Source organism: Streptomyces sp. NBC_01431, from assembly GCF_036231355.1.
Taxonomy (GTDB): Bacteria; Actinomycetota; Actinomycetes; order Streptomycetales; family Streptomycetaceae; genus Streptomyces.
Window position 1 is genome coordinate 1 of the sequence record NZ_CP109497.1, and the last position, 111803, is coordinate 111803.

Consider the following 111803-nt stretch of genomic DNA (forward strand, 5'->3'; position numbering starts at 1 on the left):
CCTCAGCGCTGCGCGCTGAGCAGAGAACCGCCCCCGCGCCGCGGGGGCGGGCACCAGCTCGCTGCGCTCCCTGGTGAACTGCATTGCTGCGCAATGCAGTTGCCTCGCTTTGCTCGGCTGCTCCCTTCGGGAGCTGAAGTCCTGCGCTTCGCTTAGGACTTGGCCTCGCGTTGCTTGGCCTGGCGGACTCGCTGCGCTCCCCCGCCGGCTCTCCGGCTCCGCCTCCAAGCCCCTGGCCCGCTCCGCGGGCCCTGCTGGCTACAAGGGCGGGGGCTTGGTCTTGACTGCGTTTCATATGCTCAAACACATGACCGATGAGCCGCCCACCGGAACAGCAACTCTTCGAACCCGCAGCAAAACCATCCTGGCTGCCGTCCTGGCCATCGGTATCGCCGGACTCATCTGGGTGGCCGCCTGGCACTTCGGATGGCACTACTGGGGCATCGCCTGGCTCGCTTCAAAAGCCGCAGTCAAGGCAGTCATCCTCGGCCCGCCCCTGGTGGCAGGGGCCATTATCTGGCTCCGCCAAAGATACAAGAAACCAACCCCCTACCATCCCGCGGACGAGCAACCAACCTCGAACCACCTCCAGCCAGAACCCGGCAGCTCCGACTGAAACGAAGAGCCGCAACTCCCATCCCCTGAGACACGGCTACCCTCGGCTGCTCCCTTCGGGAGTTGAAGTCCTGTGCTTCGCTTGGGACTTGGCCTCGCGTTGCTTGGCCTGGCGGGCTCGCTGCGCGGGCCAATCCGGCTACAGGGAGGCGGGCTGTGAGGTGCGGAGGGGCTCGGGGTCAGGCTTGTTCTCGTTTGCCTGGCGGGGTCCACGGCTCCACCAGGGGCGGCGGGCCTTCCAGGGCTCCGGAACTTCTCTTTCAGGCTCTTCTTCGGCGCTTCCTTCTCCGCCCGCGCATGCACGAGCCGGGCCGTGCTCACTCGGAAGTGGCACTCACGGTGACGCTGCCTCACCAGCACCACCCAGCTACCATCCTGAGCCAGGAACGCATCCCGCGCCGGCTCATCCCCCGGCCGCGCCCTCCGAGCCAGCCCACGCGGCATGTAGCGCAATGCCGCATCCTCGGCCGCAGCGACCGCCTCCGCCTGATCCCCGCCAATGCGGTGAGTACCCACCAGCATCCACCGGTGCAACCTCAAGGCCACGCCATCGGCACGTTCGTTTATCCAGGTGTCCTCCTCAATGAGGACATACCACCCATGAGTCACAGCCAGCGCCTACCCGTCATTTCTCGTCCCACCGAGTGCTGAAGGCACAATCTCCTTCTCCCGCCTGGCCTTTCCGGCTCCGCCTCCAAGCCCCAAATGCCCCTCCGACCGCGAGCCTGGCTGGCTACAGCAGCGCATTTGCGTCTACGGCTCGGCTGATACCTCGCCACCCATCCCCTGTAAATTCTCGGAGCCATCAACAAGACCACGGGAGGAATCATGGCAGTAATCCCTGTCACACCAAGACCGGTCAACAGCGCAGAGCGCGCAGTCCTGGAAAAAATCCTCGCCACAAACTTCCCAGGCTCTGCCAAACTCAGGAAACAGATCGACACCTGCGAAGTCGTCTCCCAGGGGGCGGAAAACTCCGTCAGCGTCGACATCGAGCCAACGACGGCCACCGTTCCCGCACCTGACGCCCCGATCGGCCCCGTGCCCGTCACCGCCACCGTCCAGGCCCTCCCTGGCGAGTCCCTCCCCCTCGAAGGAGAAATCCTGATCTGGGTCGGCCGCGGATTCATCTCAGGCATCGAGTACGCCTGGTACGGAGAAACGATGCCGACCCGACTCCCGTCACCAGAACGAATCCACATCGAAGCCGACGATACGCCATGAGCCGAAGACGGTACGTGGCCAGAGGAGTTCCCGGCGGATACCGCATCTGGGACAACAAAGGACACCGATGGTGGGGCGACCACTACCAGCTCTGCCCCGACGACCTCCTCACAGAACTGAACAGCGGAGCCGACTATACGAGGATCACGGCACTGCTCAAAAAGTACCGAGCACAGAAACGCTGAACCTCACACCCTTGATGAAGCCCGACGCCCGCATCAACAAATGATGCAGCATGTAGTTTCTCTCGAGTCTCGATAGACCCCTCTGCGGAAGCCTCCCCGCACCTCAGCCTCACCGAGCTGTCACCAGCCACGGCATCAGAATGACACGGGTCTGCCGCACGAATGGGTGACATCTCATCTGGCTTGCCCTGTGGGGCGGGTGGGAAGGATGTCGCTGTGCCCAAGCCTTATCCGGAAGAGTTCCGCCAGGATGTCGTGCGGGTCGCGAGGAACCGCGGCCCGGGTGTGACGGTCGAGCAGGTGGCCGCCGACTTCGGTGTTCACGCGATGACGCTGTGGAAATGGATGCGCCGGGCAGACATCGACGACGGGACCAGGCCCGGAACGACCAGCCAGGAGAGCGCGGAACTGCGGGATGCGCGTCGGCGGATCAAGCTGCTGGAGCAGGAGAACGAGGTCCTGCGCCGGGCCGCGGCCTACCTGTCGCAGGCACATCTGCCGGGAAAAGGATCTACCCGCTCGTGAAAGAGCTGGCCACGGGCGGGATTCCCGTCACGGTCACGTGCCGGGTCCTCAAGCTCGCCCGCCAGCCCTACTACCGCTGGCTCGAACGGCCGGTGGCCGATGCCGAGTTCGAGCAGGCCACTCGCGCGAACGCGTTGTTCGACGCCCACCGCGAGGACCCGGAGTTCGGCTACCGCTTCCTGGCCGACGAAGCCCGCAGCATGGGAGCCGGCATGGCCGACCGGACCGCCTGGCGGATCTGCCGGGACAACCGCTGGTGGAGCGTGTTCGGCAAGAAGCGCGGCAGGGGCAAGAACGCCGGCCCGCCGGTGCACGACGACCTCGTCCGCCGGGACTTCAGCGCCGACGGACCGAACCGGCTGTGGCTCACCGACATCACCGAACACGCCACGGGAGAAGGGAAGTTGTATCTCTGCGCGGTCAAGGACGTCTTCAGTAACCGGATCGTGGGCTATTCCATCGATGCGCGGATGAAGTCCCGTCTGGCTGTCGCAGCCCTGAACAATGCTGTTGCCCGACGCGAGAACGTCGCCGGTTGTGTTCTGCACAGCGATCGCGGGTCGCAGTTTCGGTCGGGGAAGTTCGTCCGGGCGCTCGGCCAGCACCGGATCCTCGGCTCGATAGGGAGGGTCGGGGCGGCAGGCGACAACGCAGCCATGGAGTCCTTCTTCAGCCTGCTGCAGAAGAATGTCCTCGACCGACGGAAGTGGGCCACCCGCCAGGAACTGCGGATCGCGATCGTGACCTGGATCGAGCGGACCTACCACCGACGCCGCAGACAAGCCTCACTCGGCCGGCTGACCCCCATCGAATTCGAGACCGTCATGACCACGCCGGCCCTCCAGGCCGCCTGACCGAACCTGTCACCCAAACCTGCATCAGACCCATGACCCGTGGCTCTGTGGGCGGATCGTGCTGCAGCGCAGACCAGATCATGCTTGGAGCGGCATGTGACCACCAGGCAGAATCCCTGGCAGAAAGACCGGCAGTTTTCTCTGTGTCGAGCGGCACCCTGTGGTGTACTCGTCCCGCCATTGAGGGTCGGGGGGATGTGCAATGGATGGGGCAGGGCTCGGTGCTGCGCTGCGCGCGCAGAGGGTTGCAGCAGGGCTGACGCAAGAGCAGTTAGCCGGGCTGTCTGGGCTGAGCGTGCGGGCGATCGGCGACCTGGAACGCGGCAGAGTCTCCAAGCCGCGCCGCGAGTCGATCCAACTGCTCACCGAAGCGCTACGGCTAGACAGCAACGGCTACGAAGAACTGATGTGCCTGGCCGGTCACGTGTTATTCGAGTCCGCCCTGGAGCCTGCTCGGTGCCCGCGCACATGCATCAAACGCACGGCTGAAGAGCCAACCCCCCTTGTTCCTGGTGGGCCAGACGTTGAGCGCAACCCGCCAGATCTCTCCTCGCCAGAGGAAGAAGCTCAAGTACAAGGCCAACTCGGTCCCCCACCAGTCGCCTCCGCCCACACGGCCCGAGCTGCGGCCGTCTTCGTGGCGACGAGGACGGCCGTCTTTCTGACAGCGTTCGCCACGACTCTTTGGCCCGGCCCCGGCGGCCGCACCGGGCCCCAGCCCTCCGCGGAATCGGGCTATGTCGCCCGTGTCGCCGCCGATGCCCAGATCATCTCCTCCACGGGCACCACCCTGCGAGTCAACAGGCCCGTTCAGTCAGGCGATGCGGTGGTGATGGCGCTGATGCTCACCAGCACCACCGCGGGCACGGTCGCCGTCACCGACTCCCAAGCCAACCACTATGCGATGGTCGCCGATGTCACCGACTCCTACCACCACCGCACCCTGGTCTTCGCCTCATTTGGAAGCAAAGCCGTCCGCCCGGGCGACAGCTTCCACCTCACGTGGCCCCACTCGAGCAAGTACCACGTGGCCGTCGAGGAGTTCCACGGCGTCGCCGCGGCCCGAGGCCAGGCCGCAGGGTTCGGTCCGTACGACCACAGCAGCCGCCCCATCGCCGTGGGCATGAGCAACGGATGCGCGCCTGGAGACCTTGTCTTCGCCGCGGTGGGAAGCAACAGCGGCCCCGCGCCCCACCTGGCCTCCGGGTGGCAGCGGCTGCCCGGGCTCCAACTGTCGTCCTACCGGCTGACCGTCGCGTTCCGCCGCGCCACCCACTACGCCGATTGCAGCCTCACCGGCACGAGCAACGCCCAATGGGAAACAGCACTGGTCAGTCTCCGATAGCCCCCGAGGCCCGGCTCAATACGCTGCGACCTGGCCAGGGGGGAGCGGTCATGCCGGGCCTGGAGGCTGGGAGCCCCATTGCGGGGCCACAGAAAAGGTAATGAGGGGACGGCTGCGGTGCTGCATGCCGGAGTTGGGCAGGGAAACCCTGCCGGTGATCAGGATATGGATGGGTCGGCGGACGGGTCAGGCCGAAGCCGGGGCTCCAGGAAGGTAGCGGGCGGAGCGCCGGCCGAAGGGCGGGGCTCGGCCGGACGCGGACGTGCCGACTCGGGAGAACTGAAGGACGGGGCATCGCTGTCCAGGAGACTGCGTGGGTCTGTGGTCACCCACCCAGTCTCCCCCACTCCCGGCCCCCAGCCAGCAGGCCGGATGGGCGCGCACCCCGGAGCGTCTGGCCCGGTTGTGTGGAGGCGGCTGCTGCCACGGCGCTCGTGATGACCGCGGACGCGTCGCCGGTCGGGGTGCTGACGGTGCCACCGTGGCGCCCGGGTATCGCGGTGGCGGTGCTGGTGCGCACGCGCCTGGAGTGCGGTTACCGGCGGCTGCTGGCGACGCTGTTCGGCACGGTCATCGTGCGCGGTGCGCGTGGCGGCCGCTCAGCGTCACCAACCTCCACCCCGCCGACGTGCCGGACACCCGGGCGCAGTTGTCCGACGAGCAGCACAAGCGACTGACCAAGCTCGGCATCACACCCGACGAGCAGCCCACCCCGGCCCCGGCGGCCACGGGTGATGGGAAGACGGCCGGGAAGGCGTCAACGGCCTTCCAGCGGGGCATAGCAGCCCTCGCCCAGTACATCGCCCGCGAAGGCCACCACCGCGCCCCCGCGGCCACTCAGAACACATCGCGATGGAAGGCGAGAACGCGCCGGTAGTCGTCAAGCTCGGCGTGTGGATCTCCAACACCAAGAGCCGTCGCGACAAACTCACCCCCGAACAGCGCGCCGCGCTCGCCGAGCTCGGCGTGGACTGGGCGTGACACCGTCTGGGCACTCGTCTGCGAGGACCAGGGCCTGAGCGCCGTTCGAGCCGACATCCAGCAGTCCGGCCCAGTCCTCAACAGCGCAGGCTCGGTCATAGTCCTCCACAGAGCCTGGTTCCTCGCCCCAGTTCTCCGAACAGCCGCCCCACTCCGCCAGCACGGACACGGGTACGACGATCAACGGGCCGGCCAGGGACTCCACCCAGCCCGCAGACCTTCGGCTCGAATGAGACACAGCACGCGAAGAGAGATCCATCCGGGCAGTGTGCCTTCAGCCACTGACATTGATAGGTACGTGGGTTCCGGCGGTCGTGGCTCTGCCACTGACTGACGTCCTGCTGGGCTGTCTTCGCGTTGGTCTGTCCGGCCGCCGGAGCCCGTTCTCATGGCACCGGCCGGGCGGAACATGACCTGATAGAAGCACTGCGGGCCCATGCCGACCGACACTCTGGACGCTACGGCTGCAGACCGAGCGTCTGAGGTCAATTCAACAAGTCAGGAGCTTGGTCAGAAGCCCCTTCAATCCCGGGACCAGTGCCGCCCACGCCAACGGCGGTCCCGGCACGGGCTGCGCCGCGCCCGGCGGCGTAGGGGTTGCGCCTGGCGGTGTGCGGGTTACCAACGCGACCGTCATCGAATACGCTTTGGCCGTCAATGAGTTCAACGGCCCGTGACATCACTGGCATGTCACGGGGTCGGCCCTCGGAACGCATGCTCCCGCGAGCGCCGTCCGCCCGTCCGGTGAACTTCCCACCGAGCGCCGACGTACGGGTCACCGTTCGAGGACCGTTGCTGAAGGACGGTTCAGCCAGCTGCCATTACATCGGCCAGGCTCAAGGCGGGGCAGCCGAGCATCCCCGTCAGTACGCGGCGCTGGCGCTCGGTAAGGGTTGACAGGAAGAGCGCCGCGTCGGCGTTGGTCTGCTCGCAGAGCGCGGCTACTTCACGGACCTTTCCGTAGCTCAGGAGAGTCCGCGAGGAATAGGGGAGGGCTATCTTCTTGGCCCCGCCGTCCGAGACACCACGGCGTTGAACGATACGGCCCACGACGCGCGCACCGTGATTCGTCGCCTGCTGGGCCGCCGTTTCCATCAACTCGGCCAAGTCCTTCTGCTTGCTGGAGAAGTAGCCGACGAGCACAACATCAGTTCCCTCGGCCATGGCCGGAGCCTGATGCCGGACTACCATCGGCCGCGCGTGGCGGACTGGTCGTCGATCACGCCTTCGATCCTGATGCATGGCTTGCAGGCTAGAGGCGCTGCTGCCTGCGTCGATAAAGGTTTTCCCCGACCGGCACAACCAACGTGATCACTCCGCCGAGAGGCAACCGAGGATAAATGCCAAGCTGAGCTTGTGCTTTATGGTCTGGCCTGGTTGCGTTCAGTGATCGTCCCGGGTCGTTGGACGGTCTTGCCCACGTCGTAGCGGGTGGCGGGGTGTCGGTTCTTGGAGCCGAGGGGTCTGCCGGAACCTGGCCGGTTCGGTTTGGGTGCGCGGGCTGGGCATGGCATGTGGGGGCGGAGGTTCCTGAACCCGCGGCGGACGCGGGCGGGGGTGAGCCGACCGAGCTCCGCGCGACGTTCCGAGGGGCGGCGGAGGTCCTCGGCGAGGGGCCGGGCGAGGCGCAGTTGAGTGTGGGCGGCGATGATCAGCCAGGTCCATCGGTCCGCTGCCGCGGGCGTGCGGAGTTTCGGACGGGTCCAGCCGAGCGTCTGCTTGATCATTCTGAAGGTGTGCTCCAGGTCGAACCGGCGGAGGAACACCTGCCAGCGCAGATCGACGTCTTCGCCGCTCAGGCCAGTGGCGGACGACCAGAGCCAGAGTGGCAGCGGATCCCCGCCGGCGGGCAAGCGGTCGACTTCCAGGCGGATTTGGGTGCCTTCGATGACCGGCAGGGGGCCGGTGTGGTCGATCCACGCGGACCGAGTGGTCAGCCTGGGGTGGATGCGGTCCCAGGCCAGCGCGCGGACAGTCCCGTAGCGGTCCGTGACCTGCACCGTCGCGGCATCCGGATCACCCCATGTCTCCGGGCGAGCAAAGCGAAACTCCTTGCCGTGCTTCGGCGGCCGTCCACCTTCCGGTAGCGAGATCCAGGGAACCGGGACCGGCTTGCGCATCACGCGGTCCGTGCGCATTCGCCCGAGGACTTCCACCGGCAACCCTTTCAGCAGGTGAGCCATGCGTGGAGCGTCGTACCCGGCATCGAAGACGATCAGGATGTCGGAGTCTCCGACGTGCCATCAGCCCATGTCGATGAGGTCCTCGACCACGCGAACGACCTGGGCGGCGGTGGCCTCGGCGACGTCGTCGGCCGGCCCCAACCGCAGGGCGTCCAGGATCTGGCACCACGAGGTCCGGCCCGATTCCAGGGCGGCGACGAACGAGTAGGGCCAGCCCGGCACGAACTGGTGCGAGGACCGGCCACCGCGACCGTAGACGTGGCAGAACGAGCGGTCCGCACTGGTCGGCGCATCCGGCCGGAGCCAATGGGTGATGTCCACCGCCAGGACCAAGCGCCCGTCGGCGGCATGGGCAATCCGGCTAGCACTTGTCGCAGTCGCGGCACGTCGACGTTCCCGTTGTTCAACGCGTCGTACATCGCGCCGTGTCCGCGCCGATGTTCGGCCACCAACGTCAGGTCCACGGGCGCAGTCACCGGCTCGTCCGCGCACAGCAGCGCGTCGGACAGCTCGAACAGTTCGTCCCCGCGGGTGGTCAGGCAGTCGAAGAAGTCGTCTCGGCGTGACGCTTCGGCGAACGCTTCCCCCGGGACATCGAGGTGCGGCAGGCTCATCCTCACGGCCTTCGTTCTGGTTCGGTGCATTCCTTGGTCGGAGCACAGAATCGGACGGAGGCCGCCCACACGTCTGGTGAACTTCCGCGTGAGGGAGCCAGTTCGACGGACAATTCGACACAACGGAGCTCGGGAGCCCAGGCAACCCGCCTGAATTTGTAGCTGAAGGGAGCGGTAGTGAACGGGACGTGGTGGCTCACACAGGGCGACACCCGGATCGGCGAGCTACGGCAGTACGCAACTGATCAGCCAACGTTCCTCTGCCACTTCATCCCGGGACCCGGATGGGAAGGGGTCCGTGCACTGTTCGAACGCTGGGCGGCCCTGCACGGCCCGGACCCCGACGGCTCTCGAACAGCGCAGGCCATCAAGCCCATCATGGACCTCGGACTAACGCTGGTTGCCGAAGACGAAGGCCGGCCCATGGCGCTCTTCAAAGAGTGCATCGTCCGTATCGACGGCGACACCGCCCGCGTGCGCTGCTGACCTCAACGAAGCCGCCGACCATAAAGCACAAGGTGAGAGCCTGTGTCTGAACCCGGATGATCTCAATGGGCTGTCGCAAGACCGCCGACCTTTGCGGATCCCGACCCACACGTATCTGGGCGTGGCAGGCCGAGGGCATCTGAGAAAGTTCGCGTACGGTCTGTAGATTTCGCGTCGCCCGTCCGACGTAGAGGCGTACCGACCAGACACACAGCCAAGGAGACCCGTCATGGCCCAGTACGCGATCCTCATCTTCGACACCCCTGCGGCCGGCGACTACACCCCGGAGCAGCAGGCGGCGAGTAAGCGGCACGCCGACGACCTCATCGACTCCGGCGCCATGATCACGGCGTATGCGCTGCACTCCGCCGACACCGCCACCTCGCTGCGCGGCGACGTGGTCACCGACGGACCCTTCATCGACTCCAAGGAAGTCATCGCCGGCGTCTGCATCATCGAGGCCCCCGACCTGGACGCCGCCCTGGAGCTGGCGCGTCGTAACCCCGCCGTGCAGTGGGGCCGTGGCGGTGTCGAGGTGCGGCCCGTCGCGGGCGGCATCGTGCCCATCGTCCGATGACGGCTGCGACGGACGCGAGGCAGGCGGTCGCCGATGCGCACCGACGCGAGTGGGCCTTCGTGCTCGCCGCGACGGTGCGCGTCGCCCGCGACCTGGACCTGGCCGAGGAGTGCGTACAGGAGGCGTACGCCGCGGCGGTGTCGGCCTGGGAACGCGATGGGGTCCCGGGCAACCCTGCGGCGTGGCTCACCACCGCGGCCAAGCGCCGGGCGATGGACGCGGTGCGCCGCGAGCGGACGTTCCGCTCGAAGCTGCCGCTGCTGGTGGAGCCCGAGGAGGCCGTCGACGAGCTCGCCCTGGACGAGCTAGAGGATCAGGAGCAGGCCGTGGACCCGGAAGATGTCGTACCCGACGAACGACTGCGGCTCATCTTCACCTGCTGCCATCCCGCGCTCGCACAGGAGGCGCAACTCGCGCTCACGCTGCGGCTGGTGTGCGGACTGCCGACACCGGACGTCGCCCGGGCGCTGCTGGTATCGGAACAGACGATGGCAGCCCGGATCACCCGGGCGAAGAAGAAGATCTCTGCCGCCCGCATCCCCTACCGCCTGCCGCGCCCGGCGGAGCTGCCGGACCGGCTGGCGGCCGTGCTCGGCGTGCTCCACCTGCTGTTCACCGCCGGGCATACGGCTCCCTCGGGCCCCACGCTCATGCGCACCGACCTGGCCGACCGCGCGCTGCACCTGGCCCGTACGCTGCGCGACCTCATGCCCGACGAGCCGGAGGTGCGCGGGCTGCTGGCGCTGTTCCTCGTCACCGACGCCCGGCGCGCCGCCCGAACCGGCGCCGACGGCCGGCTGCTGCGACTCGAGGAGCAGGACCGCTCCTTGTGGGACCGCAACGCGCTGGCCGAGGCACACGAACTGATCGTGGCCGGGCTGCGTGGCGGCCGTGCGGGACGCTATCTGCTGCAGGCAGCGATCGCCTCGCTGTATGCCGAGGCGCCAACGTACGAGGAGACGGACTGGCCGCAGATCGTGGCACTCTACGACAGGTTGCTGTCGCTGTGGCCCTCACCGGTTGTCGCGCTGAACCGGACCGTGCCCGTGTCGATGGCCCACGGACCAGCCATCGCACTGGCGCAGGTCGAGGCGCTGGAGCAGGACGGCCGGCTCGCCCGTTACCAGTACCTGCCAGCGATCAAGGCGGATCTCCTGCAACGGCTCGGCCGTACGGGCGAGGCGGCGGCCGCCTATAGGCAGGCGGTGGAGCTGACCGGCAACGAAGCTGAGCGGACCTTCCTCATCGGACGTCTCGCCGATCAAGAGACCCGCGCCGCATAAGGGAGCCCGGCTCCCGCTATGGTGGCCGCCAGTAATTCGGACAGGGCGACGGCGACGAGCCGAAGCAGTGACCGGTCAGGCGGCTTGCGGCAGCACGTAGCCGTGGGCGATGTCACGGCGTTCGGCGGGCCGGTTCCCCACAGGTGGCGTCACCGGCTCCCTTGTGCTCTCTCCGCGGTGGCCGGCTGCTTGTCTCTGCACTCCGGGGAGGCCTCATGCAGCGCGGTCTGCTCCAGCAGGTCGCCCATATCGGCACGCGGCCTCGCAGCCTTTTCCCGCAGTGCCCGGCAGCCAGGACAGTTCTTCTTCATGAGCCTCATCCTGTGGGATTCGAGCGACCGGCAAACGCTCCTTGCGGGGTGGGAGCAAACGGGGCCCTGGCGGCCGACCTCAACGACGGTCCCGGGCTCCGCTGCCCTTTCTGCGCAGCCACCGTGTGACGAGGCGCTGCGCGGGCTCTAAATAGGGCGTCAGGTCCCCACGCTCTGAGTACCGGCCCGAGGTGGCGGGGGTGGTCACCAAGCTGCCTGCCTCGGTGTGGTCAGGCGGTTGATCAGGAAGTTCAGTGCGGCCATGAACGCCACGCAGATCAGGGCGGCCACAAGCGCTGGCCACCACCTGCCCGCCAGCTGGATCGGCAGGTGTACGGTGTCGCAGAAGCCGACGGCCAAGCGAAGCGCCACCGAGAACGAGGCCAGTTGGAGCAGGAACAGCAGCAGCCCCAGGAGCTGGAGCGGGACCGCGTGCCAGGGGGGTCTGTAGAGCGAGCGGTGTAACTGGGTTTGGTGTGGCTAGAGTTGGCCTGCGGTGAGGCGGCCATCAAAGGCCAGGTCGAAGGCGTTCATGGCGCCCTTCCAGCGCATGGTCCAACGCTTCCGGCCGGCGCCGGTCGGGTCGAGGCTCATGACGGCCAAGTAGACGCACGTGAGGGCGGCCTGCTCCGTCGGGAAGTGTCCGCGGGCACGGACGGCCTTGCGGATACGTGCGTTGACGCTCTCGATGCTGTTGGTCGTGCACACAATCCGGCGTATTTCCGCATCGAACTGGAGGAACGGCGTGAACTCCGCCCAGCTCGACTCCCAGAGGCGGACGATCGCCGGGTACCTCTTGCCCCAGGTCTCGGCGAACTCCAGGAACCTGGTCGTGGCCGCATCCTCCATCGGCGCGGTGCAGACGGGCTTGAGCGCCTTCGCGATCTTGTCCCAGTCCTGGCGAGCCGCATAACGGAACGAGGCCCGCAGGAGGCGAACTACACATGTTTGCACCACAGTTCACAGCCAGACCTCACCCGCGTCGGCCAGGCCCCTCAGCCCGTCGCAGACCAGCATCAGGACATCATCGACGCCCCTGTTCCTGAGCTCGGACAGCACCCGCATCCAGTGCTTCGCGCCCTCGCCGCCCTCGCCGCCGTCGCCGCCGTCGCCGGCCCACAGTCCGACGATGCCGCGGTGCCCCTCGGCGGTGACCGCCAGAGCCACGCAGATGGGCCTGTTCGCTACTTGGCCATCGCGAATCCTGACGCTGACCGCGTCGATGAAGACGACCGGACAGACGCGATCCAACGGCCGGTTGGCCCATTCGGCCAAGCCGCCCATCACCTTGCCGGTGATCGTGCCGATGGCCGTCTTGGACACGTTCGCGCCGTAGACCTCGGCCAGGCGCGAGGAGATCCCGCCGTGCGTGAGACCCTTCGCGGACAGCGACAGGACCATCTCGTCGACGCCGGCCAGACGGCGCTGCCGCTACTTGACGATGGCCGGCTCGAAACACGACCACCGGGTCAACTCCCCTCTGGGGCTGGCCGCTTAGAAGATCTCCACAGTTCGAGGGGATTGACACCTGTCGTCCTATCAGTTGCCGACCGTAGCCACTACCCGCGGATCCGGGTCAGACGTCGCGTCTGCTGCCGCCGACGAGGAACGTCACCAGCGCCCCGGCCAGCGCCCAGCCGAGGTAGACCCACCACTCGCCGTCCGTCTGGGCCGGGAAGGGGATGTGCGGGTTGACCGGCGCTCCGATGAGGTCGTGCAGGCCCTGCCAGGCGCGGAACGGCGTCGCGTGGAACAGGCAGGCGGACCAGTAGTGGTTCTCGCTCAGGAAATTGGGGATCAGCAGCAGCACGCTCATGGTCGCGACGATCGTCGCCGCGCTGTGCCGGATCAGCGAGGCGAGGCCGAGACCGACCAGCCCGCAGACCGGCGGCAGCAGCACACTCGCCAGCAGGGCCCGCCAGATGCCCGGTTCGGCGAGTGAGATCCCGGCGTGCTTGCTCGACAGCACGGCCTGCGTCACCCAGAAGGAGACCGCAGTGGCCACGAGTCCGAAGCCGGTCAGCACCGTCGTGAGCACGAGCATCTTCGCCGCGAGCAGCGCCCGCCGGGCCGGGACGGCCGCGAAGCTCGTCCGGATCAGGCCGGTGGAGTACTCGCTCACCAGCGAGACCGCGCCCAGGCTGCCCGCGATGAGTAGGGTGGCGATGCAGGCGTTGTTCGTGAAGGATTTGGCCAGCGACCCGCCCGGCACGTAGTGGGCCCGCATGTCCGCGGGGAAATGCGCCCAGTCGTTCACGTCGGCGATCGCCGCATTGAAGTTGAGAACCATCAGGGCGACCAGGCCGAGGACGAACCCCCAGCGCATCGAGCGCAGCGACCAGAGCTTGAACCACTCCCCGAGCAGCAGGTCGCGGAAGCGGGCGCGTGGTTCGTCGACCGGGAGCGCCACGGGTGGAGCCGCGGAGGCGAGTGTGCTCATCGGGCATCTCCTGCGAGGTATTCGACGCTGTCGGCGGTGAGTTCCATGAACGCGGTCTCCAGGGACGCGGCGCTGGTCGCCAGTTCGCGCAGCCGCAGGCGGTGCTCGTGAGCGAGGTCGCCGATCGCGTCCGCGTGCAGGCCGGTCACCACGAGGCGGTCATCGCCGTCGGGCCGCACCTGCGCGCCGGCCCCGGTCAGCACGGCGGCCAGCGCGTTCGCGTCCGGCGTGCGGACGGTGACGCTGCTGCCGCGGCCGCGTGCGGCGAAGGCGGCGAGCGGTTCGTCGGCGATCAGCTCACCGCGGCCGATGACGACCAGGCGGTCGGCGGTGTGCTCCATCTCGCTCATCAGGTGGCTGGAGACGAAGACCGTGCGGCCCTCGGCGGCCAGCCGCCGGAACAGCGCCCGGACCCAGCGCACGCCCTCCGGGTCGAGCCCGTTGAGCGGCTCGTCGAAGAGCAGCACCGGCGGGTCGCCCAGCAGCGCGGCGGCGATGCCGAGGCGCTGCTTCATGCCGAGCGAGAAGCCGCCGATCCGACGTCGGCCCGCGTCGGTGAGACCGACCTCCGCCAGCACCTCGCCCACCCGGCGCAGCGGGATCGCGTTGGTGCGGGCCAGCACGCCGAGGTGCGCGGCGGCGCTGCGGCCGCCGTGGACGTCGGACGCGTCCAGCAGCGCCCCAACGTGGCGCAGGCCGCGGGGGTGGTCGCGGAAGCGGTGGCCCTGGACGGTGACGCTGCCGCTGGTGGGGTCGTTCAGCCCGATGATCATGCGGAGCGTGGTGCTCTTGCCGGCACCGTTGGGGCCGAGGAAGCCGGTGACGCAACCGGGGCGGACCGTGAAGGTCAGGCCGTTGACGGCAGTCTTGCTGCCGTAGCGCTTGGTGAGCTCGTTGACTTCGATCACGAGAACCACGGTTCCGCGCCGGGCCGTCGTCCCGCATTGGCCTGCGGCGGACACTCGCCTCCCCGGATGTCTTCCCCGGTCGTACACCCTGGGTCCGACGCCCGGCGATCATCCGCTGGCTACGATCGGACCATGCTTGCGAACTCGACCTCCCTGCTCAAGCGCGTGCCGCCCGGCGGCTGGGCCGCGCTGGCGTGGGCGGCCGGCGTCGCGTACTCCTTCGTGGTGCTGGTCCGGCTGCCGGGCGAGTCGCGGGAGGACTACTACAGGGGCGTCTTCATCGCCCCGTCCAACCGGATCTCCTTCGTGCTGTGCGCGGTGTTCGCACTCGCGGGCTCCGCGCTGCTGCGCCGCCGGGCTCTCACCGGTCTCGGGCTGCTGCTCGGCGGCGCGCTGTTCGGGGTGACGGCGATGCACTCGACCACGCTCGACATCCCCCTGGCGCTGCCGGTCGACGTGGCGCTCTGGTACGTGGCCGCCAGCCGTCCGCGCCGCGACGTGCTGATCGCGGCGGCCATGGCGGCCGGACTGATCATCGGATATCCGATCGTCCGTGTGTCGATCGGCTGGGTTACCGGCACCTCCGCCGAGCTGGCCACCGCGCTGTCGGCGGTCGTGGCGCTGCTGCTCGGCAACTCCGCCGGGGAGAGCCGACGCCACGCGACCGCGCTGAGCGAGCACGCCGCCGCCCGCGCGGTCGAGGGCGAGCGGCTGCGGATCGCGCGCGAGCTGCACGACATGGTGGCCCACAGCATCGGCATCGTGGCCCTCCAGGCGGGCGCGGCGCGGCGCGTGTTCACCACCCAGCCGGAGCTCGCCCGTGAGGCGCTGGGGCAGGTCGAGACCGCGAGCCGCGAGACGCTCTCCGGCCTGCGCCGGATGCTGGTCGCGCTGCGCGCCGCCGAGGACTCCCCGGACGCCGCAGCGCCGCTCGCTCCGGCCGCAGGTCTGGCGGACCTCGACCGGCTGGCCGCGGCCACGACCGCCGCCGGGGTCCACGTGGAGCTGCGACGCAGCGGCGGGAGCCGCCCGCTCCCGACCGAGGTGGGTCTGGCCGCCTATCGGATCGTTCAGGAGGCGCTGACCAACGTGGTCCGCCACGCCGGCGCGCGCTCCTGTCAGGTGACCGTCGACCAGGGGGAGAACCACGTGTCCATCGAGATCCTCGACGGCGGCGGACTGCGCGGGACGCAGCTGGGCGGGGCCGGGTTCGGCCTTCTCGGCATGGAGGAGCGGGTGGCGCTGCTGCACGGCGAGTTCGCGGCCGGTCCACGCCCGGGCGGCGGCTTCCGCGTCGCCGCCACGCTGCCCGTCGACCTGGCGGTGGGCGCCCGATGACGACGACGCCGAGCGGGCGGATTGTGCGCATCCTCCTCGTCGACGACCAGCCGCTGGTGCGCGCGGCATTGTCGATGGTGGTCACGGACGCGCCAGACCTGGAGGTCGTCGGCGAGGCGCGCTCCGGCGAGGAAGCGGTCCGGCTGGTCGCCGAACTGGCACCGGACGTCGTGGTGATGGACATCCGCATGCCCGGGATGGACGGCATCGAGGCCACCCGCCGGATCACCTCCGGCGGCGGTTCGGCCCACGTGGTGGTGCTGACCACCTTCGACGACGACGAATACGTCTACGGGGCGCTGCGGGCGGGCGCGAGCGGCTTCCTGGTCAAGGACATGGCCCTGGAGGCGATCCTCTCCGCCGTCCGCGTCGTAGCCTCCGGCGACGCGCTGATCGCCCCGAGCGTCACCCGTCGCCTGATCGCCCAGCTCACGGCCGGGCCGGCCGCCGACGGCCGGACGCCCGTCCCGGCCCCGCAGCTGACCGCCGTCACCGAGCGCGAGCAGGAGGTACTGACGCTGATCGGACGCGGCCTGTCCAACACCGAGATCGCCGAGGAGCTCTTCCTCAGCGTCACCACGGTCAAGACCTACGTCAGCCGCCTACTCTCAAAACTGGACGCCCGCGACCGGGTCCACCTCGTCATCCTCGCCTACGAGGCCGGACTGGTGACGACCTCCCGCTGACGGCACGTCGGAGCTCCGGCTCCGGTGAAGTCGTAGCGGCCCAGGTTCTCCTTGTCTGGACGCCTTCGAGTGACGCTCGCGCCGGTGCCGTGGCGGCGGAGGCGGTGGCGTCATTGAGCCATCCGGGTGCGTGCAGGCCGTGGAACGGGTGGTCAAGGAACGTGATGGCGGAATTGTGCGGCGGGTCCCCGGGTGCCGGTCTCCACGAGGGTCATCAGCATCACGGTCGGGTAGCCGGCCCAGGCGAGCCGGTAGCGGATCTTTCCGAGCCAGCCGCGGGCGCGTGCGCTGTCGGGTGCCTTGATCGAGTAACAGCCGTCGAAGGCCACGGTGCGCCAGTGCCGGTAGGACACCCCGGGCGTCGTGGGTGGGGCCAGCGGCACGGCAAGGGTCTCGAACAGGGCCTTGAAGGGCGCAGGGGTGAGGCGTCGGCGCAGGTGTCGAAGCGCGGTGGGGGAGACCTTCGGCGTCAACGGGCCTATCGACGCGGTCAGTTGCCGCCATGCCGCGATGCAGGAGAGCTCGGGGAACAGGCCCAGGGCCAGGACGTAGTGGACCCCGACGCGGGAGGGCAGCAGTCGCAGCCGTCGCTCGCCTCGTCCGGTCTCGTCGAGGATCGCGTCGACCAGTTCGAAGGGATGAGCTGTGTCAACCCGCCCAGGTGGCCCGGGGCGAAGACCCCGGCGGCCACCGTGACGGTGCGCGTGATGCTGGTGATGGCAGACTGGAGACGCAACGAGACCCCGGATCAGTGGACATTTCTTCGCAGAAACCATGATCCAGCAGGGGTCTCGTTGCGCGTTCACCAACCTCGACGCCCCATTTGATCAGCTAACTTCTCGGCCTTGCCGCAACACCCACCAGCACACCAGGCGCCAGGCAAAGCGCCCTGCCCAGACGATCACCACTCACCAGGCAGAGAGCACCATACTGATGGCATCGCGTATTGGGTTGTCGCGAGTTGGTGGGACAGATGTCGGGCCAGATGCTGGACCAGTTGTGCGCGGTACTGCCGCGCTGTCTCGCCGAGTGCACGGTTTTGAGCTCTCGGCGCTCTGAGTCGCTCCCCAGCCCCTGGCGGGCAGGGCCCGCAGACCGCGCGGGCACCCCGTGACCGCGCGAGTCCCGCTCACCCACGGCTCCGCCCGCCGCATCCGCTCACCCAAGCCCCCACCCTCTTTGGGCGGGTTGCTTTCGTGTGGGTGCGCCCGCAGCCCGGGAAGCCGCCATGACAACGGGCAGCGGGGCACCAGCCCCCACCTACCCACGCCCAGGCGCTCATCTACGGTCCTGTCCGGGCGCGCAGTGCCCCCGCACCGGCGAATGCTGCGTCGAACTCCGCCACACACCCGCCCCCGACAACACCGCCACCAACTGACCCCCGCACCGCCAGGCACAACCACCCTCACGGCCACGCCCCCAACCTGATGTTCCCCGACCCGGCGCCCACGCGGCTGGGCCACGAGCGCCTCGCGTCCGCCGGCCAGCCACTTCGCCCACCAGTTGTCCACGGCCTTGAGCGAGACCTGGAACACCGCCGCGACATCCTCGCGAGTCCGGCCCGCCACCAACGCGGCCACCGCCCGCAGCCGAAGGGCCTCCTGCGCCGACGGCGACAACTGCCGTGCGTCCCCCACCAGTTCACTCACGCAGGGATCAACGACCCAGAACACCAACCGTTTCGGATCAATAGGTCAGTACGCGGACACGCGCCGCCGACGCCTCCCCCTGCCGTCCACTGACTGGTGGACGGCAGGTTCAACCGGCCGGGCGTGTCGGGTTCTGCCCTTGGCAGACCAGGATCTCGGGTATGAGTCAACTCCCTGTCAAGATAGCCCGATGGAGCGCCCGGCACGCATGGCGTGCGATCGCCGGCTGGTTCGCGTTCGTCATTCTGTGCCTCGGCATCGGCATCGCGCTCGGCTCCCACGAGGCCACTACCGAGGACTACCGAGTCGGTGAGGCGGGGCGGGCCGAGGCGATCGCCAGCACGGCTGGCATGCAGCAGCAGCCCACCGAGCAGATCATCATCCACACCAAGTCCGGACCGCTGGACACTGCCGCCGCCGCTTCGGCGGCGCAGGACCTCACCGAGCGGATGCGCAAGCTTCCCGAGGTGCAGGGCGTGGCAGCTCCAGTCCGCTCCAGGGACGGCCAGGTCGTCAGGGTTCCGGTGGTCCTCAACGGCCCCGAGCTGGACGGCAAGAAGAACGTCGGCCCGCTCCTCGCGCAGACGGCGAAGGTCCAGGACGGCCACCCGAACCTCGTCGTGGAGGAGACCGGCTCCCCGTCCATCAGCAAGGGCGTCAACGACCAGCGCGGGAAGGACCTCGCGCTCTCCGAGCGCATCACCCTGCCGGTCACGCTCACCACGCTGCTGATCGTCTTCGGGTCGGTGGTCATGGCCGGCGTGCCGCTGCTGCTCGCGCTCTCCTCGATCACCGCCGCCCTGGGACTGTCGATGGTCGCGTCCCATCTGCTTCCCGACCCTGGGGTCGGGACCAACATGATCCTCCTCATCGGCCTGGCGGTGGGCGTCGACTACACGCTCTTCTACCTCAAGCGCGAACGCGAGGAACGGTCTCGCGCCGGCGGGCGGCTCAGCTCCGAGGTCCTGGTGGAACTGGCGGCGGCGACCGCGGGCCGGGCCATCGTGGTCTCCGGTCTCGCCGTGATCGTCTCCACTGCGACCCTGTACCTGGCCACGGACGTCATCTTCTCCTCCCTGGCGACGGGCACGATCCTGGTCGTGGCGGTCGCCGTGGCCAGCTCCCTGACCGCGCTTCCCGCGCTCCTGGTGAAGATCGGCCACCGCACCGAGCTGCGTGCGGCCCGCGGCAAGCCGGTCCGCACCAAGCGTGCCGAGGCCGAGACGGGCCGGGTGTTCGACGCCCTACTGACGCCCGCGCGACGGCGCCCCGCCCTCACGCTGGGCGTATCAACGCTGGTCATGCTCGTCCTGGCGGCACCCGCGCTCGGCCTCAAGCTCGTCGACCCGGGCAAGGACACCTTCTCCCGCGACATCCCCGCCATGCAGGTCTACGACCGGCTGAACACGGCCTTCCCGGAACTCCTGGTGAAACACGTGGTCGTCGCCCGCTCCACACCGGACCGAGCGGCCGAGGTGCAGCACGCCCTGACGGATCTCGGCCGACGGGCGCAGGCCGATCCACTGTTCGCCAGGGCCGCCGGGCCGACGGTGCGCACCTCGCCCGACGGCCGGGTCAGCGTGCTGGAGTTGGCCGTCCCGTTCCCAGCCCCCTCCCCCGAGGCGATCGCGTCACTCAACCACATCCGCAAGGACTATCTGCCCGCCACGGCCGGCAGGCTGCCCGGCGTGGAGACGGCGGTGACAGGTGACGTGGCCCGAGGCCGCGACTACGTGGACCACGAAAACGGCAAACTGCCGCTGGTCATCGGGTTCCTGCTACTGGCGACGCTGGTGATGACCGTGTGGGTATTCCGCTCCGTCGTCATCGGCCTGATCGGCGTCGCCCTCAACCTGCTGTCCGTCGGGGCCTCGCTCGGCCTGCTGGTCGTGTTCTTCCAGGGCACGTGGGCCCAGAACCTCCTGGCCTTCCACTCCCTCGGTGCCATCGCGTCCCGAGTACCGCTGTTCCTCTTCGTGATCCTCTTCGGCCTGTCGATGGACTACCAGATGTTTGTGGTCAGCCGGATCCAGGAGGCCAGGCGGAACGGGATGTCGGCCCGCGAAGCGGTACTGGACGGCATCAGCCGGTCGGCCAAGGTGGTGACCAGCGCGGCCATCGTGATGGTGACGGTGTTCGGTGCCTTCGTCGCCCTGCACCTCACCGAGATGAAGCAGATGGGCTTCTGCCTGGCGGTGGCCGTGCTGCTGGACGCCGTCGTCATCCGGCTCATGGTCCTGCCCTCACTCCTGCTGCTGCTCGGCGAGCGGGCGTGGTGGCCGCTGCGCCCGGTCCGTCCGGCGCGACGGGCGCACGCCGCCGTCCCTCGTCCCGGAGTACCGCAGGACGTAGGCTGACGATCATGATTCAACGGCCGCAGCCGGGCGACCGGTTCCGCATACGGATCCTCCGCCGTTGGTACGCAGTCTCCTGGGTGCTCTTGGGCGTGTGTCCCCCGGTGATCTCCGAGCTGAACCACGGCGGGGCGCCGAGGTACTGGTCGCTGGCGCTGCTGGCACTGGTCGCCCTCGGCTACGCGACCGTGGCGGCCTTCCCCCGCAATCCCGTGCTGCGGCCCCACGCCTTCCTGGGCGTACTCGCCCTCGCTCTGGGCGCGCTGTCCCTCCTGCGTGGCGACGGCGCCGCACTGTACATCGTGTCGCTCCCCCAGTTCTGGCTCTTCGCCAGGAGCCCGCGGCACTCGATCGCCTACAGCGGCGCCGCAGCAGCGGCCACCGTCGCCGGCATCGTCCGGCACCAGAGCTGGCACGTGGAGGACTTCTCCACCGGCAACATCGTCTTCACCCTGATCGGCTACACAGCGGGAGCGCTGCTCGGACTGGGGGTGGTCCGGATCGTCGAGCAGAGCGACGAGCGCGCCCGCCACCTCGCCGGCGAACTGGCGAGCACCCAACAGCGCCTGGCCGAGGCCCACCGGCTCCAAGGCGCCACGGAGGAGCGTGAGCGGATCGCGCGGGAGATCCACGACACCCTCGCCCAGGGCTTCGCCTCCATCATCGTGCTGGCGGAGGCGGCCCGCGCCAGCCTCGGCACCGACCCCGGCAGGAGCGCCCGGCAACTGCTCTCGATCGAGAACACCGCACGTGAGAACTTCGCTGAGGCGCGAGTGCTCGTCGGTTCCGCCCCGCAGAGCGGTCCCGCGCTCGGCTCAATCGCCGGGACCCTGCGCCGGACCCTGGAGCGGTTCGCCGAGGACACCGGGCTCGCCGTCACCGCGGACCTGCCGGACGTCGAGTGCGACCAGCCGACCCGGATCGCGCTGCTGCGCTGCACCCAGGAGTCCCTGGCCAACGTCCGCAAGCACGCGGCCGCCTCCACGGTGGAGATCGTGCTCACGCCGTCCCCGTACGGCGTCGAACTGGAGATAACCGACGACGGCAGGGGCTTCGTGGTGGAGCACGCCCACGGCTTCGGGCTCAACGCCATGCGCAACCGCCTCGCCGAACTCGGCGGCGAACTCACCGTCACCAGCTCCCTCGGCGACGGCACCCGCATCCTCGCCGCGATACCTACCGACAGTCAGGTGTGACGACATGACAGCCCGAACAGAGCCGGCCGAACTCCGCATCATCGTGGTCGACGACCACACGGTCATGCGCGCCGGAGTCGTCGCCCTGCTGGCCTCGGAACCCACCATCGACATCGTCGGCGAGGGCGGCGACGGCCGTGCGGCCGTCGAACTCGTCGAACTCCTGAAGCCGGACGTGGCACTGATCGATCTGCGGATGCCGGTCCTCGACGGCGCGAGTGCCACCGCTGAGATCGTCAGGCGCCACCCTGGTAGCCGCGTGCTGATCCTGACCACGTATGACACCGACGCCGAGATCGAGCGGGCAGTCGAGGCTGGCGCGATCGGCTACCTACTCAAGGACACCACGCGCGACCAGCTCGTCGAAGCCATCCGATCCGCCTCTCGCGGCGAGACCGTCCTAGCCCCGAGGGTCGCGGAGCGGTTGGTTGCCCGCATGCGGCAGCCCGCTCCGGTGGCTCTGACCGCGCGGGAGGTAGACGTACTGAGCGCGGTCGCCGACGGGCTGTCCAACGTCGAGATCGGCCGGCGGCTGGTCATCGCAGAGGCCACGGTGAAGACCCATCTGCTGCGGGTCTTCGCCAAGCTCGATGTCAGAGACCGCACCCATGCGGTGGTCGTAGCTCTCGAGCGCGGGCTGCTGAACAACGTTAGCCGGCCCCCGAGCGGCACGTCATCGTCGGCGGGCTACTCGGGGACTGAAGGCCGGTGAGAAGTGAGTGGCTGATGTCCCTTGCGCGCGGACCTCAAGCAGGCTCATGAGTACCGGCGTCACCTGGCGGCCGAAACCCTCGACTTGGGCAGGCAGGCCGCTGCGGTGAGCTGACCCGCGCTGCAGAGAGGGTGGTCGGAGCCACTGGAGCTGGCTCCGACCACCCTCGATGACTTCAGCGGGGGTGGTCAGCAGCGCCCGGCCTGGTGCACCAGATCGGCTGGCTGCGACCGCGTGTTCAGCCTCGTCATCAGCTCTCGGTTGGCCGCGCGTGCGGCTTTCGAGGTCCTGGCTACGCTCGTCGAGCTGGGCGGTGAGACCTACCACCTGCTGCTCCAGGATCGTGATGCGGCGGTGCAGTTGCTCGACGTCTGCGGGTGTGCCGAAGCACCAGGATCACCTCCATCGAGATCACCGTGCACCCCACCAACCGTGCCAAGCGCACAGGACTCGAGCCCGACCCTCTCCGGACGCTGGGCCAGGTCTGTCGGATCCTGGCCGCGAACTCCAACCACGCCATGAGGCCATGCACGCCCGGGAGATCGCCCGCCATCTTGGACTCCCCGCCGCGGGGCACCCCCTGAGCAGCCTCACCGCACAGATCTGCTACTGAGCCCGCAACGGCCGACTCATCCGCACCGCGCCGAGCACCTACAAGCTCCCCCTCCCCGACACCTTGACGCCGCCACCGAATCCTTAACTTCGTGGCATTGGTCCAGCATCGCGCGGTGGCAGTATGCCTCCGGCTGCCCACCCCGCCCGCGCGGCCAACCCGGCACCGGCAGCAGCGGCCTCACCACCGCCCACTCCGCATCGGACATGTCCGTCGGGTAGCGGCGCGCACGGCCCCCGTGGGACGACACTCAGAGCGGGCTGGAGAACCAGACCGGCGAGTACTGGGCGGAGAAGGTGCATAAAACCGGCGTGTGTCTCACCGCCTACTGGGCGCCCGCCGACTCCAACATCGGCCAAACATACCTGGAATCGTGCAGCGACCCCATCAACTACTACGAGCAGTGGAAGGAAGTGTCGGTCGGCAACGGCTTCCAGCTGGTGAACCGTGAAACGGGCTGGTGCCTGGACGGCAACGGCAACGGCGCCATGTACACCACGCCTTGCGACCCCAACCACAACAACAAGTACCAGATCCGGTACTGACAGACCTATCGACGACGTCCTGCGACAGCGGGTCGCGCCGTGCACGGCCTGCCGGCCCGACACAGCCTTCGGCCTCCTGGAAGAGATGGCTTCCCCGCCCCAGCAGCGCGCCGATCACCAGGAGCAGGGTGGGGCCCGGTTCCTGGCGGCGGGCAGCACGTTCTCGTCCGTGATCCGCTGCCGGTCCCGCCGCAGAGCATCCGCTCGCCCCTCGGAGGTGACGACTTGGCCGAGGGTGATCGCCTCGGTGCCGGCCACCGGGGCCAGGGAGTACCGCTGGGGCGACTTGCTGGCCCGCGTGGGCAGGTGCAGGCGGGCCACACCGGCCGGGAGCTCGGAGCGCAGCGCTCCGTGCCAGCGGATCCACAACGCTGGTCGCCCGCGAAGTACTTCGTCGCGGAGCTTGTCCACGGCAGGGCGGACGGCCGAGCAGACAGCGCGACGTGGGCTGACCATCCTCCACACGGGACGCATCACGCACCGGATAGCAGTCACCGGCCGACTGGCTCCGGCACCGCTTCCCCGCCGAGGCCCGAGTCACCCGATGGCGGATGGTCTCTCCAGAACCGTCAGAACCGTCACGTATGCCTGCGAGACCGCTGCCTCAGGGTGGCTCGAGCTCGACCGTCCCGACTTCGGCCGGGCGGGACGTCCCAAGTCGCAGGTCAGGGGTTGGGACGAGGTCGGGACGATGTGCGGGAGGGTCTGGCTGACGCTCGTCGGGCACTCACCTGCATACGGTTTGTGCGGAGCGCTGGCCGACCACCAGCGGTCCACCCCTCGCCCCTGGCCGCCTGTTGAGCAGCGGCGTGCGTACGGCCGAGTGGAAACACACGAGACAAAACGGGAGTTGTCATGTCACGTCTGCGTTTCGCAGGAACCGCGACCGCCGCGCTGGCCATGGTGGCGGGAGCGATGCTCTTTGCCGCGCCGTCGGCCAGTGCGGCGTCCAACTGCCACGCCTGGACCGACAACAACGGAAACGGCATCGGCTGGTGCGACAGCGGCAACGGCCGCTGGAAGGTCCACGGCAGCTGTGCCAACGTCGATGGCGTTCACACGGGCCTGGAGGGATCGGAGGGCGGCCGTTCCATGGGCCAGGAGTGGGCCTCGGTCCTGAACTGCTCGGCCGGCGGTGGCGGAGCCCTCGACATGTGGGTCGAGGCCTACGGCTGACACATCTGGATCATCTGATGTGCGGGCCTCCGGGCGTCAGGGGGCGCAGACATGGGCTGCGCCCCCCCGTTACCGATTTCGTGGCTCCGCAATGGGGCCTCCGGCCTTCGGGGTCCGGGTCTGTACGCTCACCGGCCCTGTCTCACATCCGGTGGTAACGGACTGTGATGGCTGCGGAGGGTAGTTCCGTTGGCCCTGGAGCCGCAGGTCCGGAGGCTGAAGTGCTCCTTCCGTGGGAACGGCCGCCGCGCTGGAGGGAGCCGCACAATCGCCGAACGCGGGAGTTCAACTCCAAGGTCATTGGAAACGAATCCCCAGGTCAGGAAGCTGACTTCACTCTCCGCGCTTACGGATACAGTCCGTTACCACCGGATGTGCGCCAGAGCCGCTCGCTTTACAGACCCCCGCAGTCGTGCGAGCCGCAGGGCACCGTAATCAGATGACGGACCCCGAACCTCAGGCCACAGCGGCACAGGCCATCGCCCAGGCAATGGACGCCGCACTCGTGGTTCTCGCCGTCGGCGCACCGCACTGCGTCATCCAGCAGATCCGCCGCGACCACGAACAACGGCGTGTGCGCGCCGACGAACAGCGCCATCTCGCCTCAGAAGACTGATCGTGGCACCCGGCCGACTCCAACAGGCCGTTGGCCCAGGCTGTTTCAGGAGGCTGCGGACGTCTTGTTCGCCACCACCGAGTTGGCCCGGAGTTGTCAGCGGCCGGGGGTACCGTCAGTCAGTTACTGAGGTTTTCAGGGTGGGGTCGGTGGGTTGATGGTAATGCCTGTGGTGGTGAGGCAGCCGTCGATCAGGTGGGGCCGGTGCTGGATCCTGCGTAACTCACGGCGGAGTTTGCGGTCGAGGCCGTCTGATCCCAGCAGATCGCGGTAGTCCTTCCAGGAGAAGCTCTTGCGTGCGCCCTTGAGGAGGAGATGGGCGCGCGGGGCCCGAGCATGAGACGGCTCTTCTCGCCGGGTTTGTAGCAGCACAGTGCTGCGACGGAAGTCCGGCGGCGGGAGCGGGGCGCGGTGCGGCTGCACATCCTGCACCACGCGGCCCAGGAGGAGATCCACGCGCGTGGATGACCGAGGAACTGGCGCCACGGCTACCAGATCAGCCCCGGCACCCTGTACCCGACACCGCACCGGCTGGAGACCGACGGGCTGCTGGTCTCCGAGCAGCGGGTGGTCGACGGCCGCACCCGTCGCGTCTATACGGCGACGAAGGCCGGGCAGCAGGCCCTGGCCGAGGACCGCAGGGCCCTTAAGGAGCTGGCCCGCGAAGTCCTCGGCGGCGACGCCCCGTAGCGGCAGCCGCGCGGGTTACGCCCTGCGCGCGGTCACGGCGCGGCGGCGCCGAAGGCGGCGGCGCCGAAGGCCAGCACTGCGGCCCCCGAGACCACCGAGGACACGGGCAGGGCGAAGGCCAGCACCAGGCATCCGGCCAGCCCCACGGCCGGGATCAGCCGGTTGGGCCGTCCCTCGTCTTCGGTGAGCGTCCAGGCGGAGGCGTTGGCGACGGCGTAGTACGCCAGGACACCGAAGGAGGAGAACCCGATCGCCCCGCGCACGTCCGCCGTCGCGGCGAGCACCGCGACCACGGCGCCCACCAGCAGCTCGGCGCGGTGCGGCACCTTGAACCGGGGGTGGACGGCAGCCAGGGCGTGCGGCAGGTGCCGGTCTCGGGCCATGGCCAGGGTAGTGCGGGAGACCCCGAGAATCAGCGCGAGCAGCGAGCCGAGCGCGGCCACGGCGGCGCCCGCCCGCACGACGGGGGCCAGCCGGCCCACGCCCGCCGCCCGGACGGCATCCGACAGCGGGGCCGCAGCCTGCGCCAGCCCATGCGGGCCGAGAACCGTCAGCACCGCGACGGCGACGACGGCGTAGACGACCAGCGTGATGCCCAGCGCGAGCGGGATGGCCCGGGGGATGGTGCGCGCGGGGTCGCGGACCTCCTCGCCGAGGGTGGCGATCCGCGCATACCCGGCGAACGCGAAGAACAGCAGGCCCGCCGCCTGGAGCACCCCGCCGGCCGTGGCGTCCGCGCCGACGTCGAGGCGAGCCGCGTCCGCCGTGGCGGAGGTGAGGGAGGCGACCACCACCGCGGCGAGTACCGCCAGGACCACGGCCACGATCACCCGGGTCAGGAGCGCGGACTTCCGCACCCCGGCGTAGTTCACCACGGTCAGCGCCACCACCGCGGCCACCGCGACCACGTGCGCCTGGCCCGGCCAGACGTACGAGCCGACCGTGAGCGCCATCGCCGCGCAGGAGGCGGTCTTGCCGACCACGAAGGACCACCCGGCCAGATAGCCCCAGAAGTCGCCGAGGCGTTCGCGGCCGTAGACGTAAGTGCCGCCGGAGGCCGGGTAGCGGGCCGCGAGCCGGGCCGACGAGGTGGCGTTGCAGAAGGCGACCACGGCGGCCAGCGCCAGGCCGATCAGCAGCCCGGACCCGGCGGCGTGCGCGGCCGGAGCCAGAGCGGCGAAGATGCCCGCGCCGATCATCGACCCCAGGCCGATCACCACGGCGTCGGACACCCCTAGCCGCCGCTGAAGCTCGTCCGGCAGCCCGGCGGCGGTCGGTGGCTTGCTCATGGCCCACTCCCTCGGCGGCACAGCCGCAGACATTACGAACTCCGTAGGAGACGCTATGTGAGCCTGCCCGACCGCCGGCCGCACCCCGGGCCGCGGATGCACGCCTGGTGCGGTCGGCGGGTTCAGCCCGGCGGCCGGGAAGGAAGGAGCCGTTCGGCCCTCGGAGGTGGGCCAGGCTGCTCCTGCGCGCCGAGGCACTCCGGCGCACGATGGAAACCAGGAGGGGCTTACACCCGAGAGGTGATCGTCATGATGTGGTACGACGGCGGCTGGGGCTGGGGCGGCTGGTTCATCATTGCCATGTTCATGGTGCTGTTCTGGGCGCTGGTGATCGCCGGAATTGTTGCGCTCGTCCGCTACCTCAGCGGCGCCCACCACGACCGCCAGTCCGCACGGCCCCTCTCCTCCGATGAGCAGGGATGGGGAAGCACGCGGGCCGAGGATCTGCTCGCCGAGCGGTTCGCCCGCGGGGAAATCGAGGAAGCCGAGTACAAACGACGGCTCGCGCTACTGCGGGAGCACCGGTGAACGCGGACCGTCGGCGCGGCCCCTGGCTGATCATCGCGGGGGCGGTCGCCGCGCTAGTGCTGGGCATCGCGACCACCATGCTGCTGGCAGGCACCGGCGCCTTTCGCCATGTGGCTCCCGCGGTATGGCGGGCCGAGGGCGTGCGCTGCAGCGCACCCGCACTGCCGGGCAAGGTGGTGGACGTGACCGTGGGCGACATGGGGCCGGGCATGATGGGCGGCACTCCCGGCAGGCACGGCATGCGCATGATGCGCCTTGTCACCCGCCCGGCCACTGTCTCGGCCGGTGTGGTGTCGCTGCGGGTGGTGAACACCGGTACCACGGTGCACGAGGTGGTCGTGCTCCCGCTGCCCTCGGGCCAGGGAATCGGGGAGCGCCTCACCGGTCCCGACGGAAAGGTCAGCGAGGCGGGCAGCCTCGGTGAGGCGTCCCGCATCTGCGGGCCGGGCGAGGGACACGGCATCGCCCCCGGCGCCATGGGATGGACCACGCTGACGCTGCGTCCCGGGCGCTACGAACTGGTCTGCAACCTTCCCGGCCACTACCTCGCCGGGATGCACACCGAACTCGACGTAAGCGGGTAACAGGGTCCGGCAGCACGGGCGGCAGTTCTCAGAAATGAGTAGTTCCGAGAGACCTGAGACCCCGCCGGACCATGTCCGGTTTGTCCCTGATCTTCGTTCTCGCAACCTCTCGCAAACCGGATCTTCCGGAGCACGCGCCAGGTCTTCAAGGTGGCCATGGCCTGCTCTCCGACGCATCGGATCTTGGCGTGGGTGGTGTTGTAGCGCCGCTGCCACCGCCTGAGCTTTCGGCCGCGGACCGGGACCCGGACGTGCCGCCCCGCGCCTTGGTAGGCGCGGTCTGCGTAGCAGGTGGTGGCGAGGGCATCGATGATGCCGTGGATGCGGGCGGCGGTCAGGTCGTGTGTCGCCCCGGGCAGAGCGGTCGAGGCCCACAGCAAACGGCCGTGCGGGTCGGTGAGGACCTGGATGTTCATGCCGTGCCGTCTGGCTTTTCCGGAGTAGTACGCGCGGTCGGCTGTCGATGCGATCGATGGGGAGCAGGGTGCCGTCGAGGATGACCAGTGCCTTGCGCCGGACGATGTCCGTCCCCCGGCGAAGGGAGGGCGCGAAGCTGGCCAGGACATCGATCGCCTGGCGGATGTAGCGGTAGGCGGTGGCGGTCCCGCTGCCGAACCCGGCGGCGAGTTGGGCGTAGGAGTCTCCACATCGCAGGTGGGCCAGGGCGAACAGAGTCTGACAGCCCACCGAAAGGCGCCGCCACCGCCTTCCGATCTCCCGTTGCCGGGCGGTGAGTTGTCTGCTCAGGTACCGCAGGGTGTGGTTGGACAGATCTATCGACGACGGTGGACAAGCACGCGAAGCCCCTGGCGGACACGGGTGATCTTGATCGAGAACCCATCTACCAGGAGCTTCGTCGTTGTGCAGAGGAGTCCAACTCGCGGTCAACGACATCAGGTTGAAAGGGCTCATACGTGCGTACTTCCCACAGGGTGATGGTTCCGGGCGCTTCTCCGTCGGTCTCGGCCGCAACGCACTCGCTGGCCACCGCAGTTGTATGCAACCTCCGCCCGTCCACGAACAGAAGGTCGTCGTCGACAAGGAACGCCGGCCAGTCGGGAGGCGACCAGTGGGCCGCTGCAGTGGTCGAGAGCTGGGAACGTCTCATCCTTGAGGCCTGCCTCGGCGTCGATGGCAGACTCGGGCGCGGATTGCGCCGTTGCGCACGCTCGACTCGGCGTGGACCCTCATACACGTCGCGCCGCTCTCGCACACAAGCCGATCCGCTGCGCGTGGGAACGGTGATGCGTACGATCGGTCGGAGGTGAGCGTCACGTTGGCGCGCACGGGGGAGGTCTGTCGTGTCGGATTCCTTGTCCTCGCTCGCCCTGACCGGAGCAAGCACGATCGTGACGGCCATGGCGACCACCGCGTGGGAGTCTGCGCGCGATCGTGTCGTGGCGGTCTTCCGTCGGCACAGTGGGGGTGCCGGGGCTCAGGAGGATCCGGAACGGAGCCAGGTCTACCTCGAGTTGGAGGCGAGCGCCGCCCAACTGCGCGACGCCGCCGACCCGGAGGGCGCCCGTCAGGAGTTGCAGCGAAGGTGGCAGTGGCTGTTGGAGAGCCTGCTGCATGCCAGCCCTGATGCCGTCGATGAGCTGCGTGCCCTGAGCGAGGAAGTCGGCCGACAGCTCCGGGATGCTCAACCCCGCTGGAATCAGAGTGTGGTGGCCAGGGACGGCGGTTCGGCGTATGGAGCTCTGGGGCCGGGTGCCAGCGTGCACGTACACCACCACGGCGTGCCGAACCCGCCTGCGTCGGGTCGCCGTGCAGAGCGAGATGAGTCGGACTCGTGAACCAGTCCGTACATGCCGAGAACGGTTTCGCCTACGGGGTCGTCGGTGCGGACATCCATGTGTTCGGGGACGGCGTCCCCGTGTATCTCCTTCAGCGTTGGCAGCCCATCGTGACTCCGGAGGACGCGTTCTTGCGGGAAGTGCCCAGCCGCATGCTCAACGCCCGCTTCCGAGTGGTGGAGTTCACCGGGCGTGCCACCGAACTGTCCTCGCTACAGGCGTGGCGGGACGAGGAGGGCGCGCTCGCCGTGCGATGGCTCCATGGGCCGGGCGGACAGGGCAAGACCCGGCTGGCCGAGCGCTTCGCGCAGGCGTCCGTGCGGGACGGCTGGCAGGTCGTGACGGCGACCCACGGCCCGGGGAGCGTGTTGCCCCCGCCCGGCAGCCAGGATCTCGCCGACGCAGGAGAGGCGGGCGTGCTGCTGATCGTCGACTACGCCGACCGATGGCCCCTGTCGCACCTGCTGTGGCTCTTCAGCAACGCCCTGTTGCACAGCGACCGGGGGCGCAGCGCCAGGGTGTTGCTGCTGGCCCGGGGTGACGATCTGTGGCCCGGAGTGCGTGCCGCCCTGGTCAACCAGGGTGCGCGCACATCGGCCCAGCGCCTGGCTCCGCTGTCCGACGACGAGGGCGCCGCCGGCTCCCCGCGCGCCCAGATGTTCACCGTGGCCCGAGACAGCTTCGCCGCCCGCTACGGTGCCGCCGCAGCCGGGATCACCGCTCCGGCCCAGCTCGGCGAGGCCGAGTTCGGCCTGACGCTGGCCGTGCACATGGCCGCTCTCGTCGCCGTCGACGCGGCCGTCCACGGCGTACGGCCACCCGATGACCTCGCCGGTCTGTCCACGTACCTCCTGGACCGTGAGCACCTGCACTGGGCACGTCTGCACGGGGATCCCGACCACGTGATCTCCCCGCATGCAACCGCCTTCCGTACCCCTCCCGACGTCATGAACCGCACGGTCTTCACCGCGGCGCTCACCGGAGCGGTGACCCCCGAGGTGGGCCGTGCGGCCATCGATCCGCTCACCGTCCACGTTCCGGCCGGGCAGCTGCTCACCGACCACGCCGTGTGCTACCCCGCCGCGGAACCCGACCGCGGGACTGTACTGGAACCCTTGTACCCGGACCGGCTCTGTGAGGACTTCCTCGCCCTGACCCTCGCCGGACATCAGGCCGACTACCCGGGACAGCAGTGGGCCGGCGAGACCGTCAACGCACTGCTCCGTGAGGCCGACGTCGTCGGCAGCCCCATCGAGGGGGACTGGATGGCCCGTGCGGTGGTCTTCCTGGCCGCCGCAGCAGTGCGCTGGCCCCACGTGGGCCCCCTCCACCTCTTCCCGCTGCTCGCCGGTGTTCCGCAACTCGCCGTGATCGGAGGCAGCGCCACACTGGCCGCTCTGGCGGAACTCGAAGACATCGACGCGGACCTTCTCGAAGCCATCGCGATGTTCTTCCCGTCGCACCAACAGCCGACCCCCGACCTGGACCCCGGTATCGCCGCGGTGAGCACCCGGCTGCTCCCGCACCGGCTGGCGCGTGCCCGCAACCTCAACGACCGGGCCGTGACCCGGCACGAGCACGGGGTGCGCCTGACACACGCCGGCCGGTTCGAGGAAGCCCTGGCCGAGGCGGCGACCAGCGTCAGCGAGCTGAGGGAAGCGGCCACGAGCATGCGTCGCACCCCTGAACGCCGGATTGTCGAGGCCAATCTCGCCATGGGGCTGAACACCTACGCCAAGCGGCTGGACATCACCGGCCGACGAGCAGAGGCGCGAGCCGCGACTGAGGAAGCGGTGGCGCTGAAGCGCGAACTGGCCGGCGAGGACCGCATGTTCATACCGGACTTGGCCAGTGGTCTGCTGGGTCACGGGCGGGATCTGTTTCAGGCCGGACACGCGGCGGACGCGGCGGTGGTGCTGGAGGAATGCGTGGGCGTCTACCGGGACCTCGCGGTCTCCGACGCCCACGCTCATGACTCGGACTTCGCGGCGTCGCTGGCAGCGCTCGGCGTGTGCTACCAGCACACCGGGCGTCCCCGAGAGTCGCTCGCGCTGGCCCGCGAGAGCGTGGCGGTGCGCCGTCGGCTCGCGGCCAAGAACCCGTCCGGCAACGCGCAGCAGCTCGCCGTCGAGTTGCAGCAGCTCGCACGATCCCTCGAAGCCGTCGGGAGCCCGGAGGCGGTGCCCACCGCGCAGGAGGCCGTCGACCTGTACCGGGACCTCGCCCGAGCCAACCCCGCGGCCTACGAACGTTCATTGGCGGACGGGTTGATCGGACTCGCCGGGCGCCTGGTCATGCAGCAACGCCCGGAAGAGAGCCTGACGGCGGTTCACGAGGGCGTGGCGATCCTTCGCCGCGTCAACGCACGACAGCCGGGCGTCGAGTTGTACACGCTGGGCGAGGCGTTGAGCATGAAGGTCGCCACCTTGCTCGGTCTGGCCATAGCGTCGAACAACGAAGGCAGACCTGAAGAAGCGGCGGAGAGGCACGCGGAGGCGGTCGCCGCCACCCATGAAACCGTCGAGCTCTACGAGAAGTTGACGAACACCGACCCGGCAGCCTTCGCCTACCACATCTCCGCCCTGTTCCTCGCCGTCTACGTCCGGGCCATGGACAGTGACCTCCTCGAAGAGGCCGTCGAGCTCTTCGACCGGTCCACGGACCTCATGCGGCGCGGGCACGCACCACTGGACAGAGGGATGACGTACCACGACGTCGGCACCTCTCTTGCGGAGCAACTGTCCGCCGAAGACCGACCCGGTGAGGCCGCTCGAATCCGGCGCCTCCTCCTGCACCAGCCCTAGAACCTGCTGTCAGCATCGGGCCCCAGCGTCTGGTGTGGCGCATCGGCGCCTAGAGGGTGTGGAAGTGGCCGACGGCCCAAGTAACCTCGGACTGATGTGCAATGTGGGAGCGACCGCGCTGCTGGGCGGGGCAAGGGGGCGCAGGTTCACCTCCGTGTCCGGTTCATGACTGGTGGCTCCTCGTCGATCGGAGGCTGTTCGGGTAAGGGCTTCCGCTCTGCCTACTGCTAGTGGGCGCTCCCAGTGGGAGCGGCAACCTATGATCCCTTTCGACCTCTAGTCGCTGACCGCGAGTTGGACACCTCGGCACAACGACGAAGCTCCTGGCAGATGGGTTCTCAACCAAGATCACCCGTGTCCGCCGGGAGCTTCGCGTGCTTGCCTACCCGTCGTCGATAGATACGCGGACCGCGCCTACCAAGGCGCGGGGCGGCACGTCCGGGTCCCGGTCCCCGGCCGAAAGCTCAAGCGGTGGCAGCGGCGCTACAACACCACCCCCGCCAAGATCCGACGCGTCGGAGAGCAGGCCATGGCCACCTTGAAGACCTGGCGCGTGCTCCGGAAGATCCGGTGCAGCACCAACCGGATCACCGACCTCGTCAAAGCGACGACTCACTGCGCTGCTGGCAGCAGGTCAACCTCTGCCGCTTCATTGCCGAGGATCCTCACCCTGCATCTGGCCACGTCAGCGGCAAGATGAAATCAGTTCACCACCATCGCCCCGGAGCCGTCATGACTCACTCCCTGCCCGCCCCCGAGACGGCCGCTGCTTCCCCCCTGGCCCGGCTGGGCACTGACGGCCTCGAACCCAAAAACTGGATCACCGCCATCACCCTGCTCACGGGCTGGCACGCCGACCGCCTCGCCGGAGTGGGATGGGGGTTCGTCGCCGCCCTGTTCTGCGGCATCATCCCGATCCTGTTCATCAAGTGGGGCGAACGCCGCGGCCACTGGGGCGACCGCCATATCCGGCGCCGCCAAGACCGCCTGCTGGTCATCCCCGGCATCATGGTCTCGGTCGCGGTCTGCATCACCCTTCTGCTCGTCTGCAACGCCCCGAACGAAGTGACCGCGCTCGTTGCGGCCATGCTCGCCTCCCTCGTCGCAGTCCTGGCTATCACCACCGCGTGGAAGGTCTCCGTGCACACAGCGGTCTCCTCCGGCGCTGTCGTGGTGGCCACCCTCATGTACGGGCCCTGGGCGCTCGCCGCGTACCCGCTCGTCGCCCTGGTGGGGTGGTCCCGCGTCAGACTGCGCGACCACACCCTGGCCCAGGTCCTGGTCGGTACCGCACTGGGTGCCGTCACCGCCGGCTGCGTCTTCGGCCTCATGCGCTGACCTGAGCTTCCCGTCGGCCCGGCGAACCGCTCTGGAACCAATTCGTGGCACTGCTTTCCGAGCGGCCTGAGTTCCACCCGGACCTCCACTTGGCTGCCACCGCCGACGCATCAGCGACCGGATCATCTTCGACAAGCTCCTGCAACTGCTGCGCTTCGGCTGTTCTTACGAGGCGATCGCCGACACGGCCTGCTTGGCCACGACGATCCGCAGCCGCCGCGACGAGTGGATCCGACTAGGCGTCTTCGCCCGGCTCAAGCGGATCGCGCTGGACTCCTACGACCGGCTCGTCGGCCTCATCCTCGACCAGATCGCCGTGGATGGCTCCATCACCAGGGCTCCCGGAGGTGGCGAGGTTGCCCGGTCGCTCACCGGTCGACCGCGGCAAGCAGGGCCTGAAACGCTTGAGCATGACGGACGGGTACGGCATTCCACTGGGCCGTGTCCCGGCCGGTGCCAACCGCCACGCTTCCCCGTTGCTCACCCCCGACCTCGGACCGCCTGGATGACCTGGAGCCGTTGCCCGACGACATCACCGTGCACCTGGACGCCGGCTACGACTCGTACAAAACCCGCACGCTGCTCAGAGAACGCGACCTATGCGGATGTTTTGCACATGAAGGTGAGAAAACAACCATCCAGGCCAGTTGACGTTGGCACGTCGAGCGTACCCACGCCTGGCAGAACGCCTTCTACCGCCTCGCCCGCTGCTACGAGCGGCGCACCACCGTCATCGACTCATCCTTCGACGTCTCCGACACGATCATCGCCGTGCGTACTCTGATCCGGCAGGCATGGACGACCCACCGCTGGGGCGAACGCCCGAAGCGTCGACCATGACCGCACCTCTATCCGCACGACCTCCTACAGAGGCCGCGAGTCCGTTGTCAGTGGACGGTGTTACTTTCTGTGACATGACCGATCACGCGCTACGGCTGCTGCGGCAGGACCGCCGCCTGGCGGAACTGGCCGCCTTCCCCTTCGACTTCGACCTGGACCGCGCTGCCCACGGCCATGTCGAGGAGGTCCACCTCGCCACGGGCGGGCCGCTGGAGACGGTAGCCGGGGACGATACCGGAGGTACGTACTTCGTGTGCGCGGACGGCTCGGTGCTCTACGCCGACTCGGAGGGCGCCGCAGGGATCATCGGCTCCAGTGTCGACGAGACCCTGGAGCTCGTGATCGGCCTGCCCGGCTGGCGCGACTACACACACCTGTCGCCAGACGACGGCGAGGAGAAGGTCCTGGCGTGCGTCGCGGAGACCGAGGACGAGATCCGTGAGTACTACGGAATCGACGAGGAGCGAGCCGAGCTCCGAGCGGCGCTGGGCTTCCCGAAACGCTCCCCGGTCGAGCTGGTGCGCAGGCTGCGTGCCGCGCTGTTGCGCACCGAGCCGGACTTCCTACTCCTCAACGCGGATGAGGGGTGTGCGTACGACCGGATAGGCCCGGCCGGTCCCCCGCTGTGGGAGCCAGTGCTCGCGGCGGGCCGCGCCGATCTCGCCCGGCTGCGGGAAGGCGACCGCAGGGCATGGCGAGAAGTCGCCGAGGACCCGGTGCGGCGCCGGATCACCCTGCGGGCCGCGCAGTTCGACCGCGCCAAGGGCGATCTGGAGCTGCTGCGGCATCTGCTGTGGCACGAGACACGGTCATCGATGACGGACGAACTGCGGCTCGCGGCCGTTCTGGTGGGGCTGCGCGGGGACATTGGAGATCTGCCGCTGCTGCTTGAGGTCCGGGAGACGGACTTCGACACGGCGTGCGGCCTGGACGGTATGCCGGAACCGGGTGCAAGCGCGGACGAGTTGCGACAGTGGGCACGGGCTCTCGACGAGTCGATGTTCGGGACGGACCCGTCGGACGAGCCGGTCTCCACATGGACCGATCTGGCGCGGGATCAGGGTATGAGGGATCTCGCGCGGGCGGCGCTGATCCGCGAACTGGACAACATCTTCATGGACGAGAGCAGGCTCCGCCGCCCCGAGGCGCCCCGTAATCTGGCCACGGCTCCGCTGAGCGGGCTCGCCCGGGACTTCGAGGAACTCGGCGACCTTCCCCAGGCGCTGCGCGCCCAGCGTCTGTACGCCGCCCTTCAGGAGACGGCATGGGACCGGGCCTCGGCCCGGCACACCCTGGCCCGCCTGCAGCGGAAGGCGGGTCGGCTGCCGCAGGCGGCGGACAGCCTGGCCGCCATACGCGTCGCTCTGGTCACCCCGGGCGACGACTCACTGCGCTGCTGGCAGCAGGTCAACCTCGGCCGCTTCATTGCCGAGGAGCACTACCAGCTCACCCTCGCCCTGGCCGACGCGGGCCACCCCGAGGAGGCCCGTGCCCTCCTCATGGCCGCCGACGCCATACTCGGCGAGCTCTCGGAGAACGCCGCGAACGGCATCCGCGAGCTCGCCGAGCGGACCGCTGCGAGAGTGCGGGAGGTCAACTGAGGACGAGCACGGCGGGCGGGCGATACGCCAGGAAGCAATGGGCGCCTCGGGCCAGGTGGTTGGCTTGTCTGGCAGCAGCTGGGGCCGTCATCGACGCATTCTTCGACCGACCTCGCAGACACACTCATCACCGTGCGTAGTCTGATCTGGCAGACATGGACGACTCACCACTGGGACGAACGCCCGAACCACCGACCATGACGGCACCCCTGTCCCCGCGGCCTCTAAATGACGCGGACTTCTCGTCTCGGCAGGCGGCCGCCAGAAAGGACGGAGTTCTTTGGTTGGCCAGCTCCCCGCAACGGTGCTGGCCCCGCGACTCGTCCGGAAGAAGGGCGCGCCGGGTGCTCGGGCGGCGCCCAGCCTTTCGAGAGAGCGGTTTGAATGGCGGCGGCGATGGCGGACGGCACAACGGGGAGGGTCGGCCGGCTCACCCAGTTGCCGAGACGGGGGCGATCGGTACGGACCGGGAGAGTGGTACCCGGAGCATTCGCGTGGTTGGGACGGGCGGTGTTGCCGAGTGGTGATCGTCAGGCGGGCACGGCACAGAGCTCGGAGACGATCGCGAACAAGGTGGTCACCATCGGCACCGCCATGGCCGACGGCACCCCGTGCATGATCTGGCCGTGCGCCATGCCGTTGCGGATCCGTCGGCCGTAGCCAAGGCACTCCGCCTGCCGGCCCGTCAGGATCCCATCAGCGACGCCTTCGTGATCAGCCCGTGCAGTGGCTCCTTGCCCGCGTCCGGGATGCGGTCGCACAGCGCGATCTCCACTGCGAGCAAGGAGTGCATCACCGCCACGGTGGAGAACTTGCAGCAGTAGCAGGACAGGCGCAGCAGCTCCGCCGCCTGTGCAAGACGCCCGCGCCGACCAGTGCGTCCGGTAGCGCGGATGCATGCCACTCATCCATAGAGTCCCACCATGGACCCGTACTCAAATCAGCGCCCGGACGCCCACGGCGGAGTGCTCCGCCGCAGCCTGCAGCAGCCCTGGCATGACCGCCGGCGCTGGCCTCGGGGAGGCCCGCGCCGGGGCACTCCAGGGCTCAGCGCGTACGGGGCGAAGCCATGCGGGCAACGAGCAGGGTGCTGCGGGTGAGTTCGGTTCCGTGCTCGTGTTCCTCGTTGAACAGCGCGGTCAGGCCGTGGGGCGCCTTCCAGTGTTCGCGCAGGCTGACGGTGGCTCCGAGGTCGTCCAGGAGCGTGTCGATGACCGTGGCGACCTCGGTGGGCCGGTCGCCTCGGCCGTCGCCCCACCACAGGTGTTCGGCCGGTGTGCAGGGCGCGGGATGGACCTGGCCGTCGCTGGTGGTGATCCACACTGTGTGCTCCAGGACGATGGTGGCGAGTTCCGCGCCGCTGGCTGGCAGGGCCGGTGGGGCGTAGAACCGCCACACTGGGCTGCCGCCATCACCGGCGGTGCGCAGGGCGGGCATGTCGGTGAGCGGGTCGGTGAAGAAGGCGTTTACCGGGTCTCCGTGGGCGAGCACGGCATGCGCGGCGCTCGGGTCGCATGGTGCGAGCCGTCGGGCCCACTGTTCGGTGATTGTGCCGGGTTGTACGGGTACTTCGGTGACCGCCCCGAACTCCAGCAGTTCCGGGTCGTGGCCGACGGCTACTTCCAGCGCGGCGACGGCGTCCGGATGGTTGCTGCGGGCGAGCTCGTACCAGCCAGCCTTCAAGGCCTGGCGGTCGCCTTCGCACGGCAGGGGGTGGCCGGCCGTGTCGGGTTTCGCAGCGATGACCACGGGATGGGGCTGCGCGCCGAACCTCCGCGTGCCGAAGACCTTGTTCTCCTGCTCTGCTCGGTTGATCCGGTTGTTGCGGATGTGGTTGGCCATGTCCGTCACGGCCGCGCGGGCGACAGTGTCGAAGACTTCGTTGTGTGCTGCTTGGCGCAGGATCTTCTCGTTGTCGTTGGGCGGCACGTCGGCGATGGCTGCCGGGGTGCCGGGCTGCCATGTACGGATCAGCCGTGGGAGGCGCAGCAGGTTGGGCCACCAGGGCAGGGCCTGACCGGCAAGGGCGGCGACGTCGCCCCACTCGGCTTCGTATTCGATGGCTGGGTGCGCAGTGTCCGAGGCGATCAGGGCCGGGCCGGTGAAGCCGATGTCCCCGTACAGCGCGCAGACGGTGACCACTTGGTCCGGCTTCCCCGTCGCGGCCACGGCGGAGGCGACTTCGGTGGCGGCCTTGCGGTCATCCGCGTACACGATGCGGACCGTTCCGAGCACGGTGTGCCAGTCCAGAGCAGGTCCCCGCACCGTGTCTGTGTACCCGGCCCAGCTGCCGCAGTCCAGGTGCTCGGGACGTGGACGCAGGAGCACGGCGCCGCGATGGGCGAACTCCGGTGTATCGGCGGCCCATCGATAGACCTCCGTGCCGTCCCAGACCTCCTCGGTGTTACGGAAGGAGCCGTGCGGTACCGTCGGCTGTGGAAAGTCGTCGTACTTCCGCTCCAGGCGCCACAGCCCGAACGCGTTGATGCCCAACATCTGTTGGACGTCCGCCCGGGACAGATAACTGCTGCTCACACCCATACCAACGCTCCTCATCGCCCCGGATCAATAGTGGCCCAGACCAGATCACGAGACCGACCGGGAGGCGTGACACGTCGCCCTCTTGCCCGGATCACCACGCGTGTTGACCGAGAAGGGACGGTTACCAGGGACGATGGCCTTCGGCGTCGAGTGCCTGCGCCACAGTGGCCGACGGAGCGCGCGGGGCCACAGCATTCCCTGACGCGGGCCGCTCACGCTCGTCCGCGGTTGGCCACTGCGGTGCCTTGGGGCAGGGCAGGAAAGGCACTCAATTGATCCCACGAGAAGGATGGTCAGTTGAGCCAGGTCCCTCGGCAGGCGACCGCCGAGAACCCCGGGCCGAACGCCAACACGAGTGATCCGTCTTCGGAGGCTGGAGGGTCGTCGTGGGTCCGGCGGAGGACGTCAAGTACGGCTACGCCGCCCAGATTTCCGTTCTCTGCCAGGCTGTTCCGCGAGTGCTTGGCTGCTTGCGGGCCCAGACCGAGGCTCGCGGATACGTCGTTGATGATTCCTGGGGCGCCCGGGTGGATGACGGGCGCGGTGGGGCGCCAGGGGCCGAGCCAGTCGAGGAGAGGGCCCATGACTTCTGCCGCGGCCTTGGGGGCTTCCTTTGTGCTGTCGAAGTGCAGCCCGGTGGCATCCATACGGCCGGTGTAGCGGTCGATGCTGTTCGGCAGGACGAACTGCCAGGTGTCCTCGATGCGCAGGCCCGGCCCCAGCGGGGTGTCCGAGACGATGCAGGCGCCGGCGGAATCACCGAACAGTGCCTTGTAGACCATGGATTCGATGCTGTCGTCAGCATGGTTGTAGACGCTGCTGATGACCTCCGAGACGACGACAAGGACTTTGGCGCCACGGGGTAGAGACGCCGTGGCCTCTGCGGCACGGATCAGGGATTGGGTGCCGCCGGCGCAGGCCAGTGTCGTTTGGGACTGGGGGCGTGTTGTCGGTTTCATGCCGAGGACCCGTATGAGTTGGATGTCCAGCTGCGGCACTCCCCATGAGGTGGAGTGGCTGGTGATGACGGCGTCGATGTCGGCGGGTGTCAGCCCATGGGCGTCGAGCGTTTGGCGGGCCGCGCGTTCTGCCATTTCCAAGGCATCGAAGAAGGCCGCTTTCACGCGTGCCTCCAAGGGTGCGGTGCCTGAAATGACGTCCGATTCCAAGGGGCGGGTGAAGCGCCTGCTGGTCACGCTCGTGTTCTCGATGACGCGCCGTATGGCGCGCAGCCGGGGGTGGTTGGGGTGGTGGGCTTCGATGTCGCTGATGATCTCATCGGTGCTGATCTTGTGCTCAGGGAGGAAAATGGTGGGGCGCGATACGTAGCTGGGCTGCATGCTGCTCCTCGGCCTGTGGTCCTCTTTGCCCGGTCAACCTAACGGCAATTCAGCCCTATGTGTCAGGTCCGGGCGGTCAGCGGCGGCAGGGCGCTGCCCAGCCGCGGTTCGGCCGAGAGGCGCAAGATGATCAGTCGCGCCCCGGGACTACCCAGGGGCTTGGCGGCGCAGACGGTGACCCAGCAGGGGCTGCGGCGGGGTGGAGCAGAGGCCGTTCGTCGCCCGTCGAGGGGCACGAACAGGTCCGGGACAGCCGTATACAAGGGGCCGGCCTTGGGATCTGCCAGCACTTCCTTCTCGATGCCACGCAGGAACGGGGCATGGGGGCGAGTGGCCAGCGCCGCCCTCATCTCGGGGATGACCAGGGGCCCAGGCGTTCTCCCAGTCGGTGAGGATTTCTCGGGCGTCCGGGTGCAGGAGCATCCACCGCATGGTGTTCTGCGGTTGCCTCTGATCGGGGAAGAGTCTGCTGAAGAGGTCGTTGCCGCCCAGGACTTCCCAGCTTTCGTTGGTTATATACGCCATGTCGCTGAAGTGCGGCAGCGCGTTGATCCACACGTCGGACACCTTCCGACCTGAGGCCGGATGCAGCGGATGGGGGGGCTTCCGTGCCGGGCGTACCGCCACAGGGCATCCCATTCATGCTTGTTCATGCCGAATAGCCGAGCCACGTCCTGCAGCAGGTCGGCGGGCGGATTGGGGTAACGGCCGGGCTCCAGCCGCTGGTAGACCCCGTCGGGCCGATTGAGCAGTCGCTCGATCTGACTTTGCGTCAAGCCTGGGGCGCGGCGGCCCTGTGGCGCGATGGGGGCTCGACAGCGAAACCAACGAGGGCCCCGTGACGGGGCCTATCTGCCGCAGCCGCCACCTCGCCCACACCCCCCGACGGTGACTCCCGTCTCATGCGGCACGCTGGATATATGGTCCCGCCGGGGGACGAGGACCGTCGCAGCCGCTGCTGCTCGGGGCACGCTCCCTCCCAGCTGGGCATCATCACCATGTGTACCACTCAGCCGCTCGGCAGCCCCGGCGCCCGCTTCTTCCTCCTTCCGTTCGCCGCTCAGGCCTGATCCGCGGCGGCAGTTGGCCTGGTACGGGATTTCCAATGGGTCGGCCACGCCCGCACAATTCACTTCCATGGCACCGATATCTCAGCTGACCCAGATCGCCTCCGGCGTCTTCGCGTGGCAGCCCAGCCAGGACTCGGCATGGGGACTGGCCAACTGCGGCCTCATCGTCGACCAAGGCGAGGCCCTGCTAGTCGACACGCCCTACACACCGGCCCTCACCGATGTCTTCCTCGATGCCGCCCGGATGGCCGCCGGCGCCGGCACACCCCTGACCCGAATCGCCGTCACCCATGCAAATGGCGACCACACTTGGGGCCTGCAGCAGCTGCCCGGCGCCGAAGTCCTGGCGACGCACGCCGCCCTGGAACACCAATGCCTGGAGCCGACCCCCCAGCAACTCCGAGCGCTGATCCACGACACCGACCCCGCCAAGCCACTGGGCTGGTACTTCCGCCGCCACTTCGGCCAGTTCGACTTCCGCGACATCCAGGTACTTCCGCCCACAGACACCTTCACGGGGCTCCGCGACCTTCAGGTCGGCTCCTTGGCCGTGGAACTGCACGAGGTCGGCCCCGCCCACACCGTCGGCGACCTGATCGTCCATCTGCCCCAGCAGCGCGTGGTGTTCGCCGGGGACATCGTCTTCGCCGGGGACCACCCCTCACACTGGGCCGGTCCCCTGGGACGCGTTTCCGCCGCCTGCCGACGGATTCTCCAGCTCGACCCGGAGCAGATCGTGCCGGGTCACGGACCGCTGATGACTCTCGAGGATCTACGGAAGCACGCCGACTATCTCGACGACCTCGCCGACCAGGCCTCCCTGTTGCACGGTCAGGGACACACCGCCATTGAGGCAGCACGCATCCTGCTCAAGGAAGGCCGCTACGCCGGCCTGGGCCTCCCCGAGCGGCTCGCGATCACCCTCAGCACGGAGTACCGCCACCTCGACAACGACCCCGCCGAGCCCGACCTGCTCGAACTGATGAACCACGCGGCAAGCATCGCGTGGGAGCGCTCACTGGCCGTGACGCCGCCCTCCTGAAACACGTGGACCCACATCTTCGCCCTACCGATCAGTGGAACAAAGGCCGCTCCTCATTCCGGTCACCGGGACAGGAGCGGTCTTCGGGAGTGCCTGCGTTGCTCCCCTCCCGCGTTGCGAGGAAGTTCCTGAGTCGGCGCGCCGGATACGCACGGGGGGGCGCGGCAACGCACCGAAGGCACTCCGACGCTCGCTGACGTGCGCAGTCGTGCAGCAGCGCCGGCGCTGCTCGATTCCGGATGCCGTCGCCGTCCAGGCTCTGACCAGCGTCTCGTGTGACTTGGTGGTGATCCGCTGCTGGTCGGGCAGAGCAGGTCTCCCCGTGGAGGGCTACGTGGGCCAGACCGCGGCCAAGAACGGATCGTCCTCGGCCGCGGCGGGCTGCCCCACCTCCCGACCAGGTCCCACGGGTCCGCGACGCGACCTTGCGAGCCTGCGTCACCGCGACGGAAGGCGGGTGTATGCGCATCAATGTCGGAACACCCCCGCGCGGCCGGTAGGACAGCGAGATAGAGACCGCACGCTTGGGGTCGATCGGAACACCCGGCGTCCGCGCGGTGTTCCGCGCAGATGCGGGCCATGCGAGGCAATGCAACGGTTCCCCCTGCCGACGCGGGGGTGTTCCGCCGGGGGCGCCCGATGAGGAACCCCTGCGTCCTCTCCCCGCCGAGCCGCCGACGCCGCGCTCCGGGCTGCCGTCGACCACGAGGTCGGCTTCGGCGGTGATGTTGACGCCCGGGAACGTGGGCCCGCCGGTGCACTCCTGGGGCCGGGTGCGGGCGCGCAGCGCCTCCAGGGGGCCGGCAGAGGCCAGATAGAGCTGATGAACGACGTCGTCGACCATGTCCTGGTTGGGGAGCTGCAGGAGCCGGTCGAGGGTGAAGCCGCCGGGATCATCGAGTTGGGCCATTGTTGCGGTCGTGGGGCGGGGTGATCTTACGAACGACGAGTGGGCGCAACTTACGCCGCACGGGAATCCTGTAATGGTTGTCATGCCTCGCAGCGTTACATCAACCTGTCGGCATGCACTCTTTGACAGCCAGTGCCCAGGGCACTGACTCTTCCCACCCCAACCGGCGAGTCAGAGCGGCCACCGGCTCTACGGATGTTCCCTTCGGCTCGGGGAGGGCTGGCCGGTGACTGGCTGCCCGGTGGCACCTTCCGGCTCACCCATCCTGGAGATGGCCCGCCGCGCGGCCGAGTATCGCGCGGCAGGCCGTCGCATCATCGACCTCACGCTCGGCGAGCCCGACTTCGCCCCGCCTGCGCACGCGGTTCTTGCCGCCCAGGAGGCCGCCGCCCGCCCGTTGGGCTACGCCCCCGCCAACGGGATACCGGAACTGCGCCAGGCCGCACGGCACGCGCTGGAACGAGACCGCGCCCTGAGTTACACGGATGCCGAGGTGGCCGTGGGATGCGGTGCCAAACAGGTCATCTTCAACGCCCTCTTCGCCACCCTGAGCCCGGGCGACGAGGTGATCATCCCGGCGCCCTACTGGGCAAGTTACCCGGACATGGTTCGCCTGTGCGGCGCCGTGCCCGTGATCGTTGCCTGCTCGGCCGAATCAGGGTTCAGACTCGCTCCCGACACCCTGGAAGCGGCCATGACCGAACGCACACGGTGGGTCGTGCTAAACGCTCCCGGAAACCCCTCGGGCGCCACCTACAGTCATGACAGCCTGACCGGTCTCGCCGAGGTCCTGCGACGGCATCCCTCGGCGATGATTCTTTCGGACGAGATCTACGCCCACATCCGCTACGGCGAGGGCGAGTACATCAGCATCGCGCAGGTCGCGCCTGATCTGCACGATCGGATCCTGCTCGTCGACGGCGTCTCCAAGGCGTACGCGATGACCGGCTGGAGGGTCGGCTGGGGGGTCGGCCCGGCCGAACTTGTCCGTCGTATCACCGCCGTACAGACACAGAACTGCACGCAGACGGCGACCGTGAGCCAGATCGCCGCTGTCGCCGCCCTGGAGGGACCGCAGGAACTTCTGGCGGAACGGTGTGAAACGTACCGCCAACGGCGCGACGCGGCTTTGGCGATTCTGCAGCAGAGCCGGCACCTGGACACGCTGGAACCCGACGGCGCGTTCTACCTCCTTCCGCGCCTTGCGAATGGCGACGACCTCACGGCAGCGAACTCCCTCCTGGAAGCGGGATGTGCGACCGTCCCGGGCAGCGCCTTCGGCGCGCCGGGCCACCTGCGGCTCTCCTTCGCCACCGACATCGCCTCCCTGGAAGAGGGCTGCCGTATCATCGTCGCCACGCTGGACGGGATCCCGGCGTGATCGCACTGACCGTCAAGGCCCTGATCCCGGTCGTCCTGCTGATCGCGCTGGGCTACGCGCTCAAGCGATCGATGATCACGGCCGAGGGCTTCTGGTCCGCAGCCGAGCGCCTCAGCTATCACGTGCTGCTGCCGGCTCTGTTCCTGCACAGTCTGGCGACGGCCGACACCGACGATCTGCCGGTAGCGGCCCTGGCAGGCACTCTGGTCGCCTCCACGGTGACAGTCGCCGTGCTGATCATCGCCTTCAGGCCCATGATGCGACTGAAAGACGACGGCTTCACCTCCGTCTTCCAGGGCAGCGTCAGGTTCAACAACTACATCGGCGTGACCATCGCCGCCGGCCTGTACGGCACCCAGGGCATCGCCACCGCCGCGGTCTGCAACGCGGTGATCGTGCCCACGGTCAACGTCTTGTGCGTGTTGGTCTTCGCGCGGTTCGGGAGCGCACGCCTGCGTCTTGCGGGCATCGTCAAACAGCTCGTGACCAACCCGCTCATCCTCGCCTGCGCGGGAGGTATCCTCCTCCAGGCTCTCGATCTGCCCCTGCCGCCGGGCATCGAGCCCGCGCTCCAGGCACTCGGAGCCGCCTCGATGCCGCTGGGGCTGCTGTGCATCGGCGCCGCGCTGCGCTTCGGTGCGGCACGGTCGTGGGCGGCGCCGATCCTCACGTCGTCGTCCGTCAAGTTCGCCCTCATGCCCGCCGCGACCTTCCTGGCGGCTCAGATGGTAGGCCTGGGATCCCAGGCGCTGATCATCGCCGTGCTCTTCCAGGCCCTGCCCACGGCATCGTCCTCGTACATCATGGCGAGGCAACTCGGCGGCGACGCACCGCTGATGGCCGGGATCACCGCGACGCAGACACTTCTTGGGATCGCCGCCGTCCCGCTCGTCCTGGCGCTGGTCTCGGCATAGCGCTTACAACCGGGCGGAAGGCTAGCGCCGCTTCATCCGGTGGCGGCGGACCGCATCGGTGTTGGCACAGCGCGCGCAGCAGTAGGCGCGGCGACCGCTGCGGCTGGTGTCGACGAAGGCGGTCCGACAGGAGTCCAGCGAGCAGACGCCCAGCCGTTCCCCCTCGGCCTCCATGGTGAAGATGGCCAGAGCTCCCGCGGTCACGGCTTTCACACGGCTTTGGACGTCCTGGCCGTCCGGTGCGAAGTGCAGATGTGGCCGCAACTCATCGTGCGTGGTCAGGTACACGCTTCCAGCGCCGTCCGCGAGCAGAGCGTTGATCATCTCGCACCGTTCGTCCTGCGAGGCAGCCTCGAAAACGGGCCTCAAACGCCGCGACCACACCCTGATCTTCTCACCGGCCGAGCCAGTGACATGCGAACGCCGGATCGCATGCTCCTGCAGTGCCCGTTCCAGTGCCTCAGCCCCCCAGGCGCCACTCGACTCGAGATTTACCAGCGACACGGCCAGGTGAACCCCGACCATGTTGTCATGTTCAAACTTCACTCAACCATTGCAACACAGGCCGAGACCCGCCGGACAGAAGGGTCTGTACGGTTCGATTGACAGACCGCGACGAACGGGTCGCCGTGACCGGCGGTCAGCGTCCGGCGGCGGATGGGGGCCCCGCCCGAGGGGCGGAGCCCACCGGGCCGGACTGCTGCGGTCACAGGCCGTTGACGCGGGCGCTTCTTTCCACGGCCAGCGGTGTGAAGTTCGCTGTGGTGACGCGGTCCGTTCTACGGCCCCGCCGCGCGTGCGGAATCCGAATCTGCGCCATCAGGCGGCGGCTGTGCAAGGTCATCTTCAGTTCGAACCGGGTACGGGGGTCACGTAGCTGCGGTCCGAAGAGTTTCTCCAGTTGCCGCATGCGGTACCGGACGGTCTGGGGATGCACGTTCAGGGCCTTTGCGGCCTCTGGGGCGCCACCGCGTTCGAGCCAGGCGAGCAGGGTCGCCTCCAGCCGCTCGCTCTGGCGTGGGGTCAGGCCTGCCAGGGGCCGCAGCCATTGGGCGGCCAGCGCCTGGGCCAGCGGTTCGTCCTGGAGGAGGATCACAGTGGAGAGGTGGTCGTCGACGAAGACGGGCCGGGGCTCCAGCCCGTGGCGGAGGGCGAGCAGGCGCAGGGCCCAGCGCAGGGAGGACGCGATGTCTTTCAGGGGGACTTGGTGGCCCACGGCTGCGAGGCGTCCGCGCAGAGGAAGTTCCAGCCGCGCGCGGGCGCCCGGGCCCGGGCCGGGGCTCGGGACGAGCAGGCAGGGCCGGCCGGCGAACATGCCAGCGAGGGAGTCGTCCAGCACGGCCGCCAGCTGTCGTGTCTCGCCGGGGGTCGCCAGTACGACGCCCCGTACGGCGGGCGGCAAGGGCCAGCTGGCTGTCTCGGCCAGGTCGGTGAGGGGGCGCTGCGGGGCGGCTCTGGCGTCGGTGAGTGCCGTGAACAGTTCCTGACGTGGCCGGTCGGGCGGTGCGGCGGGTTGCTGCCGGTCGCTGGCACTGGCTTGGCCTGTGGCCTCGTGTCCGCCGTGGTGTGCGGGGCCAGGGCCGGTGTGGCGAGCGGGTATGGGGCTGGTGTGGCGGGCGGGTTCCCGGATGTCTGGCCGGCTTGGCTCGTGGCTGCCGTCATGTGGGGTCGTCGCTCTCGTGGTCGGGGCCGTGATCCCCGCTGCTGGGGTCCTGGTCTTCCGGTTGCTGGCAGCCGAGGGCAGTGATCAGGGCATTTCCCACCGATTGTCTGAGCGATTCGTCGTCGATGGTCTCGTTGTCGTTGACGAGCGCGGAGAATCCCGGGGTGTTCTGCAGGAGTTCCTCGACTATCTCGTCGGCCAGCACGCGGAGTTCCGTTTGCCCGAGGCGGATCCACTCGGCTGGGGTGTGGGACCAGATGCGGTTCAGGTGTTCGCACATCGTTTCCTCGTCGATTCAGGGTGGGGCCCTTGGGTGCGAAGGCGATGGGCCCCCGATTTGTTGAGTGGCCCGGTTCTTGGGGCCGCGGGGCTCGGTGCCTCCGGGGGAAAGTTCGCAGCGCGGGCCTGTGCCGGTTCGGTACGTCTGCCTCCGGTCCGTGCCGGGCCGCACAGGGCCACGTTCTCGGCCGAGCAGAGCGGGAGGGGGACCACACCCGTTCTCCTCTCCCCTGTCCACCTGCGCTGTCGGGGCGCGGTGAGGAAGCCGAGCTTTACGACTCGGTCGCTGCAGTGCGTGCGCGGGCAAGCCCGGCCGTACCGCGGGCTTGGTCCGGGCTCAGCCGCGCGTGACGATCCAGTGGCGCGGGCAGGTCCGGGCGCCGGGGCACGTGGTGCTGGCGGCGACCGCCGGGGCTATTCGGCGGGGTGCTGGTGGACGATGTCGATGCTGATGAGCTCTGCGGACCGCAGGGCAGCGAAGCCGACGTGGATGGCGAGGCTCTTTTATGCCGTCTGAGGCGGGTTGTTGCTCTCGTCGCAGATCACGTGGAAGGAGTCCTCCGGGTTCTTTCCGAGGAGTGCGCCGGTGCGCCACTTGCTCGTGAGAAAGGAGGTGACGTTCGCGCGGACGGCGGCTCGCAGCCTCTCGTCGTTCCGCTCGAAGGCGGCCCAGCGGGTTTCACTACTGATCGACGCCGTGAGGTGGCCGGCGAGGCGCCGGACGTACAGATAGCGCCAGTCACTGTGCTGGGAAAGCGTGCGTGCGCCCCAGATCAGCGTTCCCTGGCCCGGGAAGGCACGCAGGCAGTTCACGCCCATGTGGTTCAGCTCGCCCTGCTCGGCAGCGGTGAGTCTGCGCTGCAGTCGCGTACCCCTGCGGAGAGCAACATGGGCCAGCGCCTTGTCATCACCGCGCTCGGCGTCGGTCCGTGCCCAGGTACCCGCGACGTGCCCGCAAGGCGGTATCAGCCGGGACTCCCCTTGGCTGACTCCGCTCACCGACAGCCAGGGGTAGTAGACCGTGGTGTACTGCGCCGCCTCCTCGTTCAGACCGAGCAGCTTCGGCACCGCGGCGGCGTCCGCGTCCTTGGCGGTGTGCAGGAGGGCCATCCGGTTGGGAGCCGCCGCGCAGTTCCGGGCGAGAACCCTCGCGATCGCCGCACCGTCATCCCCGCCCTCCCACAGGTCCGGGGTGACCACGATGTTCACCTCAGGGTCCAGGGAAGCCAAGGCCGCCTCGTAACCCGCGACCGAGCCGTCCTGTCCCGCGCCCACGATCCAGCAGGCGCCGCCTCCGTTGGCGAACCAGCCGGACACGGCATCGGCCAGGTACGGCGATCGCACCCCACCCGAATCGGCAGCCCGCCCGCCCTCATCCGCCATCGAGGTGTTCTCATTGAACTCCCTCCACGTCGTGATCCTTCGGGGCTCGCCCGCTTCCAAGTGGCCGACAAGCGCAGCGATCGACGTCGAGGAACCGGACAGCGGCCGAACTCCGCACGACGACGACTCGTTGCCGAAGACACCGGGTGCACGGTCATTCATACGGGCTCCTCGCAGGAAGAACAGTGGCTTCGGCCGGACCTGGCCGCGCCACGCCGCGATCACCCCTTCCGCAGCCGGGCTCAGGCGGAGGCCGCCGGCCTCGCAGGGATCGACGCGTGTTCAGGCGGCGGCCGGGAGGACTGCCCAGTAGGTGACGGCATGGGCCAGGATGCGGGTGCCGTGCGCGCTTGCCAGCAGGGCGATGATGCTCACGCCGCGACCGTGCTCTTCCGGCGCGCAGCTGGTGGTCCAGGTGCCCTCGTTGTCGGCGGGGCCGCCGTCGCCGACCTCGATGCGCAGGGCGCCGTCGTTTCCGGGGCGCTGGAGGTGGAGGGCGACGGGGGGCAGGGCGTGTTCGATGGCGTTGGTGACGAGTTCGGAGACGACGAGCAGTGCTTGGTCGATGGTCTCGCCGTCTACGTCCCAGCCATCGAGGACGGTGGTGGTGATGCGGCGTGCTGTGCCGGCGGACGCGGGATGGTGCGGGAGCTTCCAGACGCAAGGGCGCGAGTCGGCCCGGGCGTGGGTGGCGGACTGCGGTGGGACGAACGTCGGGGCGGCTGGGGAGGGAGCCGTTTCGATGTCGGTGCTGGCGTCCATGGCAGGGTCCTGGCGGTGGGGGTGTGAGCGGTGTCGGCGATGCTTCGCCTGTCCGGGCTGCGGTGGTTACCGCAGGAGGTGGTGGAGGATGGCCGAGGCGAGTGCCGCGTCGAGGGCTCCCACACCGGTGAGGTCGGCGACCGTGATCGCCGTTTCGGGGCGGTCGGGGGGCGTTTTGAAAAGCCGGCCGACCGGGATGTCGCTGTCGGGGGCGGCGGCCCCGGCGCGGACGGCGTGGCCGAAGTCTCCGTGGTCGAGGCACTGGGCGTGGTCGTCGGTTGCGATGAGGTGGGCGCGGTGGAAGAGCGCCGGTGGCAGTTCGTTCTTGTGGGGCATGTCCGTGCCGATGCCGGTCACGTGGGTGCCCTCGGGGACGTCTGCGGCGTTCAGGACGGGTTCTGTCGCCGGTGTGGTGGTGATGATCATGTCGGCGCCGGCGGTCTGCAGTGCGGAGGCGGGCCGGGCTGGGAGGCCGTTCTTGTGGAGTTCCTCGGACAGGGCTGCGGCGTTGTGCAGGTTGCGGCCGTGGACGAGTATCTGGCTGATGGGGCGGAGTTTGGCCAGCCAGACGGCCTGGAGGAGGGCCTGTTCTCCGGTGCCGAAGAGGCCCAGGGTGAGGGCCGTGCGCCGGGCCATGGCATGGGTGACCAGTGCGCCCGCGGCGGCGGTGCGCCAGGCGGTGAGCATGCCGCGGTCATTGAGGATGGCCCGTATCTGCCCGGTACGGGCGCTGATGACGCAGACCAGGCCGTGGTGGTGGGACGGCATGCCGGAGCCGGGGCGGCCGTAGAAGCCGGTCGCTATCTTGACGGTGAAGTCGGCGGTGTCGGTGATCCAGCCGGCTTTCACATGGCAGTCCCCGTTGGCCTGGGGGAAGTCCATGTGAAGGGGTGGCGGGACGCTGGTGCGGCCTTCGGCGTGGGCGATGAGAGCGTCACGGACGGTCTCCAGAACCATCTGGGAGGTGGCGGCCGTCTCGATAGGGCCCATGTCGAAGACGGGCAGGGACGTCGTCATCGGCGTGTCCGCATCCACTGTGCGAAGGCTGCCAGGCCTTCTTCGGGGCGGTGGCGGCCGATGCCGATGCGGAACCGGTCGAGTGGGGTGGGGGTGAGTTCGGAGTGGTAGATGCTGGCGGGCAGGAGCAGGACGCCGGCTTCCTCCACCAGGCGGGTGCAGAATTCCTCCACCCCGTCGGGGCCGAGGTAGCGGGGGTAGGCGACGCATCCGCCGTCCGGGGCCTGCCAGTCGAAGTCGTCCGCGAACTCGGAGAAGAACGACTCGAACGCCGGCAGGTTGGCTGCGATGAGCGCACGGTTGCGGCGGAGGATCGGCTCGCGGGCCTTGAGAGCGATGCGGGCCAGGACTTCGCTGGGGGCGGAGTTGCAGATGGTGGTGTAGTGCTTGGCGCGCTCCAGGCGCGAGAGCAGCTCGCGGTCGCGGCAGGTGATCCAGCCGATGCGCAGCCCGGGCAGTCCCAGGGATTTGGACGTCACGTTCAGGGACAGGGCGCGCTCGGACAGGTCGGCGGCTTGCGGCAGGATGCGGGCGGCGTCGTGTTCCAGGCCGCGGTAGACCTCGTCGCTGAAGAGGTGGATGCCGCGCTCGTCGCACAGGCGGGCGAGTTCGGTGAAGTCGTCGGCGTCGATGACTTTGCCGGTGGGGTTGTTGGGGAAGTTCACCGACACGACACGGGTGTTCGGCCGGAGCGCCGCCGCCACTTCGTCGAGGTCCAGGGCCCAGTTGCGGTCTGGGTCGAGGGCCACGCCGGTGACCTCGCACAGCGCCATCGGCACGGTCTCGGCGGCCTGGTAGTTCGGGGTCACCACCACGGCGTGGTCCCCGGCGTCGAGCAGGACGTTCATCGCCAGGTAGAGGGCTTCCTCGGCTCCCGCGAAGCAGATCACGTCGTCCGCGCCGGCGTTCTCGTACGTCTGGGCGATCACCTCGCGCAGGGCCGGGTCGCCGAAGGTCTCGGTGTATCCCAGGGGCAGGTTCTCGAAGGCCTCCCGGTCCTTGTCGTCGGCCAAGGAGAGGAGCTCGCCCAGCGTCATGGTCTGGACATCGGAGGCGGTCAGGTGGTGGCGGGCGGTGAACTCCCAGCGGGAGAAGTACGTTTCCAGACGGAAGTCGGGCAGCCGAGTCATGGTCAGTCCTTCGCGTTTGGTGATCTGAGTTCGGCGAGCAGGCCGTAGACGGTGGAACGGGACACCTGCAGGGCGCCGGCGACGACTGGAGCGGCGCGGCGGACCGCGAACACCCGGGCCTCCTCCAGCCGGCCGAGAACGGCCAGGCGGTCTTGGCGGGTCATGCGTTCGACGGGGCGCCCGGTCTCGCGGACGTAGCTTCCGATGATGTGCTGTATGCGCTCGGACCAGTCCTGCTCGAACAACGGCTCCGGGCGCTGCACCGTGGGGGCGCCGAAGGCGGACAGCACCGCGGCGGCCTGTTCCAGCGGAGTGCGGTCGAGATTGATGCACAGCACCGCCGACGGCCGGCCCTGCGGATCCCGCAGGACCGCACTGACCGATGTCAGTCGGCGGCCGTCGACGAGCAGCTTCTCGTACGGCCCAAACACATCCTGCGCCGACGGTTCGAGATCCTCCAGCTCCCCCAGCAACGAGGGGTCTCCCACGCCGCGGGAGGTCATCGGATTCCAGATCCCGAGGACCCGGTCGGTGTCCGGGTCATGCAGGACGACCTCCGCGTACGGGCCGAGCAGCAGCGCAACAGCCTGGGCCACCGGCGCCCACAGCCGCACACGAGCATCTTGCGGGTCTTCAACATTCCCCATGACTGGACTGTAAGTCCAAACTGGACAGAAAGTCCAGAGTTCTCTTCTGCGGCCAACGCGGGTGGCCAGGGCGACGACCCCGAGCACGGCCGGTGGCCCGAACCCGGGCGCGGCCGGCCGTTTCACGACCGGCCCGTCCCCCCGGTTCGGCCAACGCATCGGCATCTCCGTCCTGGACCCAGCCGGACAGACGGTCCGGCTCCTGCGCGTCGTCCCGGGACCAGCACCGGGCCGTCCACCCGGACGGTGGATGTACGGCGGCCGGAGGCCCAGGGCCACCGTGGCCACGGGCAGGGAGGCGAGGACGCCGATCTCGTCGTGGGCGAGAGCCAGGTCACCGCTACGCGCCGGTCGAACTCCGGGTGCGGCTCGCCGTCGCCCACGGGTCCGGCCCACCTCCGCCAGCAGCACCGTGTCCTCCCCGGCACGGCCGGGAACAGGGCAGCTCGAACCTCGAGTGCGTTGTGGCAAAGGGAGTCCCTGTTCGATGAGCAGGGGCTTCTTCGTGTGCGGGGCATGACCGGGGCGGGGTAGGGGCAGGCAGCGGACGGCTTGTTGTTGATCGAGGAGGGTGCGATGCCGTCGGTGCTGGGGTTGATGGAACAGCGTGAGGCGGCCCCGTCCTCCCGAAGCTACGGCGAAGTGACAAGTAGCTCTTTGTAATCAGAGTGACGCTCGGTCAGGGGTAGCGGGGCGAGGTCCGGGGACTTCGCCGACCTGGAGGGCTGCGAAGTCGACGTGGGCCTGTTCGACGGCTTCGGGGTACGCCTCGCGCTTGGCGTGCTCGGCCAGCGCCCGATAGATGCTTGCCACCGAGGGGTTCTGGCCCTTGCGTTTGCCGGTGGGGATGAGCCGGTGGGGGCCGGGGATCATCGGGTGCCCTCCATCACCTCGATCGCCACGCTCGCGGCAAGGTCGGCGGACGCCCCACCGTCGTGGACGACAAGATCCTGAAGATGGCCCGGGCCCACGGCCTGGACCTGGAGATGCTCGCCGGGCCGTCCGGCCGGTGAGCGAGTACTTCACGAAGTCCGCGGCCGGCACCTTCACCAGCTCGGCGACGTACTCCACCGCCTCCTGCGGAATCTCCTCGACGGACTCCGGGAACCGGCCTTCCAGCTCGAAGTACTTCAGCACCAGGCAGAAGCCCAGCCGCGTCGGGCCGGTCTTGTTCGCCACCAAGTCCCAGTCGCCGTCCACCAGCGTCCAGCACGCCACCACGTCTTCCGGCGCCCACTCCTGCCGCACGCCCCCGCCCTCTCGCCTCAGCCCCACGGAGTCACCCGACCGGCTCAACGAACCGGCCGCCCCGGGGCAACGGGCAACCTGACGAACCGAGGGACAAGCAGCGCGGCTACCTTGCGGCTGGGGTCAGAGGTAGGACTCCGGGGCCGAGAAGCCCGCGAGTTCGCGGAAACTGAAGGTTCTTCGGCACGAACCCGAGGCGGATTGACCTGATTCTGCGGGATGAACCCGTGGGTTCGTGGTCAACTCGCTGGGCCGGTCTCGGCGGCCAGCACCAAGTCGACACCGAGCGGGCTGAAGTCGGCGACGACCGGGGTCCAGTCGTTGGCGTACGCCGCCGGCGACGCAGTCGTGATGAGTGCGTCCGGCGAGGTTAGGTGCGAACAAATGCGGCTGGGTCGGCCAGGTAGCGGTTGAGGTCCGGGTCTTCGTGGAGTGCGTAGAACTCGTCGTGAATCTGCCAGGCCGGGCCGAGTTCGGTGCGAAGGCGATTGAGCGCTTGGCGTACCGCCTCGTTGAAGTCGTGGCACTCCGCTGCACGCCACGGTCCCGGGTCTGGTGGGTAATCCCAGTTCAGCGACGTATCGTAACGAGCTACCAGCCTGCTCAGGCCGTCGCGGAGGTCGTGACTGATCGGCAGTCGGTCCAGATCAACCGGGTACCCCCACACCTCCCGGTCCTCCGGGGCCGCCCACAGGACTGCGCCTGATCCCGCATCGAAGAAGAACCTGGCGGTGGGCATGGCGTCGGCCTCTCGATATGTATATCGGTTCAAGCAGCCACCACGGTACTCAACAAGGCTGCCGCAGCAGCCCCACAGTCTCCGGTTGCGGCTGACGCCTCGCCTTCAACCCGATCGCAGATCGATCGGACAAAGTGAGAACTCTTCGAGAATCCTGAAGCTCCGTCACCGGATCGAAGAACACTCCAAGGAGGCCGAACACCCTGGCCACGGGGACAAGGGTTAAGCAGGGCTCAGGGGAACTAACGGGATGTCGCGCAATCCTTCGGCGTGACGGTTGTTCTCCAGTGACATGGTCACAAACGCCGCGCTGACCCGACAGGCACTCGGCGGTGAGCCCTTGCGCGCGGACAGCTTTCCGGGCGCGGCTTGAGTTGAAGGCGAGTTCGTGGACGGCATTGCGGAGTTCGCGCGTGGCATGCTCGTGTCGCCCGCTCCAGCCCCGTACTGCATCCCCGGCTGTCAGTGCTACATGGCACTGTGCCGCCATGACGACAACGACAGAGCTGACCCTCTTCGCCGACTACTTCCAGATACATATTTCCGATGCGGACTCAGACGGTGATCTGAGCGATGCGTGGACGGACCAGTCCGTTGCCGATCATCTTGCGGTTGCGCGAGACGCACTGGGCATCGGTACGACTGTCAACGTCAACGTGTCCGTCACTGTCGCCGTCTTGACGCAGGAACCGAGTGATGACAGTTCAGAATTCGATCACGTCGTTGAGGGCAGCCTCTGCGTGACGCTCGGTCGCCTGACGGTTCTCGGCTGCACGGATTACGCCCCAGACGCGGCCATCTTCGAGGTCCCACCGGGCTGGAATCGCGTCCGAGTGTCCCGGAGCAACCTGGCGCGAGCAGCGCAGGCCGACGTCGACTCGGACGAGAGTCCCGAAACCACCGAGAGGATCCGTATCCAGGTGTGGCCGGCCGCAGAGTTTCCGGCCAAGGTGGTCAAACGGTGGGCGCAACCCGGCGAGAGACACGACGCATAGTGCGCCAGGCGCTCGGACAGCACGTCCTCGACGTGCCCCTCCCAGTCGGTGACGGGCGACTCGGCAGCGAACCCGTACCGGGCGTCGTCGCCCGGGTGGTTCTGTAAGTGAGAGCGAGCAACGTTTGTCGACGGGGCTGAGCAGCCCTTACCGATCAGATCCCCCAGAATGTCGATGAGATCCGACAACGCTGTCGAGCAGTTCGCGCAGGCCGTTGGCGTTGACCCGGCGGGGGATCTCCGGATTGGCCAGGATGACCTTGGGCTCGGAGCCGAACAGGACGCCGTCGGCCGTCTGGTAGTAGTAAAGCGGCTTGACACCCATCCGGTCGCGCACCAGGAGCTCCTGGCGGCGTACGTCCCAGATGCCGAACGCGAACATGCCGTTGAGCTTGTCGCCGACACCTTCGCCCCACTCCAGATAGCCCCGCAGCACGACCTCGGTGTCGCTCTGGGTGCGGAAGCGATGCCCGCGCGAGATCAGGTCCGAGCGCAGCTCCCGGTAGTTGTAGACCTCGCCGCTGAAGGTGAGGACGGCCAGGAGTCGGCCGTCCTCCTCGGCGGTCATCGGCTGACGGCCGCCTTCGAGGTCGATGACCGACAGGCGGCGGTGGCCGATCGCGGCGTGCGGAGCCATCCACACGCCTTCGTCGTCCGGGCCGCGGCAGGCCATGGTATGGGTCATGGCGTCCACGGTGGCGCGTTCCCGGGTGAGGTCGCGACCGAAATCTATCCAACCCGCAATGCCGCACATGTGTGACGTTCTCCTTAGGTCGACGATGAGGACCGGCTTCCCGGGCGCTCCGAAGACGGATGTGTGTATGCACCGTTCGCAGGGGTCGGCCGCCGCGGCCGAAAGGGGCGGGCCGCGGCGCGCCACGCGGGAGAGAGAGGCTCGGGCCCTACTCAGGCTCAAGCCACGAGATCCTCCTGGCGTGGTGGAACCAGGCCACGAGGACCATGAGGGCGGCGGCGCAGCCGCCGAGCGTCATGACCGTGGAGGGGGAGGTGTGGTCGATGACGAGGCCGCCCGTCAGCGCTCCGATAGAGAAGGTGGCCTGGAACGACGCGGTGAACACGACGGAGGAGGCTTCAGGGGAGGCGGTGTTGGCCTTGGCGAACCAGGTCTGCGAGCAGACGGGCACAGCGCCGTAGGCGATGCCCCAGACGACCAGCAGGGCCACCGCGCCCAAGTCCCACTTGCCGAGCACCGGCAGCAGCAGGGTGACACAGGCGATCATCGCTGCGGCTGCCGCGAAGGTGGCTCGTGGGTAGCGGGTCACGGCCGAGCCACCGAGGAAGTTGCCCGCGATCCCCGCGACTCCGTAGGCGAGCAGGTAGACCGTAATGAGCCCGGGGCTCACCCCGGTCACCTGCTCGAGAAAGGGGGTGACGTAGGCGTAGGTGCCGAAGTGAGCGAGGACGATGAGGAACGTCAGCACCAGGGCGAACCGGGTGTTGATGCTGCGGAACATGCCGCCGAGCACGTTCAGGCGGGTCGCCTGGACGGCAGGGAGGGCAGGGACCACCAGGAGCAGCATGACGAACACCGCCAGGGTGAAGACGCCCATGGCGAGGAATGTGGTCCGCCAGCCCGCGATGTCTCCGATGAACGTACCGAGCGGGACACCGAGCACAGAGCCGAGGGGCACCGCCGAGAAGATCACCGAGGTGGCCCGGCCCACCTGTTCAGCGGGCACGAGCCGACCGGCCAGGCCCGCACCGATGGACCAGAAGCCGCCGATGGTGATGCCCACCATCACCCGCGAGATCAGGATCATCCAGTAGCTCGACGCTGTCGCCGCCAGGAAGTTGGCCAGCGCGAGGAGCAGGATGAACGCGCCAAGCATCACCCGGCGGTCGATGCGGGCGGTGGCCACGGTCACCACGGGCGCGGAGATCGCGGCGAGGAAGCCGGGCATGGTCATCATCAGCCCGGCCATTCCGTCCGAGATGGTGAAGCTTGACCCGATCGAGGTCAGTAGACCGATGGGGAGGATTTCGGTGGTGACGATCGAGAAGATCCCCATCATCACCGAGATCACGGCCAGCCAGGAGACCAGGGGTGAGCGGGGAGCCGCTGAGGCTTCGACGGCGGTGGTGGTTGCTGTGGACATGAATCCCGTCCTGTGTTGGGCATCACATGGGGTGTGATCACTAGTCCAGCAGGGACGGCAGACAGCTTCTGGCACGTTCCCGACACCAACAACAGCCACCCAGGGTGATGTCGCGTTTTCGCGATACGCCCCCCGGAGCTGGGTGGTTGAGCGTCTGCGCAGGTCAGGGCGGTGCGGGCCAGACGAGAAGGAGCGCCCAGGCGGCGCCGGGCCGGGTGCTGCCCACGTCGATTCCCGGGCTACTTCGCCGAGTCGACGAAGCGGGACGAAGCGCTCTACATCCTCACGCACACCGAAGCCCTCATGACTCGGTGGTCTCCGCTCTCCGTCGACCAGGACGTACGCACAACAACAAAGGCCCTTGCGTGGGGCTTGCGTCTGCCAGACGGAACAGAGCCCGGCACCGCCTCGGCACGTCCGGTGAACCTGCCGGCCACGGAAGCGGTAGAACGCGAACTGCGCGCCAGCCGATACTGGAATCTGGCCGAAGCCACGCGCGGCGGCGCCCAACTCCCCACCCTGATCGCCGTGGCGAACGGGCTGAAACCGGCGATGGACCTGTGGGTCCCGCGCGACGGCTGGCCTGCGCTGCGCGCGCTCGCCAAGACGCTCGGTCTCGTCCACCACGTGGACACCTGCTTCGACAGGTTCTCGCCCCAGATCGCCCAGGTGCCCCCCAGGGCTGTTGCAAAGTCCCGGTGGTAGCGGGAAGTTGCAGGTCACGGTGGTGTGACGTGTGCCGTTCGTCCCGTCTCGTATGCAACGAAGCTCCGGTTGGAGTGGGTGACCTCTCAAGTCGCCCTGCCCAACCGGAGCTTCGATGTGCCGTCAGTCTGCCAGTGTCTGTCTGATCAAGTCGCCTTCGCGTCAGCACCGTGTACTGCCGGGGCTGCCTCAGCGGCTGGCCACGCCGGCCGATCCGCGCCGCCGGCGCGGGACGCGTCACCCGTTCGTGAGTGTGCTGCTGATCGCCGGTTCGGCCGTGCTGGCCGGCGCCCGCTCGTTCGCGGCCATCGGCCAGTGGGCGAAGGCTGCCCCGCAGGAGGCCCTGGCCCGGCTCGGCGCTCGCACCACGGCCGCCTTCAATCTCCGTGTCGCGCCGAGCGCGGCGACCATCCGCCGCGTCCTGAACGCCGTCTGCCCCGGCGGGCTCGCGGACCTGCTCGGTGCCGACCCGGCCGGAACGGCCACCCCGGCCGTCGACGGCAAGAGCGCCCGCGGCTCGCGCACCGCCACCGGCCCCGCCGCCCACCTGCTGGCCGCGATGACCGGCACCGGCCTGGCCGTCACCCAGCTGCGGGTGCCGGACAAGACCAACGAGATCGCCTGCTTTGCCGCCCTGCTGGAACCGTTCGACCTGACCGGCGTGACGGTGACCGCCGACGCGCTGCACACCCAACGCGACCACGCCCGCTTCCTGGTGGAGGAGAAGAGAGCCCACTACCTCATGGTGGTCAAGGCCAACCAGCCCGGACTGCTGCGTCAGTTGAGGTCGCTGCCGTGGAAACTCGCCACCGCACGGCGCTACGACCGCGAGACGGGGCACGGCCGCAAGGAGACGAGAGCGACCAGGGCCCTGACCGTCACCGAACTGGGGCTGGACTTTCCGCACGCGGTCCAGGCAGCGAGGATTCTGCGCCACCGCACCCACCTGCGCTCGGGCAAGGTCACACGGCAGACAATCTACGCACTCACCGACCTCACGGCCCGCCAGGCATCCCCACAGCGCCTCGGACGGCTGGCTCGCTCCCAGTGGGTGATCGAGAATCGGCTCCACTTCGTCCGCGACACCGCCTTCGCCGAGGACGCCTCGAAGATCCGCACGGGACACGGGCCACAGAACATGGCCACCTTCCGCAGCTTCGCGATCAACCAGCTACGAGCGGCAGGTCATACCAACATCGTCGCCGGTATCCGCGAGATGTCTTACGAGCCCTTCCACCGCCCGCTGGACCTCCTCGGCCTGGCCTGATCAGCAACGATCCAAGATCGTCAGACTTTGCAACAGCCCTGGGCGCTCATCACGGCTGGCGCCCTGCCGGGAATCGGGCGGACCGTGGCGCGATTTCCTGGAGGCGCGGTTCCCGTGCGCGGATATCGCGCCACGGCCACGTGATGCCCCTAACCGCGATCCGGAAACGTGATGGCCCCAATTCCCAGCGTGATTGGACGGGCCGTCAAAGAGGTGGATGGCCCCACGCCGTAGCGTGGGGCCACCCACCTCTGGACATGCTGCGGTCTGGGCTGGCTACCAGCGATACCAGCGGCCGCTTCCTCCCTTGGGGCGCGCGACGAACCCGACGAGCCAAACCATGAGGACGATGATTGCGACCCACCACAGGGCCTTCGGCGCGAAACCCGCGCCGAAGAGGATCAGAGCCAGAAGAAGAACGAGAAGAAGGGGAACCGTAGTTATCAACCTCCAAGGCATAGAATGCCCCGGCCTCTCCCGCCGACACAGCCCCGGCGTGACTGTTTATAGAAATCTTATCCGGGAATCCGCTTGCCCCTCCTCTGTGTGCGCCGCCTTGGCGAGCCCATGAGCACTAGCTAGAACCCGACAATCGAGTTACACCAGTGGCTGGACACACCCCAGGGGAACAGGGGCAGGGTGTTCGCGAGTAGGGCTGGTCAGGCCGGGGGTTGCGTCCACGGAAGTGGTGTACGGGTTCCCGCTCGTTCCGGAGGTTTGACCCGGTAACCAAGTGGGGGCCACATAGACGAACGGTCACCGGCTGATCTCCCAGTCCTGAAGGAGATCAGCACGATGACCGCTGTCACAGAGGGACCTGACACTCCGCTCCTGTGGCGAGGCTTGTGGTGGCCCGGCAGGGCCACGCTCCGCTCAGCGAGTGTCGGTGCGCTTTTCGAGGCGGGTGCCGTGGCGAAGGGTGATCGACATCAGGTCGCTGGGGGCGTCCAGTTCCAGGCGGTGCCAGCGGCCGCGGGGGACGACCACGGCGGTGCCTGCCTGCAATTGCACCATCTCGTCGGCGCCGCTGGGCCTGGCGGGGCGGAAGCGGAGGCGGACACCGCCGGTCAGGCAGCACACCGCCTCATCGGCCTCTGGGTGCATCTCCCAGTGGTCAGCGTGAACGTCGGCATCGGTCTCCACGTGGAACGTCGCGATCTGCCAGGCGCCGGAGTCGCTGCTCGTCATCCGCCGTTCGGCGACTCGGACATCGCCGTCGGGGTGGATGTGCAGCGCCGAGGCGAACAGGTCGATGGATGAGATGGGTGTCGTCGTCATGATGGCGTTCCTTCCAGTCGGTTCTCTGCGGGGGCGGCGGGTCGCGAGTGAGGTGTTTCGGCTCGGCGGCGGGGCAGCACGCCGATAGCCACGACCGCCGCGAGCGCGAAGAGGGCGGCGGCGACGGCCAGGCCCAGGGCGTAGCCGTCGTTGAGCGCGGCGGGGTCGGTCGCCGTGCTGGTGCGTTGTGCGGCGATGGTGGCCAGGGCGGCCAAGCCGATGCAGCCGCCGAGTTGGCGGGAGCTGTTGAAGAGGCCGGAGGCCATACCGGCCTCGCGCGCGGCGACGCCGGTGGTTGCGGCGGCGGCGACCGGGGCCAGGACAAGTCCGGTGCCGATGCTGGTCATCAGGGATGGGCCGAGCACGTCGGTGAGAAAGCCGCCGTCGGGACTGATGAAGGCGAACCAGGTCAGGCCCGCGGCGGCCAGCAGGGCGCCGGGCACCAGGGACGCACGGGGGGTGCGGGCCGCGGTGACGCGAGTCGCGACGAGGGTGCCCGCGACCAGGCCCGCCGAGAAGGGCAGGAACGCGGCGCCGGTCGCTGCGGCACCCATGCCCAGAACCTGCTGCATGTACAGGGACACGAAGTAGAACGCCGCGAACTGCCCAGCCGCGGCCAGGAACACCAGCACGTTGGCGCCGACGACCCAGCGGCTGCGCAGCAGGCCGAGGCGCAACAGCGGTGCGAGGGTCCTGGATTCGGCGAAGACGAAGGCGGCCAAAAGTGTGGCCGCGGCGACGAGCATCGCCAATGTGGCCGGTGAGCCCCACCCTTGGGCGTCGGTGCGGACGACGCCGAGCACCAGCAACCCGACTCCGCCGGTCGCCAGGGCGGCGCCGAGCACGTCCAGCCTCTCGCGCCGGGCGGGGCGTGCTTCGGCGGGCACGCCTGCGAGAGCCAGCGCGAGAGCCGCCGCCACGATGGGCAGGTTGATCAGCATCACCCAGCGCCAACCCGCGTACTCGGTCAGCAGCCCGCCCGCCAGCACGCCCAGCGCTCCCCCCGCGGCGTTCACGGCGCTCCACACTCCGAGCGCGCGGACACGCTGCGGGCCTTCGGCGAAGGTGGTGGTGAGCATCGCCAGTGCGGCCGGGGCAGCCGCGGCCGCGCCCAAGCCCTGCCCGGCGCGGGCGGTGATCAGTTGCCAGGGTGCCTGGGCCAGCCCGCCTGCCAGCGAGCACAGCCCGAAGACGGCCAGGCCCAGCAGGAACAGCCGACGCCGGCCGTACAGGTCGCAGGCGCGGCCCCCCAGCAGCAGAAAGCCGCCGAACGTGAGCGCGTAGACGTGCACGACCCACGACAGGTCGAGTGGCGCGAATCCCAGCGCGGTGCGGATCGCGGGCAGTGCGACGTTGACCACCGACATGTCCAGGGCGAAGGCGAACTGAGCGACGGCGGCAGCCGCCAGCACTGCGCCGGGACGCCCCCGTAAGTTTTTATACATGTAAGGAAAGTAGCCTCAGAGGATCGCCGCTGTCGAGTCCTGGGGGAAGATGAGGGCATGCCGCAACCGTCCGCACCGCGCAAACCCCTCGGCCGACCTCCACGCATCTCCCGCGAGGAGGTCGTCGAGACGGCACGCCGGATCGTGGCCGCGGAAGGCGTGGACCGGCTGACCATGCGTCGGCTGGCCACAGAGATCGGCAGTACGCCGATGGCGCTCTACCACCACGTCCGCAACAAGGAAGAACTGCTCGTCCTGCTGCTGGACGACTACGCCGCGCGGACGCTGCACCGACCCGAACTGCCCGCCCAGCCTCGCGAGCGGATCGTCGTCGCCGCTGCCACGATCCACGAGGCGCTCGCCGCCTGCCCCTGGATCGTGGAGGTGCTGACCGCCGACGACCTGATGTCCACATCCGCCCTGTGGTTTGTCGAGCAGATCATCGATGGCCTGGTCGAATGCGGCCTGCCCCCCGAGCGGGCCGTACACGGGTACCGCGCAATCTGGTACTACACCGCCGGAGAGATCGTGATCCGGGCGACAGCGGCCCGGCGGCGCACAGACGATGACCGTCCTACCTACCGGGAGCGAGTCTTCGCCGATCTCGACCCGAGCGAGCTACCCCGCTTGGCACAGGTCGCGGACCACTGGGCGCCGCTGACCGCCGAGGACACCTACCTGGATGGGCTCCGGGCCTTGGTGGCTGGCCTCCTCGCCACCCGCTGACGGGTCGCCGCCGACGATGTGCGCCTGGCCGCTGACCGAACACTGCCAACTAATCACGGGCACGACCCTGCCCGCTGGCCCCAAACGTGGGCAGGAAGGACGGAATAGTGCACGGTCGACCGAGCCCTGATCTCCACCGCGAAGGAACAACTCGCCCCCACCGGCACCTGATGCGCTTACTTCACTGGCCTCGCCTGCTGCTCGCGGTCTACGTCGTCCTGTTCGCCACGGGCTGCGTCGCCGTGGCTCCCAAGCCCACTCCGCGCGGCGGCGGGTTCGTCCAGGACGGCGGCCACCTGCCCACCGTGGCGCCCAGCTCCGGGTGGCCCGATCCCGTCCAGGCGCCCGCCCACGAGACCCTGACCCCGATGTCCGACCTCACCCCCACCCCCAGCCCCGCCGCTGTGACCAGCAGCACCAAGCCTGTCGGCCAGGCCGTTCGTGACCACGCGCACCCCCGGACAGACAACCCTGCCCCGCGCCCCCCAGACCGGCACAGGGCTGCCGCTCAGCCCGACTCACCTCCGCCGCGGCATCAGCGGACACGCCCACGCACCGACTACGACGCCAGCACCCTCTGCTCCTGGGCGCAGGGCACCGGACTTGACCCATCAGTCGTACGCGCCTGCCGACAGCAACTCGGCCACTGAACACACCTCCCTGGAAAGCGGCAAAAGGTCCACGATCGCGGTCGGCCTGTCCGTCGTGCGCGACGGGTGGGATGGCGCCCCCGGAGCGGTGCCCATCGGCTCACCCGGTCCAGGGCGCGGCACCGGTCCCGGCAGGTCACCGTGTGACTTTCGCGTCCCCCGCGCGGCTGGATTCACCACCAGCCGTTCAAGAAGTTTCCGCTGTGCCGATATCCTTGAAAGTCCGGGCACTACTAGCCCGCGCTCAGGCGCTTGTCGCTCTCGCCTTTCAGTGACTCCGGCCGCTTCCGACTCCTACGTCGACCAGAGCGCGCCAATGCGCGCCGTCCCGATCCTGGTATCGCGTGTGCGTACGGACTGGTCGTCACCTACTGGCGCCGCCCCGGCTCCCACCAGCGCACGATCAGCTGGGTCTACGCCACGCGCCACCCACCCGCACCAACAACATGGCCCGCGGTACCGGGCGCCTGGCGCACCAGCCCGGGTGGGCGGTAACTGGCGCCAGGGCAAAGACGATTCAGTCCTGGACCGAAATCACGTGAGGCTCCGGCGGCCACATCCGGACCGACCCCGCCCTCTCGGCCAGTCTTCCGCGCGGGCGCCAACTCCCGGCACTCTGCTGGTCGTTCATGCGGCGCCATACGGACCAGGAGTTGGTCGGTGGCCGCGTCGGGCTTCGATGCCTCTAGGCACCGGGCCTGGGAGCCTGGGCAGATCTTCTTCGCCGTGGCCTTCGGTGGGAACGGGCGTCGCGAACCGCTTGCGGACTGGAGGGCGAGCATCGGCCCGAGATCATCGATGATCCGGTCCACCGCCGACTTGGAAACCCCGCAGAGCGGATCCAGTTGGCATGGCCGGCCCCGGCGGACCGCGTCCGCACCCTCGCGCCGCAGCACCGTCACCAGCTTCCCGAACAGGCGGGGGCTCAGCCCGGTGAACGGGGCTGTCCAGGACGGCTCCGACGCCGTGATCACGCCGGCCACGGCGAGATCATCCCAGCCGCTCTATCATCAAATCCGAAGAGCTGAGCGCCGTCGAGAGGCCGATGGGAATGACCGCAGCACGCATGGCAGCAACCGTGCTGACCACGTGGGCCGTGCTGATCGCGCTCCTACTCGCGCCGTCACCCCTGCCAGAGCATTGGCGCTACTACATCTACTCTCCAGCGAGCGTGGGCCTGTGGCTGCTGACCATGCTCGTTGCCCCCATCGTGGTCTGCTTCGTCAGATGGCCATGGATCAAGTCGGGCGTCAGATGAGCCGCGACTCTTATACGGGCCGCGACTTCGTCGGCGCGACCCCATACGTAGCGACGCTGCTCGTGCTCTCGCTCTCCGCGCAGCGCCCGCGGATGCCCAAGGCAGACGGCATGCGCTACGGGAAGTGCCAGGGCAAGCGACGCTGACGCGCGACGGGGAGGCGCTGCGCACGGCCGCGCGCGAGTTAATGCGCGGACTGCCCCTTAGCGCCTCGTCATCAACTGCGGGACGGCCCTTAGGCAGCCCAAGGCGTCGTCCGAGGCCGGTGCCCTGAGCCCTCCTCGTCCTCGCCCTCGCCCTCGTGGGCAGCGTCGGGCCCCGGAAGGGGCGCAGGCCTCGACCCGGGCCGCTGGCCTTGACGCTGAAGTAGCGGCCCAGGAAGTTGATGAGCGGTTCTTGAGGCCGCCGCCGCGCTGGGGGTAACCCCGCAGACCTGGAACACGTACAGGACCTACCCGCAGATCGCCTCGCATGCGGTGGCGGTCAGAGGAGTGGAGCAACTGGCCGCGGATCATTGGCCAGGCCTCCAAGGAGACTCGCGACGCTCCGAAGACGGGTCCGGGGGCCGCCCGAGGAGCAGCGGTGACATGGTCCCGCGGTGAACTCCCGCCCCGTATCGCCGAGATACTCGACGCGGATCCGGCCGTCACCATCGAGCAGGTCACCCACGCCCTCGACATCGCGTACACCACCGCCAAGCAGAACCTGGCGCAGCTGCGCGGCAAGCGGATCGCCGACCGCCCGCAGACCGAACCAGAACTCACCCCGCATCAGGCCACGGCCGCCCTCGGCTACGTACCGGCCGTGCACAAGACCGCTCTTGAGCTCGCTGGCGTTGAACTGCCGGCCTGTCAGGTTCAGCCGTATCTAAGGCGTCGCCGATGCTCTGGCGGGTCTGGGGGTGGCGCCAGAGCAGGTGTGCAGACGATGCGGCGGACCTCGGTGTCCAACCGGAGGAACGGCGTAAACTCCTCCCACGCGTTGTGCGAGGGCGGCGAGGGTCGGGGCGAGCTGTTGTGCTTGTCCATGTCCTCGTTCAACCCGCATCTGCTGAACGTGTTCGCCCCACGGGTCGCCCACGCGCTGCGTGCTGGCTTCCTCTGAACGCGTCTTCGCCCCGCCGGTCGCGGACATGCTCCGTGTCGTCTCCTCGCCGCGTGAGGGAGGGCGGTATCCCGGGGAGCCGACGTCGCATTGCCGTCCTTGGCGCGGGGTTCGTCCGCGGGGACCACTGTGCGCCGAGCAGACGAGGGGACGGTGTCGCGCCATCAAGTGGTGCGAGACTGCATGTCTGCCACTGAAGATCCACTCCCGGCCGCCCGGTTCCGGGTCCCGGGCCGTGTTGTGGCAGGGGCTCGGCGTGGGCCTGGACGATGTCGTCGAGAGCGCTGACTGCGCACCGCTCAAGTGCGGGCGGTGGCAGTGCGGAGGGACAACCAGCAGCCTGTCGGCAGAGGTTGAACCGTGGCTCACGGTGAGAAACAGCCCAAGGTGGTCCGTCTCTCCCCTCCGTTGCCCCGGCGTTGAGCGTTCCCCTGGGCTCAGTGGAGAATCTTCTCCTTGGCCCGCTGGAACTCCTCGTCGGTGATGTCGCCCTTGGAGCGAATCTCCGAGAGTTTCGCCAGTTGCTCCACCTCGCTTCCGGGTCCCGCGCCGGTGCCGGCCGTCTTGCGCACGTAATCGTCGAAGGCCTCCTGTCGGGCTCGCGCATGCCGCACCTCGCGATCGCCCATGTCCTTGCCGCGGGCAATCACATAGACGAACACGCCGAGGAAGGGCAGCAGGATCACGAACAAGAGCCATCCCGTCTTGCCCATTCCGCCGAGCGTGTCGTCCCGGAAGATGTCGCCGATGATCCGGAAGAGCAGAACGATCCACAGGACCCATAGGAAGATCCACATGACCGTCCAGAACGCTCCGAGAACCGGGTAGTCGTAGGCCAGATTCATGTCTCCGCTCCTTTTTCTCGCCTTCGCCGGGCAGCACTGGGCGGCCCGAAGGCTTCGCCGCTGCTGCGCTCGGCGGTCACCGTGCGGGTGCTACCGACCACCGAGATGATGGCCACGTGGGTGTCCTGGATCTTCTCCAGCAGTAGCACCGGTCTCGTCGGCGGCGCCGACAGTGAGCGGGTACCGGGCGGGGAGGTGTCCAGGGCCGCCAGCGCCGCGATGCGGGTGGCAGGTGGGTCTTCGGGGGCAGACCGGGCATCAGTGTCTCCCTTCGGCCGACCGGGTGCGGCCGCCGACAGAGCGGGGTACTGCATCCCCGTGGGATGCCGTGCCCCGGCGCTGCGCGGCGAGGCCGTCGATCCGCGTCACCCGGACGGAGTGATACACGACGCTGCGTGGACCGGAAGACTCCCTGTGATGTCGTCATCAGATGAGAGTGCGAACCCCATGCCGCTGACCATCAGGCCTTCGGGAGGTGCCCCAGTGCAAAGTGGGCAGTTTCCGATCCCGCTGAACGCGGCCCGATCTATTATTTTAGTGGAAATTTCCGTCACAAACATCTCGATCAATCGGATTGCGAAGCACAGCGAGACCGAGGTGACCGCTTTGCAGGCGGGCGCCACACCGGACCATGCGGAGCTGGCCGTCGACGGGTTGGTCGGCGCGGGCATTGCCATCGAGGCAGCTCCGAGCTTGGCAGCGGCCGGGAGAGTACCGATGGGAGTCACATCCGTCGGTCGCCCGCCGACGATGTGGTTCACCGCGCAAGTCCGCGGGAGCAGCGCCGGGGAGGCTCAGCGATGAGTGAAAGTGGCACCGGCCTGAAAGATGGCCTGCGAAATCACGTAGCGAAACGTGCGACAGCGATTACCGCCGTCGTCCGGCTCCTCCTCACCGCGGCAGGTCTACTGACGGGCTATTACCTGCTGCCGCTGACTCAGCAGCCCTCCGGCAGAGTCATCGCCACCCTCATCGTCGGACTTGTCGTCGTGCTCGCACTGTTCGTGTGGCAGATGCACTCCATCACCCGCTCGCCGACTCCCCAACTGCGGGCTGTCCAGGCGCTCGCCACCACCCTCCAGCTGTACCTTCTGCTCTTCGCCTCGGCCTACTACCTGCTCGAACGGAGCGACTCCGGCAGCTTCAACGGACCACTCACCAGGACCGCCTCCCTGTACTTCACCCTCGTCACCTTCAGCTCCGTGGGATACGGCGACATCGTCGCCCGCAGCGACGCCGCCCGCATCGTCAACATGGTGCAGATGACGGGCAATCTGATCCTGCTCGGTGTCGCGACCCGAATCGCCATCACGGCCGTTCAAACCGGCTTGAGAAGAGATGGAACGAAGCACACCGACCGCTGAGGTCTCGGCCGCCGACGCGCTCAAAGAGTGTGCCTACGGGTGAACCGCCCTTGGGCGCCGCTGTCCGGCATGTGGCTGTCGGCGTAGAGCCCTTGGCCGGAGGTCGGTAACCGTCCTTGCCGGTCCGTGAGAGCACGGGAGACGACATGGCAGGACTTCTGGGGAAGCAGGACGTTCGCGCTCGGCGCGCTGCAGGCTCGCTGCTTCTGGCATGTGTGGTGGTCGGCGTGGCCGGATGCCCCAGCAACTCGGGAACTTCTTCGAAGAGCACCAGCAGGGCGGCATCGGCTGCCTCGTCTGCGGTTTCCGCCGCATCTTCCGCGGTGGCCCCCTGGCCTCACAGGGCGCGCCTCCGTGCTGGCCTCGTACGCGGCTGAGGCCAAACGCAGGTTGGGCGAGGTGAAGAACGACCCTCGACGCCAACCAGGAACTGCTGAACTGCTGGACCCGCACCCACGCCACCTGCCACCGCCCACTGCCCGGACTCCGGGCAGACACCTCATCTACACGTACTCAATGAGCAGATCCGACCGGTACTCGTTACGGCAGCGGTCCAGTTGAAGAGATGAGGTCGGTACCGAGGTGGCGGCGCAGGACGGTGGCGATGGCGGCCAGGGACCGTCGTCTCCGTCGGCCATACCCGCGGATAGTTCCAGTAACTGGCGACTCTGACCAGCCCGGCGCTGGTGAGAGTGGTCAGATCAGGCGTTGTGCCGCGCCCAATAGCGCGGCCGGCCGCCGGTTGCTCATGCTTATGAAAGGCGCTCGGGACCGGCGGACTTTACCTCGAAGGAAGTCAGAGGCTGGTCACACCCGCGCTGCGCGACGCTCGAGCGCTGCTCGTAGTGCGTGCACGTCGCTGGCGCCTCGTTTCGGCAGGATGGTGAGGCATGATGCGTTCTTGTCCGAGCCCAGCAGTACGAAGAGCTGCGTCGTCTCGGCATATCGGGGAGCTGCCTGCCAGGTCAGTGTGGTGGCAGCCTTTTGATGCGCGATGGTGATGCCAGCGTCCGAGATGGTCGCTCGATACTCGCCGTTGTTCGCGGTGAGCTTGTGGAACTGGCGCGCCTGGAGATGGGGCATGCCGACCATGAGCACGGCGAAAACGGTGATGCCCACCATCAACGGCACGGGGAGGTCGCCGCCGGCCGCCTGCGCCATGATCCCGCACACCCAAATCACCGAGCCGCACACAAGCATGATGACGCGCTGACGACGGGCAGCGGCCGAGACCCTCGCGCGGGCTCTGAGGGCCTCCTTGAAGTCTCCTGCCAGCAGGCGGTAGGAAAGGCATATCCCCGAGACCACTGGATCTTCACTGTTCACGTACGACGATTCTCTTGGTTGGTTCCCGTTGTCCGACGGGGAATCGTAACCGCAGGCCAGTGAGCCGGCGCACATACTTCCGTGCTCGCCGCCGCGGCTGAGCTGCGAGGCCTGGCCGGGTCGGTATCCCAGCCTCAGTGCCTTCATTCAGGGAGACGGCCCTCACCAGCACGGCAGGGGTTGCCCCTTGGCGACTGCCATGCGTGGCTCACACCACTCGACCACCGGTTGGGCGTCCGACAGGACGTCAAGGGCCGCCGTGGCGACAGGATGCCGACTGTCCACCGAGTGGTACTTTCGGCACACCCCTGCCCGTACGGCAAGCGGCGCATCGCGACCGACACGCGCTCGGTCAGCTCCTGGTCGTCGCGGTCCCCCGCCGCGAACTTCGGCGACGGGCCGCCGCCGTTGGCCCGTTGACCCGGCTGCGTTCGTCTGCACCGCGACGTCACCCTTGTCTGGGCCGACGGCGGCTACACCGGCTCCCTCATCGACTGCCACGAAAGAAAATCGCGCCACCCGGAGACCGTCAAACGCATCGACGACATACGTGTATGCGAGGTGCTGCCGAAGCGGTGGGTGGCAGAGACGTGTCAAGCACACTGCACTCATGAATCCGGTTTGGTAGGAGTGTTATCGAGAGGCGGCGGGTGTACCAGCCGGGCGGACGAGTTCGCCGTTCGTGTAGTTCGGCGAGTTCTTGCTGGTCAGCGTGAGATAAGGCGGTATCACCAGCAGTTCTCCCGACGAACGGTGATCCAGTCTCGTTGGAACCGGGCGTAGAGGTCGGAGGGGCGGAGGGTAGTCATGTCTAGTGCTGCGACCGGCAACGTTCACCGGCCCGCGGCATCCGCCACATCATGTGGGAGGGTTTTGGGGCGTTCCGTTAGGGTGCACCGAATGGACGGCACCACTTCATCGCAGCCCTCAACGGCGCCTCAGAGCCTGCACTTCCATCCCGACTACCTCGATGCAGTACGCGCCGAACAGAAGACGACGACGGTGCGTTTCCGTGACCCGGTGGAGACGGGCCCGGTATGCCTGGTGTTCGAGTTGGACGACGAGGTGGCACTACCGGGTGTCGTCACGCAGGTCACTGTGAAAAGAGTTGCCGAGCTGAGCGAGTCGGACGCCCGCGCGGACGGTTTCCGTGATCTCGCTGAGCTTCACGACAGACTGCGGTTTCACTACCCCCGCATCGGGCCGACCGACACCATCACCATCGTGCACTTCCGGTTGGCGAAGTGAGTGGGTGCCCTCAGCATCGACTGCATTTTCTCCCCCGCGTTAACGCCCCTTCGGAACGTGAGTGGCTGCCCCGGCGCTGCTGGCGCTCACTGCGGATGCGGGCACGTTCACGGCGCTGAGCGGCCGGGGCACTGGGGTGCCGTGTGTTGGCGTTGCGCCGGCGTAGGTGGAGGTGCGGTTCCCTTGTCCGGCCGGTGTGGTTGGGGTGGTGGGAGTTGTCGGGGGTGAACTGCCGCACGGCCCGAAATACGCCTCGATCGGGGTGGCCCAGGGTGCGTTGGTCGGGGTGAAGCACAGCTCGACCTTGTTCTTCCTCGCCCACCGCCGGATGCGCCAGTTCTTCTGGGCGGAGAGGTTGTCCAGGATGACGTAGATCGGGTCTCCGTCGGGACGGGCGGCGTGGATCGTTCTGGGCACGGCCCAGCTGGGGCTGATGCCCTTGCTGCGCCGATTGCCCCCCAGCTGATGCCCTTGCGGCGCTGGTTGACTCCCTACAGGGTTTCGTAGCCAACCGAGTAACAGCCGTGGAAGTAGGTGATGGTGCCGTGGGTTGGGTGGTAGGTCGCCGGACACCGGTCGAGCCAGCCTGCTTCACCCAGCAGGAGCCCACGGTGGGACGGATGCCCAGCGGTCCGAACTCGTTGAAGGTGAAGGCGAAGGTACGATCCGGCTACTGGGTGAGTGCGCCGCCCCAGCCCGGAATGGACACCCACATCGCCGGCCAGGGTACGGACGCCCCGTAATGAAGCGCCTGCCCGGCTGGACGCCATCCAAATCGCGGCCACCGCCGCGTTGTAGCCGATCACGGCTGCCGGGGGATTCTTCGCCCAGAAGAGCGGGGCCTCGATCCCCTCGCTGTACACCGGAGGGCCGGGCACCGGTCCGGCCACTGCGATGTGTCGGTGCCTGGGGTAGGGGGCGTCCTGGTCGGCGTACCGGCAGGTGGAGAGAGACGGTCGTGGTCGTCGGCGCGGACGCGTCGGCGTTTGGGCTGCTCGTCGGAGGCAAACCGTCCGGAAGCGCAGGCTTCGGCCGAGTTCGTGACGATCCATCACCCAGCGGACGTCTTGTGGACGGGCTCGCGGTGCTGGGAGCCCATCACCGTGGACTGTTCGCACAGCGTGTGGGGCAGTGCTGTCAGCAGTCGAGGCGCTGGGCATCGCGCCAGACCGGGATCGGCGTTGAGGACGCGTTCAAAGCCCTCAAGACCCTCGACCTGGACCCCGCGACCCTCGCCAAACTTGAGGAATCCTTCAATGTCTTCGAGGACCTCACCACCTGCAAGGTCAACAGCTTCCCCGGCCGTACCCAGGTATTGATGGCGGACGGATCACACCGGGAGATCGGCTCCCTCAAGGTGGGCGACCTGGTCGTGGCGAGCGATCCGACGACCGGTGAGCGCCGCGCCGAGCCCGTCACTGCGGCGTTTCGACACGACACGGAGCGCCCGTCTGCTCCTGACACAGGCCACCGGCGCCGAGCGTTGATCGTGCGCGCCTGCCACCAGCAAGTCCGCCGCTGAAGGCAGCTACGACCCGGGCAGCAGAGCCGGGAACCGCATCCGCAACGCTGCAGGCGGACAACCCGTCGCTGTCCGAATGTCTTGCCAGTCTTTGGCGAGGTGCGACGGATTCGTTTCCGCGCTCAACGGCCGTCAAGGCCCGCTCGTGGGAGTAGCGGTACGCGGTCGCGATGCCGATGCCGACCCCGCCGACGAGCTGGGCACAAGCGTCGCCGCACCGCAGGCGGGCCACGACAAGCAGGGCCCTGCGGCCGACCGGAAGTCACCTCCGTCGCCCTAACTCCCGCCGCCGGGCCAGCAGTTGATCCGCCACGTATCGCAGGGTGCGGCGGGGCAGATCCGTCGACGACGGGCAGCCAAGCGCCACGAAGCTCCTGGCAGTACGGGCGATTTTGGTCGTGAACCCGTCTCCCAGGAGCTTCTTCATGTTGTCCAGCAGCAGCCCAACTCGCTTGCAGGCCCCTCAGCTTGAAATGGGCTCACTCATTCAAGTACTTCGCCAAGTCAGCAGGGCTTAGGCGTGCGATCCGACTACCGCACGAACTTCCAGTCGACGTAGATTGCTTCCTTGTCCTGGCTGTCGAAATGCGAGAAGAGACCCGGTGACAGATCAAGGCCCGCGTAGGGACAGCCGGGGCACTCGTCCGTGATCGTCGCGGTCGCCGACTTCCCCTTATATGTGATCTTGATCTTCTTTCCGCACTGAGCGCTGGGGTGTCCGCTTCCGAACTGGGCGGAGTTGAGCGCAACAATGAAGTCGCCATCATTGTTGGTGATGCCGCATGCCCCCAGGCCAGTGGAATAGAACGTTGCCCGCGCATTAGAGAATCCCGTCGACGGATTTCCCGTAGGACACCCCGTCGACTCGATGGAAGAGGTGTCTATCACAGTCGCCTGCGGCAGTGGCATGTCCGCTGAACGGCCCGGGTGCTTCGGCGGCGTCGTCGTGGGATCCGGCGAGGGCTGCTTCGGCGGCTTCGTCGTCGGATCCGGCGACGGCTGCTTCGGCGGCTTCGTCGTCGGATCCGGCGACGGCTGCTTCGGCGGCTTCGTCGTCGGATCCGGCGACGGCTGCTTCGGCGGCTTCGTCGTCGGATCCGGCGACGGCTGCTTCGGCGGCTTCGTCGTCGGGTGCGGCGAACATGACGTCGGGAAGGCGATGCCAGTACTTTCCGAGGCCGAAGCGGAAACAGTGATCACGGCAGCGGAAGCGGTTGCCAGCAGTGAGGCAATCGCGGCGGTAAGCATTCGTCGTTTTCTCATCGTTCTCTCTCTGAACGTCGCGTCCGAGCGGTGTACGTTCGGGAGGAGCCACGGCAGAGCGCGATACTCGCCATTTCCTCGCGACCACGCCACGGCAGTGCATGACGGTATGAACCGAAGACCAAAAGCGACCTCAGCATGATGAACCCCGCTAACACCCTGCTAACGATTCGCCAGCACCCCGCCCCGCAGCCTGCCAACGCACCACGCTGGAAAACGCGGCACCAGCACACAGTTCAGGGAGTGCGCCTTTCCGACCTCACCTTGGGGTCTGGTGAAGGACGACGACGGCTTCAGCATGTCGGTGATGCGGTAGGTGCTGCTGCGGAGCTTTCGGAGCAGCCGTCAGCCCAGCCCAGCCCAGCCCTTCAGGGTGGCCATGGCCTGCTCGCCGAGGCAGCGAATCCTGGCGTTGCCGCGGCGGCCTCGGCGACCTCGGCGACCTCGGCCTCGGCGTCGCCCTTGACCCCGTCTGCCGAACCGGGAGACGGCTATCTCCGAGTGACCTGATCCGACCCCCGGCCGCACAGTGAACCGGGCTCCGGAATACCAGCAGGAACCTGACGCACCTGACGTACCGTCAAATTCCTTACGGGCACGTGACGTTCTGGCTACCCTCGTGCCATGTCCGACGAACTCTCCCTGGCCGCATTAACAGCGACCGCCCTGACCGAAGGCGTCAAGTTCTTGTACGACCAGGCGGGCGCGCTGCTCAGGCGGCGACGGGACCGGGCCGCCGAGGACGGCTCACCCACCCCCGCGGCCGTCACCGAACCGCGTGTGCTTCCGGTGGCCGACCCCGCGCAAGTGGAACGGTTCGAGTCGGAGCTGCGGGCCCTGCGGGCCGATCTCCACGAGTACGTCAGTGGGGTTGATCCGGTCACCACCACAGACGAGCAACTGTTGCGCCGCGCCAACGCCCTGCGCCGGGTTCTTGAGGTGATCCACGGCACCCCGCTGCTCTTCGCCGGAGAGCCGAGCGAATCGGGCGTGGTTCGCGGCAGGGTCACCGCCGAGGAAGTGGCCGGATATGTGGCCGCCGTCCGGGCCGAGCGGGCAAGCGGAACCATCGAGGGGGACGTGAGGGTGGGGCGGGTGGAGAGCGGCGGCGAGGCCGTCGGTGTGGACCTCGGAGCCGACCGGCCGAGGCGCTGAGACCACGCCGTGGACCGTATCGACGGCTCCTTCGAGGCTCTCGTCCAAAACCGCACCGGCCCGGACTTCATCGAGCGCCGCTGGCTCCACGAACGGATCGAGCAAGCGCAGGGAAGCCACATCCTGGTGACCGGCGAGCCCGGCGCGGGCAAGACCAGCCTTCTCGCCGGGCTGGCCCGCGCACACCCCGGCTGGCTGCGCTACTTCGGCCGACGAGACAGCCGCAGCGCGCTCGCCGGCGGAGACGTGCAGTCCTTTCTCCTCTCCATCGGCCACCAGCTCGCGCGGCAGCGCCCGGGGCTCTTCGAGCCGCAGCGCCTGGAGGTGGTGGTCCGCCAGCACATCGACGCCACCGCACCCCACAGCAGCGTGGTCGGGATCAGGATCGACGATCTGACGGTCTCGCCGTTCTACCGGACCGCCACCCTGCATCTGGACCAGCAGGTCGCCGAGGTGGCCGGACGGGTCAGCGGAATCGAGATCGGTTCCGCGCAACTGGAACCGCGGCTGCTGGAGCCCGCCAACCTGGCCTACCTTGCCCTGATCGGACCGGCCGAAGCCCTGATCGCGGAGGATCCCGGCGCGAGGATCGTGATCCTGCTCGATGCCCTGGACGAGTTCGCTGACGATCCCGCGGCCGCCAGCCTGCTGCGATGGCTGGCCCAGGTGCAGGAGCTGCCACCCAACGTGACGCTCATCATGGCCTCCCGGCCGCACGCCGCCTTGGCACCGCTGCGCCACCGAGCCACCGAACTACCCATCGACCCCGCCTCCCCGCAGGTCGGCGAGGACCTCCTTGTCTACGCCTCCCACGCCCTGGGCACACCGCCCGTCCTCGCCGCCGTCCGAACCGCCGGCCACCTCCAGGACAGCTTCCTCCGCGCCGCCGTCCGCCGGGCTGCCGGCAACTTCCTCTATCTGTCGACGTACGCCCGCGCCCTGACCGACGCAGTCGAGGGCCGGGACGCCGCGCTCACCGCCCGCCTGCTCGATCCGGTCGAACTTCCCGACGGCCTCAACGGGTTGTACGCCTTCTTCATCAACACCGCGCGCACCGACCTGTACCGCCTCGGCATGCAGGACATCCGTGACCCGACCGGCGCGGCCGACACCCTGACGCCCGCCTGGGAGGGCGTGGGCAGGCCCCTCCTCGGCCTCCTCGCCGTCGCGCGGGCCGCGCTCACCGCCGAACAGCTCGCCACGCTCGCCGGTGTGCGGGTGTGGCCGCGGGCCGTACTGGATGTCGTGGCCCGACTGCGCTGGCTCCTCGACGAGCGGGACGGGCGGATCGCCTTTTACCACGCATCGATAGGCGAGTTCCTCACCGCCGACCAGACCCGCCAGGACCACCCCCACATCTGGATCGACCAGCTCGAATGGCACCACCGGATCGTCCGCAGGTATCAGGGCGACGCACCCGGCTGGGCCGAGGTCCGCTGGAATGCCGTCGACCCCTATGGGCTGGTCCACCTCGCCGACCACGCACTGCGCTGCGGGGGAAAGCTCGCGGACGAAGCGGCCGTCGAACTCGTGTGTCCCGGCCTGCTGCGTGCGATCCGGCACACGTTCGGGGGGCACAGCCATTTCCAGCGGCAGGCCGGTCTCCTCGCGGACCACGCCATCGAGCACTTCACCCGCGACAAGGGCATCCCGGCCGTGCTGTACCTGGGCATCGTGCGCCGTCGGCTGCTGCACACCAGTCGAAGTGTCGTGCCGGCGGCTCTCGGACTTCTCGCCCGCCTCGGGCGCACCGGCGAGGCGCTGGAGCACATGACGGCGGTGGGCCCCTCCTATCAGCAATTCCGTGCCACGCTGGCCATCTTCGAGCAAGCCAGGCCCGACGACGGCGGCCCCACCCGGCGGGAACTGCTGGAGCTGGTGGTCCAGGCCGCCCTCGCGATCCCGCCGAGCAAGGAGGGCTACGCCCGTGGCCAGCGGCTGACCGCGCCGCTACGGAACGCGGCGACCCTGCTCGCCCCGTACGACCTCGACCGGGCGCTGCGGCTGTGGCAGCACGCCTGGGACATCGAATACGCCGATCGGGGCGAGGCCGCGCCGCCGTGGGAACGGCAGCCGGACGAGGTCTACTTCGCCGCTGCCGCCGCGGAGCAGGACACGGCCCGCGCCCGCATGCTCATCGCCTCGATGAGCCCCGTCCCCCAGGGACCCTCCGGCATCATCGCGCGCGGCCACGACCAGCCGAACGCCTACCTCGACCTCGCGGCCCGGTCCGCGAGCACCGACGTCCCCGTGCTGCTGAGGCGGGCCGAGGCAGCGCTGGAGGCCACACGGCCGGCCATCCGACTGCGCTGCCTGGCGCGGCTGGCAGCGGCCTGGGCCGCACACGACGCGGCCGAATCCGACCGTATCCAGGCCGCCGTGCGGGCCGAGGCGGCGCAGGACCCCCAGGCCCTGCGGGACTGGTCGGAGAAGGAGGACTTCTCCAAAGCACTGGTCGATGCGGCGGACCGCCTCCACGAGACCCACCCCGCGCTGGCGGACCATCTACTCACGCGCTTGACTCAACTCCCACTGGACGGAGGGACGGACTGGGCCTACCTGGCCATGGCCGGCCTGATGGCCGCTTGGGGCTCACCCGGCCAGGCGCGTACTGTCATCGACCGCGTCGAGGCCACGACGCACGACACGGTCCGCGCAGGCGCCACGCTCGCCGTCTTCGACCGGGACGCGGGCCTGGGCATGCTGGCGAGGGCCTACGACCGGATGCCGCCCGCCTCCGGCCCCGACTGGGATTCCTCCCTTGAGCTTCGTCTCCATGTTCTGGCCGTGATGACGGCTCCCCACGACGGGCCCTGGGCGGCCCGCATCGCCCGCGATCTGACCCGCACCACCTGGACCGGCTTCGAGCAGGACCGGTACTCCACACTCGCCCACGTCGCCCACACATGCCTGGACAAGGGCGACACCGCACAGGCGGAGGAGATCCTCGCGGAGTGCCTGCGAGCCGGAGACGACACGCCGCCGCTGCTCGGCGGGCGGCCCCGCGGGTACTACCGGTTGGCCGTGGGCGGGCAGGCGCCGCCGGAGCCGTTGCCCGCCCACCTCCAGGAAATGAGCGACCTGTACAACAGCTCCCACCAGTGGGCCGCGCGCGCCAACACCTACTTCTACCGGGACCCCGCCGCCGTCGTGCGGGACGTCTCACGGGGCCCCTACAACTGGGGCCGGACCGCCCGCACCATCGCCGAGGCCCTCGCCGAACGGGACCTGCCTCGCGCTCTCGCCACGGTGGAGCACCTCACCGACTGGGACGAACGCACCATCGGCCTCGCCGAGATGTTCCTCCAGGCCTCCAGGCACGGCCTTGGCGAGGCCGCCACCGTGTCGGACAGACTCGACGAGGAACTCGCGGCTCTCCCTCGCTACGAGTGGCTGGGTGGTGATGGCGACGAGAAGGCCTGGGCATATCTGCGACCAGACCATCGCGTACGGTTCGAGGTCGCCCAGCGGATCTTCCCGTTCAGGCCCCAGAAAGCCGGGGAGTTGACTGAGGCCACCCCGTTCCTGGCTCACGCCTTATGGATGGACCGCATCCTGTGGGCGTCGCGCACGTACGCGGAAGAGGCGCTCGGCGGGGGCACGTACCAGTCGGGGCTGCGCGAGATCCACGCGCGCACGCTCGGCCCCTCGTGGGCGGCCGGGCGTCAGCACATGCTGGTCGACCTGACCGTGGCGGCCACGGCGTTCCACGAGCACGTGGTGGCCACCACTCGCCGCGACCTGGCGCTGCCCACGACGCCACCGGTCCCGCCCAACCCGATCTACGCCACCGCCGCGGAACTGGTGACTCCGGCGCACGGCGAGACGCTCACTCCCGCCTTCGTCGCACGGATCCGGAGCCTGCTCGCCGAGGGCACGGTGGTCGCGGCCGCCCAACTGGTGGCGTACGCCGCGGACATCCGGCCCGCAGCCGGGGCGGAGCTGCGAGAGCTGTGCACGGCGGTCATCGCGGCGACGGCGCGGACGTCACCGGCCACCCGGGTCGACGCCCTCGCCCGGCTCGCCTCGCCTCCGGCCCTGGCGAGTGTGGTGGACCCGGCCGAGGTGCTGCGGGAGGCCGCCCGCCCCGGCGTGCTGACGGCATGGGAGCCGTGGGTACCCCAGCAAGTCCGCCACACACTGTTCCCGCTCCTCCTGGCCCAAGACCTGCCCGTCGCGCTGCGAGGGCTCCACGACGCCGTGGCCGACGACTGGGAGGAGGCGATGGCCCTGCTGGAACACGGCGCCGACCAACTCCTCAGTGCCCTCGGTCCCGACGCCGTCACGATCCTGCACACCACGATCCAGCGCGCCCTGCGCTGCACTTCTCCGGACCTCACGGCTCCGGATCTGGTGGACGGGCTACGGCATCCCACACCGTGAGGTGTGGGGGGTGCGCTCCTGAGTGGTTCCGCCCTCGCCCCGTGAACCGAACTGTCGCGGGCGGCAACCTTTCGCGGAGCGGCGGCAACTGACGGGCAACACCAAGACGATCACAACCGCGGATCGTCCGATCCCCGCGCCGCATGCCGCCGCGCACCGCTGATCCGGGCGGTTGCGCGGGCAGGGCCGAAACAAGGAGCAGCCCCCATGAACGAGACGGATCCCGTGGCAGACGGCCGCGGCGGGCACAGGCGCGCGGCCGGTGGCGCAAGACGTACGCGTGGGCGCCACCGCCGGCGCTGGACGGCGCTGGGTCTGGCGCTCGGCGTGCCCGGCGTCCTCGGTCCCTACTTGCTGTTCGTGCAGGCCGACTCGGAGGCCGCGACGGTGGATCCCGACACCTATTACACGTTGGTGTCCGTCCGCAGCGACAAAGTGATGGACGTGCCCGGGGCGGACGCTTCGGACGGCGCCTGGATACGGCAGACGAGCCGTGCGGCCGATGCCGCGAGCCAGCAGTGGCGGCTACGGGCGGCGGGGGACGGATACGTCGAGCTGGAGAACCGCGGCAGCCACAAGGTCCTCGGAGTGCGGGGCGCTTCCACAAAGTCCGCCGCCGCCGTCGAGCAGCAGACCGACCACGGTTCCGCCTCACAGCAGTGGAAGGTCGAGGACGTGGGCGGCGCCGCGGTGAAGTTCGTTTCCCGGAGCAGCAAGATGGTGCTCGACGTGTGGGGCGGCTCCGGTGGCGAGGGTGTGCCGCTCGTCCAGTACGCCGACCAGGGCAGCACCAACCAGCAGTGGCGGCTGGTGAAGGCATCCGGCTCCGGCGGGTACACCTGGCACAACGCGCAGATCGTTGGCGGCGGCTTCGTCACCGGGCTGGTCTTCAACCCCGCCCGCAAGGGTCTGCTGTACGCGCGCACCGACGTGGGCGGCGCGTACCGCTGGGACTCGACCGCCGCCCGGTGGACCTCGTTGACCGACTGGATCGGTGGAGCCGACTGGAACCTGTTGGGCATCGAGAGCCTGGCGACCGACCCGGTCGACCCGGACCGCGTGTACCTCGCGAGCGGCAGCTACACCAACGGCTGGGCGGGCAACGGCGCGATCCTCCGCTCCACCGACCAGGGCAAAACGTTCCAGCGCACCGACCTGCCGTTCAAACTGGGCGGCAACGAGGACGGCCGGTCCATGGGTGAGCGGCTGGCGGTGGATCCCGCCAACCACGGCACGCTGTATCTGGGCACCCGCAAGAACGGGCTCTGGCGCAGTACCGACTACGGCGTCACCTGGAGCCAGGTGAACAGCTTCCCCGTCAAGGACGGTGCGAGCAGCGGAGTCGGCCTGTCCTTCGTGACGTTCGGCCCGGCCGGCAGCCGGACGATCTACGTGGGGGTGGCCGACCGGGCCAACTCGCTGTACCGCTCCACCGACGGTGGCAGCACCTGGCAGGCGGTGCCCGGCCGGCCCACCGGGCAGTTGCCGCAGCACGGTGTGCTCTCCGGCGACGGTTCGCTGTATCTGACGTACACCAACGCCCCGGGCCCGAACGGGGTGACGGCCGGTTCGGTGTGGAAGTACACGCCGTCCACCGGGGTGTGGAAGAACGTATCGCCGTCCAGCGGCAGCTACGGCTTCGCCGGGCTGGCGGTCGATCCGCAGCACCCGTCCACGGTGATGGTGACCACGCTGGACCGGTGGTGGCCCTCGGACGAGGTGTACAGGTCGACCGACGGTGGTGCCTCCTGGAAGGCGCTCGGCGCGACCTCGAAGCGGGACGCCTCCGGGGCGCCGTACGTGGGTACCGGTATCGGGCACTGGATGGGCGCGCTGGCGATCGACCCCTTCGACTCCGGGCACGTGCTGTACGGCACCGGATCGGGGATGTGGGGCAGCGATGATGTGACCGCGGCCGACCACGGGGGTGCCACGCACTGGACGGTCCCGGCCAGGGGGCTGGAGGAGACCGTGGTGCTCGCACTGGCCAAGCCGCCCGGCCTCCCGCTGGTCAGCGCACTCGGTGACGTGGGCGGATTCCGGCACGATGACCTGACCAAGGTGCCCTCCAAGGCGCTGTCAGGGCCGCAGTTCACCAACACCACCGGCATCGACTTCGCGCAGGCGAAGCCGGGGTTCATGGTCCGGGTCGGTCTCGGCGGCGCGCAGCACGGCGCATACTCGACCGACGGCGGAGCCGACTGGACGCCGTTCGCCGGGACTCCCGTTGACGGTGCGGGCGGCGGGACCGTGGCGGTCTCGGCGGACGGCGCCACCGTGGTGTGGACGCCTTCAGGCCGGCGCCCGTTCTACTCGACCAACCATGGTTCGGCCTGGGCCGCGGCCTCCGGACTGCCCGCGGACACGGCCGTGGTGGCCGACCGTTCGGCGGCGAACACTTTCTACGCCCTCACCGGCGGCACCCTGTACGCCAGCACCGACGGCGGGAGAAGCTTCTCCGCCCGAGCCACCGGCCTGGGTGACGGATCGCTCAAGGCCGCCCCCGGGGCCGCCGGTGACCTGTGGATCACCGGCGGAAGCAACGGGCTCGCGCACTCCACCAACGGCGGAGCGAGCTTCACCAGGCTCGGCGGTGTACAGCAGGCGCACGGCGTCGGCTTCGGCAAGGCCGCCCCGGGCGCCACCCACCAGGCGCTCTACCTCAGCGGAACAGTGAAGGGCGTCTCCGGGGTGTTCCGCTCCATCGACGGCGGTTCGAGCTGGCTCCGGATCACCGACGACCAGCACCAGTTCGGAGGGAGCGCCATCAGCGTCGTCGAAGGCGACCCCGACGTGTACGGCCGGGTCTACCTGGGCGGCTACGGCCGTGGCGTGGTGTACGGCGACCTGTCCTGATCGCCGTGGGCCGTGGGCGGGCGGCGGCGGGTGCCGCCGCCCGCTCGGCCGCGGCGATATGGGGGCAGCGGAGCGGCAACCTTTTCGCGTCCGGCGGCCACTGAAGGGTGCGACGTCGACTCGATCTACTGAACGGATGGGCATGAGGACAACGAACCACCGCGCTCCGCGGCGCGGGCGCGGGCGGGCCTTCGGCATTCCGTTGGCGGTGCTGGCCGTCGGGGTTCTGGCCTGCGTGGGCATCGCGCTCCTCCCCGGGAGCAGGGCCGATGCCGGACATCGCACCGACGCGTCGGTCGCCGCTGCCCCGGCGAGCGTCCCGTCCGGTTCCGGTTCTCCCACCGCGGCGACCGGCGCGGCAACCGCATCGGCGCTGCCACCCATCACGAGCCCGCCACCGTCAGCGACCCGTACCCCTACACCCGCTGCCTCCAGCAGCCCGCGCGCGGCGTCGCTGGCGGGACGGATCAAACCGGCGGTCACCTACCGGGGAGTCGCGACTTCCTATGCCGCGGGTGACGGCCAGGGATCGTGCTTGTATGGTCCGTCCGGCGATCTCATGATCGCGGCGATGAACCACGCGGACTACGAGTCTGCGAAGGCGTGCGGGGCGCAGGTGTTGGTTCGCGCCGCGAACGGGGCCGCCATCACCGTGCGGATCGTCAACGAGTGCCCGCTGCCCTGCGCACCCGGACAACTCGACCTCAGCACACAGGCTTTCGCGGAACTCGCCAACCCCTCCCTCGGCCGGATCCCGGTCAGCTGGACGCTGCTGAGCCCCACCTCGCCCGACATGATCTCCATCCGGTACAAGGCCGGGTCCAGCCGCTGGTGGTGCGGCGTCCAAGTGATCGGCCACCGGAACCCGGTGGCGGTGCTTGAACTCAGAACCGCCAACGGCTGGCGCCGACTTCCCCGCACCGACTACAACTACTTCCTCTCCGCCGACGGCAGCGGATGCGGCGGCGCGATCAGGGTCACCGACATCTACGGAGAGCAACTCACCATCGACAAGATCGCGCTCAAACCGGACGTCGCGCAACCGACCGACGTTCAGTTCGCCCGGCGTTGACCGTGCTGCCCACCCACCGTCACGGCTCCACTCTCGGGGGCAACCCCCATCCGGCCGAGGTGACGGGGGCAGTTACGCTCAAGCCGGCTGTCAACGCGCACATCACAGGGAGAGGGCGACCGAGGGAGATGCTCCTCGATGACGCGTCCGCGGAGTTCCACGACTTCTTCGAACGCCACTACGCCGAACTGGCCCGTCTCGCCCACCTCCTGACCGGCGAGACGGACGCGGCTGACGACCTCGCCGCGGATGCCCTGGTCGCCCTGTGGCAACGCTGGGACCGGTTCCGTACGGCGCACCACCCGCTCGCCTACGCTCGCGGCGTGGTGGCCAACCTGGCGCGGGAACGGATCCGAAGCGCGGTCCGCGAGCGACGCCGGGTCGCGCTGTTCTGGTCCCGCGGTCCCGGAGAAGTGGAGTCACCGGACGTGGCAGCCGTCCTTGACGTCCGTGCGGCGCTCGACCGACTGCCGTTCCGCAAGCGGGCGTGCGTGGTGCTGCGCCACGCCTTCGACCTGTCGGAGAAGGACACCGCGATGGCACTGGGCATATCGGTCGGTACGGTGAAGAGTCAGACCTCGAAGGGAATGGCCGAGCTGGAACGGACACTCGGCATACGCGCGGCCGGGGAACTGGCGGCAGGAAGGAGGGCTCGGTGAACGAGGAGATCAGCCGGCGGCTGCGCGAGACCGCCGAGTCCCACCGGCCCGACCGTGCGCGGATGCTGGCGCGCGTGGAGCGCGGCGCGGCCGGCGCCACCGTACGGCACCGCACTCCGTCGATCGTGAGGTCACGGCCCAAGGCGGCGCTCGCCGGTCTCGTCACCGCCGGCATTCTGGCGACCGGTGGTGTCGCCGTCGCCGGCATCGTCGGAGCTCCGTCACCGTCGGACACCGCTCCGGCCGCCCCGCCCTCCGCCGTCCCCTCCCCGTCCCTCCCATCGCGTCCGACGCCGTCGGCGCCCACCACCCCTTCCGGCCCTGCTCAGACCCCCACCCCCCGGGCCAGTTCGCGCCCGACTCCGCCGCCCGGCAGCCGGGCCCAGAGCGGTCCGCTGTGGTCGGAGGGCTCGATGGGCCCGCACAACACCGTCTACTGGGCCCAGAGCGACCTCACCCTCAAGGCTGCCCAGCCGCTCACCTCGCTCACGGTGGAACTGCGCATCGCGCAGACCGGCGGCGTTCAGAACACCGGCAACTGGCGGACTCTGCCGAGCGACGACTTCACCGTCACCGTCCAGGAGACCGGCGGTGCACTGGTGTACCGCTGGGTCCTCAAGCCCGGCCGCACCGTGCCGGCCGGGCAGCACGAGTTCGCCGCCCAGTACAACCACGCCACGGGCGTGCGCAGCACCACGTCCGACAACTACCGCGTCGACGCGCACACCTCGGGCGGCTCCATCGCGGTCTGGGGAGGGTTTACTCCGCCACGATGAGGACCCGACGGGTTCCGGCCCGAGAATCAACGAGCTTGGGCGCAAGCGGGATGGGGGGTGCGCTCATGAGCGCTTCAGGAACCTCAAGTAGAAAGCCACGAACACCAGGACGATTCCGACGTTCACCATCAGCCGCCCCCAGAACTCGTGCCTGAAGAACAGGACGTCCACGCCGACCACGACGGCTGCCATCGCGACCACGTAGAGCACGACGACCATCGGTCTTCCCATTCCCCCTTTCTACTACGGGCTCGCGCCGTGAGAGCCTCATGAGTCACACCGTCGTGGGGCCGACGCGCGGCGGCTGTCGTGCCGCGAGGTGTTCCGGATCAGGTTGCGGCTCAGGATCCAGCTCAGGATCCGGATCAGGCAAAGTCCGTCGGGCGGCCCAAGGCTTCGACCGTGTCGACTTCTTGGAGGCGCGCCTGGAGGTGTTCGCGGATGCGGTCGATCGCGTTGGCACCCAGGGGAAGTCGCAGCGGGGGTGTTTCCATCTGGGTGGCGGTGATGATGGCCCGTGCTGCGCGGGCGGGGTCGCCCGGCTGGTGGTCGTGCATGGCGAGGAACTGCTTCTTCGCGGGGTCCAGGGCGGGGCGGTAGTCCTCGATGGGATCGGCCCACCGTACGGAGCGGCCGGTGAAGTCGGTGCGGAAGGGGCCGGGTTCGACGATCACGACGTGGATGCCGAGGTGTTTGAGTTCGGCGGCCAGCCCTTCGGAAAGCCCTTCGAGTGCGAATTTGGTGCCCGCATAGGCGCTTCCGCCGAGGGTGGCCAGGACTCCGCCGACCGAGGACATCTGCACGATGCAGCCGGAGCGCTGGGCGCGCATGGTCGGCAGGGCGGCGCGGGTCACGTCGAGCGCGCCGAAGACGTTGGTGTCGAACTGGCGGCGCAGTTCGGTGTCGGAGAGTTCCTCGATGGCGCCGCGCAGTGCGTAGCCGGCGTTGTTGACGAGTACGTCGATGCGGCCGAATTCCTTGAGGGCGGTGTCCACGGCGTCGCGGACCGCGGTGGGGTCGGTGACGTCCAGGGCCACGGCGCGGACCCGGTCGGGGGCCAGGGCCACGAGGCCGTCGAGGGTCGCGGTGTCGCGGGCCGTGGCGATCAACCGTGCGCCGTCGGCGATGACTTCATGGGCCAGAGCGCGGCCCAGGCCGGTGCTGGTGCCGGTGATGAACCAGACCTTGGCGGCCTCGTGGTCGGGGTGTTGCGAGGTCATCAGCGTTCCTCGATTCCTTGGTGCGGCGCTGGGGTTGGTGGCGGTGGGATGTCATCGCCTTATGGGGGCTACCGGGTGTACGTCGGTGCCGGGCTGCCGTGCTGGGCGCTCGCCGGTGGGGGTGCCGGAGCCGGTGGTGCGGATGCGGTGGGGGTGCCGGGGCCGGGGCGGATGCAGTGGGGGTGCCGGGGCCGGGGCGGATGCGGTGGGGGCTTGTCCCGCGGTGGTTCGGAGACGTCGAGGCCCTCGCTGATCTGGGACAGGAGCCCTGCGGGGACAGTCTCGGTGAGCACGGTGACCAACCCGGCGACGGCCAGGGCGAGTAGGCCGGACCACGGCAGGCCGGGAGTCCTGTTGAGTGGACGTTCCTGTCACGTGGCCCTCCGGCTGTGATTACCTTGAGTGCCAAGGTAAATTATCTTGAGACTCAAGGGAGTGTCAAAGGTGCCTGCCCCCCAGCAGCCGTCAAGGCCGTCACACGACTCAGTGGAGGCCGACCTGTCCGCGTGGATCGCCGACATGCCTGACGTCGATCCACTCACCGAGGCAGCCCGGCAACGCATCGGCCGTATGGCCCGGCTGTTCGAGCGCCTGCTCACTCAGGTCGCGGCCGCCAACGAGCTGACCGCCGGTGACTGGGCCGCCCTGTCGGCTCTACAGCGCACCGGAGCCCCGCACGAGGCCTCCCCCACCGCGCTGTCCCAGCAGCTCGGGATCACCTCAGGAACCATGAGCGTGCGCCTGAACCGGCTCTCCCGGGCGGGCCTGATCGAATCGGTAGCCGCGACTGACGGCCGCAGCAAACCGGTCCGGCTCACCCCGCACGGCCAGGAGCGCTGGCGTGCCGCCACCCAGGCGCGCACCCGCCAGGAGCAGCAACTGTTCACCGAGGCCTTGTCCGTTGAGGAACTCAACGAGCTGAACGTGCTGCTGAGCCGGCTCCTGGGCCGCCTGGAAGACGAGTTCGGTACGGCGTCGCGCCACGACGTCCCCAAGGACGCATAGGAGTCAGGCAACACAACTCAGCCCGCTGGCACGACAGTTGGGAATGCATCTCGGATCGCACACCCCGCGATCACACGGCGCCCCGGCCCCCGGACCCGCACGTCCAACACCCGTCCTACTGCCCGGTCCGTGTGCACCCCGGGCACGGCACCCCCGGGAGATCCACGCCGACACCCACCAAGCCTTCCTCATCTGCGCAACATCTGCTGGCGGCGCCTCAGAAAGCAGTGCCGGGCTGGGCCGTCAGCCCGAACCGGCGACCAGTGCCTCGCCGAGCGGGGTGCGCCGGTAGAGCACCGACCGTCCGGACCGGGCGCGAACGAGCAGCCCCGCGCCGCGCAGGATGGCGAGGTGGTCCCCTACCGCGCCGGGCGCCATGGCGAGGCTTCGGGCGAGGTGGCTGGTACTGGCCGGGGCGTCCAGCGCCAACAGCAGCCGGGCTCGGGCCCGGCCGACCAGAGCGGTCAGAGCATCCGGTTGGGGGACCGTCTCCGGTTCGCCCCACAGGGCGGCGGTGCCGCGGGCACGGTAGATCAAGGTTCTGGGCCAGGGGTCTTCCAGGTGGGCGCCGATATTCGCGACGAAGACCGAAGGGACCAGCAGGAGCCCGTCGCCGACGAGGCGGACTGTTCCGACTTGGGGGAAGTGGCCGATCTCGATACCGCCGGCGCGCCAGGCGATGCTCGGGTGCAGGCTCTCGATGGTCGTGGCCCATCCGTGTTCGCCGATCACCCCCACCCGGTGCACGACATCGCGCTCACAGATCGCGCGCAGTTGCGACCAGTCCGTGGCGAGCAGCTCGTGCCATGCCCGGTCCATCGCTTCGGCGATCCTCGCGACGGCGTCCGGCGAGTCCAGCACCGCGCGTACGCGGGGATCATGGGCGGACGGGCCGCTCGCGGTGGTGGCGATTTCGTGGCGGGCCGCTGCCAGCGGTGTGGCCCGGATCATGGCCAGGTCGTCTGCCCAGGTCTGGTTGAGGCCGCGTGGGGGCGGGGCGACGAAGTTCGGTCCGGATTGCGGGGTGTGCAGGGCGAGGGCGGCGTTCAGCTCGGTCTCGCGGCGAAGCCGTTCAAAGGCCGGCAGGAGCCGGGTGGCCCAGGCTCGCGGCAGCGGCCGGTCCTGGTCGGCGAGCGAGCGCAGCAGGAAGCACAGGTCCATGGCGGGCGACAGTGCGAAGCGGCTGCGCAGCAGGTCCTCGACGGAGACTTCGAAGCGCAGCACCTCGCGATGCTACCGCGGGACGTGGTTCCGATTCGTCCAGCGACGAATCATTGGTGAGTGGCGTGGGCGCACGGCGAGGCTGGGCGCCATGACCCCAACCGCCGAGCCCGCGCAGGGCAACCACCGTGTCACCTACCGGGAGGTGCTGGCCGAGCCGCGATTCCGGCTGCTCTTCTTGACCCGTGCCATCTCGATCACTGCGGACGCGCTGCGGATCACCACGTTCTCGGTACTGGTCTTCGCGGCCACCAGCTCCGCGCTGCTGAGCGCAGTGGCCTTCGGCATCGGCTTCATCCCGCAGCTGTTCGGTTCGCTGTTGCTGGGCTCACTGGCCGACCGACTGCCGCCCCGCGCGCTCATTACCGGCGGCTACGCCTTGACGTGCGCCGCCGCCCTGCTGCTCGCCCTGGTGCGGATGCCGGTCGCGGCGAGCCTCTGTGTCGTGGCGCTGGTCGCCCTCGCCACACCGGTGTTCAGCGGCGCGTCGAGTCGGCTGGTCGCGCAGTGGCTGGAGGGCGACGCGTATGTGCTGGGCCGTTCACTGAACAACATGGCCTCCTCTGGCGCGCAACTGCTCGGTCTGGCGCTGGGAGGTGCGGCCGTCGCGGTACTCGGCCCACACCAGGCACTCGCGGTAAGCGCCGCCCTCTACCTCGGCTGCGCGCTCGCTGTCCGCCTGCGGCTACCCCGGCTGCAACCGGAAGCGTTCGGCAGCGCATCCGGCGGCACTCGGGGCGATGGCAGCGCCGTCCGGGCAAGCCTGCACGGCGCCGGCCTGCTGCTGCGCGGACGCACGGTGCGACGACTGATGCTGGCCCAGTGGCTACCGTCCGCGTTCGTAGCAGGCGCGGAAGGTCTGATCGTCGCCTACGCGGGAGGGCGCCACTTCGCGCCCGGCTGGTACGCGGTGCTGATGGGCTGTCTGCCGGTCGGCATGCTTGTCGGCGACCTGCTGGTGGGACGACTGCTACGGCCACCCACCCGGGAGCGACTGGTAGTCCCACTGATCGCGCTGATGGGACTGCCTCTTGTCGGCTTCGCCGCCGAGCCCGGAGTGGGTGTCTCGTCCTGTCTGCTGCTGCTCTGCGGCTTCGGATTCGCCTACGGTCTCGGTCTGCAACGGCCGTTCCTGGACGCCCTGCCGCCGGATGGCCAGGGCCAGGCCTTCGGTCTGCTCGGCTCCGGCAACATGACGCTGCAGGGCGTCGGTCCAGCCTGCTTCGGCTCGCTGGCCGCAGGCATCGGAACGGGCGGCGCAATCGCCCTGGCAGGCGCCGCTGCGGCGCTGACCGCCGGCTGGATTCTCACCTGGCACCCGCCCACTGAGCGCCTTTCATCCGGAGTCGTCACGGGTGAGAAGGGTGTGGACAGCTGTGACGGTCCTGCCGATGCGGGTGGTCGAGGAGCGTGCTCGCCGTAGCACCCGCCAGGACGTGAGGCGTACGAAGGCGCGTCCACCAGGCGTCCGGAGGGGGGCGTGGTCGCCCAGCCCCCGCCGTCGGCGCCGGCGATTTGGTGGACTTGTCGGGACACATGGCCACGCCGTCACTCGGCCCGCCCTCGCGGCGGCGGCAGCCCTCGCGGCAGGGCGCCCTCGTCGTTGCCGTAGCGCGGAGGGCTTCGTTGCCGGTGGTGAGGACGATGTCGTCACGGCCAACCCCGCTGAAGTATCCGGTGAGTTGGTGGCGCTTTCGCGGCTCCCGCGCAGGGAGCTGGTGACCATCTCGCGGCGGCGTAGAGGCCGGAGCCAAGCGTGTGGGTGAGTCCGTCGGCGGCTCACCGGACCGAAACCACCAGGTTGATCACCGGGCGCGGAATTCCTGGATGCGCCAGGAACTACACCCACCCCCCTTCTCATTCACTTGCCCCACCAGGTATCTTGCATCGCATGGAACCAGGTGATTCGACCAAGCAGGCTCGGGCAGCCGCCCAGTTGCGCAAGGGCGTCCTGGAGTACTGCGTACTCGCCCTGATGCGGGACCGCCCCCGCTACGGCGTGGAACTCCTCCACGCCCTGGAGGACTCCGGCGCCCTGGCCACCAGCCAGGGCACGGTCTACCCCCTGCTCTCCCGGCTCCGCCGCGACGACCTGGTCACCACCACCTGGCAGGAGTCCGCTTCGGGGCCGCCCCGTCGCTACTACGCGCTCACCGACAGCGGCCGGTCCGCACTCGACGAGTTCACCCGTCTCTGGCCCGGCTTCCGCGACGCCGTCGACGCCTTCCTGACCACCCCGCCCCCCTCGACCGGAGACCTCGCATGAAGACCTCTGCCGACCTTGCACTCGACTACCTCTCCGCCGTCGAGCGCGAGGCCTCCACACTCCCTGCCGACCGCCGCCAGGAACTCCTCGCCGACCTGGCCGAACACATCGAGGTGACGCGCGCCGAACGCCCCGACGCCCCGATCGGCAAGATCCTGGCCGAGTTGGGTGACCCTCGCACGATCGCCGCGACGGCACTGGCCGAGGCGGGCAACGCGGTTGCCGGGGCCCCGGCCCCCAGCGGTCTCGGCGCACCCGCCCGGCGCGGCAAGGTGCACCCTTTGGTCCCGCTCCTGATGCTCACCCTCCCCTTCCTCTTCGCGGCGGTCTTCCCCGACGTCCCCGGCGTGCGGTTGTGCAGCACCTTGTTCCGCGTCATCGGTGCGGTACTCCTCTGCACCTCAGTGCACTGGACCCCTGTCCAGAAGACCACCGGCGTTCTGCTCACCGCCGTCCTGCCGACCGTCGCGATCAGCATCTGGATGTGGTCCACCACCGCCCCGGCCGGTGACGCTCCGGCCCTCCTGGCCAACCTGGCGACGCTCGTCCTGCTGGCCGGTACGGCAACATGGCTCTGGCGGGCCCGCCGCGCCTGAGCGCGGCCGCCAACGTCCCCGTCCACCAAGGCGTTCCGGCCACCTCCGCCTCATCGCTGAATCCGAGTGGCGGCCCATCAAGGAGTCAGCGCCACCGTTCGCGTCCCTCCCGCATCGGCACCACCGTCCGGGCCGCCCGCACCCTCCTGGCCTGCACGCAGTCAGGACGGAACAGGTTCAGTGCTCGCAGAGGGAGAATTCTCGTTCATAGAGTTGCTCGTTGTGTTCGTCGACGAAGAACTTGCGTTCCTGCATGAGTTGTTCGCGGTAGTTCCTGGCCTGTTCAAGCGTCATGGTCGAGGTGTCGGACCATGGTTGTTGCGGTGGCACATCGGATGTCGAGACGATTTTTTCCGACGGATCGACCAGGAAGAAGGCGAGAATCTTGCGATATCCCGCGCGAGTGGGGTCCGAGAGGCGGAATGAGCCGACGCGGTGTTGCAGGATGTTCGGGAACGCCAGGCAGCGGCCCGCTGGGGTCGATGCCGATCCCAGCACCTGGTTCAATGCGTCTTCGTCCTCCAGGCCGTAGACCTCACGCAGGCCGTTGTCGTCGCTCTGTTCGTAATCCGGGTCGTTGAGTGCCGCCCGGAAACTCAGTCGGCTTTCGGTGACGTTCTCGCTGTCCCAGTAATAGATGCCGGTCGAGACGATCCGCTCGTTCATCATCCCCTCGACATGCCAGGAACCGCCGGGGTACTCGGGTTTGTCCGGGGTGAGATGAATGGTGGCGAGCTTGACGATGACCTGGAGACGGTGGCCCCGCAGGTCGACTCGGGCGGATTCGTCGGGCAACTCGGGCGCGGTGAAGGCCGGGGCGTCCGGGATGGCCGGGCGGCGGTTTTCCCACCAGCCCTCATGGACCTCTTCCCAGACACGCAAGGCCTCGTCGTAGGCCCCATCATCACTGTAGTTGGACCTGTTCGGATACTCCGGTACCGAGTCGTACCACCCGAAAGGATCGGCCTCGATCCGCGGGGGCCGCGGGTGGCGCAGATCGGTGAGTACGTTCTCCAGCAGCGGACGCAACCGCGCGAACAAGTCCGGCAGGACGGAGGTCAGTTCGCGATGATTCTCGGGGTGGACGTTGTTGACGTACGAACGGAAGGCGACATCGCCGTCGGCACTGACGTCGACGTCCGTGGGCAGCCACTGGAATTTCTCCGAGAACTCATATCTGGAGTAGCGGTCCGTCGGGTTCTGCCAGGCTTCCCCGGGCGCCCCGCTCACCTCTCTCACCAGGCAGAACAGTGAGGGATGCACCAGATCCAGTACCTGGCCGTCGGATCCGGGATGCCAGTCCTGTTCGGCTTCGGGGACCTGCTCCAGAACCCGAACCGCCTCGCGCAGCCGGGATCTGAGCTCCTCGTCAATCAGTGTGTCCGACTGCCACACCCCGTCGACGGCAGACACCTCGATGCCGGTTCGTGCGTCGCGCAGCGAGGCGTAATGCAGGAGTTCGGCAAGCACGTAACGGACCTGCGCTTCGGTGAGGCCCTGGGCGACCGCTTCTTGCGTCCACCTATTGACGATGTCGGCGTCGTTCATCTTGTCGAACCACCCCGGCTTCGCCCTAATCAGCGCGCTGCACTGCATCATCTGAAGTTCTCGCAGCGTTCGGGGTGTCGCGAACGATATGGAACGGGAAACATGAAAGGGCAGTGGGAAAGCAGACAGGCCAGTCAATTCTCTTGGTCCTCCCGGTCGGTGTGCGGTGGCGGGAAGGATACTTCAGCGCACTGACACCGCAGCCTTGGTCCCTGTCGTCGCTGGACCGGACGCCAGGGCGTCGACGTAGTGCTCTGGCTGTAGTGGGCGTGTCACACCGTCACAGACACTCAAAGCAGGGTGAGTCGGGTCCTGGACTCGGGTAGCCGGGGCCGTGGGTGGGCCGGTGCCCAACGGCTCCGCCTGGAGACCCGTATCGGTGGGGAGCTCGCGTTGAGCGGTGCGGCCCTCAGCACAGCGAGCTTGAGTGGGTCGCGGGACCGTGTAGTCGTGTAGCTCAGCCACTGACGGCCCCATCGCCTGATGGGACCGTCGGAAACCGACAGTTGGATCTGCATGTGGCTCGAGAGGAATAGTCAATAGCTGTGGATCGGTCGAGTGTCATCGGCTCAGTCAGGCCGCTTTTTCGCCCGTCCAGTTCTTCGCCAGATCATCGTCATTCCGAGCGCCAGGATGCCCAGCGCCACGACCACGATGACGACCTTGATCGCACGGTCCAGCAACAGGTGGTGAAGGAGTTCCGACGACTCCGCTTCGAGGCTGACCATCACCGGCCGTCCTGTCGCCGCGACCAGGACGCCCCGTTCTTCCGGCCCTCAAGCCGTCGGGCAGCGGCGCGCAGCCCGGCCCTCACCACTGGGTCCGCATGCCGACGGACCTCGTCGAGCCTGCCCCTGCGCTTGAGAGTCAGGGCGATGGCGAAGACCAGCAGCGCCAGCACCACGAGGCCGCCCACTATCAGGCCGAACCTGATGAGCATGAGATTGAGGTATGTCTCCACGAAGAAGCCTCCACCCGTTCTGTCACGCCTGTGATACATCCGTTGTATCACAGGCGTGATAGAACGGCTCCATGCCTAAACACGTAGACCCGGTCGCTCGCCGTGGCCACGTCGTCGACGCGTTGTTCCGAGTCGTCGTCCGCGAAGGTCTGCAACGCACCTCGCTTCGAGCCGTCGCCGACGAGGCCCAGCTCAACATCGGCTCCCTGCGCCACTATTTCGCCAGTCAGCAGGACCTGATGCGGTTTGCGATGCAGTCGATGCTCGACCGGGTCGAAAGCCGACTGCTCGAACACGTCGAGCGGATCGGAGACCTGGGCAGCCGCCCCCGCCCCGAACAGCTCCAGCTCGCAGCCGGGCTCCTGGCCGAGCTTCTGCCGCTCGACGCACACCGCCGTGCCGAAGTCACCGTCTTCCTGGACTTCAACACCGCTGCCCGCACCAACCCGGCCTTCAACGACCTGTCGCGCCGGGCCGCCGAAGGCACGAGAAAGCTGATACGCCGCGTACTCACCCGGCTCGACGAGGCAGGCGCCTTGCGCCCCGGCCTCGACCTCGGCATCGAGGCCGAACGGCTGACGGCGCTTCTGGACGGACTCAGCCTCAGCGCCGTCCTGCATCCCGAGATCCTGTCCCCACGGGCATGTACCGATGTGCTGCTCACGCATCTGGACGATCTGTCACTGCCCGTTGGGACTCCGGACTCGGCGCACTGACCGCAGCGCCCGGTGAATCAGGCTGCGTGAGCCTCCGGGCGCACGACGAGGTGGCCACGTTCAAAGCGGGATCCGGCTCGGACGAGGGCGACGAGGTGGGGAGCGTTCACGGCCGCCAGCGGGTCTGGGCGGGCTGGTGATAGCCGTTGCGGACCACCAGGCGGCGCCCCCTCTCGTCTCGCTGGTCAGCCAACTCGGCTACATAGGCGTTGACTTCAGCCTTCAGAGCGGCGGCCAGCATCCGCCTCGCGCCTTCGCGGACGATGTCGTCGATCAGGGAGCCGGTCTCGGTCGTTCCATCAGCATTCACTACGCTCAGCACGGGCGTGCCTCCCAACCGACGGTGCAACGTCGGCCTACTCGATGACCAGAAGTCGATCACTCGGGAAGGTACGCTCTCCGCGTCCGACCCGAGGCTGATCCACCGGTCATGAGCATTGCTCACGGCTTGGTCTGCGTCGTCGCCGTCCTGCCGTTCGCCGCTCTGGGCCTCACGGACTTCGGGGGACCGGACGGACCGCGCCATGACGCCGTGGGGCTGCGGATCGTACGCCGTTCATGCCTCAGCCTGCGCGGACAGTGTCCGGACTGCGAGCGAGGCCACTCCCGTCGGAGTACTGCCCGGCCCACCGTGCAGTACTAGGGAGAGTTCCGGCGATCATGAGCAGAGCCAGATCATGAGGGGTGCGGTCCGCCCGCTGTCCGGGAGTGACGAGCATCGACAGCGGGCGGCAGCGCGCTCAGGCGGAGTCTGGTGGTGAAGCCGCCGCGTGAGCGGCCGAGCGCCTCACTTCCCGCACCACCTCCTGCACCACCTCCGCCAGGCGACTGCCTAGCTCCTGATCCATAGTCAGGAGCGGAGCCGTCGGACAAAGCCAGGGGCGAGCGTCGAAGATCGCTGGTTATAGTGCAGGCGCTCTGCCCCGATGACCCCGTCGCCCAGGAGGCCGTCCCATGGAACCCGTCACGCTGATCACCGGTGGCTCGACCGGAATCGGCGCCGCCACCGCCCGCGCCCTGCTCAAGCAGGGCCACCGCGTGGCCGTCACCGGACGCGACGTGGGCAAGCTGGCCGCCTTCGCCACCACCGCGGGGGCGGGCGAGCGGCTGCTGACGATCACCGGCGACGCCGGCGAAGCAGATGACGTCGCCGCCGCCGTCCGTCATGTGCTCGACACCTGGGGCCAACTGGACAACGTCATAGCCAACGCTGGATTCTCCCTGCCCGGCAACCTGGAGACCCACGCCCCTGAGGACATGCGCGCCATGGTCCTCACCAACGTCCTGGGTCCCGCCCTGCTGATCCAGGAGACCCTGCCCCACCTGAGGACCTCCAAGGGCCGAATCGTGATCATCGGCTCGGTCGCCGGCGTCCGCCACACCCCCGGCAACCTCTACTCCGTCACCAAGTGGGCCGCCCACGCCCTCGCCGAGAACACCCGCCTCCTGGTCGGCCAGGACGGAGTCGGCGTCACCGTTGTCGCCCCCGGCATCGTGGACACCCCCTTCTGGCACGCCCGCGGCGGCACCCCCGAGGCAGCCGCCACGATGACCGCCGAGCAGATCGCGGACACCATTGTCTTCGCCGTCAGCCAGCCCGCCGGCGTGGACATCAACCACATCACGGTGCGGCCGACGGGGCAGGTTGGCTGAGGTAGAGCTCCCAAGGGGCGTACGGGGAGGCGTCTTTGGCTCCGCCAGGCATGGTGTGACGCGGGCCGGGGGCACCTTCGGATCTGGGCCGCCACCCCGCGGCGTCCCCAAGCACCGTCACCGCCGTTGCCTTGAACATCTGGCTTTGGCCCTGAGGTCATCTCACAACGCAAGGGTTCACGGTGTCGGCTGCCGCGCCACGGGCCGGACGGGGCCGGACCGGACCGGGCGCACGGTCTGGCAGTAGTGGAGCGTGCGCAAGTTCCGTGTCAGCCGCCCAGGTTGACCGCACGGTGGATGTCGTCGACGTAGGCCTCGGGCTGTTCCCAGGCTGCGAAGTGGCCGCCGGCAGGATGTTCGACGTACTCGCGGATGTTCAGGAAGGCCTCGGCGTAGCTTCGCGGCTCGGGTTTGACGTCGTGCGGGAACACGGAAAGCACGGTTGGCGTGTCGATCCGGTCAGGGAGCACGACCGGTTCGACATAGGTCGTGAACGAAGTGCCTATCGTGCCGGTGGCCCAGTAGGCGGTGACCCAGGTGAGAAGTTCATCCGGGGTGAAGGCCGACTCGTCGGACCAGGACTCCAGTTTCTCTACGATCCACGCCGCGAGGCCCGCGGGTGAGTCGCCGAGGGCGACGGCAAGGGTGTTCGGCCGCGTCGACTGCTCCGCGATGTATCCGCCCTCGGTCCGGAACCACTGCGCCGACCGGCCGAGGTATGCCGCCGCATCGGGGGCGAGCTTCGCGGGGTCCGCCGTGAGCGCACGCTGCGGGGCGATGTTCGTGAGGTGCAGGGCAGCCACCCGGCCGGGATGTTCGGCCGCGAGGAGTTCCGCGACCGTTCCACCCACATCGCCTCCGGACAGCGTGTACCGCGAGTAGCCGAGCTCAGCCAGACCGTCCGCGACGATCCCCGCGATCCGGTTGGCCGACATACCGGAAGTGGTGAGCGGGGCCGCGAACGGGAAACCCGGCAGTGCGGGCACCACCACATGCATGTCAGCGAGCAACGGCAGAACACGCTCGAACCTCAATACCGAGTCCGGCCAGCCATGCAGCAGCACGACGACCGGGGCGCCGGGGTCCGCGGAGCGCTGGTGAATCACCCGCAGCTCGGTGCCGCCTGCCCCCACCGTCACCCAAGGAAACTCGGCGATACGACGCTCGTGCACACCCCAGTCATACCCGTCGGCCCAGCGTTCGAGCAGCTGGTCGAGGTGGGTGGCGCCGATGCCGCGTCTTGTGTCGTCGCTCCACGGGGCCGCTACGCGCCGCGTCCGCCGGATTCGTCCTCGCAGGTCATCCATCATGTGTACGACGATACACATGATGTGTATGCTCGTACACATGACTTTGCGCAATGCGGCCGCCACCCGGCAGCGGATCCTGGAACACGCGCGACGCCAGTTCGCGCAGCACGGGTACGCGGCGATCACGGTGAAGGGCGTGGCCGACGCGGCGTGTGTGTCGCCCAACCTGATCACGCGCTACTTCGGGGGCAAGGACGGCCTTTTCCTGGCGGCGACCCAGGTGGAACTTCCGGTTGAGAACTCCTTCGACGGCGACCGCTCCTCGCTCGGTTCGCGCCTCGCGGCGAGCATCGTCCAGCGCTGGTTCGGCGCACCCGGGTTGGATCCGCTGCTCGCGCTGCAACGCGCGTCCGGCGAACGCCCGGAGGCGGCGGAGGCGTTGGCCGCCTTCCTCGACACGAACTCGCTTGAGCCGCTGCACCGCTACCTGCGCGACAGCGGCCTGGCCGACGCGGATGCCCGCAGCCGAGCCGCGGCGATCGACGCCTTCGTGCTCGGCGTCTCGACCCGCAGCCGGGTCCTGCGTTCCGAACTCGGCGACCCCGCTGACCTCCAGGCATGGCTGGGCGCCACCATCCAACGCCTCGCCGATGGGTGATTCACGACGGCGAGAACACCTGCCGGGCGGGCTTGAGGGCGGCGACCAGCCCCGTGCTGCCGGCCACCACGCTCAGCACATCGGAGGCACCCTGCTCCCCGAGAACGGGGGCACCGGGAACCCGGCGGACCTCCACGTCCTCGATCGCCGCAAGGCCCAACCACGTCCGCAGCGAGTTCAACTCACCCTGGTGGGATACGGCCAGCTCCACAGCGCGTACGTCGTCGGCGCCCACGATGCCCCCTCACATCCAGGTCGTGCCGGTCGCGCCGACCCCCTCGGAGCCGGCTCAACAGCCGTAGATGCCTCGGCATCCGCACGGTCAACACCCATGCCAACAGCATCGAGCATTGCGCGAAATTCGATCAGCACTGAAGACCAACTGTCAATACATTCAGGGAAGTTGGGCTTCGACCGGCCGCTGGTGGCCCGGCGCCTTCGGGCAGAGCGGTGCCGGTTCAGCGCCTCCAGGCGTAGCGGGTGAGGCGCGAGCGGGCGTCCTTTTCCGTCAGCCCCAGGGCCCTACCGATCTCTTCCCAGGAGGCTTCGTCGGCGGACTGTTCCGTCAGCACGTTGTGGGCGGCGGCGTGGCTGATGCGGTGGGTGACACGCTCGACGGCGGCGACGGCTTTGAGTGCGGCGAGCGGGGCGTCGAAGGCGAGGTTGTCCAGGCGCTCGGCGAGCATGTCCAGGAGGTCTGCCAGGTCGGCCGGCAGGGGCAGGGTGCGGGCGTCGACGTCTTTCATGTGCTGGTCCCAGTCCGCGGCGGGGCCCGCCGTGTCGATATCGGCCTCGCGCAGAGGAGTGTCCCCCACGGCGGCCCAGTCGATCGGATAGCAAGGCGTGCCGCGCCACCCGCACGAACAGGAGCCCCGCAGCGCGGCCGCGCGAGGGGCCCCGAAGCGGCCGGTGTAGACGGTCCACTGCGTGGTCGCGGGGATGCCGCCACCGCTCCCCGCGTCGAGATAGACCGGCCCCGGTTCACTTCCGTCAGCCAGGACCACCGCCACCGCGCCCTCGTGCGACGCCCCGAACTCCGCCGTCTGCCACGTCATGGCATACCCCCTTCCTGAACCTGATGCCCACCAGGACCTCCTCGATGCGGCCCGGTGCGGCGCGTGGTCCAAGTTCAGGGACAACGATCCTCACACCGCCCCGCCGCCGCACGGCAAACCGGCAAACCCATCACCAAGCGGGCCACGGAATTCGCTGTGCCGCAGGCCATGCATCGAGTCGGCCGCGGAAATCGCCGAGCGGTACCCGTAGTTGGACGTGGTGCTGGTGGGCCGGGGCGAACCCGGAGCGGCCATGAGTCCGAAGGCGAGGGTGCATCTGCGGGCCGCGCTCGACCGCCTGGCCGTGCGGGTGCGCAGCGGGGTCGAGGTGATGAAGGTCCGGCTGTCGGCGCCGCCGTGACGCGCGCCGTCTGGTCGCGCGGTTGCTCGCGTCGCCGAGCGCTACAGCTTCCGCGCCTCCCGGACGGTGTGGAGGTGGACCAGAACGTCGTAGGCCCTGCCGATGGCGATCTCGGGCGTCCCGCCGACCGGATACTGCGTGCCGACGCTGAATGTCGGACGCGAGACGTCCAACCAACTCCGGGCGCTGGCAGGGGACTTGCGCAGATCGGCGTAGTAGTCGCGGTACCGGACCCGGTCGAGCGTGTCCTCGTTCGTGCCGGGACCGGCCGGGTCGACGGTGAACTTCTTCCACTCGCCGCCGAGCGCCGCGTCCTTGGAGAGGAAGGAGCCCCGGTCGAAGGTGGTGCCGAGGGCGAGGTAGCCCGCGCCCAGGGTGTCGCGAAGGAACGAGCCCTGGGTCTTCGGGTACGTGGTGGGGTCGGAGGATACGTAGCCGACGTGGTCGTCGTGGGCCGACAGCAGGATCCTGCCGCCGGTGCGCCGCTGCCACCACGCCGTGGTCTCGGCCATCACCTGGTCGCGGTAGCGCTCCATGGCCGTCAACGATGCCTGGTCGCCGGGGTTGACGCTGAGGAAGGTGTAGGTCTGGGCGATGTTGCGGGCGTTCTGGAGGACGAACTCGAAGTCCTCGCCACCGCCCGAGCCCTGACGTTGTACGAGGTCCAGTACGCTCTGTGCCTTGGCCGCGTTGTGCCGGCGCTCCGCGAGCGGCCGGTCCAGGTAGGCGATGGCGTCGTCCAGCGGGCGCAGACCGGTGAGCAGCTCGTTCAGGCTCGGCAGAGACTCCGGACGGGTCCGCCGGACGTACTCGGTGACGCTGTCGAAGACCCGCTCATCGAGTCTGGGCGCGCCGATGTCGTCGCCCAGGAAGTGGACCGGCCGGTCGGGGTGTTGGCGATTGTGGTCGCGCATCCACTGGACGAGGGTCACGAACTCCTCGCGGTCCCAGGGGGATCCGGCCATCACCTCGTGCACGACCTGCCGCGCGTCGCGGTCGCCGTCGCCGTGCTGGAGGTAGTCGTCGATCCGCAGACCTGCCGACCAGCTGATCTCCAGGGCGAAGGTGGTGAATCCCTTCTGGTCTACGAGGTAGCGGAAGAGGCGGTCCTTCAGGGCGAAGAATTCGTGCGAGCCGTGCGTGGCCTCGCCCACCCCGACCACCTTGGCGTCGCCGACCATCGCCCCCAGGGCGCGCAGATCCGCCGTGCCGGTGCCGGGTTCCGTCGATCGCAGGGGATGAGCGATCCGGTCCAGCGCGCCGATGGGGGCCGCCGCGTCGGCCGACGCGGATGCGGCCGATGACGCGTACGCCGCTGGTGATGCGTACGCACTCGGCGATGCGTACGCCGCCGCTGCGGGGGCCGTCGCCGCGGCCAGGGCGAGAGCCGCTACTGCGAGCCGCTTCCTGTTGCCGATCATGTGGGATCACTCCTCAACGTGCTTGGTGCCAAGCGCTGCTGAGAATCGTCGCCCGCGCGGCGGCCCCGGCGCGCTGGGGCGGCCCCGACACTTTCCCGGGGGTTAGCCCCCGCCGATGCCGAGGTCAGGAGCCTTGGCCCCTGGAGAGCGGGCCGGGTGGTGACCTGCCCCGACTTCCTCACCCCGCCATCGCACGGGCCGCACGATGACCTGCCCCCGCCCTCGCACGGGCCGGACCGAGACGGTTTGCCGACAGCCCGGCGTGGCGAAGGTTCGGCCCGGCCTCGGGCCGAGCCCCGTTGGTGGCCGTCCGCGTGGTGGTTACGCCACCGCCGGGATGCCGAGCTCGGCGAGCAGGCCACGCACGCGCTGCTCGATCGCGTCCCGGATCGGGCGGACGGCGGCGACGCCCTGGCCGGCGGGGTCGTCGAGCTGCCAGTCGAGGTAGCGCGTGCCGGGGAAGACCGGGCAGGTGTCCCCGCAGCCCATGGTGATGACCACGTCGGACGCCTGGACCGCATCGGCCGTGAGGATCTTCGGGGTTTCGGCGGAGATGTCGATGCCCCGCTCCTTCATCGCCGCCACGGCGGCCGGGTTCACCGCGTCGGCGGGAGCCGATCCGGCCGAGCGCACCTCGATGCGGCCACCCGCGAGGTGAGCGACGAAGGCGGCGGCCATCTGGGAGCGGCCGGCGTTGTGGACACAGACGAACAGCACGGAGGGACGATGGGTGGCAGTGCTCATGGCAGGGGTCCTTGCAGGCGGAAGGGCGGTCAGGAGGAGGCGAGTTCGGGCTCGGCGTGCGGGACGACGACGTCGGCCGTACGAGCCGGGCGTCCGTACGCGATCGCCACGGCACCGAGGCCGAGTGCGGCACCGAGCAGCTGGGCCGCGATGAACGGGACGACGGAGGCGGGGGCGATCCCGGCGAAGGTGTCGGTGAAGGCACGGCCGACGGTCACCGCGGGGTTCGCGAACGAGGTGGAGGAGGTGAACCAGTAGGCGGCCCCGATGTAGGAGGCGACCGCCGCAGGGGCCAGGGCGGCACGGCCGATGCGCTCCAGGCCGAAGACGACCAGGATCAACCCGGCCGTGGCGACGACCTCGCCCACCCACAGGTGCCCGGAGGAGCGGTCGTGGGTGGAGAGCTTCGCGAGCGGCTCCGCGAACATGGCATCGGCCAGGACCGCGCCGCCCACCGCCCCGGCCACCTGCGCGGGCACGTACGCGGCGACCTCCCGCAGGCTCGGGCCGGTGGCGTGCCGACGACCGGTGAACCAGGCGGCGAGGGTGACGACGGGGTTGAAGTGAGCGCCCGAGACCGGTCCGAGCAGCGCGATCAGCACCGCAAGGCCGAAGACGGTGGCGAGGGAATTGGCGAGCAGCTGCACGCCGACGTCGTGCGACAGCGCGGCCGCCTGGATGCCCGAGCCGACGACGACCGCCGTCAACAGGCCGGTCCCCACCGCTTCGGCGGCCGCGCGGCGGCCGAGAGCGGCGGTCATGTGGTGGCGCCGATGGTCTGCGGCGTGATCAGGAACGCGGCGATCTGGTCCAGGACGCCGGGCAGCACCCAGTAGTACACCCATGTCCCGCGGCGCTCACAGTCGATGAGACCGGCCTGGCGCAGCAGCTTGAGATGGTGGGAGATCGTGGGCTGGGACAGTTCGAAGGCCGGGGTCAGATCGCAGACGCACACCTCGCCGCCCTCCCCGCGCGAGGCGATCATCGACATCAGCCGCAGCCGCACCGGGTCGCCCAGCGCCTTGAACAGCTTCGCCAGTTCCGCGGCGCGCTCCTCGTCCAGGGGCGCGGCGGCCAGACCGGGGCAGCAGGCGGCGCCCCGGTCGATCACCTCAAGCTCTTGTTTCGACATTCCTCTATGTTGACGTTTTTCGATCCAGGGCGCAAGCTTGAATCAATGAACGTCAATACAGGCCGTTCAGGGGCGCCACGGTGTCCCGTCACCCAGGAGTGAGTGATGAGCGAACAGTCCACTGAGCTGCGTGAAACTGTCCGTCGGCGGTACGCCGCAGCGGCCATGAAGGTCTCCGACGGCGGCACCGCCTGCTGCGGGCCCGAGCCGGTCGAGACCGACGAGAACTTCGGCTCCACCCGCTACGCCGCCGCAGACCGCGACACCCTGCCCGCCGAGGCACTGGCCGCCTCCCTCGGCTGTGGCAACCCCACCGCCGTCGCCGAACTGCGCACCGGGGAGCGGGTCCTGGACCTCGGCTCCGGCGGCGGCATCGACGTCCTGCTCTCCGCCCGCCGCGTGGGCCCCACCGGCAAGGCGTACGGACTGGACATGACCGATGAGATGCTCCAACTCGCCCTGGCCAACGCCGAGAAGGCGGGCGTCACGAACGTCGAGTTCCTCAAGGCCACCATTGAAGCCGTCCCGCTGCCCGCGGCCACCATCGACGTCGTCATCTCCAACTGCGTGATCAACCTGTCCACCGACAAGCCCGCCGTGTTCGCCGAGGCCTTCCGCGTACTGAGGCCCGGCGGCCGGATCGGAGTCTCCGATGTCGTCGCCGACGACACCTTGACCCCGGCCCAGCGAGCCGAGCGCGGCGACTACGTCGGCTGCATCGCCGGCGCCCTCTCGTTCGCCGAGTACCGGGCGGGACTGGCGGCCGCCGGGTTCGCCGACATCGAGATCACCCCCACCCACCCGGTCGCCGACGGCATGCACTCCGCGATCGTCCACGCCACCAAGCCGAAGACCGCCGACGCTTCCCCGGAGGCGGTGGACTCCGCGCAGGCGTGCTGCGGGGTCAACGCCTGCTGCACCCCGGCCGAGAGCTCCGTCGACGCCACGCTGACCGTCACCGAGGCCAAGACAACGGCGGGCTGCGGCTGCACGAGCTGAGCGCACGCCACACAGCCGCCCAGAGTCCAGCGCGCCTGGCCAAGACCCTGGCCACGCGCGCACAGGGTCCGGTCGTTCAGTGGTCGGCCGGTGCTGGTGTGTTGCGCTGTCCGGCCGGCGGGGCGGTGAAGGCCACCCGGCGGTGGGCCCGGCGAAGCATGCGGCGGGTCAGGTACGGGTGGACTCGGCGCACCAGCGCGAAGTAGAACCGACCCCGCGTGTTGTGGAGGCGTACCGCTGTGGCGAGGGTGACGGATGCGTCGTCGACCAGGACCGAGGAGCGGAAGTCCAGGTGGGACGCGTTCTTGCCGAGCATCAGCTCGCGGTCGGCCGCGCCGTGCACGGGGAAGGGCAGCACGTGCCGCCATGCGTGCGGGTCGCGATCCATGCCGGGGGCCAGCGGCATGCGCCAGGCGTCGGTGAAGTCGGGGCGGTCGAAGGCCCCGTGGAGCAGGCGGGCGTCCGGTGGCACAGGCACGGCGGTCGGGCGCGCCCAGACAAGGCGGTTGAACAGCCGGGCGCGCAGGGGCCGGCGGGTCGGCGGGTGGGGCAGGGAGCCGAGCGCGGCGCGCTCGATGTTGTCGAAGATCTCCTCGATCATCGTGTCGTGCACCGGCCTGATCCCCAGCACCCATGCCGTCAACGGCCGGGCCGGCATGGCCAGTTCGAGGGTGTGGACGACCCGGCAGCGGTCGGGTCCGAGTGGTTCGACGTCGAAGCGGTGATACCCCTCGCCGAGTGCGGGAGCGGTGGTGTCGAACCGTACGGAACGCCCGGGTTCGTACGCCCCGACCCGGTAGCGGACCCGGCCGTGGCCGCCGGCCGCGCCGACGCCAAGGGGGCGGTCGAGCACCATGGCCGGCCAGACCGGGGTCGGGAAGAGGGGGTCGTCCGGCGCGGACAGCCGGTCCAGCAGCGCGCCGACGGTGTCGGCCGGGGCCGGGACGATCCGCTGATGGATGTTGCGTACCGTGCGCATGCCGAACCTCCATACGGGAGCGTATGTTTTCCATACGGTACCGTACGGCTCCATGGATGAGCACCGGGCATCGCGCCAACAGCAGTCCCCTCGAAGGCGGTTGACCGCCGACGACTGGGCCGACGCGGCACTGGCCGCCCTGGGTGAGCGCGGGCTGGCAGGGGTCGCGGTGGAACCGCTCGCGACCCGCCTGGGCACCACCAAGGGCAGCTTCTACTGGCACTTCGCCAACCGTGACGCGCTCGTCGTCGCGGCACTCGCGCGCTGGGAAGAGGTGGCCACCGAGCGGATCATCACGGCGATGGAGGCCGCCGAGCCCGACCCCGCGGCCCGGCTTGACGCGCTCCTGCGCGCGGCGGCCGCCTCCGCCTCCCAGAACCCGCTGGACGTACGGCTGCTCGCGGCCGGCGACCACCCCGAGGTGGCGGCGGCCCTCGCGCGGGTCACGGAGCGCCGGGTCGGCTACATCGCGCACCTCTTCGAACTCCTCGGCTTCCCCCCGGCGCAGGCCCACCACCGCGGATTCCTCGCCTACACCAGTTACCTGGGCCACGCCCAACTGGCCCACGCGACCCCCGGGGCCGTACCGGCCGACCCGGAGTACCTGGAGGCGGTGGCAACGCTGCTGAGGAGTTGATGTGCACCTCGCGTACACGCGAGCAACGGCCCGCGGTTGCCGCGGATCTGGCGCCGCGCGTCGACAGCGTGGCGACGCCTCTCCGCTCGTCTGGCGTCGCTGCGAGGACATCGCACGAGGACGCTGCGACGGGCGCGGTGGGCATCTGACGATCGATGGGGCCGACGGTGCCGTCCGTCACCAGGCCCGCCTTCTGCTGAAGGCGTTTGACGGCGCGTTCGGTGAGCGGCCCGTACAGCCCGTCCGTGTCGCCGGGCGGGAAGCCGGCGCGTTGCAGCAGGCACTGGACCTCGGCGACGTCCGGCCCGGCGTTGCCCTGGCCGAGGACTGCGTCATCCGAGTCGCTCAGCCCCGCGTGCCAGGCGTTCCCCGTGCGCGTGATGCGGCACGTGTACCGGGGCGCGGTGGAACCGTTCGAGTCCTGCCACGGCCGCAGCACCAGCAGCACCACGCCCAGTGCCACCCCGATCAGGCCGAGTCCGGCGGCCGTCACCAGGAGCGCTCGCCGACGCGACCCGCGCCGCTGGCGCCCGTCAGTCCCGGTGACCGGTGTCGTATCCGATGGAGCCGGTGCGGCGCCCGCGGACGGCGCGCTGGGCTGCCGCTCTCGTGAACTGACCGCTCGTTGCCGCAGGGCCAACAGGCGTGCGGGATCGGTACCGGTCAGGCGGGCGAGTCCGGCGAGCGCGCTCTCGGGGGGAACGGTACGACCGGCGAAATAGCGGTCCCAGGAGGACTTGCTGTACCCCGTGTGCTCGGCGATGCGGGCCGTGCCGAGCTCGTGGATCGCCTTCAACGACCGTATTTCATCGATGAGTTGGCGCGTCGCCGCGTCCAGGTTCTCGGGCGGTTTCTTCCACGGCGTCATGGCTCCCCCCGCCTGCTCGGACCGCCGGGCTGCCTGTGAGGCGATCCGACCGTACACGGCGGCGGCCCAGGCGGCACCGGGTCCGGCAGGGATCTGGCCAGCGTCCCGCCGATGTGTCATCGACGGTGCCATCCGCCCTGGTCACAGGGCGTCCCGTCCTGTGTTGACCCCACTTGCCGACGGGGCATGGACCGCCTCTGCCGCCACCCGGGATTCTCGGTGGCGTACCGACAACGACGCGGCACGGCAGAGCGGTTCGAGTCCTTCGACGGAGAGGGGGGACCAAATGCAGCGCAACCTGTCGGCCGACCGGTCGGTGGCGCCGAGCGGCAACTTGGCAGCGGCGCTCGGCGGCATCGCGGGCGCCGCGCCCGCTTCACGGAGCGCGCCCTGGATCGGATCCGGCCGCTACCCCGTATGTGCCGTCCACGGATTGACCGGACCGTCCAACTCCCTTCAGAGCAAGGAGACTTGACATGAAATTGAACCTGAAGCTGAACACGACCAGGGCGATCACCGCGGTGAGCGCCGGAGCTACAGCGGCGCTACTGGCCGGTGCGGGACTGGCCCAGGCCAGCTCCGCGGTGGGCAACATCGGCTGGATGTCGGCCAACCGCACCGGCGTGATGTGCGTGCAGATCGACCTGGCGGAGAACGGCTACTACAGCGGGCGCGTCGACGGCGCGTACGGGAGCGGCACCGAGGCCGGGGTGAAGGCTCTCCAGCACTCGCTGGGCCTGAGCCGGGACGGGATCGTCGGCAAGGACACCGGCAGTGCGGTCCTGAACGACCTCAAGGGCCTGCTCGGTTCGTACACGGTGACACTGCCGAACGGCGCCCGCGCCGACTGCTGGAAGTACGTGCCCTCACACAGTTGACGCCGGCGGCGGGCTGTCGCTGAGCCACGGGGGGTGAGCGGCAGTCCGTCCGGCGAGCGGGTGGGGTCGCAGGTCGAGAGCCTGTGCCCCCGCCCGTACCTACGTGCGGCGGTGGTTCACCGGCAGCGCGGGCTTTCGTCGTGGTGGCCGGTCGGCGAGGTCGTGGAGATCAGGTGGTCCACGACGTCGGTGATGCTGCCGCGGCGCCGGTGGGCGGAGCGCTGGGCCTCGGCCCGGCTGCCGTGGGCGCGCAGGCGCGACCAGAGGCAGTGGACGACCTCGGCGTCGCCGTGCTGTTGCAGCGCGGGTCGCAGCCAGGACAGGAGTTGGTTCACCTGGGTGACCGCGGGCGCCAGGCGGCCGGTGGTCAGGTCGATGCTCTCGCCGGACAGGCCGTCGCGTGCCGCGCGCCAGCAGGCGGCGCGCAGCATTTCCGGCGGGGGCCGGAACGCGGGTTCTCCCGCCCGGATGGCGCCCAGGGCGGTGGCGGCCATGGCCTTGACGATGCCGGTGAGGAGGACGGTGTCGGCGGCCGTGCCGGTGGCGTCGGCGGCGCGGAATTCCAGGGTGGGCACGTGGTGGGACGGCCTGATGTCCCAATACAGGCCGCCGCGGTCCATCACGGAGCCCGTGGCGAGCAGGCCGGCGACGAGGTCCTCGAAGTGGGAGGTGGACTCGAAGTACGGCGGGGGGCCGGCCACCGGCCAGCGTCCCCAGATCGTCGTACGCCAGCTGGCGTAGCCGGTGTCCCGCCCGGCCCAGTACGGCGAGTTGGCCGCGAGGGCGATCAGGAGGGGAATCCAGGGGCGCAGGTGGTTGCTGATCCGCAGCGCCGTGGCCAGGTCGGGTACGCCGACATGGATGTGGCAGGCGCAGGCGCTCTGCTCGTCGTCCAGGGCGCGGAACATCGCGGCGCTCCGGGCGTAGCGGGGGCCGTCGGTCAGCGGCGGCGGGCCGGGCCGGGCCAGGACGGGCGTACCGCTGGAGATGATGCGCAGGCCCTGACGCGCGGCGGCTCGTGCGGCCGCCGCCCGTGTTGCGTGGACCTGTTCGGCGAAGTCGGCCAGGGTGGTGTGGGGGTCGGTGCGCACCTCGACCTGGTAGCGGGTGATCTCCGAGGTGACCCGGTCGCCGAGTTCACGGGAGGCTTCGGCCACCACCTTTTCGGCCTCGGCGCTCACCTCCCGTGTCTCCGGATCGACGAGCAGGTATTCCTCCTCGGCTCCCACGGTCAGCGGCGCCGCCCTTCCCGCGCGGCGCCCGCTTCGGCCGTGACTCGCGTGCGGTTGTTGTGTGCCGGTCGGCGTGTGCCCTGAACTCGTCACGGCGACCATGGTTTCACGCGGGGTGGTCGCCCGGCAGAACGCGAAGTCGTCATTCTCCGCGCCCACCGGCACCGCTCCGGCCGCCACGATCGTCGCTGTTGCTCGAAGCGATGACGCGGCTGAGCACGATCATGGCGACGAGCGCGACGGAGGCGGATCGGGTCGGCGCCGGGGAGGCGGACGGTCAACTCGCCGTCAGGACTGGCCGGTTGACCCCCGTCGGCCCGTGGCCCGACCCCACGTGATCAGCACCGCCACCGGCTGGGCTACCCGACCGGCATCGCAGGGCTACCCGGCAGGAACGGCCGACTTCTCGTTGACACCGATGACGGGCCCCCTTCGGTTGCAGGGTGAGCTCGGGACCGAAGCCGTACTCGACCGGTTCGCCGAAAGCTGCCGACCAAGCCCGCTCACACCGCGCGGCCCGTGCTCATGCCGCTGCCGCGTTCCAGTTCCTCGGCGAAGCTCAGCCAGCGCTCGCCGCAGAGCCGGGCGGCTCGGGCGATGTCGCCGTACCGGTGTGCCGGTACGGCGCTCATCAGCCACCGCCACCTCTCATCGCCGAGCTCGTTCGCCGCGAGCAGCTGGAGCAGCGCCCGGCCCGCCTCGGAGAAGCGCAGCGAGGGGTCCTTGCGCAGGTTCGCGAACTGGCCGGTGCCCTGGATCACGACGGGCTCCGACCGCACCCGGGGGCCGCGGTCGGTCGCCTCCGCGAGCACCTGGTTGCGAACCCTGCGCCCTTCCGCCATATCGTCGTGCTGCGCGGCGTTGCGCAGTTTGGCGGGTACTGGGTCCTTGCCTTCACGGATGCGCTGACGGACGTCCCTGGCGGTCGCCGGGGCTATCCCCGCCTCCTGCGCGATCTCGCGCAACGAGGCATCCGGGCGTGCCGCGATGACCTGGACGGCACGGCGCCGGCCGGCCGCGCTGTTGACCGGCCGGGAGCGCCCGTCGCGCCCGGTCCGTGCCTGCAGCTGGTCGACCTGCGCGGTCGTCCTGCGGCGCAGCGCGGAGACCGTGACCGGCGAAAGCCCGGTCACTTCTGCGATGCGCCGGTCCGACCAGTGGGCGTGGCTGCTGATGATGCGCTCGGCCGCCGCGAGACGGTCCTGGCGCGACAGCGGCATGCCGTGTTCGGCGTTCAGCCGGACGGCCAGGACGAAAGCGTCGTCGGCCGAACCTTCCACATACTGGACCTCGACGGAGTCCTCTCCCCGCAGCACGGCTGCCTGGACCCGGTGCATGCCGTCGATAATCCGCATGGTCGGTCGGTGAACGACGATGGGCGGAAGGGGGATCTGTGCTTCGGCCAGCATCTCGGCGTGCTCGGCGCTCTCCCCTGCCGTACGCGGAGAGTCCGACGCTACCAATGAGCTGATGGGGATCAGTTCGGTGACTGGCTGCCGGGACCTGTCCAGCGCTGGCGGCCTGGCCCTGTCTGCCGTTGACGCGTCGAGCATCAACGCCTCCCTCAGGCATCGTCGGTTCGAGGTTGAGGACGCTGACGCTACCAAGAAACCAAACCGACTGTCCCGACTTATTCTGAGGAATCACAGAGCTGTGAGCCGCCCAACATGGCACCTAACCAACCAAGTTGGCGGTTTCCCGGCCGCTGACCAGCGCGCTGTTAAAGCTGAGGCTGCTGAGGCGATCACCGCTCCGTCATCAAGGGGGCCGGAGCCTGCTGCCGCACGACCGGCGGAACGAATGGGACGTACCTGCCACTTGTGCGCCAACCCCCTCCACGGGGAGCGGAGGCCGCCTCAAGGACGCGCTCCCCGGCCCACCTCCTCGCCGCCCCGGTTCATCCCCTCGCCGCCCCGGCCCCCTCCTCGCCCTGCCCGGCGGCGCCACGGCAGGAGTCACCATCCGCCTCATTGATCACCACGATGAATCGGCCGCCGAACCCGCCCATACCATCAACTCCCTTACACCTGCTCGTTCTTGACACTCACTCAGCGTCCGTGGCCATCATGGGACCCCTATTCCTCGAATTTCTTCTGCGGAGATTTCATGCCGAAGGACAGACAAGTACGCCGACCGGGTGGACTCGTTGAACGGCATTCCATCGATTTCATCCCCGACAGCGAGCGGCATGGCAGACCGTCCAGTCTGTTTACTCTCTGGTTCGCCGCCAATCTCCAAATCAGCGCGGTGGTCACGGGATCGCTTGCCGTGGTATTCGGGCTCGACGCGCTGTGGTCCCTGGTGGCACTTCTGTGCGGCAATCTCCTGGGCGGAGCTGTCATGGCGCTGCACGCCGCCCAGGGGCCGCGGCTCGGACTGCCGCAAATGATCTCTTCGCGGGCCCAGTTCGGGGTGCGGGGTGCGGCGGTCCCGCTGGTCTGCTCGATCGTGATGTACATCGGCTTCTTCGCGAGCGGGAGCGTGCTCGCCGGGCAGGCGGTGGGCCACCTCGCGCGCACGGGCGAGACCACCGGGATCGTGGTCTTCGCTCTCGCCACCGCCGTGACGGCCGCGGTCGGCTACCGGCTGATCCATCGCGTCGGCAAGGTCGCGGCGGCGATCGGCGCCGTCGCCTTCCTCTACCTGGGCGTCCAGATGGCGCGGACCGCGCCGCTCGGATCGATCCTCGGCGAGCACCACTTCTCGGCACCTCTGTTCCTGCTCGCGATGTCCCTGTCCGCCTCGTGGCAGCTGGGATTCGGCCCGTACGTCGCGGACTCCTCCCGGTATCTGCCGCGCGACACTCCGCCGAGCTCGGTGTTCTGGGCGACGATGGGCGGCGGCGTGCTCGGCGCGCAGTGGTCGATGGGCTTCGGGGCGCTGGCAGCGGCCTGGCACGGTGGCGGGGAGGGCGACGAGGTCGGGAACATCGTCGGCATGGGCGGCTCGGCGGCGATCACCTTGCTGCTGTATTTCGCCATCGCCTTCGGGAAACTGACGGTCAATGTGCTGAACACCTACGGCGGTTTCATGTCCATGGTCACCGGGATCAGTGGATTCCGCCGAATCGGCCCGGTCAGCCCCTTTGCGCGAAGCGTTTACGTCGGCGGCATCATGCTCGCGGGAACGACGCTCGCACTGCTGGGCCGCGGGCATTTCCTGGAGTCGTTCTCGACCTTCCTGTTGTGTCTGCTGACCTTCTTCACACCGTGGAGCGCCATCAATCTGGTCGACTTCTATCTGCTGTCCCATGAGCGGTACGACATCGAGGCGCTGGCCGATCCGCGCGGCCGTTACGGTGCTTGGAACGCACGGGCCCTGACGACGTACGCGGTCGGCATCCTGGTTCAACTTCCGTTCCTGTCCAGTGAGTTGTACACGGGGCCGCTCGTCGCCCGGCTCGGTGGCGCGGACGTCTCGTGGATCGTGGGCCTGGTG

At 69.0% G+C, this 111803-nt stretch carries 103 protein-coding genes and 16 pseudogenes (1 of these 119 running past the window's edge); 62 read left to right on the plus strand and 57 right to left on the minus strand.

The window, feature by feature from the left end:
• Nucleotides 1–307 precede the first annotated feature (307 nt).
• The 8 genes and pseudogenes from OG522_RS37385 (at nucleotide 308) to OG522_RS41435 (ending at nucleotide 5729) form a co-directional block, all read left to right on the plus strand.
• A complete protein-coding gene (locus OG522_RS37385) occupies nucleotides 308–616 on the plus strand; it encodes a hypothetical protein (protein ID WP_329467906.1) in 309 nt (102 codons plus the stop codon).
• 827 nt (nucleotides 617–1443) lie between these two features.
• Nucleotides 1444–1839, plus strand: coding sequence for a hypothetical protein (locus tag OG522_RS37390; protein WP_329467907.1), 396 nt, complete (start codon nucleotides 1444–1446; stop codon nucleotides 1837–1839).
• On the plus strand, nucleotides 1836–2024 hold the full coding sequence (locus OG522_RS37395; RefSeq protein ID WP_329467908.1) for a hypothetical protein: 189 nt from the start codon (nucleotides 1836–1838) through the stop codon (nucleotides 2022–2024). Before OG522_RS37390 ends, OG522_RS37395 begins: the two co-directional genes overlap by 4 nt.
• A gap of 216 nt (nucleotides 2025–2240) precedes the next feature.
• A protein-coding gene (locus OG522_RS37400; RefSeq protein WP_329468611.1) for an IS3 family transposase occupies nucleotides 2241–3403 on the plus strand; the annotation gives its coding sequence in 2 pieces (ribosomal slippage) (nucleotides 2241–2525 and nucleotides 2528–3403; 1161 coding nt in all).
• Between the two features lie 202 nt (nucleotides 3404–3605).
• Nucleotides 3606–3776 (plus strand): annotated as a pseudogene (locus OG522_RS37405) (helix-turn-helix domain-containing protein); the annotation flags it as partial.
• Nucleotides 3777–4040: 264 nt separating this feature from the next.
• A complete protein-coding gene (locus tag OG522_RS37410; RefSeq protein WP_329468669.1) occupies nucleotides 4041–4748 on the plus strand; it encodes a hypothetical protein in 708 nt (235 codons plus the stop codon).
• Nucleotides 4749–5376: 628 nt separating this feature from the next.
• The gene (locus OG522_RS41430) at nucleotides 5377–5625 is read left to right on the plus strand and encodes a hypothetical protein (protein WP_443074865.1); all 249 of its coding nucleotides are present in this window, start codon (nucleotides 5377–5379) and stop codon (nucleotides 5623–5625) included.
• The gene (locus tag OG522_RS41435) at nucleotides 5601–5729 is read left to right on the plus strand and encodes a helicase associated domain-containing protein (protein WP_443074882.1); all 129 of its coding nucleotides are present in this window, start codon (nucleotides 5601–5603) and stop codon (nucleotides 5727–5729) included. The genes OG522_RS41430 and OG522_RS41435 overlap by 25 nt, the downstream gene beginning before the upstream one ends.
• Here OG522_RS41435 and OG522_RS37420 read toward each other — a convergent pair.
• From OG522_RS37420 to OG522_RS37430, 3 genes and pseudogenes are all read right to left on the minus strand, one after another.
• Nucleotides 5677–5988, minus strand: a complete 312-nt coding sequence (locus OG522_RS37420) for an Imm21 family immunity protein (RefSeq protein ID WP_329467909.1) — start codon at nucleotides 5986–5988, stop codon at nucleotides 5677–5679. The genes OG522_RS41435 and OG522_RS37420 overlap by 53 nt on opposite strands.
• 548 nt (nucleotides 5989–6536) lie before the next feature.
• Nucleotides 6537–6893 (minus strand): hypothetical protein, encoded by a 357-nt coding sequence (locus OG522_RS37425; protein ID WP_329467910.1) that lies wholly within the window; start codon nucleotides 6891–6893, stop codon nucleotides 6537–6539.
• Between the two features lie 197 nt (nucleotides 6894–7090).
• Nucleotides 7091–8526: pseudogene (locus tag OG522_RS37430) on the minus strand (NF041680 family putative transposase).
• Between the two features lie 177 nt (nucleotides 8527–8703).
• On the opposite strand from OG522_RS37430, the gene OG522_RS37435 reads away from it, so the two are divergent.
• The 3 genes from OG522_RS37435 to OG522_RS37445 all read left to right on the plus strand — a co-directional run bounded on the left by OG522_RS37435 (nucleotide 8704) and on the right by OG522_RS37445 (nucleotide 10872).
• Complete coding sequence (locus OG522_RS37435; RefSeq protein WP_329467911.1) at nucleotides 8704–9012, plus strand: hypothetical protein; 309 nt, start codon at nucleotides 8704–8706, stop codon at nucleotides 9010–9012.
• A 229-nt stretch (nucleotides 9013–9241) separates the two neighbouring features.
• Nucleotides 9242–9589, plus strand: coding sequence for a YciI family protein (locus OG522_RS37440; RefSeq protein WP_329467912.1), 348 nt, complete (start codon nucleotides 9242–9244; stop codon nucleotides 9587–9589).
• The gene (locus tag OG522_RS37445) at nucleotides 9586–10872 is read left to right on the plus strand and encodes an RNA polymerase sigma factor (protein ID WP_329467913.1); all 1287 of its coding nucleotides are present in this window, start codon (nucleotides 9586–9588) and stop codon (nucleotides 10870–10872) included. Before OG522_RS37440 ends, OG522_RS37445 begins: the two co-directional genes overlap by 4 nt.
• Before the next feature lie 791 nt (nucleotides 10873–11663).
• On the opposite strand, the pseudogene OG522_RS37450 reads toward OG522_RS37445, so the two are convergent.
• The 3 genes and pseudogenes from OG522_RS37450 to OG522_RS37460 form a co-directional block, all read right to left on the minus strand.
• A pseudogene (locus OG522_RS37450) lies at nucleotides 11664–12650 on the minus strand (IS256 family transposase); the annotation flags it as partial.
• A 109-nt stretch (nucleotides 12651–12759) separates the two neighbouring features.
• A complete protein-coding gene (locus tag OG522_RS37455) occupies nucleotides 12760–13623 on the minus strand; it encodes an ABC transporter permease (protein WP_329467914.1) in 864 nt (287 codons plus the stop codon).
• Nucleotides 13620–14531 (minus strand): ABC transporter ATP-binding protein, encoded by a 912-nt coding sequence (locus tag OG522_RS37460; protein ID WP_329467915.1) that lies wholly within the window; start codon nucleotides 14529–14531, stop codon nucleotides 13620–13622. The genes OG522_RS37455 and OG522_RS37460 overlap by 4 nt, the downstream gene beginning before the upstream one ends.
• 132 nt (nucleotides 14532–14663) lie before the next feature.
• On the opposite strand from OG522_RS37460, the gene OG522_RS37465 reads away from it, so the two are divergent.
• Both OG522_RS37465 and OG522_RS37470 read left to right on the plus strand, forming a co-directional pair.
• Nucleotides 14664–15869, plus strand: coding sequence for a sensor histidine kinase (locus tag OG522_RS37465; RefSeq protein ID WP_329467916.1), 1206 nt, complete (start codon nucleotides 14664–14666; stop codon nucleotides 15867–15869).
• A complete protein-coding gene (locus tag OG522_RS37470; protein ID WP_329467917.1) occupies nucleotides 15866–16555 on the plus strand; it encodes a response regulator transcription factor in 690 nt (229 codons plus the stop codon). Before OG522_RS37465 ends, OG522_RS37470 begins: the two co-directional genes overlap by 4 nt.
• A gap of 152 nt (nucleotides 16556–16707) precedes the next feature.
• Here OG522_RS37470 and OG522_RS37475 read toward each other — a convergent pair whose 3' ends face one another.
• Nucleotides 16708–17331, minus strand: a complete 624-nt coding sequence (locus OG522_RS37475) for a transposase domain-containing protein (protein WP_329467918.1) — start codon at nucleotides 17329–17331, stop codon at nucleotides 16708–16710.
• Between the two features lie 132 nt (nucleotides 17332–17463).
• On the minus strand, nucleotides 17464–18228 hold the full coding sequence (locus tag OG522_RS37480; RefSeq protein ID WP_329467919.1) for a helix-turn-helix domain-containing protein: 765 nt from the start codon (nucleotides 18226–18228) through the stop codon (nucleotides 17464–17466).
• Between the two features lie 137 nt (nucleotides 18229–18365).
• Here OG522_RS37480 and OG522_RS37485 point away from each other — a divergent pair, with 137 nt between their 5' ends.
• The 4 genes from OG522_RS37485 to OG522_RS37505 all read left to right on the plus strand — a co-directional run bounded on the left by OG522_RS37485 (nucleotide 18366) and on the right by OG522_RS37505 (nucleotide 23624).
• On the plus strand, nucleotides 18366–20561 hold the full coding sequence (locus tag OG522_RS37485) for an MMPL family transporter (protein ID WP_329467920.1): 2196 nt from the start codon (nucleotides 18366–18368) through the stop codon (nucleotides 20559–20561).
• A gap of 5 nt (nucleotides 20562–20566) precedes the next feature.
• Complete coding sequence (locus OG522_RS37490) at nucleotides 20567–21754, plus strand: sensor histidine kinase (RefSeq protein WP_329467921.1); 1188 nt, start codon at nucleotides 20567–20569, stop codon at nucleotides 21752–21754.
• Between the two features lie 4 nt (nucleotides 21755–21758).
• Complete coding sequence (locus OG522_RS37495) at nucleotides 21759–22466, plus strand: response regulator transcription factor (RefSeq protein ID WP_329467922.1); 708 nt, start codon at nucleotides 21759–21761, stop codon at nucleotides 22464–22466.
• Between the two features lie 924 nt (nucleotides 22467–23390).
• Nucleotides 23391–23624 (plus strand): hypothetical protein, encoded by a 234-nt coding sequence (locus OG522_RS37505; RefSeq protein WP_329467923.1) that lies wholly within the window; start codon nucleotides 23391–23393, stop codon nucleotides 23622–23624.
• A gap of 114 nt (nucleotides 23625–23738) precedes the next feature.
• Here the strand turns inward: OG522_RS37505 and OG522_RS37510 are convergent, their stop codons facing one another.
• Nucleotides 23739–24080 carry a hypothetical protein gene (locus tag OG522_RS37510; protein ID WP_329467924.1) on the minus strand — a complete coding sequence of 114 codons (342 nt, stop codon included), beginning with the start codon at nucleotides 24078–24080 and terminating at the stop codon, nucleotides 23739–23741.
• A 399-nt stretch (nucleotides 24081–24479) separates the two neighbouring features.
• Between OG522_RS37510 and OG522_RS37515 the strand changes: the two genes are divergently transcribed.
• Nucleotides 24480–24800, plus strand: a complete 321-nt coding sequence (locus OG522_RS37515; protein ID WP_329467926.1) for a hypothetical protein — start codon at nucleotides 24480–24482, stop codon at nucleotides 24798–24800.
• A 439-nt stretch (nucleotides 24801–25239) separates the two neighbouring features.
• The gene (locus OG522_RS37520; protein ID WP_329467927.1) at nucleotides 25240–25416 is read left to right on the plus strand and encodes a hypothetical protein; all 177 of its coding nucleotides are present in this window, start codon (nucleotides 25240–25242) and stop codon (nucleotides 25414–25416) included.
• Nucleotides 25417–25551: 135 nt separating this feature from the next.
• On the opposite strand, the pseudogene OG522_RS37525 reads toward OG522_RS37520, so the two are convergent.
• Nucleotides 25552–25832 (minus strand): annotated as a pseudogene (locus OG522_RS37525) (IS630 family transposase); the annotation flags it as partial.
• On the opposite strand from OG522_RS37525, the pseudogene OG522_RS37530 reads away from it, so the two are divergent.
• Nucleotides 25828–26106, plus strand: a pseudogene (locus OG522_RS37530) (PadR family transcriptional regulator). The pseudogenes OG522_RS37525 and OG522_RS37530 sit on opposite strands and share 5 nt — an antisense overlap.
• A 15-nt stretch (nucleotides 26107–26121) precedes the next feature.
• Here the strand turns inward: OG522_RS37530 and OG522_RS37535 are convergent.
• Nucleotides 26122–27395 (minus strand): annotated as a pseudogene (locus OG522_RS37535) (APC family permease).
• 249 nt (nucleotides 27396–27644) lie between these two features.
• On the opposite strand from OG522_RS37535, the gene OG522_RS37540 reads away from it, so the two are divergent.
• Both OG522_RS37540 and OG522_RS37545 read left to right on the plus strand, forming a co-directional pair.
• Complete coding sequence (locus OG522_RS37540) at nucleotides 27645–27923, plus strand: SHOCT domain-containing protein (RefSeq protein ID WP_329468612.1); 279 nt, start codon at nucleotides 27645–27647, stop codon at nucleotides 27921–27923.
• The gene (locus tag OG522_RS37545; RefSeq protein WP_329467929.1) at nucleotides 27920–28507 is read left to right on the plus strand and encodes a hypothetical protein; all 588 of its coding nucleotides are present in this window, start codon (nucleotides 27920–27922) and stop codon (nucleotides 28505–28507) included. The genes OG522_RS37540 and OG522_RS37545 overlap by 4 nt, the downstream gene beginning before the upstream one ends.
• A gap of 116 nt (nucleotides 28508–28623) precedes the next feature.
• Here the strand turns inward: OG522_RS37545 and OG522_RS37550 are convergent.
• A pseudogene (locus OG522_RS37550) lies at nucleotides 28624–29284 on the minus strand (transposase family protein); the annotation flags it as partial.
• Between the two features lie 524 nt (nucleotides 29285–29808).
• On the opposite strand from OG522_RS37550, the gene OG522_RS37555 reads away from it, so the two are divergent.
• The 6 genes and pseudogenes from OG522_RS37555 (at nucleotide 29809) to OG522_RS37580 (ending at nucleotide 36886) form a co-directional block, all read left to right on the plus strand.
• On the plus strand, nucleotides 29809–30303 hold the full coding sequence (locus OG522_RS37555; protein WP_329467930.1) for a hypothetical protein: 495 nt from the start codon (nucleotides 29809–29811) through the stop codon (nucleotides 30301–30303).
• On the plus strand, nucleotides 30300–33107 hold the full coding sequence (locus OG522_RS37560; RefSeq protein WP_329467931.1) for a hypothetical protein: 2808 nt from the start codon (nucleotides 30300–30302) through the stop codon (nucleotides 33105–33107). Before OG522_RS37555 ends, OG522_RS37560 begins: the two co-directional genes overlap by 4 nt.
• Before the next feature lie 400 nt (nucleotides 33108–33507).
• Nucleotides 33508–33807, plus strand: a pseudogene (locus OG522_RS37565) (transposase family protein); the annotation flags it as partial.
• Nucleotides 33808–33839: 32 nt separating this feature from the next.
• Entirely contained in the window at nucleotides 33840–34445 is a 606-nt protein-coding gene (locus OG522_RS37570) for a phosphatase PAP2 family protein (RefSeq protein ID WP_329467932.1), read from the plus strand.
• 44 nt (nucleotides 34446–34489) lie between these two features.
• A pseudogene (locus tag OG522_RS37575) lies at nucleotides 34490–35285 on the plus strand (IS5 family transposase).
• A 74-nt stretch (nucleotides 35286–35359) separates the two neighbouring features.
• Entirely contained in the window at nucleotides 35360–36886 is a 1527-nt protein-coding gene (locus tag OG522_RS37580) for a hypothetical protein (RefSeq protein ID WP_329467933.1), read from the plus strand.
• A gap of 685 nt (nucleotides 36887–37571) precedes the next feature.
• Here the strand turns inward: OG522_RS37580 and OG522_RS37590 are convergent.
• From OG522_RS37590 to OG522_RS41445, 5 genes are all read right to left on the minus strand, one after another.
• On the minus strand, nucleotides 37572–37790 hold the full coding sequence (locus tag OG522_RS37590; protein ID WP_329467934.1) for a hypothetical protein: 219 nt from the start codon (nucleotides 37788–37790) through the stop codon (nucleotides 37572–37574).
• Nucleotides 37791–37933: 143 nt separating this feature from the next.
• On the minus strand, nucleotides 37934–39427 hold the full coding sequence (locus tag OG522_RS37595; protein WP_329467935.1) for a hypothetical protein: 1494 nt from the start codon (nucleotides 39425–39427) through the stop codon (nucleotides 37934–37936).
• 293 nt (nucleotides 39428–39720) lie between these two features.
• The gene (locus OG522_RS37600) at nucleotides 39721–40767 is read right to left on the minus strand and encodes a PhlD (protein WP_329467936.1); all 1047 of its coding nucleotides are present in this window, start codon (nucleotides 40765–40767) and stop codon (nucleotides 39721–39723) included.
• A 147-nt stretch (nucleotides 40768–40914) separates the two neighbouring features.
• Nucleotides 40915–41292, minus strand: a complete 378-nt coding sequence (locus OG522_RS41440) for an MmyB family transcriptional regulator (protein ID WP_443074876.1) — start codon at nucleotides 41290–41292, stop codon at nucleotides 40915–40917.
• Nucleotides 41280–41573 (minus strand): helix-turn-helix domain-containing protein, encoded by a 294-nt coding sequence (locus tag OG522_RS41445; protein WP_443074877.1) that lies wholly within the window; start codon nucleotides 41571–41573, stop codon nucleotides 41280–41282. Before OG522_RS41445 ends, OG522_RS41440 begins: the two co-directional genes overlap by 13 nt.
• Nucleotides 41574–41687: 114 nt before the next feature.
• On the opposite strand from OG522_RS41445, the gene OG522_RS37605 reads away from it, so the two are divergent.
• The 4 genes from OG522_RS37605 to OG522_RS37620 all read left to right on the plus strand — a co-directional run bounded on the left by OG522_RS37605 (nucleotide 41688) and on the right by OG522_RS37620 (nucleotide 46084).
• Complete coding sequence (locus OG522_RS37605) at nucleotides 41688–41837, plus strand: hypothetical protein (RefSeq protein ID WP_329467937.1); 150 nt, start codon at nucleotides 41688–41690, stop codon at nucleotides 41835–41837.
• A gap of 67 nt (nucleotides 41838–41904) precedes the next feature.
• On the plus strand, nucleotides 41905–42879 hold the full coding sequence (locus tag OG522_RS37610; protein WP_329467938.1) for an MBL fold metallo-hydrolase: 975 nt from the start codon (nucleotides 41905–41907) through the stop codon (nucleotides 42877–42879).
• 1136 nt (nucleotides 42880–44015) lie between these two features.
• Nucleotides 44016–45170: a pyridoxal phosphate-dependent aminotransferase gene (locus OG522_RS37615; RefSeq protein WP_329467939.1), complete on the plus strand. Its 1155-nt coding sequence runs from the start codon at nucleotides 44016–44018 to the stop codon at nucleotides 45168–45170.
• A complete protein-coding gene (locus tag OG522_RS37620; RefSeq protein WP_329467940.1) occupies nucleotides 45167–46084 on the plus strand; it encodes an AEC family transporter in 918 nt (305 codons plus the stop codon). The genes OG522_RS37615 and OG522_RS37620 overlap by 4 nt, the downstream gene beginning before the upstream one ends.
• 21 nt (nucleotides 46085–46105) lie before the next feature.
• Here OG522_RS37620 and OG522_RS37625 read toward each other — a convergent pair whose 3' ends face one another.
• The 11 genes and pseudogenes from OG522_RS37625 to OG522_RS37675 all read right to left on the minus strand — a co-directional run bounded on the left by OG522_RS37625 (nucleotide 46106) and on the right by OG522_RS37675 (nucleotide 54952).
• Complete coding sequence (locus OG522_RS37625; protein WP_329467941.1) at nucleotides 46106–46630, minus strand: CGNR zinc finger domain-containing protein; 525 nt, start codon at nucleotides 46628–46630, stop codon at nucleotides 46106–46108.
• A gap of 160 nt (nucleotides 46631–46790) precedes the next feature.
• Nucleotides 46791–47486 (minus strand): PucR family transcriptional regulator, encoded by a 696-nt coding sequence (locus tag OG522_RS37630; protein ID WP_329467942.1) that lies wholly within the window; start codon nucleotides 47484–47486, stop codon nucleotides 46791–46793.
• Between the two features lie 256 nt (nucleotides 47487–47742).
• Nucleotides 47743–48027, minus strand: coding sequence for a hypothetical protein (locus tag OG522_RS37635; protein ID WP_329467943.1), 285 nt, complete (start codon nucleotides 48025–48027; stop codon nucleotides 47743–47745).
• A gap of 503 nt (nucleotides 48028–48530) precedes the next feature.
• Nucleotides 48531–49571, minus strand: coding sequence for a phage tail sheath family protein (locus OG522_RS37640; protein WP_329467944.1), 1041 nt, complete (start codon nucleotides 49569–49571; stop codon nucleotides 48531–48533).
• A gap of 120 nt (nucleotides 49572–49691) precedes the next feature.
• Entirely contained in the window at nucleotides 49692–50171 is a 480-nt protein-coding gene (locus OG522_RS37645) for an ATP-binding protein (RefSeq protein WP_329467945.1), read from the minus strand.
• A 66-nt stretch (nucleotides 50172–50237) separates the two neighbouring features.
• Nucleotides 50238–51188 carry an ornithine cyclodeaminase family protein gene (locus OG522_RS37650; protein ID WP_329467946.1) on the minus strand — a complete coding sequence of 317 codons (951 nt, stop codon included), beginning with the start codon at nucleotides 51186–51188 and terminating at the stop codon, nucleotides 50238–50240.
• Nucleotides 51185–52318: a pyridoxal phosphate-dependent aminotransferase gene (locus OG522_RS37655; RefSeq protein WP_329467947.1), complete on the minus strand. Its 1134-nt coding sequence runs from the start codon at nucleotides 52316–52318 to the stop codon at nucleotides 51185–51187. Before OG522_RS37655 ends, OG522_RS37650 begins: the two co-directional genes overlap by 4 nt.
• Nucleotides 52319–52320: 2 nt before the next feature.
• The gene (locus OG522_RS37660) at nucleotides 52321–52965 is read right to left on the minus strand and encodes a helix-turn-helix transcriptional regulator (RefSeq protein ID WP_329467948.1); all 645 of its coding nucleotides are present in this window, start codon (nucleotides 52963–52965) and stop codon (nucleotides 52321–52323) included.
• A gap of 663 nt (nucleotides 52966–53628) precedes the next feature.
• Nucleotides 53629–53838, minus strand: coding sequence for a hypothetical protein (locus tag OG522_RS37665; RefSeq protein WP_443074883.1), 210 nt, complete (start codon nucleotides 53836–53838; stop codon nucleotides 53629–53631).
• 177 nt (nucleotides 53839–54015) lie between these two features.
• A pseudogene (locus tag OG522_RS37670) lies at nucleotides 54016–54240 on the minus strand (DUF4158 domain-containing protein); the annotation flags it as partial.
• Nucleotides 54241–54583: 343 nt separating this feature from the next.
• Nucleotides 54584–54952 carry a hypothetical protein gene (locus OG522_RS37675; RefSeq protein ID WP_329467949.1) on the minus strand — a complete coding sequence of 123 codons (369 nt, stop codon included), beginning with the start codon at nucleotides 54950–54952 and terminating at the stop codon, nucleotides 54584–54586.
• Nucleotides 54953–55440: 488 nt separating this feature from the next.
• On the opposite strand from OG522_RS37675, the gene OG522_RS37680 reads away from it, so the two are divergent.
• Nucleotides 55441–55947 (plus strand): hypothetical protein, encoded by a 507-nt coding sequence (locus OG522_RS37680; RefSeq protein WP_329467950.1) that lies wholly within the window; start codon nucleotides 55441–55443, stop codon nucleotides 55945–55947.
• A 186-nt stretch (nucleotides 55948–56133) separates the two neighbouring features.
• Here the strand turns inward: OG522_RS37680 and OG522_RS37685 are convergent.
• A pseudogene (locus OG522_RS37685) lies at nucleotides 56134–56700 on the minus strand (asparagine synthetase B family protein); the annotation flags it as partial.
• Between the two features lie 148 nt (nucleotides 56701–56848).
• Complete coding sequence (locus OG522_RS37690; protein ID WP_329467951.1) at nucleotides 56849–58063, minus strand: MFS transporter; 1215 nt, start codon at nucleotides 58061–58063, stop codon at nucleotides 56849–56851.
• Between the two features lie 420 nt (nucleotides 58064–58483).
• Between OG522_RS37690 and OG522_RS37695 the strand changes: the two genes are divergently transcribed.
• Together OG522_RS37695 and OG522_RS37700 are read left to right on the plus strand one after the other, a co-directional pair.
• Nucleotides 58484–58768: a hypothetical protein gene (locus tag OG522_RS37695; RefSeq protein WP_329467952.1), complete on the plus strand. Its 285-nt coding sequence runs from the start codon at nucleotides 58484–58486 to the stop codon at nucleotides 58766–58768.
• 196 nt (nucleotides 58769–58964) lie between these two features.
• Nucleotides 58965–60035 (plus strand): ISAs1 family transposase, encoded by a 1071-nt coding sequence (locus OG522_RS37700; RefSeq protein WP_329468613.1) that lies wholly within the window; start codon nucleotides 58965–58967, stop codon nucleotides 60033–60035.
• Between the two features lie 276 nt (nucleotides 60036–60311).
• Here the strand turns inward: OG522_RS37700 and OG522_RS37705 are convergent, their stop codons facing one another.
• The 3 genes from OG522_RS37705 to OG522_RS37715 form a co-directional block, all read right to left on the minus strand.
• Nucleotides 60312–60494 carry a hydrophobic protein gene (locus tag OG522_RS37705; RefSeq protein WP_329467953.1) on the minus strand — a complete coding sequence of 61 codons (183 nt, stop codon included), beginning with the start codon at nucleotides 60492–60494 and terminating at the stop codon, nucleotides 60312–60314.
• A gap of 414 nt (nucleotides 60495–60908) precedes the next feature.
• The gene (locus OG522_RS37710; RefSeq protein ID WP_329467954.1) at nucleotides 60909–61313 is read right to left on the minus strand and encodes a cupin; all 405 of its coding nucleotides are present in this window, start codon (nucleotides 61311–61313) and stop codon (nucleotides 60909–60911) included.
• Nucleotides 61310–62758: an MFS transporter gene (locus OG522_RS37715; RefSeq protein WP_329467955.1), complete on the minus strand. Its 1449-nt coding sequence runs from the start codon at nucleotides 62756–62758 to the stop codon at nucleotides 61310–61312. The genes OG522_RS37710 and OG522_RS37715 overlap by 4 nt, the downstream gene beginning before the upstream one ends.
• 57 nt (nucleotides 62759–62815) lie before the next feature.
• Here OG522_RS37715 and OG522_RS37720 point away from each other — a divergent pair, with 57 nt between their 5' ends.
• The gene (locus OG522_RS37720; RefSeq protein ID WP_329467956.1) at nucleotides 62816–63484 is read left to right on the plus strand and encodes a TetR/AcrR family transcriptional regulator; all 669 of its coding nucleotides are present in this window, start codon (nucleotides 62816–62818) and stop codon (nucleotides 63482–63484) included.
• Nucleotides 63485–63654: 170 nt separating this feature from the next.
• Nucleotides 63655–64134, plus strand: a complete 480-nt coding sequence (locus tag OG522_RS37725; RefSeq protein WP_329467957.1) for a hypothetical protein — start codon at nucleotides 63655–63657, stop codon at nucleotides 64132–64134.
• A gap of 726 nt (nucleotides 64135–64860) precedes the next feature.
• Here OG522_RS37725 and OG522_RS37730 read toward each other — a convergent pair.
• Nucleotides 64861–65117, minus strand: a pseudogene (locus OG522_RS37730) (IS5/IS1182 family transposase); the annotation flags it as partial.
• A gap of 244 nt (nucleotides 65118–65361) precedes the next feature.
• Here OG522_RS37730 and OG522_RS37735 point away from each other — a divergent pair.
• Nucleotides 65362–65538 (plus strand): hypothetical protein, encoded by a 177-nt coding sequence (locus tag OG522_RS37735; RefSeq protein ID WP_329468670.1) that lies wholly within the window; start codon nucleotides 65362–65364, stop codon nucleotides 65536–65538.
• A gap of 436 nt (nucleotides 65539–65974) precedes the next feature.
• Nucleotides 65975–66496, plus strand: a complete 522-nt coding sequence (locus OG522_RS37740) for a hypothetical protein (RefSeq protein ID WP_329467958.1) — start codon at nucleotides 65975–65977, stop codon at nucleotides 66494–66496.
• Between the two features lie 437 nt (nucleotides 66497–66933).
• Here OG522_RS37740 and OG522_RS37745 read toward each other — a convergent pair whose 3' ends face one another.
• Both OG522_RS37745 and OG522_RS37750 read right to left on the minus strand, forming a co-directional pair.
• Entirely contained in the window at nucleotides 66934–67341 is a 408-nt protein-coding gene (locus OG522_RS37745) for an SHOCT domain-containing protein (RefSeq protein ID WP_329467959.1), read from the minus strand.
• Nucleotides 67338–67655, minus strand: coding sequence for a hypothetical protein (locus tag OG522_RS37750; protein WP_329467960.1), 318 nt, complete (start codon nucleotides 67653–67655; stop codon nucleotides 67338–67340). The genes OG522_RS37745 and OG522_RS37750 overlap by 4 nt, the downstream gene beginning before the upstream one ends.
• Before the next feature lie 133 nt (nucleotides 67656–67788).
• Between OG522_RS37750 and OG522_RS37755 the strand changes: the two genes are divergently transcribed.
• Nucleotides 67789–68145: a hypothetical protein gene (locus tag OG522_RS37755; RefSeq protein WP_329467961.1), complete on the plus strand. Its 357-nt coding sequence runs from the start codon at nucleotides 67789–67791 to the stop codon at nucleotides 68143–68145.
• The gene (locus OG522_RS37760; RefSeq protein ID WP_329467962.1) at nucleotides 68142–68705 is read left to right on the plus strand and encodes a potassium channel family protein; all 564 of its coding nucleotides are present in this window, start codon (nucleotides 68142–68144) and stop codon (nucleotides 68703–68705) included. The genes OG522_RS37755 and OG522_RS37760 overlap by 4 nt, the downstream gene beginning before the upstream one ends.
• An 807-nt stretch (nucleotides 68706–69512) precedes the next feature.
• Here the strand turns inward: OG522_RS37760 and OG522_RS37765 are convergent.
• On the minus strand, nucleotides 69513–70031 hold the full coding sequence (locus OG522_RS37765; protein WP_329467963.1) for a hypothetical protein: 519 nt from the start codon (nucleotides 70029–70031) through the stop codon (nucleotides 69513–69515).
• Between the two features lie 900 nt (nucleotides 70032–70931).
• On the opposite strand from OG522_RS37765, the gene OG522_RS37770 reads away from it, so the two are divergent.
• The gene (locus OG522_RS37770; RefSeq protein WP_329467964.1) at nucleotides 70932–71279 is read left to right on the plus strand and encodes an ASCH domain-containing protein; all 348 of its coding nucleotides are present in this window, start codon (nucleotides 70932–70934) and stop codon (nucleotides 71277–71279) included.
• Between the two features lie 10 nt (nucleotides 71280–71289).
• Here OG522_RS37770 and OG522_RS37775 read toward each other — a convergent pair.
• Nucleotides 71290–71949: pseudogene (locus tag OG522_RS37775) on the minus strand (transposase); the annotation flags it as partial.
• A 288-nt stretch (nucleotides 71950–72237) separates the two neighbouring features.
• Here OG522_RS37775 and OG522_RS37780 point away from each other — a divergent pair.
• A complete protein-coding gene (locus OG522_RS37780; RefSeq protein ID WP_329467965.1) occupies nucleotides 72238–72801 on the plus strand; it encodes a Hint domain-containing protein in 564 nt (187 codons plus the stop codon).
• A gap of 820 nt (nucleotides 72802–73621) precedes the next feature.
• Here OG522_RS37780 and OG522_RS37790 read toward each other — a convergent pair.
• Nucleotides 73622–74116: a hypothetical protein gene (locus OG522_RS37790; protein WP_329467966.1), complete on the minus strand. Its 495-nt coding sequence runs from the start codon at nucleotides 74114–74116 to the stop codon at nucleotides 73622–73624.
• Nucleotides 74117–74688: 572 nt separating this feature from the next.
• Between OG522_RS37790 and OG522_RS37795 the strand changes: the two genes are divergently transcribed.
• The 6 genes from OG522_RS37795 to OG522_RS37820 all read left to right on the plus strand — a co-directional run bounded on the left by OG522_RS37795 (nucleotide 74689) and on the right by OG522_RS37820 (nucleotide 84965).
• Complete coding sequence (locus tag OG522_RS37795; protein WP_329467967.1) at nucleotides 74689–75219, plus strand: hypothetical protein; 531 nt, start codon at nucleotides 74689–74691, stop codon at nucleotides 75217–75219.
• Between the two features lie 9 nt (nucleotides 75220–75228).
• Nucleotides 75229–79602 (plus strand): hypothetical protein, encoded by a 4374-nt coding sequence (locus OG522_RS37800; protein ID WP_329467968.1) that lies wholly within the window; start codon nucleotides 75229–75231, stop codon nucleotides 79600–79602.
• A gap of 207 nt (nucleotides 79603–79809) precedes the next feature.
• Nucleotides 79810–82458 carry an RICIN domain-containing protein gene (locus OG522_RS37805; RefSeq protein ID WP_329467969.1) on the plus strand — a complete coding sequence of 883 codons (2649 nt, stop codon included), beginning with the start codon at nucleotides 79810–79812 and terminating at the stop codon, nucleotides 82456–82458.
• A 142-nt stretch (nucleotides 82459–82600) separates the two neighbouring features.
• Nucleotides 82601–83530, plus strand: a complete 930-nt coding sequence (locus OG522_RS37810) for an expansin EXLX1 family cellulose-binding protein (protein ID WP_329467970.1) — start codon at nucleotides 82601–82603, stop codon at nucleotides 83528–83530.
• Nucleotides 83531–83658: 128 nt separating this feature from the next.
• Nucleotides 83659–84189, plus strand: a complete 531-nt coding sequence (locus OG522_RS37815; protein ID WP_329467971.1) for a SigE family RNA polymerase sigma factor — start codon at nucleotides 83659–83661, stop codon at nucleotides 84187–84189.
• Nucleotides 84186–84965 carry a hypothetical protein gene (locus OG522_RS37820; RefSeq protein ID WP_329467972.1) on the plus strand — a complete coding sequence of 260 codons (780 nt, stop codon included), beginning with the start codon at nucleotides 84186–84188 and terminating at the stop codon, nucleotides 84963–84965. The genes OG522_RS37815 and OG522_RS37820 overlap by 4 nt, the downstream gene beginning before the upstream one ends.
• A 63-nt stretch (nucleotides 84966–85028) precedes the next feature.
• Here OG522_RS37820 and OG522_RS37825 read toward each other — a convergent pair whose 3' ends face one another.
• Complete coding sequence (locus OG522_RS37825; RefSeq protein WP_329467973.1) at nucleotides 85029–85196, minus strand: hypothetical protein; 168 nt, start codon at nucleotides 85194–85196, stop codon at nucleotides 85029–85031.
• Nucleotides 85197–85330: 134 nt separating this feature from the next.
• Nucleotides 85331–86185 carry an oxidoreductase gene (locus OG522_RS37830; RefSeq protein WP_329467974.1) on the minus strand — a complete coding sequence of 285 codons (855 nt, stop codon included), beginning with the start codon at nucleotides 86183–86185 and terminating at the stop codon, nucleotides 85331–85333.
• Between the two features lie 519 nt (nucleotides 86186–86704).
• Between OG522_RS37830 and OG522_RS37835 the strand changes: the two genes are divergently transcribed.
• A complete protein-coding gene (locus OG522_RS37835; RefSeq protein ID WP_329467975.1) occupies nucleotides 86705–87190 on the plus strand; it encodes a MarR family winged helix-turn-helix transcriptional regulator in 486 nt (161 codons plus the stop codon).
• A gap of 243 nt (nucleotides 87191–87433) precedes the next feature.
• Here OG522_RS37835 and OG522_RS37840 read toward each other — a convergent pair whose 3' ends face one another.
• Nucleotides 87434–88414, minus strand: coding sequence for a winged helix-turn-helix domain-containing protein (locus OG522_RS37840; protein ID WP_329467976.1), 981 nt, complete (start codon nucleotides 88412–88414; stop codon nucleotides 87434–87436).
• An 88-nt stretch (nucleotides 88415–88502) separates the two neighbouring features.
• Here OG522_RS37840 and OG522_RS37845 point away from each other — a divergent pair, with 88 nt between their 5' ends.
• The 3 genes from OG522_RS37845 to OG522_RS37855 all read left to right on the plus strand — a co-directional run bounded on the left by OG522_RS37845 (nucleotide 88503) and on the right by OG522_RS37855 (nucleotide 91273).
• Entirely contained in the window at nucleotides 88503–89834 is a 1332-nt protein-coding gene (locus OG522_RS37845; protein WP_443074866.1) for an MFS transporter, read from the plus strand.
• Nucleotides 89835–90302: 468 nt separating this feature from the next.
• Nucleotides 90303–90677 (plus strand): PadR family transcriptional regulator, encoded by a 375-nt coding sequence (locus tag OG522_RS37850; protein ID WP_329467977.1) that lies wholly within the window; start codon nucleotides 90303–90305, stop codon nucleotides 90675–90677.
• Nucleotides 90674–91273: an HAAS signaling domain-containing protein gene (locus tag OG522_RS37855; RefSeq protein ID WP_329467978.1), complete on the plus strand. Its 600-nt coding sequence runs from the start codon at nucleotides 90674–90676 to the stop codon at nucleotides 91271–91273. The genes OG522_RS37850 and OG522_RS37855 overlap by 4 nt, the downstream gene beginning before the upstream one ends.
• 177 nt (nucleotides 91274–91450) lie before the next feature.
• Here the strand turns inward: OG522_RS37855 and OG522_RS37860 are convergent, their stop codons facing one another.
• The 3 genes from OG522_RS37860 to OG522_RS37870 form a co-directional block, all read right to left on the minus strand.
• Nucleotides 91451–92959 (minus strand): DUF4246 domain-containing protein, encoded by a 1509-nt coding sequence (locus OG522_RS37860; RefSeq protein WP_329467979.1) that lies wholly within the window; start codon nucleotides 92957–92959, stop codon nucleotides 91451–91453.
• Nucleotides 92960–93390: 431 nt separating this feature from the next.
• Nucleotides 93391–93549 (minus strand): hypothetical protein, encoded by a 159-nt coding sequence (locus tag OG522_RS37865; RefSeq protein ID WP_329467980.1) that lies wholly within the window; start codon nucleotides 93547–93549, stop codon nucleotides 93391–93393.
• Nucleotides 93549–93761 carry a hypothetical protein gene (locus OG522_RS37870; RefSeq protein ID WP_329467981.1) on the minus strand — a complete coding sequence of 71 codons (213 nt, stop codon included), beginning with the start codon at nucleotides 93759–93761 and terminating at the stop codon, nucleotides 93549–93551. The genes OG522_RS37865 and OG522_RS37870 overlap by 1 nt, the downstream gene beginning before the upstream one ends.
• Before the next feature lie 92 nt (nucleotides 93762–93853).
• Between OG522_RS37870 and OG522_RS37875 the strand changes: the two genes are divergently transcribed.
• Nucleotides 93854–94498, plus strand: coding sequence for a TetR/AcrR family transcriptional regulator (locus OG522_RS37875; RefSeq protein WP_329467982.1), 645 nt, complete (start codon nucleotides 93854–93856; stop codon nucleotides 94496–94498).
• 136 nt (nucleotides 94499–94634) lie between these two features.
• Here OG522_RS37875 and OG522_RS37880 read toward each other — a convergent pair.
• Nucleotides 94635–94820 (minus strand): annotated as a pseudogene (locus OG522_RS37880) (IS256 family transposase); the annotation flags it as partial.
• 632 nt (nucleotides 94821–95452) lie between these two features.
• Between OG522_RS37880 and OG522_RS37885 the strand changes: the two are divergent.
• Nucleotides 95453–96151, plus strand: a complete 699-nt coding sequence (locus tag OG522_RS37885) for an SDR family oxidoreductase (protein WP_329467983.1) — start codon at nucleotides 95453–95455, stop codon at nucleotides 96149–96151.
• Nucleotides 96152–96420: 269 nt separating this feature from the next.
• On the opposite strand, the gene OG522_RS37890 is transcribed toward OG522_RS37885, so the two are convergent.
• Nucleotides 96421–97461 carry an epoxide hydrolase family protein gene (locus tag OG522_RS37890; RefSeq protein WP_329467984.1) on the minus strand — a complete coding sequence of 347 codons (1041 nt, stop codon included), beginning with the start codon at nucleotides 97459–97461 and terminating at the stop codon, nucleotides 96421–96423.
• Nucleotides 97462–97498: 37 nt separating this feature from the next.
• On the opposite strand from OG522_RS37890, the gene OG522_RS37895 reads away from it, so the two are divergent.
• The gene (locus OG522_RS37895) at nucleotides 97499–98059 is read left to right on the plus strand and encodes a TetR/AcrR family transcriptional regulator (protein ID WP_329467985.1); all 561 of its coding nucleotides are present in this window, start codon (nucleotides 97499–97501) and stop codon (nucleotides 98057–98059) included.
• Between the two features lies 1 nt (nucleotide 98060).
• On the opposite strand, the gene OG522_RS37900 is transcribed toward OG522_RS37895, so the two are convergent.
• A complete protein-coding gene (locus OG522_RS37900) occupies nucleotides 98061–98294 on the minus strand; it encodes an effector-associated constant component EACC1 (protein ID WP_329467986.1) in 234 nt (77 codons plus the stop codon).
• Between the two features lie 223 nt (nucleotides 98295–98517).
• Nucleotides 98518–99114, minus strand: a complete 597-nt coding sequence (locus OG522_RS37905; RefSeq protein ID WP_329467987.1) for a hypothetical protein — start codon at nucleotides 99112–99114, stop codon at nucleotides 98518–98520.
• Between the two features lie 172 nt (nucleotides 99115–99286).
• Here OG522_RS37905 and OG522_RS37910 point away from each other — a divergent pair.
• Nucleotides 99287–99454 (plus strand): annotated as a pseudogene (locus OG522_RS37910) (FAD-dependent oxidoreductase); the annotation flags it as partial.
• 62 nt (nucleotides 99455–99516) lie between these two features.
• Here the strand turns inward: OG522_RS37910 and OG522_RS37915 are convergent.
• The 4 genes from OG522_RS37915 to OG522_RS37930 all read right to left on the minus strand — a co-directional run bounded on the left by OG522_RS37915 (nucleotide 99517) and on the right by OG522_RS37930 (nucleotide 102772).
• Nucleotides 99517–100896, minus strand: a complete 1380-nt coding sequence (locus OG522_RS37915) for an erythromycin esterase family protein (RefSeq protein WP_329467988.1) — start codon at nucleotides 100894–100896, stop codon at nucleotides 99517–99519.
• Nucleotides 100897–101217: 321 nt separating this feature from the next.
• Nucleotides 101218–101640: an arsenate reductase ArsC gene (locus OG522_RS37920; protein WP_329467989.1), complete on the minus strand. Its 423-nt coding sequence runs from the start codon at nucleotides 101638–101640 to the stop codon at nucleotides 101218–101220.
• A 29-nt stretch (nucleotides 101641–101669) separates the two neighbouring features.
• Nucleotides 101670–102401, minus strand: coding sequence for an aquaporin (locus tag OG522_RS37925; protein WP_329467990.1), 732 nt, complete (start codon nucleotides 102399–102401; stop codon nucleotides 101670–101672).
• On the minus strand, nucleotides 102398–102772 hold the full coding sequence (locus OG522_RS37930; protein WP_329467991.1) for an ArsR/SmtB family transcription factor: 375 nt from the start codon (nucleotides 102770–102772) through the stop codon (nucleotides 102398–102400). The genes OG522_RS37925 and OG522_RS37930 overlap by 4 nt, the downstream gene beginning before the upstream one ends.
• A 105-nt stretch (nucleotides 102773–102877) precedes the next feature.
• On the opposite strand from OG522_RS37930, the gene arsM reads away from it, so the two are divergent.
• Entirely contained in the window at nucleotides 102878–103771 is an 894-nt protein-coding gene (gene arsM / locus OG522_RS37935; protein WP_329467992.1) for an arsenite methyltransferase, read from the plus strand.
• A gap of 76 nt (nucleotides 103772–103847) precedes the next feature.
• Here the strand turns inward: arsM and OG522_RS37940 are convergent, their stop codons facing one another.
• Nucleotides 103848–104750 (minus strand): DUF2867 domain-containing protein, encoded by a 903-nt coding sequence (locus tag OG522_RS37940; protein ID WP_329467993.1) that lies wholly within the window; start codon nucleotides 104748–104750, stop codon nucleotides 103848–103850.
• A 52-nt stretch (nucleotides 104751–104802) separates the two neighbouring features.
• Here OG522_RS37940 and OG522_RS37945 point away from each other — a divergent pair, with 52 nt between their 5' ends.
• Nucleotides 104803–105387 (plus strand): TetR/AcrR family transcriptional regulator, encoded by a 585-nt coding sequence (locus OG522_RS37945; RefSeq protein WP_329467994.1) that lies wholly within the window; start codon nucleotides 104803–104805, stop codon nucleotides 105385–105387.
• A gap of 169 nt (nucleotides 105388–105556) precedes the next feature.
• Here the strand turns inward: OG522_RS37945 and OG522_RS37950 are convergent.
• A pseudogene (locus tag OG522_RS37950) lies at nucleotides 105557–106387 on the minus strand (peptidoglycan-binding protein); the annotation flags it as partial.
• A 154-nt stretch (nucleotides 106388–106541) separates the two neighbouring features.
• On the opposite strand from OG522_RS37950, the gene OG522_RS37955 reads away from it, so the two are divergent.
• Together OG522_RS37955 and OG522_RS37960 are read left to right on the plus strand one after the other, a co-directional pair.
• On the plus strand, nucleotides 106542–106730 hold the full coding sequence (locus OG522_RS37955; RefSeq protein ID WP_329467995.1) for a hypothetical protein: 189 nt from the start codon (nucleotides 106542–106544) through the stop codon (nucleotides 106728–106730).
• Nucleotide 106731: 1 nt separating this feature from the next.
• On the plus strand, nucleotides 106732–107133 hold the full coding sequence (locus OG522_RS37960) for a peptidoglycan-binding domain-containing protein (RefSeq protein ID WP_329467996.1): 402 nt from the start codon (nucleotides 106732–106734) through the stop codon (nucleotides 107131–107133).
• A 116-nt stretch (nucleotides 107134–107249) separates the two neighbouring features.
• Here the strand turns inward: OG522_RS37960 and OG522_RS37965 are convergent, their stop codons facing one another.
• Together OG522_RS37965 and OG522_RS37970 are read right to left on the minus strand one after the other, a co-directional pair.
• Entirely contained in the window at nucleotides 107250–108524 is a 1275-nt protein-coding gene (locus tag OG522_RS37965) for a carboxylate-amine ligase (protein ID WP_329467997.1), read from the minus strand.
• A 344-nt stretch (nucleotides 108525–108868) separates the two neighbouring features.
• Nucleotides 108869–109720 carry a hypothetical protein gene (locus tag OG522_RS37970; protein WP_443074867.1) on the minus strand — a complete coding sequence of 284 codons (852 nt, stop codon included), beginning with the start codon at nucleotides 109718–109720 and terminating at the stop codon, nucleotides 108869–108871.
• A gap of 751 nt (nucleotides 109721–110471) precedes the next feature.
• On the opposite strand from OG522_RS37970, the gene OG522_RS37975 reads away from it, so the two are divergent.
• A protein-coding gene (locus OG522_RS37975; protein WP_329467998.1) for a purine-cytosine permease family protein crosses the window boundary here: on the plus strand, nucleotides 110472–111803 show its 5' portion. Its footprint extends 117 nt past the window's final position; 1332 of the gene's 1449 nt are visible here — the first part of the coding sequence; its start codon is at nucleotides 110472–110474; its stop codon lies off the right edge, out of view.

What these genes read in the sequence shown, in the direction of transcription:
- OG522_RS37385 (WP_329467906.1), top strand. Translation starts at nt 308, where the DNA reads ATGACCGATGAGCCGCCCACCGGAACAGCAACTCTTCGAACCCGCAGC.
- OG522_RS37390 (WP_329467907.1), top strand. Translation starts at nt 1,444, where the DNA reads ATGGCAGTAATCCCTGTCACACCAAGACCGGTCAACAGCGCAGAGCGC.
- OG522_RS37395 (WP_329467908.1), top strand. Translation starts at nt 1,836, where the DNA reads ATGAGCCGAAGACGGTACGTGGCCAGAGGAGTTCCCGGCGGATACCGC.
- OG522_RS41435 (WP_443074882.1), top strand. Translation starts at nt 5,601, where the DNA reads ATGGAAGGCGAGAACGCGCCGGTAGTCGTCAAGCTCGGCGTGTGGATC.
- OG522_RS37420 (WP_329467909.1), bottom strand. Translation starts at nt 5,988, where the DNA reads ATGGATCTCTCTTCGCGTGCTGTGTCTCATTCGAGCCGAAGGTCTGCG.
- OG522_RS37425 (WP_329467910.1), bottom strand. Translation starts at nt 6,893, where the DNA reads ATGGCCGAGGGAACTGATGTTGTGCTCGTCGGCTACTTCTCCAGCAAG.
- OG522_RS37440 (WP_329467912.1), top strand. Translation starts at nt 9,242, where the DNA reads ATGGCCCAGTACGCGATCCTCATCTTCGACACCCCTGCGGCCGGCGAC.
- OG522_RS37445 (WP_329467913.1), top strand. Translation starts at nt 9,586, where the DNA reads ATGACGGCTGCGACGGACGCGAGGCAGGCGGTCGCCGATGCGCACCGA.
- OG522_RS37455 (WP_329467914.1), bottom strand. Translation starts at nt 13,623, where the DNA reads ATGAGCACACTCGCCTCCGCGGCTCCACCCGTGGCGCTCCCGGTCGAC.
- OG522_RS37465 (WP_329467916.1), top strand. Translation starts at nt 14,664, where the DNA reads ATGCTTGCGAACTCGACCTCCCTGCTCAAGCGCGTGCCGCCCGGCGGC.
- OG522_RS37470 (WP_329467917.1), top strand. Translation starts at nt 15,866, where the DNA reads ATGACGACGACGCCGAGCGGGCGGATTGTGCGCATCCTCCTCGTCGAC.
- OG522_RS37475 (WP_329467918.1), bottom strand. Translation starts at nt 17,331, where the DNA reads ATGGTTTCTGCGAAGAAATGTCCACTGATCCGGGGTCTCGTTGCGTCT.
- OG522_RS37485 (WP_329467920.1), top strand. Translation starts at nt 18,366, where the DNA reads ATGAGTCAACTCCCTGTCAAGATAGCCCGATGGAGCGCCCGGCACGCA.
- OG522_RS37490 (WP_329467921.1), top strand. Translation starts at nt 20,567, where the DNA reads ATGATTCAACGGCCGCAGCCGGGCGACCGGTTCCGCATACGGATCCTC.
- OG522_RS37495 (WP_329467922.1), top strand. Translation starts at nt 21,759, where the DNA reads ATGACAGCCCGAACAGAGCCGGCCGAACTCCGCATCATCGTGGTCGAC.
- OG522_RS37510 (WP_329467924.1), bottom strand. Translation starts at nt 24,080, where the DNA reads ATGGTCAGCCCACGTCGCGCTGTCTGCTCGGCCGTCCGCCCTGCCGTG.
- OG522_RS37515 (WP_329467926.1), top strand. Translation starts at nt 24,480, where the DNA reads ATGTCACGTCTGCGTTTCGCAGGAACCGCGACCGCCGCGCTGGCCATG.
- OG522_RS37520 (WP_329467927.1), top strand. Translation starts at nt 25,240, where the DNA reads ATGACGGACCCCGAACCTCAGGCCACAGCGGCACAGGCCATCGCCCAG.
- OG522_RS37540 (WP_329468612.1), top strand. Translation starts at nt 27,645, where the DNA reads ATGATGTGGTACGACGGCGGCTGGGGCTGGGGCGGCTGGTTCATCATT.
- OG522_RS37570 (WP_329467932.1), top strand. Translation starts at nt 33,840, where the DNA reads ATGACTCACTCCCTGCCCGCCCCCGAGACGGCCGCTGCTTCCCCCCTG.
- OG522_RS37580 (WP_329467933.1), top strand. Translation starts at nt 35,360, where the DNA reads ATGACCGATCACGCGCTACGGCTGCTGCGGCAGGACCGCCGCCTGGCG.
- OG522_RS37595 (WP_329467935.1), bottom strand. Translation starts at nt 39,427, where the DNA reads ATGGGTGTGAGCAGCAGTTATCTGTCCCGGGCGGACGTCCAACAGATG.
- OG522_RS37600 (WP_329467936.1), bottom strand. Translation starts at nt 40,767, where the DNA reads ATGCAGCCCAGCTACGTATCGCGCCCCACCATTTTCCTCCCTGAGCAC.
- OG522_RS41440 (WP_443074876.1), bottom strand. Translation starts at nt 41,292, where the DNA reads ATGGCGTATATAACCAACGAAAGCTGGGAAGTCCTGGGCGGCAACGAC.
- OG522_RS37605 (WP_329467937.1), top strand. Translation starts at nt 41,688, where the DNA reads ATGGTCCCGCCGGGGGACGAGGACCGTCGCAGCCGCTGCTGCTCGGGG.
- OG522_RS37610 (WP_329467938.1), top strand. Translation starts at nt 41,905, where the DNA reads ATGGCACCGATATCTCAGCTGACCCAGATCGCCTCCGGCGTCTTCGCG.
- OG522_RS37635 (WP_329467943.1), bottom strand. Translation starts at nt 48,027, where the DNA reads ATGTGCGAACACCTGAACCGCATCTGGTCCCACACCCCAGCCGAGTGG.
- OG522_RS37640 (WP_329467944.1), bottom strand. Translation starts at nt 49,571, where the DNA reads ATGAATGACCGTGCACCCGGTGTCTTCGGCAACGAGTCGTCGTCGTGC.
- OG522_RS37645 (WP_329467945.1), bottom strand. Translation starts at nt 50,171, where the DNA reads ATGGACGCCAGCACCGACATCGAAACGGCTCCCTCCCCAGCCGCCCCG.
- OG522_RS37650 (WP_329467946.1), bottom strand. Translation starts at nt 51,188, where the DNA reads ATGACGACGTCCCTGCCCGTCTTCGACATGGGCCCTATCGAGACGGCC.
- OG522_RS37655 (WP_329467947.1), bottom strand. Translation starts at nt 52,318, where the DNA reads ATGACTCGGCTGCCCGACTTCCGTCTGGAAACGTACTTCTCCCGCTGG.
- OG522_RS37660 (WP_329467948.1), bottom strand. Translation starts at nt 52,965, where the DNA reads ATGGGGAATGTTGAAGACCCGCAAGATGCTCGTGTGCGGCTGTGGGCG.
- OG522_RS37665 (WP_443074883.1), bottom strand. Translation starts at nt 53,838, where the DNA reads ATGATCCCCGGCCCCCACCGGCTCATCCCCACCGGCAAACGCAAGGGC.
- OG522_RS37675 (WP_329467949.1), bottom strand. Translation starts at nt 54,952, where the DNA reads ATGCCCACCGCCAGGTTCTTCTTCGATGCGGGATCAGGCGCAGTCCTG.
- OG522_RS37680 (WP_329467950.1), top strand. Translation starts at nt 55,441, where the DNA reads ATGACGACAACGACAGAGCTGACCCTCTTCGCCGACTACTTCCAGATA.
- OG522_RS37690 (WP_329467951.1), bottom strand. Translation starts at nt 58,063, where the DNA reads ATGTCCACAGCAACCACCACCGCCGTCGAAGCCTCAGCGGCTCCCCGC.
- OG522_RS37705 (WP_329467953.1), bottom strand. Translation starts at nt 60,494, where the DNA reads ATGCCTTGGAGGTTGATAACTACGGTTCCCCTTCTTCTCGTTCTTCTT.
- OG522_RS37710 (WP_329467954.1), bottom strand. Translation starts at nt 61,313, where the DNA reads ATGACGACGACACCCATCTCATCCATCGACCTGTTCGCCTCGGCGCTG.
- OG522_RS37715 (WP_329467955.1), bottom strand. Translation starts at nt 62,758, where the DNA reads ATGTATAAAAACTTACGGGGGCGTCCCGGCGCAGTGCTGGCGGCTGCC.
- OG522_RS37720 (WP_329467956.1), top strand. Translation starts at nt 62,816, where the DNA reads ATGCCGCAACCGTCCGCACCGCGCAAACCCCTCGGCCGACCTCCACGC.
- OG522_RS37725 (WP_329467957.1), top strand. Translation starts at nt 63,655, where the DNA reads ATGCGCTTACTTCACTGGCCTCGCCTGCTGCTCGCGGTCTACGTCGTC.
- OG522_RS37735 (WP_329468670.1), top strand. Translation starts at nt 65,362, where the DNA reads ATGGCCATGGATCAAGTCGGGCGTCAGATGAGCCGCGACTCTTATACG.
- OG522_RS37745 (WP_329467959.1), bottom strand. Translation starts at nt 67,341, where the DNA reads ATGAATCTGGCCTACGACTACCCGGTTCTCGGAGCGTTCTGGACGGTC.
- OG522_RS37750 (WP_329467960.1), bottom strand. Translation starts at nt 67,655, where the DNA reads ATGCAGTACCCCGCTCTGTCGGCGGCCGCACCCGGTCGGCCGAAGGGA.
- OG522_RS37755 (WP_329467961.1), top strand. Translation starts at nt 67,789, where the DNA reads ATGCCGCTGACCATCAGGCCTTCGGGAGGTGCCCCAGTGCAAAGTGGG.
- OG522_RS37760 (WP_329467962.1), top strand. Translation starts at nt 68,142, where the DNA reads ATGAGTGAAAGTGGCACCGGCCTGAAAGATGGCCTGCGAAATCACGTA.
- OG522_RS37770 (WP_329467964.1), top strand. Translation starts at nt 70,932, where the DNA reads ATGGACGGCACCACTTCATCGCAGCCCTCAACGGCGCCTCAGAGCCTG.
- OG522_RS37795 (WP_329467967.1), top strand. Translation starts at nt 74,689, where the DNA reads ATGTCCGACGAACTCTCCCTGGCCGCATTAACAGCGACCGCCCTGACC.
- OG522_RS37805 (WP_329467969.1), top strand. Translation starts at nt 79,810, where the DNA reads ATGAACGAGACGGATCCCGTGGCAGACGGCCGCGGCGGGCACAGGCGC.
- OG522_RS37810 (WP_329467970.1), top strand. Translation starts at nt 82,601, where the DNA reads ATGAGGACAACGAACCACCGCGCTCCGCGGCGCGGGCGCGGGCGGGCC.
- OG522_RS37815 (WP_329467971.1), top strand. Translation starts at nt 83,659, where the DNA reads ATGCTCCTCGATGACGCGTCCGCGGAGTTCCACGACTTCTTCGAACGC.
- OG522_RS37825 (WP_329467973.1), bottom strand. Translation starts at nt 85,196, where the DNA reads ATGGGAAGACCGATGGTCGTCGTGCTCTACGTGGTCGCGATGGCAGCC.
- OG522_RS37830 (WP_329467974.1), bottom strand. Translation starts at nt 86,185, where the DNA reads ATGACCTCGCAACACCCCGACCACGAGGCCGCCAAGGTCTGGTTCATC.
- OG522_RS37835 (WP_329467975.1), top strand. Translation starts at nt 86,705, where the DNA reads ATGCCTGACGTCGATCCACTCACCGAGGCAGCCCGGCAACGCATCGGC.
- OG522_RS37845 (WP_443074866.1), top strand. Translation starts at nt 88,503, where the DNA reads ATGACCCCAACCGCCGAGCCCGCGCAGGGCAACCACCGTGTCACCTAC.
- OG522_RS37850 (WP_329467977.1), top strand. Translation starts at nt 90,303, where the DNA reads ATGGAACCAGGTGATTCGACCAAGCAGGCTCGGGCAGCCGCCCAGTTG.
- OG522_RS37855 (WP_329467978.1), top strand. Translation starts at nt 90,674, where the DNA reads ATGAAGACCTCTGCCGACCTTGCACTCGACTACCTCTCCGCCGTCGAG.
- OG522_RS37865 (WP_329467980.1), bottom strand. Translation starts at nt 93,549, where the DNA reads ATGGTCAGCCTCGAAGCGGAGTCGTCGGAACTCCTTCACCACCTGTTG.
- OG522_RS37870 (WP_329467981.1), bottom strand. Translation starts at nt 93,761, where the DNA reads ATGCTCATCAGGTTCGGCCTGATAGTGGGCGGCCTCGTGGTGCTGGCG.
- OG522_RS37875 (WP_329467982.1), top strand. Translation starts at nt 93,854, where the DNA reads ATGCCTAAACACGTAGACCCGGTCGCTCGCCGTGGCCACGTCGTCGAC.
- OG522_RS37885 (WP_329467983.1), top strand. Translation starts at nt 95,453, where the DNA reads ATGGAACCCGTCACGCTGATCACCGGTGGCTCGACCGGAATCGGCGCC.
- OG522_RS37890 (WP_329467984.1), bottom strand. Translation starts at nt 97,461, where the DNA reads ATGATGGATGACCTGCGAGGACGAATCCGGCGGACGCGGCGCGTAGCG.
- OG522_RS37895 (WP_329467985.1), top strand. Translation starts at nt 97,499, where the DNA reads ATGACTTTGCGCAATGCGGCCGCCACCCGGCAGCGGATCCTGGAACAC.
- OG522_RS37905 (WP_329467987.1), bottom strand. Translation starts at nt 99,114, where the DNA reads ATGACGTGGCAGACGGCGGAGTTCGGGGCGTCGCACGAGGGCGCGGTG.
- OG522_RS37915 (WP_329467988.1), bottom strand. Translation starts at nt 100,896, where the DNA reads ATGATCGGCAACAGGAAGCGGCTCGCAGTAGCGGCTCTCGCCCTGGCC.
- OG522_RS37920 (WP_329467989.1), bottom strand. Translation starts at nt 101,640, where the DNA reads ATGAGCACTGCCACCCATCGTCCCTCCGTGCTGTTCGTCTGTGTCCAC.
- OG522_RS37925 (WP_329467990.1), bottom strand. Translation starts at nt 102,401, where the DNA reads ATGACCGCCGCTCTCGGCCGCCGCGCGGCCGCCGAAGCGGTGGGGACC.
- OG522_RS37930 (WP_329467991.1), bottom strand. Translation starts at nt 102,772, where the DNA reads ATGTCGAAACAAGAGCTTGAGGTGATCGACCGGGGCGCCGCCTGCTGC.
- arsM (WP_329467992.1), top strand. Translation starts at nt 102,878, where the DNA reads ATGAGCGAACAGTCCACTGAGCTGCGTGAAACTGTCCGTCGGCGGTAC.
- OG522_RS37940 (WP_329467993.1), bottom strand. Translation starts at nt 104,750, where the DNA reads ATGCGCACGGTACGCAACATCCATCAGCGGATCGTCCCGGCCCCGGCC.
- OG522_RS37945 (WP_329467994.1), top strand. Translation starts at nt 104,803, where the DNA reads ATGGATGAGCACCGGGCATCGCGCCAACAGCAGTCCCCTCGAAGGCGG.
- OG522_RS37955 (WP_329467995.1), top strand. Translation starts at nt 106,542, where the DNA reads ATGCAGCGCAACCTGTCGGCCGACCGGTCGGTGGCGCCGAGCGGCAAC.
- OG522_RS37960 (WP_329467996.1), top strand. Translation starts at nt 106,732, where the DNA reads ATGAAATTGAACCTGAAGCTGAACACGACCAGGGCGATCACCGCGGTG.
- OG522_RS37970 (WP_443074867.1), bottom strand. Translation starts at nt 109,720, where the DNA reads ATGCGGATTATCGACGGCATGCACCGGGTCCAGGCAGCCGTGCTGCGG.